Source organism: Metabacillus sediminilitoris (assembly GCF_009720625.1).
GTDB lineage: Bacteria > Bacillota > Bacilli > Bacillales > Bacillaceae > Metabacillus > Metabacillus sediminilitoris.
In genome coordinates this window covers 3,739,431-3,854,773 of record NZ_CP046266.1, presented here as the reverse complement: position 1 = coordinate 3,854,773, position 115,343 = coordinate 3,739,431, and the positions used below count along the sequence as shown (strand labels likewise).

112 protein-coding genes, 5 pseudogenes and 1 riboswitch (2 of these 118 cut by a window edge) are annotated in these 115,343 nt (G+C 34.6%); of the genes and pseudogenes, 89 read left to right on the top strand and 28 right to left on the bottom strand.

Features of this window, described 5'->3' with window-relative positions; translation table 11 throughout:
• Positions 1-1,064, top strand: partial view of a methyl-accepting chemotaxis protein gene (locus GMB29_RS18450; RefSeq protein WP_227551761.1) — the 3' portion only. 913 nt of this gene lie to the left of the window's left edge; only the last 1,064 of its 1,977 coding nucleotides appear in the window; its start codon lies beyond the left edge, outside the window; it ends in the stop codon at positions 1,062-1,064.
• Positions 1,065-1,250: 186 nt separating this feature from the next.
• The gene (locus GMB29_RS18445; RefSeq protein WP_136351444.1) at positions 1,251-1,718 is read left to right on the top strand and encodes a GNAT family N-acetyltransferase; all 468 of its coding nucleotides are present in this window, start codon (positions 1,251-1,253) and stop codon (positions 1,716-1,718) included.
• A gap of 67 nt (positions 1,719-1,785) precedes the next feature.
• On the opposite strand, the gene GMB29_RS18440 is transcribed toward GMB29_RS18445, so the two are convergent.
• Both GMB29_RS18440 and GMB29_RS18435 read right to left on the bottom strand, forming a co-directional pair.
• A complete protein-coding gene (locus GMB29_RS18440; RefSeq protein ID WP_136351442.1) occupies positions 1,786-1,980 on the bottom strand; it encodes a hypothetical protein in 195 nt (64 codons plus the stop codon).
• A 116-nt stretch (positions 1,981-2,096) separates the two neighbouring features.
• On the bottom strand, positions 2,097-2,471 hold the full coding sequence (locus GMB29_RS18435) for a Na-translocating system protein MpsC family protein (protein ID WP_136351440.1): 375 nt from the start codon (positions 2,469-2,471) through the stop codon (positions 2,097-2,099).
• Between the two features lie 232 nt (positions 2,472-2,703).
• Positions 2,704-2,844: riboswitch (cyclic di-AMP (ydaO/yuaA leader) on the top strand.
• 31 nt (positions 2,845-2,875) lie between these two features.
• On the opposite strand from GMB29_RS18435, the gene GMB29_RS18430 reads away from it, so the two are divergent.
• The 6 genes from GMB29_RS18430 to GMB29_RS18405 all read left to right on the top strand — a co-directional run bounded on the left by GMB29_RS18430 (position 2,876) and on the right by GMB29_RS18405 (position 8,788).
• A complete protein-coding gene (locus GMB29_RS18430; protein WP_136351439.1) occupies positions 2,876-3,127 on the top strand; it encodes a hypothetical protein in 252 nt (83 codons plus the stop codon).
• Between the two features lie 161 nt (positions 3,128-3,288).
• Positions 3,289-4,620 (top strand): TrkH family potassium uptake protein, encoded by a 1,332-nt coding sequence (locus GMB29_RS18425; RefSeq protein ID WP_136351437.1) that lies wholly within the window; start codon positions 3,289-3,291, stop codon positions 4,618-4,620.
• Positions 4,621-4,645: 25 nt separating this feature from the next.
• Entirely contained in the window at positions 4,646-5,302 is a 657-nt protein-coding gene (locus GMB29_RS18420) for a potassium channel family protein (protein ID WP_136351435.1), read from the top strand.
• A 598-nt stretch (positions 5,303-5,900) separates the two neighbouring features.
• The gene (locus tag GMB29_RS18415; RefSeq protein ID WP_136351433.1) at positions 5,901-7,136 is read left to right on the top strand and encodes an ATP-grasp domain-containing protein; all 1,236 of its coding nucleotides are present in this window, start codon (positions 5,901-5,903) and stop codon (positions 7,134-7,136) included.
• A gap of 441 nt (positions 7,137-7,577) precedes the next feature.
• On the top strand, positions 7,578-8,324 hold the full coding sequence (locus tag GMB29_RS18410) for a polysaccharide deacetylase family protein (RefSeq protein ID WP_136351431.1): 747 nt from the start codon (positions 7,578-7,580) through the stop codon (positions 8,322-8,324).
• Between the two features lie 224 nt (positions 8,325-8,548).
• Entirely contained in the window at positions 8,549-8,788 is a 240-nt protein-coding gene (locus GMB29_RS18405; RefSeq protein ID WP_136351429.1) for an aldehyde dehydrogenase family protein, read from the top strand.
• Positions 8,789-9,313: 525 nt separating this feature from the next.
• Here GMB29_RS18405 and GMB29_RS18400 read toward each other — a convergent pair.
• Positions 9,314-9,826, bottom strand: coding sequence for a CBO0543 family protein (locus tag GMB29_RS18400; RefSeq protein ID WP_136351427.1), 513 nt, complete (start codon positions 9,824-9,826; stop codon positions 9,314-9,316).
• A 244-nt stretch (positions 9,827-10,070) separates the two neighbouring features.
• Here GMB29_RS18400 and GMB29_RS18395 point away from each other — a divergent pair, with 244 nt between their 5' ends.
• From GMB29_RS18395 to GMB29_RS18365, 7 genes are all read left to right on the top strand, one after another.
• Positions 10,071-10,742, top strand: a complete 672-nt coding sequence (locus GMB29_RS18395) for a YknW family membrane protein (protein ID WP_136351425.1) — start codon at positions 10,071-10,073, stop codon at positions 10,740-10,742.
• Positions 10,739-11,857: an efflux RND transporter periplasmic adaptor subunit gene (locus GMB29_RS18390; RefSeq protein ID WP_136351423.1), complete on the top strand. Its 1,119-nt coding sequence runs from the start codon at positions 10,739-10,741 to the stop codon at positions 11,855-11,857. The genes GMB29_RS18395 and GMB29_RS18390 overlap by 4 nt, the downstream gene beginning before the upstream one ends.
• Complete coding sequence (locus tag GMB29_RS18385; RefSeq protein ID WP_136351421.1) at positions 11,854-12,534, top strand: ABC transporter ATP-binding protein; 681 nt, start codon at positions 11,854-11,856, stop codon at positions 12,532-12,534. Before GMB29_RS18390 ends, GMB29_RS18385 begins: the two co-directional genes overlap by 4 nt.
• A 3-nt stretch (positions 12,535-12,537) precedes the next feature.
• A complete protein-coding gene (locus tag GMB29_RS18380; protein ID WP_136351419.1) occupies positions 12,538-13,731 on the top strand; it encodes an ABC transporter permease in 1,194 nt (397 codons plus the stop codon).
• Between the two features lie 295 nt (positions 13,732-14,026).
• On the top strand, positions 14,027-14,776 hold the full coding sequence (locus GMB29_RS18375; protein ID WP_136351417.1) for a DeoR/GlpR family DNA-binding transcription regulator: 750 nt from the start codon (positions 14,027-14,029) through the stop codon (positions 14,774-14,776).
• Between the two features lie 28 nt (positions 14,777-14,804).
• On the top strand, positions 14,805-15,716 hold the full coding sequence (gene pfkB, locus GMB29_RS18370; RefSeq protein ID WP_136351415.1) for a 1-phosphofructokinase: 912 nt from the start codon (positions 14,805-14,807) through the stop codon (positions 15,714-15,716).
• Between the two features lie 12 nt (positions 15,717-15,728).
• Positions 15,729-17,600: a PTS fructose transporter subunit IIABC gene (locus tag GMB29_RS18365; RefSeq protein ID WP_155443917.1), complete on the top strand. Its 1,872-nt coding sequence runs from the start codon at positions 15,729-15,731 to the stop codon at positions 17,598-17,600.
• A 228-nt stretch (positions 17,601-17,828) separates the two neighbouring features.
• On the opposite strand, the gene GMB29_RS18360 is transcribed toward GMB29_RS18365, so the two are convergent.
• On the bottom strand, positions 17,829-18,521 hold the full coding sequence (locus GMB29_RS18360) for a DUF2306 domain-containing protein (RefSeq protein ID WP_136351411.1): 693 nt from the start codon (positions 18,519-18,521) through the stop codon (positions 17,829-17,831).
• A gap of 155 nt (positions 18,522-18,676) precedes the next feature.
• Here GMB29_RS18360 and lepB point away from each other — a divergent pair, with 155 nt between their 5' ends.
• The 6 genes and pseudogenes from lepB (at position 18,677) to GMB29_RS18330 (ending at position 22,469) form a co-directional block, all read left to right on the top strand.
• Positions 18,677-19,237 (top strand): signal peptidase I, encoded by a 561-nt coding sequence (gene lepB / locus GMB29_RS18355; RefSeq protein ID WP_136351409.1) that lies wholly within the window; start codon positions 18,677-18,679, stop codon positions 19,235-19,237.
• Between the two features lie 202 nt (positions 19,238-19,439).
• Positions 19,440-19,604, top strand: a pseudogene (locus GMB29_RS18350) (IS3 family transposase); the annotation flags it as partial.
• A 156-nt stretch (positions 19,605-19,760) separates the two neighbouring features.
• Positions 19,761-20,702, top strand: a complete 942-nt coding sequence (locus tag GMB29_RS18345; RefSeq protein WP_136351406.1) for a DUF4349 domain-containing protein — start codon at positions 19,761-19,763, stop codon at positions 20,700-20,702.
• Between the two features lie 80 nt (positions 20,703-20,782).
• Complete coding sequence (locus GMB29_RS18340; RefSeq protein WP_155443916.1) at positions 20,783-20,935, top strand: hypothetical protein; 153 nt, start codon at positions 20,783-20,785, stop codon at positions 20,933-20,935.
• Between the two features lie 148 nt (positions 20,936-21,083).
• Entirely contained in the window at positions 21,084-21,977 is an 894-nt protein-coding gene (locus tag GMB29_RS18335) for a CPBP family intramembrane glutamic endopeptidase (RefSeq protein ID WP_136351405.1), read from the top strand.
• A 78-nt stretch (positions 21,978-22,055) separates the two neighbouring features.
• Positions 22,056-22,469 (top strand): VOC family protein, encoded by a 414-nt coding sequence (locus tag GMB29_RS18330; protein WP_136351404.1) that lies wholly within the window; start codon positions 22,056-22,058, stop codon positions 22,467-22,469.
• A gap of 93 nt (positions 22,470-22,562) precedes the next feature.
• Here the strand turns inward: GMB29_RS18330 and GMB29_RS18325 are convergent, their stop codons facing one another.
• Complete coding sequence (locus tag GMB29_RS18325) at positions 22,563-22,985, bottom strand: hypothetical protein (protein WP_136351403.1); 423 nt, start codon at positions 22,983-22,985, stop codon at positions 22,563-22,565.
• A 220-nt stretch (positions 22,986-23,205) separates the two neighbouring features.
• Between GMB29_RS18325 and GMB29_RS18320 the strand changes: the two genes are divergently transcribed.
• Positions 23,206-24,825, top strand: coding sequence for an ABC-F family ATP-binding cassette domain-containing protein (locus GMB29_RS18320; protein ID WP_136351402.1), 1,620 nt, complete (start codon positions 23,206-23,208; stop codon positions 24,823-24,825).
• Between the two features lie 269 nt (positions 24,826-25,094).
• On the opposite strand, the gene GMB29_RS18315 is transcribed toward GMB29_RS18320, so the two are convergent.
• Complete coding sequence (locus tag GMB29_RS18315; RefSeq protein ID WP_136351401.1) at positions 25,095-26,024, bottom strand: CobW family GTP-binding protein; 930 nt, start codon at positions 26,022-26,024, stop codon at positions 25,095-25,097.
• A 97-nt stretch (positions 26,025-26,121) separates the two neighbouring features.
• Positions 26,122-27,354 carry an aminopeptidase gene (locus GMB29_RS18310; protein ID WP_136351400.1) on the bottom strand — a complete coding sequence of 411 codons (1,233 nt, stop codon included), beginning with the start codon at positions 27,352-27,354 and terminating at the stop codon, positions 26,122-26,124.
• A gap of 170 nt (positions 27,355-27,524) precedes the next feature.
• Here GMB29_RS18310 and GMB29_RS18305 point away from each other — a divergent pair, with 170 nt between their 5' ends.
• Positions 27,525-28,691, top strand: coding sequence for an acyl-CoA dehydrogenase family protein (locus GMB29_RS18305; RefSeq protein ID WP_227551384.1), 1,167 nt, complete (start codon positions 27,525-27,527; stop codon positions 28,689-28,691).
• Between the two features lie 181 nt (positions 28,692-28,872).
• Here the strand turns inward: GMB29_RS18305 and GMB29_RS27095 are convergent, their stop codons facing one another.
• A complete protein-coding gene (locus GMB29_RS27095; RefSeq protein WP_168733733.1) occupies positions 28,873-29,010 on the bottom strand; it encodes a protein YkpC in 138 nt (45 codons plus the stop codon).
• Between the two features lie 488 nt (positions 29,011-29,498).
• The gene (mreBH, locus tag GMB29_RS18300; RefSeq protein WP_136351399.1) at positions 29,499-30,506 is read right to left on the bottom strand and encodes a rod-share determining protein MreBH; all 1,008 of its coding nucleotides are present in this window, start codon (positions 30,504-30,506) and stop codon (positions 29,499-29,501) included.
• Between the two features lie 573 nt (positions 30,507-31,079).
• Between mreBH and GMB29_RS18295 the strand changes: the two genes are divergently transcribed.
• Positions 31,080-33,431, top strand: a complete 2,352-nt coding sequence (locus tag GMB29_RS18295; RefSeq protein WP_136351493.1) for an immune inhibitor A domain-containing protein — start codon at positions 31,080-31,082, stop codon at positions 33,429-33,431.
• Positions 33,432-33,641: 210 nt separating this feature from the next.
• A complete protein-coding gene (recQ, locus tag GMB29_RS18290; RefSeq protein WP_136351398.1) occupies positions 33,642-35,780 on the top strand; it encodes a DNA helicase RecQ in 2,139 nt (712 codons plus the stop codon).
• Between the two features lie 79 nt (positions 35,781-35,859).
• Here the strand turns inward: recQ and GMB29_RS18285 are convergent, their stop codons facing one another.
• Positions 35,860-36,927 carry an AbrB family transcriptional regulator gene (locus GMB29_RS18285; protein WP_136351397.1) on the bottom strand — a complete coding sequence of 356 codons (1,068 nt, stop codon included), beginning with the start codon at positions 36,925-36,927 and terminating at the stop codon, positions 35,860-35,862.
• Positions 36,928-37,176: 249 nt separating this feature from the next.
• On the opposite strand from GMB29_RS18285, the gene GMB29_RS18280 reads away from it, so the two are divergent.
• On the top strand, positions 37,177-37,839 hold the full coding sequence (locus GMB29_RS18280) for a potassium channel family protein (protein ID WP_136351396.1): 663 nt from the start codon (positions 37,177-37,179) through the stop codon (positions 37,837-37,839).
• A 59-nt stretch (positions 37,840-37,898) separates the two neighbouring features.
• Here the strand turns inward: GMB29_RS18280 and rnjA are convergent, their stop codons facing one another.
• Positions 37,899-39,566 carry a ribonuclease J1 gene (gene rnjA / locus GMB29_RS18275; RefSeq protein ID WP_136351395.1) on the bottom strand — a complete coding sequence of 556 codons (1,668 nt, stop codon included), beginning with the start codon at positions 39,564-39,566 and terminating at the stop codon, positions 37,899-37,901.
• Between the two features lie 5 nt (positions 39,567-39,571).
• Complete coding sequence (locus GMB29_RS18270; protein ID WP_136351394.1) at positions 39,572-39,781, bottom strand: DNA-dependent RNA polymerase subunit epsilon; 210 nt, start codon at positions 39,779-39,781, stop codon at positions 39,572-39,574.
• A gap of 558 nt (positions 39,782-40,339) precedes the next feature.
• On the opposite strand from GMB29_RS18270, the gene GMB29_RS18265 reads away from it, so the two are divergent.
• Complete coding sequence (locus GMB29_RS18265) at positions 40,340-41,113, top strand: Cof-type HAD-IIB family hydrolase (protein WP_136351393.1); 774 nt, start codon at positions 40,340-40,342, stop codon at positions 41,111-41,113.
• Positions 41,114-41,284: 171 nt separating this feature from the next.
• On the opposite strand, the gene def is transcribed toward GMB29_RS18265, so the two are convergent.
• Entirely contained in the window at positions 41,285-41,839 is a 555-nt protein-coding gene (def, locus tag GMB29_RS18260) for a peptide deformylase (RefSeq protein WP_136351392.1), read from the bottom strand.
• 361 nt (positions 41,840-42,200) lie between these two features.
• A pseudogene (locus GMB29_RS28120) lies at positions 42,201-42,281 on the bottom strand (YjcZ family sporulation protein); the annotation flags it as partial.
• Positions 42,282-42,722: 441 nt separating this feature from the next.
• On the opposite strand from GMB29_RS28120, the gene GMB29_RS18250 reads away from it, so the two are divergent.
• From GMB29_RS18250 to lpdA, 5 genes are all read left to right on the top strand, one after another.
• Positions 42,723-43,403: a YkyA family protein gene (locus GMB29_RS18250; protein WP_136351390.1), complete on the top strand. Its 681-nt coding sequence runs from the start codon at positions 42,723-42,725 to the stop codon at positions 43,401-43,403.
• A gap of 623 nt (positions 43,404-44,026) precedes the next feature.
• On the top strand, positions 44,027-45,142 hold the full coding sequence (pdhA, locus tag GMB29_RS18245) for a pyruvate dehydrogenase (acetyl-transferring) E1 component subunit alpha (protein ID WP_136351389.1): 1,116 nt from the start codon (positions 44,027-44,029) through the stop codon (positions 45,140-45,142).
• A gap of 3 nt (positions 45,143-45,145) precedes the next feature.
• Positions 45,146-46,123, top strand: coding sequence for an alpha-ketoacid dehydrogenase subunit beta (locus GMB29_RS18240; protein ID WP_136351388.1), 978 nt, complete (start codon positions 45,146-45,148; stop codon positions 46,121-46,123).
• A 118-nt stretch (positions 46,124-46,241) separates the two neighbouring features.
• Entirely contained in the window at positions 46,242-47,576 is a 1,335-nt protein-coding gene (locus tag GMB29_RS18235) for a dihydrolipoamide acetyltransferase family protein (RefSeq protein ID WP_136351387.1), read from the top strand.
• Between the two features lie 3 nt (positions 47,577-47,579).
• Positions 47,580-48,989, top strand: a complete 1,410-nt coding sequence (gene lpdA / locus GMB29_RS18230; protein WP_136351386.1) for a dihydrolipoyl dehydrogenase — start codon at positions 47,580-47,582, stop codon at positions 48,987-48,989.
• A gap of 153 nt (positions 48,990-49,142) precedes the next feature.
• Here lpdA and GMB29_RS18225 read toward each other — a convergent pair whose 3' ends face one another.
• Positions 49,143-49,517, bottom strand: a complete 375-nt coding sequence (locus GMB29_RS18225) for a hypothetical protein (protein ID WP_136351385.1) — start codon at positions 49,515-49,517, stop codon at positions 49,143-49,145.
• Positions 49,518-50,529: 1,012 nt separating this feature from the next.
• Here GMB29_RS18225 and GMB29_RS18220 point away from each other — a divergent pair.
• Positions 50,530-50,730 (top strand): GapA-binding peptide SR1P, encoded by a 201-nt coding sequence (locus GMB29_RS18220; protein ID WP_406600278.1) that lies wholly within the window; start codon positions 50,530-50,532, stop codon positions 50,728-50,730.
• A 173-nt stretch (positions 50,731-50,903) separates the two neighbouring features.
• On the opposite strand, the gene GMB29_RS18215 is transcribed toward GMB29_RS18220, so the two are convergent.
• Positions 50,904-52,382 (bottom strand): aminotransferase class I/II-fold pyridoxal phosphate-dependent enzyme, encoded by a 1,479-nt coding sequence (locus tag GMB29_RS18215; protein WP_136351383.1) that lies wholly within the window; start codon positions 52,380-52,382, stop codon positions 50,904-50,906.
• A 325-nt stretch (positions 52,383-52,707) separates the two neighbouring features.
• Between GMB29_RS18215 and GMB29_RS18210 the strand changes: the two genes are divergently transcribed.
• Entirely contained in the window at positions 52,708-53,664 is a 957-nt protein-coding gene (locus tag GMB29_RS18210) for an NAD(P)H-dependent flavin oxidoreductase (protein WP_136351382.1), read from the top strand.
• 52 nt (positions 53,665-53,716) lie between these two features.
• Positions 53,717-53,986, top strand: a complete 270-nt coding sequence (locus GMB29_RS18205; RefSeq protein WP_136351381.1) for a UPF0223 family protein — start codon at positions 53,717-53,719, stop codon at positions 53,984-53,986.
• A gap of 287 nt (positions 53,987-54,273) precedes the next feature.
• Here GMB29_RS18205 and GMB29_RS18200 read toward each other — a convergent pair whose 3' ends face one another.
• Positions 54,274-54,888, bottom strand: coding sequence for a YktB family protein (locus tag GMB29_RS18200; RefSeq protein WP_136351380.1), 615 nt, complete (start codon positions 54,886-54,888; stop codon positions 54,274-54,276).
• A gap of 291 nt (positions 54,889-55,179) precedes the next feature.
• Here GMB29_RS18200 and GMB29_RS18195 point away from each other — a divergent pair, with 291 nt between their 5' ends.
• The 3 genes from GMB29_RS18195 to GMB29_RS18185 all read left to right on the top strand — a co-directional run bounded on the left by GMB29_RS18195 (position 55,180) and on the right by GMB29_RS18185 (position 56,768).
• Complete coding sequence (locus tag GMB29_RS18195) at positions 55,180-55,368, top strand: hypothetical protein (protein ID WP_136351491.1); 189 nt, start codon at positions 55,180-55,182, stop codon at positions 55,366-55,368.
• Positions 55,369-55,513: 145 nt separating this feature from the next.
• Positions 55,514-56,305, top strand: coding sequence for an inositol monophosphatase family protein (locus tag GMB29_RS18190; protein WP_136351379.1), 792 nt, complete (start codon positions 55,514-55,516; stop codon positions 56,303-56,305).
• 73 nt (positions 56,306-56,378) lie between these two features.
• Entirely contained in the window at positions 56,379-56,768 is a 390-nt protein-coding gene (locus GMB29_RS18185) for a GNAT family N-acetyltransferase (protein ID WP_227551383.1), read from the top strand.
• A gap of 63 nt (positions 56,769-56,831) precedes the next feature.
• Here GMB29_RS18185 and GMB29_RS18180 read toward each other — a convergent pair whose 3' ends face one another.
• Positions 56,832-57,020, bottom strand: coding sequence for a YlaF family protein (locus GMB29_RS18180; RefSeq protein ID WP_136351377.1), 189 nt, complete (start codon positions 57,018-57,020; stop codon positions 56,832-56,834).
• Positions 57,021-57,249: 229 nt separating this feature from the next.
• Here GMB29_RS18180 and typA point away from each other — a divergent pair, with 229 nt between their 5' ends.
• Together typA and GMB29_RS18170 are read left to right on the top strand one after the other, a co-directional pair.
• Positions 57,250-59,091, top strand: coding sequence for a translational GTPase TypA (gene typA, locus GMB29_RS18175; protein ID WP_136351376.1), 1,842 nt, complete (start codon positions 57,250-57,252; stop codon positions 59,089-59,091).
• Positions 59,092-59,388: 297 nt separating this feature from the next.
• Positions 59,389-59,706, top strand: a complete 318-nt coding sequence (locus GMB29_RS18170) for a YlaH-like family protein (protein WP_136351375.1) — start codon at positions 59,389-59,391, stop codon at positions 59,704-59,706.
• A gap of 68 nt (positions 59,707-59,774) precedes the next feature.
• Here GMB29_RS18170 and GMB29_RS18165 read toward each other — a convergent pair whose 3' ends face one another.
• The gene (locus GMB29_RS18165) at positions 59,775-59,975 is read right to left on the bottom strand and encodes a YlaI family protein (protein ID WP_136351374.1); all 201 of its coding nucleotides are present in this window, start codon (positions 59,973-59,975) and stop codon (positions 59,775-59,777) included.
• A gap of 199 nt (positions 59,976-60,174) precedes the next feature.
• On the opposite strand from GMB29_RS18165, the gene GMB29_RS18160 reads away from it, so the two are divergent.
• Entirely contained in the window at positions 60,175-60,654 is a 480-nt protein-coding gene (locus GMB29_RS18160) for a pyridoxamine 5'-phosphate oxidase family protein (RefSeq protein ID WP_136351373.1), read from the top strand.
• An 86-nt stretch (positions 60,655-60,740) separates the two neighbouring features.
• Here GMB29_RS18160 and GMB29_RS18155 read toward each other — a convergent pair whose 3' ends face one another.
• The gene (locus tag GMB29_RS18155) at positions 60,741-61,346 is read right to left on the bottom strand and encodes a YhcN/YlaJ family sporulation lipoprotein (RefSeq protein ID WP_136351372.1); all 606 of its coding nucleotides are present in this window, start codon (positions 61,344-61,346) and stop codon (positions 60,741-60,743) included.
• Positions 61,347-61,553: 207 nt separating this feature from the next.
• On the opposite strand from GMB29_RS18155, the gene GMB29_RS18150 reads away from it, so the two are divergent.
• On the top strand, positions 61,554-62,882 hold the full coding sequence (locus tag GMB29_RS18150; protein ID WP_136351371.1) for a PhoH family protein: 1,329 nt from the start codon (positions 61,554-61,556) through the stop codon (positions 62,880-62,882).
• Positions 62,883-63,013: 131 nt separating this feature from the next.
• On the opposite strand, the gene GMB29_RS18145 is transcribed toward GMB29_RS18150, so the two are convergent.
• Positions 63,014-63,517, bottom strand: a complete 504-nt coding sequence (locus GMB29_RS18145; protein WP_136351370.1) for a molybdopterin-binding protein — start codon at positions 63,515-63,517, stop codon at positions 63,014-63,016.
• Between the two features lie 240 nt (positions 63,518-63,757).
• Between GMB29_RS18145 and GMB29_RS18140 the strand changes: the two genes are divergently transcribed.
• From GMB29_RS18140 to pyc, 3 genes are all read left to right on the top strand, one after another.
• Positions 63,758-64,039, top strand: coding sequence for an Fpa/YlaN family protein (locus GMB29_RS18140; protein ID WP_136351369.1), 282 nt, complete (start codon positions 63,758-63,760; stop codon positions 64,037-64,039).
• Positions 64,040-64,316: 277 nt separating this feature from the next.
• A complete protein-coding gene (locus GMB29_RS18135) occupies positions 64,317-65,534 on the top strand; it encodes an FtsW/RodA/SpoVE family cell cycle protein (protein WP_136351368.1) in 1,218 nt (405 codons plus the stop codon).
• 96 nt (positions 65,535-65,630) lie between these two features.
• Complete coding sequence (gene pyc / locus GMB29_RS18130) at positions 65,631-69,071, top strand: pyruvate carboxylase (RefSeq protein WP_406600353.1); 3,441 nt, start codon at positions 65,631-65,633, stop codon at positions 69,069-69,071.
• A 91-nt stretch (positions 69,072-69,162) separates the two neighbouring features.
• On the opposite strand, the gene GMB29_RS18125 is transcribed toward pyc, so the two are convergent.
• The gene (locus tag GMB29_RS18125; protein ID WP_136351489.1) at positions 69,163-70,119 is read right to left on the bottom strand and encodes a COX15/CtaA family protein; all 957 of its coding nucleotides are present in this window, start codon (positions 70,117-70,119) and stop codon (positions 69,163-69,165) included.
• A 666-nt stretch (positions 70,120-70,785) separates the two neighbouring features.
• Between GMB29_RS18125 and cyoE the strand changes: the two genes are divergently transcribed.
• The 11 genes and pseudogenes from cyoE to GMB29_RS27485 all read left to right on the top strand — a co-directional run bounded on the left by cyoE (position 70,786) and on the right by GMB29_RS27485 (position 79,163).
• Positions 70,786-71,715 (top strand): heme o synthase, encoded by a 930-nt coding sequence (gene cyoE, locus GMB29_RS18120; RefSeq protein WP_136351366.1) that lies wholly within the window; start codon positions 70,786-70,788, stop codon positions 71,713-71,715.
• Positions 71,716-71,817: 102 nt separating this feature from the next.
• Positions 71,818-72,903 (top strand): cytochrome c oxidase subunit II, encoded by a 1,086-nt coding sequence (gene coxB, locus GMB29_RS18115; RefSeq protein ID WP_136351487.1) that lies wholly within the window; start codon positions 71,818-71,820, stop codon positions 72,901-72,903.
• Between the two features lie 34 nt (positions 72,904-72,937).
• A complete protein-coding gene (gene ctaD, locus GMB29_RS18110) occupies positions 72,938-74,803 on the top strand; it encodes a cytochrome c oxidase subunit I (protein WP_136351365.1) in 1,866 nt (621 codons plus the stop codon).
• Entirely contained in the window at positions 74,803-75,429 is a 627-nt protein-coding gene (gene ctaE / locus GMB29_RS18105; protein ID WP_136351364.1) for a cytochrome c oxidase subunit III, read from the top strand. Before ctaD ends, ctaE begins: the two co-directional genes overlap by 1 nt.
• A gap of 3 nt (positions 75,430-75,432) precedes the next feature.
• Positions 75,433-75,765 carry a cytochrome c oxidase subunit IVB gene (gene ctaF / locus GMB29_RS18100; RefSeq protein WP_136351363.1) on the top strand — a complete coding sequence of 111 codons (333 nt, stop codon included), beginning with the start codon at positions 75,433-75,435 and terminating at the stop codon, positions 75,763-75,765.
• Between the two features lie 152 nt (positions 75,766-75,917).
• Complete coding sequence (ctaG, locus tag GMB29_RS18095) at positions 75,918-76,823, top strand: cytochrome c oxidase assembly factor CtaG (protein ID WP_136351362.1); 906 nt, start codon at positions 75,918-75,920, stop codon at positions 76,821-76,823.
• A gap of 103 nt (positions 76,824-76,926) precedes the next feature.
• Positions 76,927-77,394 (top strand): DUF420 domain-containing protein, encoded by a 468-nt coding sequence (locus tag GMB29_RS18090; RefSeq protein ID WP_136351361.1) that lies wholly within the window; start codon positions 76,927-76,929, stop codon positions 77,392-77,394.
• A 227-nt stretch (positions 77,395-77,621) separates the two neighbouring features.
• Positions 77,622-78,137 carry a GNAT family N-acetyltransferase gene (locus GMB29_RS18085; protein WP_168733747.1) on the top strand — a complete coding sequence of 172 codons (516 nt, stop codon included), beginning with the start codon at positions 77,622-77,624 and terminating at the stop codon, positions 78,135-78,137.
• Between the two features lie 72 nt (positions 78,138-78,209).
• The gene (locus tag GMB29_RS18080; protein ID WP_155443915.1) at positions 78,210-78,371 is read left to right on the top strand and encodes a GNAT family N-acetyltransferase; all 162 of its coding nucleotides are present in this window, start codon (positions 78,210-78,212) and stop codon (positions 78,369-78,371) included.
• Positions 78,372-78,419: 48 nt separating this feature from the next.
• A complete protein-coding gene (locus GMB29_RS18075) occupies positions 78,420-78,587 on the top strand; it encodes a hypothetical protein (protein WP_155443914.1) in 168 nt (55 codons plus the stop codon).
• A gap of 222 nt (positions 78,588-78,809) precedes the next feature.
• Positions 78,810-79,163: pseudogene (locus GMB29_RS27485) on the top strand (sterol carrier protein domain-containing protein).
• A 76-nt stretch (positions 79,164-79,239) separates the two neighbouring features.
• Here GMB29_RS27485 and GMB29_RS18060 read toward each other — a convergent pair.
• Positions 79,240-79,596, bottom strand: coding sequence for a YugN family protein (locus tag GMB29_RS18060; RefSeq protein WP_136351357.1), 357 nt, complete (start codon positions 79,594-79,596; stop codon positions 79,240-79,242).
• A 299-nt stretch (positions 79,597-79,895) separates the two neighbouring features.
• Between GMB29_RS18060 and GMB29_RS18055 the strand changes: the two genes are divergently transcribed.
• Positions 79,896-80,312 carry a CBS domain-containing protein gene (locus GMB29_RS18055; protein WP_136351356.1) on the top strand — a complete coding sequence of 139 codons (417 nt, stop codon included), beginning with the start codon at positions 79,896-79,898 and terminating at the stop codon, positions 80,310-80,312.
• A 290-nt stretch (positions 80,313-80,602) separates the two neighbouring features.
• A complete protein-coding gene (locus GMB29_RS18050) occupies positions 80,603-81,664 on the top strand; it encodes a CAP domain-containing protein (protein WP_136351355.1) in 1,062 nt (353 codons plus the stop codon).
• Between the two features lie 448 nt (positions 81,665-82,112).
• Here the strand turns inward: GMB29_RS18050 and GMB29_RS18045 are convergent, their stop codons facing one another.
• Entirely contained in the window at positions 82,113-82,601 is a 489-nt protein-coding gene (locus GMB29_RS18045) for a PaaI family thioesterase (protein WP_136351354.1), read from the bottom strand.
• Positions 82,602-82,735: 134 nt separating this feature from the next.
• On the opposite strand from GMB29_RS18045, the gene ylbD reads away from it, so the two are divergent.
• From ylbD to GMB29_RS18020, 5 genes are all read left to right on the top strand, one after another.
• Positions 82,736-83,131 (top strand): YlbD family protein, encoded by a 396-nt coding sequence (ylbD, locus tag GMB29_RS18040; RefSeq protein WP_136351353.1) that lies wholly within the window; start codon positions 82,736-82,738, stop codon positions 83,129-83,131.
• A 65-nt stretch (positions 83,132-83,196) separates the two neighbouring features.
• Positions 83,197-83,436 carry a YlbE-like family protein gene (locus GMB29_RS18035; protein WP_136351352.1) on the top strand — a complete coding sequence of 80 codons (240 nt, stop codon included), beginning with the start codon at positions 83,197-83,199 and terminating at the stop codon, positions 83,434-83,436.
• Positions 83,437-83,532: 96 nt separating this feature from the next.
• The gene (locus GMB29_RS18030; protein WP_136351351.1) at positions 83,533-83,961 is read left to right on the top strand and encodes a hypothetical protein; all 429 of its coding nucleotides are present in this window, start codon (positions 83,533-83,535) and stop codon (positions 83,959-83,961) included.
• A 132-nt stretch (positions 83,962-84,093) separates the two neighbouring features.
• Positions 84,094-84,543, top strand: coding sequence for a YlbF/YmcA family competence regulator (locus tag GMB29_RS18025; protein WP_136351350.1), 450 nt, complete (start codon positions 84,094-84,096; stop codon positions 84,541-84,543).
• Positions 84,544-84,716: 173 nt separating this feature from the next.
• On the top strand, positions 84,717-84,989 hold the full coding sequence (locus GMB29_RS18020) for a YlbG family protein (RefSeq protein WP_136351349.1): 273 nt from the start codon (positions 84,717-84,719) through the stop codon (positions 84,987-84,989).
• A gap of 126 nt (positions 84,990-85,115) precedes the next feature.
• On the opposite strand, the gene GMB29_RS18015 is transcribed toward GMB29_RS18020, so the two are convergent.
• Positions 85,116-85,505: a DUF7147 family protein gene (locus tag GMB29_RS18015; RefSeq protein ID WP_136351348.1), complete on the bottom strand. Its 390-nt coding sequence runs from the start codon at positions 85,503-85,505 to the stop codon at positions 85,116-85,118.
• 537 nt (positions 85,506-86,042) lie between these two features.
• Between GMB29_RS18015 and rsmD the strand changes: the two genes are divergently transcribed.
• Both rsmD and coaD read left to right on the top strand, forming a co-directional pair.
• Positions 86,043-86,612, top strand: a complete 570-nt coding sequence (gene rsmD / locus GMB29_RS18010; RefSeq protein WP_136351347.1) for a 16S rRNA (guanine(966)-N(2))-methyltransferase RsmD — start codon at positions 86,043-86,045, stop codon at positions 86,610-86,612.
• Between the two features lie 3 nt (positions 86,613-86,615).
• Entirely contained in the window at positions 86,616-87,095 is a 480-nt protein-coding gene (coaD, locus tag GMB29_RS18005) for a pantetheine-phosphate adenylyltransferase (protein ID WP_136351346.1), read from the top strand.
• A gap of 33 nt (positions 87,096-87,128) precedes the next feature.
• On the opposite strand, the gene ylbJ is transcribed toward coaD, so the two are convergent.
• The gene (ylbJ, locus tag GMB29_RS18000; RefSeq protein WP_136351345.1) at positions 87,129-88,352 is read right to left on the bottom strand and encodes a sporulation integral membrane protein YlbJ; all 1,224 of its coding nucleotides are present in this window, start codon (positions 88,350-88,352) and stop codon (positions 87,129-87,131) included.
• A gap of 289 nt (positions 88,353-88,641) precedes the next feature.
• On the opposite strand from ylbJ, the gene GMB29_RS17995 reads away from it, so the two are divergent.
• Positions 88,642-89,448: a patatin-like phospholipase family protein gene (locus tag GMB29_RS17995; protein WP_136351485.1), complete on the top strand. Its 807-nt coding sequence runs from the start codon at positions 88,642-88,644 to the stop codon at positions 89,446-89,448.
• Positions 89,438-90,460 carry a SepM family pheromone-processing serine protease gene (locus GMB29_RS17990; protein ID WP_319941383.1) on the top strand — a complete coding sequence of 341 codons (1,023 nt, stop codon included), beginning with the start codon at positions 89,438-89,440 and terminating at the stop codon, positions 90,458-90,460. The genes GMB29_RS17995 and GMB29_RS17990 overlap by 11 nt, the downstream gene beginning before the upstream one ends.
• 108 nt (positions 90,461-90,568) lie before the next feature.
• Here GMB29_RS17990 and GMB29_RS17985 read toward each other — a convergent pair whose 3' ends face one another.
• Complete coding sequence (locus GMB29_RS17985; protein ID WP_136351343.1) at positions 90,569-91,777, bottom strand: nucleotidyltransferase; 1,209 nt, start codon at positions 91,775-91,777, stop codon at positions 90,569-90,571.
• Between the two features lie 310 nt (positions 91,778-92,087).
• On the opposite strand from GMB29_RS17985, the gene GMB29_RS17980 reads away from it, so the two are divergent.
• The 5 genes and pseudogenes from GMB29_RS17980 to GMB29_RS28110 form a co-directional block, all read left to right on the top strand.
• Positions 92,088-92,606, top strand: coding sequence for a YceD family protein (locus tag GMB29_RS17980; protein ID WP_136351342.1), 519 nt, complete (start codon positions 92,088-92,090; stop codon positions 92,604-92,606).
• 79 nt (positions 92,607-92,685) lie between these two features.
• Positions 92,686-92,859: a 50S ribosomal protein L32 gene (rpmF, locus tag GMB29_RS17975; protein ID WP_066335963.1), complete on the top strand. Its 174-nt coding sequence runs from the start codon at positions 92,686-92,688 to the stop codon at positions 92,857-92,859.
• 127 nt (positions 92,860-92,986) lie between these two features.
• Positions 92,987-93,754 carry an enoyl-CoA hydratase/isomerase family protein gene (locus GMB29_RS17970; protein WP_136351341.1) on the top strand — a complete coding sequence of 256 codons (768 nt, stop codon included), beginning with the start codon at positions 92,987-92,989 and terminating at the stop codon, positions 93,752-93,754.
• A 156-nt stretch (positions 93,755-93,910) separates the two neighbouring features.
• Positions 93,911-94,142: pseudogene (locus tag GMB29_RS28115) on the top strand (RsfA family transcriptional regulator); the annotation flags it as partial.
• Between the two features lie 233 nt (positions 94,143-94,375).
• A pseudogene (locus GMB29_RS28110) lies at positions 94,376-94,522 on the top strand (RsfA family transcriptional regulator); the annotation flags it as partial.
• Between the two features lie 155 nt (positions 94,523-94,677).
• On the opposite strand, the gene GMB29_RS17960 reads toward GMB29_RS28110, so the two are convergent.
• Positions 94,678-95,139, bottom strand: coding sequence for an N-acetyltransferase (locus GMB29_RS17960; RefSeq protein WP_136351339.1), 462 nt, complete (start codon positions 95,137-95,139; stop codon positions 94,678-94,680).
• Between the two features lie 290 nt (positions 95,140-95,429).
• Between GMB29_RS17960 and GMB29_RS17955 the strand changes: the two genes are divergently transcribed.
• The 17 genes from GMB29_RS17955 to GMB29_RS17875 form a co-directional block, all read left to right on the top strand.
• Complete coding sequence (locus GMB29_RS17955; RefSeq protein WP_136351338.1) at positions 95,430-96,323, top strand: 2-dehydropantoate 2-reductase; 894 nt, start codon at positions 95,430-95,432, stop codon at positions 96,321-96,323.
• A gap of 1 nt (position 96,324) precedes the next feature.
• A complete protein-coding gene (locus tag GMB29_RS17950; RefSeq protein ID WP_168733744.1) occupies positions 96,325-96,717 on the top strand; it encodes a DUF3397 domain-containing protein in 393 nt (130 codons plus the stop codon).
• 286 nt (positions 96,718-97,003) lie between these two features.
• Positions 97,004-98,632 (top strand): bacillithiol biosynthesis cysteine-adding enzyme BshC, encoded by a 1,629-nt coding sequence (gene bshC / locus GMB29_RS17945; protein WP_168733743.1) that lies wholly within the window; start codon positions 97,004-97,006, stop codon positions 98,630-98,632.
• A gap of 126 nt (positions 98,633-98,758) precedes the next feature.
• Entirely contained in the window at positions 98,759-99,190 is a 432-nt protein-coding gene (mraZ, locus tag GMB29_RS17940; RefSeq protein ID WP_136351335.1) for a division/cell wall cluster transcriptional repressor MraZ, read from the top strand.
• A gap of 73 nt (positions 99,191-99,263) precedes the next feature.
• On the top strand, positions 99,264-100,196 hold the full coding sequence (gene rsmH / locus GMB29_RS17935) for a 16S rRNA (cytosine(1402)-N(4))-methyltransferase RsmH (protein WP_136351334.1): 933 nt from the start codon (positions 99,264-99,266) through the stop codon (positions 100,194-100,196).
• A 23-nt stretch (positions 100,197-100,219) separates the two neighbouring features.
• Positions 100,220-100,588, top strand: a complete 369-nt coding sequence (gene ftsL, locus GMB29_RS17930) for a cell division protein FtsL (RefSeq protein WP_136351333.1) — start codon at positions 100,220-100,222, stop codon at positions 100,586-100,588.
• A gap of 113 nt (positions 100,589-100,701) precedes the next feature.
• The gene (locus GMB29_RS17925) at positions 100,702-102,891 is read left to right on the top strand and encodes a penicillin-binding protein (protein WP_136351332.1); all 2,190 of its coding nucleotides are present in this window, start codon (positions 100,702-100,704) and stop codon (positions 102,889-102,891) included.
• 206 nt (positions 102,892-103,097) lie between these two features.
• Positions 103,098-105,041: a stage V sporulation protein D gene (locus GMB29_RS17920; protein WP_136351331.1), complete on the top strand. Its 1,944-nt coding sequence runs from the start codon at positions 103,098-103,100 to the stop codon at positions 105,039-105,041.
• Positions 105,042-105,322: 281 nt separating this feature from the next.
• A complete protein-coding gene (locus GMB29_RS17915) occupies positions 105,323-106,786 on the top strand; it encodes a UDP-N-acetylmuramoyl-L-alanyl-D-glutamate--2,6-diaminopimelate ligase (protein ID WP_136351330.1) in 1,464 nt (487 codons plus the stop codon).
• A 186-nt stretch (positions 106,787-106,972) separates the two neighbouring features.
• Entirely contained in the window at positions 106,973-107,947 is a 975-nt protein-coding gene (mraY, locus tag GMB29_RS17910; protein WP_136351329.1) for a phospho-N-acetylmuramoyl-pentapeptide-transferase, read from the top strand.
• The gene (gene murD, locus GMB29_RS17905) at positions 107,948-109,300 is read left to right on the top strand and encodes a UDP-N-acetylmuramoyl-L-alanine--D-glutamate ligase (RefSeq protein WP_136351328.1); all 1,353 of its coding nucleotides are present in this window, start codon (positions 107,948-107,950) and stop codon (positions 109,298-109,300) included.
• A 307-nt stretch (positions 109,301-109,607) separates the two neighbouring features.
• Complete coding sequence (spoVE, locus tag GMB29_RS17900) at positions 109,608-110,708, top strand: stage V sporulation protein E (RefSeq protein WP_136351327.1); 1,101 nt, start codon at positions 109,608-109,610, stop codon at positions 110,706-110,708.
• A 230-nt stretch (positions 110,709-110,938) separates the two neighbouring features.
• Positions 110,939-112,033 (top strand): undecaprenyldiphospho-muramoylpentapeptide beta-N-acetylglucosaminyltransferase, encoded by a 1,095-nt coding sequence (gene murG, locus GMB29_RS17895; RefSeq protein WP_136351326.1) that lies wholly within the window; start codon positions 110,939-110,941, stop codon positions 112,031-112,033.
• A gap of 19 nt (positions 112,034-112,052) precedes the next feature.
• Entirely contained in the window at positions 112,053-112,961 is a 909-nt protein-coding gene (murB, locus tag GMB29_RS17890; RefSeq protein ID WP_136351325.1) for a UDP-N-acetylmuramate dehydrogenase, read from the top strand.
• Between the two features lie 341 nt (positions 112,962-113,302).
• Complete coding sequence (locus GMB29_RS17885; protein WP_136351324.1) at positions 113,303-114,094, top strand: cell division protein FtsQ/DivIB; 792 nt, start codon at positions 113,303-113,305, stop codon at positions 114,092-114,094.
• Positions 114,084-114,788, top strand: coding sequence for a DUF881 domain-containing protein (locus tag GMB29_RS17880; RefSeq protein ID WP_136351483.1), 705 nt, complete (start codon positions 114,084-114,086; stop codon positions 114,786-114,788). The genes GMB29_RS17885 and GMB29_RS17880 overlap by 11 nt, the downstream gene beginning before the upstream one ends.
• Positions 114,789-114,846: 58 nt before the next feature.
• Positions 114,847-115,343 carry the 5' portion of a DUF881 domain-containing protein gene (locus tag GMB29_RS17875; protein ID WP_196305195.1) on the top strand. 232 nt of this gene lie beyond the right edge of the window, so only the first 497 of its 729 coding nucleotides appear in the window; its start codon is at positions 114,847-114,849; its stop codon lies beyond the right edge, outside the window.

Below are 115,343 nucleotides of genomic sequence, written 5' to 3'. Positions count from 1 at the left end.
ATCCGATAAGATCACTTGTAATATCAGCTGAGCGAATTAGTAATGGAGATTTAACAGAGGAAATTAGTAGTGATTCTAATGATGAAGTTGGCATGCTGACCAAAAGCTTTAAAAATATGGTTGATAATCTGCGGACAGTTATTATGAATTTACAAACGGCATCTGAACGTGTTAGTTCCTCCTCAGAGGAATTGATTGCAAGTGCAGACCAAACAACGATAGGAACAAAGCAGGTTACAGAAGTCATGCAGCAAGTAGCAGTAGGTGCTGAAAATCAAACAACACAATTAGAGGCAAATACTCAAGCACTTGAAGAAGTCCTTCACGGTGTATTGCTAATTGCAGGAAGCTCTTCAAATGTTTCTGAAATGGCTCATGAAACGGTGAAAGAAGCAGAGATAGGTGCAAAGTTTGTAAAAGACAATCTTGAACAAATGAAATTCATCCATGAATCAGTGACTGAATCGAATAAAGTTATTCGATCATTGTCGAATCGATCAAAAGAAATTGGGAAAATCCTTGATGCAATATCTGACATTGCTGCCCAAACAAATTTACTTGCACTAAATGCAGCAATTGAAGCGGCTAGAGCCGGTGAGCATGGAAGGGGATTTGCAGTTGTTGCAGATGAAGTAAGGAAATTAGCTGAACAATCTCAAGAATCGGCCGGTCAAATTTCAACGATCATTTCTTCTATTCAACAAGATACAACAAAGTCTGTTGATATCATGAACGATGTTTCTAAAAATGCAAAAGATGGTCTGGCTATTTCAACCGAAACATCTGAAAAATTTGATGCTATTATGATTAGCATGAACGCAATGACACCACAAATTGAAGAAGTTTCAGCAACTGTTCAGCAAATGTCTGCTGCTATTCAAGAAGTGAGTGCTTCTGCGAACGAGATTACAATTATTGCCAAAGAAAGTTCGGCGACTTCAGAGGAAGTAGCAGCGACGACAGAACAACAGTTAGCCTCAATGGAGGAAATTACTCTTGCTGCTAAATCTTTAACAACAATGGCTGAAGAACTGCAAGCCCTTATAGAGAAGTTTAAAGTATAAGCAAATGAATTTATGATAAAGAGGCAGCGATTAATGTTGCCTCTTTAATTATCCGTATTTGTTGGAAAATTCTTATAATGGAATTTGAAATTTGGTATGATTTACATATAAATGGTTGATTTTATTGTCATTTTAGTTTATTTAACTATTTCTTTATAAATCCGAAAATGAAAGGATAAGTGAAAAATGAATCATATTAAGACAGCTGTTATTGAGGATGCTTCAGAAATACTTGCATTGCAAAAAATAGCATATAAAAGTGAAGCTGAAGCAGCAGGTGATTACACGATTCAACCAATGACGCAAACACTGGAGGGTTTAGAAAATGAATTTAATCGTTATCTCGTTCTAAAATATATCCACAATGATAAAATAATTGGTTCAGTAAGGGCAAACGCGGCAGATGGAACATGCAGGATAAGTAAATTAATGGTCCATCCAGATTTTCAAAATAAGGGAATTGGAAAAGTCTTAATGAAAGAAATTGAAAGTAAATTTATAAATAAACGGTATGAACTTTTTACTGGCAGTCAAAGTTTAAAAAATATTTCATTTTATGAAAAGTTAGGTTATCAAGCTTTTAAAACGGAGAAATTAGATAGGGAGGAGACAGTATTTGTCTTCATGGAAAAACGGAACGTGAAAAGGGCCTGACATATTATCAAGTCAGGCCCACATCTTTCGTTTTTTTAATCAAAATGAGATCATGCATATAATTTGATTATCTTTTTAGAGAAAATAATTTTAAGATAGGATGTTTTTTCTTATCAATGATTTTTACCTCATTCATAATCAAATCATCTTCGTGGTCTGCTAACCATTTCTTTAGTTCATATTTATCATGACAATTCGTTAAATAGGTTTGGCCGCCTTTTCCAACGGCACTAACAACAAATCGATGAGTTGTTTTTCCCATAGCTTCCACCCTTATTAAAATTTCATGAGAATCAGTTGCACTTAAATTCACTGTAATATTCAAAGCATGTAAGTAAACAATCTATAAATCTTAAATAATCAGAAACTGACAAATTATTATTTTGTGCTTTCTATCATTTTTTCGAAATTTTTATCCAAAATAAATACCTCAATTCGTTCACCTGTCTTTGTACTAATATCACTGTGAGAGGAAAGAACCTTACAACCAGTATATTCTTCAACAATTTTTTCATAATCATTACTGTACATTTCACGAAGAAGTGCACGCATTTTTTTTACTAGTTTTTTTCCTGAATCACGATTCACAAGGTGCTTTTCTTCAACTGTCAGAACACCTTTGAAACGAGTAATCAACATATCACTAATAATATACGTTTTTGCTTCCTGTGGGCCCCTGCCGATTAGATCACGCTGGAACTTAATAAATGCTGCACTGATTTCAGACTCTAATTTCTTTTTGGATTGTAGCATATTGCCTCCGTTACATTTCTGTAATTTATGGGATTTATCATAATGTCCAAATGAAGATCTTGTCAATATAATTTTATTATCTTGCAAAATATATAGTATTATAAAGAAAAATAGAGCATGGTGTATTTAATTTAGGAAAATGAAGGTAAATCGATGAATTTAGTTGTTTTTGGTTATTGTTTGGGGTTTACAACGAACAAAAGCGAGCGTAAAATAATCCTGATCAATAACAAATTCATAACAGTCTAATCTCAAGAAATTGAGAACGGAGGACCCATTTTTTTGGGGTTAATTCTGCAAATGCAGAAGGGATGTGATACTCTTTCGCCATCCTACCCGTCAGCTAACTTCGTCGGCTAAAGCGAAGGAGGTCATAAGACCACCTTATTTCAGGGGGCTTTTTTGTGTGTAAAGCAAAAGAGCAGCTTGAGCGATACGTAGGTCTTTTTTTCATACCTATATTTGAAAAAGATTCGTGGAAGACAGAACGCAAAGAAAGCCTGAAGGCTAGCTGGGCGTTAAGTAGACCAATGGGTTCTTTTTCTCCAATACAAATAGTTTGCTTTTACAATACGTTCAATCTTTCTTTTACTGATCATACAGATCAAATAAGAATGATTGTACAATTGCATTACAAACTTTGGAGAAAAAGGTAACCATTGGTCTTTTTTAATGAAAATGATTCAAATAATTAGTAAAGAGGTAGGAGAAAGTATTAAAGAGTTCTTAAATTTTAGTGAAAAATCTTTATGTTTCAGAACGTTTACATAATTATTTTTGGGGTAAATCGCCAAAATTTACACATTAGGAGAAGACAATGAAAAAATTAAACATTACTCTTGATCCGCCGAAAATTCTTGTATTAGGCTTTGCGATGCTCATTCTTTTAGGGACATTTTTATTGACTCTTCCTATCGCGACAGAAGATGGCAACGGACTTTCGTTTATTAACGCTTTATTTACTGCTACTTCTGCAACATGTGTGACAGGTCTTGTTGTGGTAGATACAGCAGATACATTTTCGATGTTTGGTGAGTTGGTAATAATAACGCTCATTCAAATTGGCGGATTAGGTTTTATGTCATTTGCAACTTTTTTCTTTTTCTTATTAGGGAAAAAGATTTCATTAAAAGAAAGATTACTATTAAAAGAATCATTAAATAATCTAACAATCGAAGGGATTGTAAAGTTTGTAAGGCGAATTTTAATATTTACGGCAGTAATTGAAAGTGTTGGTGGAATAATATTAGCCATTCGTTTTTCTTTTGACATGTCAATTGGGAAAGCTGTTTATTATGGCTTTTTCCATGCGATATCAATGTTTAATAATGCCGGTTTTGATTTAATGGGTGGATTTCGGAGTCTTACACCTTACGTAGATGATCCAACAGTCGTACTTACAGTGTGCTCCCTAATTACATTAGGCGGGTTAGGATTTATTGTGATGAACGAACTTTATGAATATCGTGATACCCATAGATTATCCATGCATGCGAAGGTAGTATTGTTTACAACGATCATATTAACATGTAGTGCAACCATATTTATCTTCTTTTTAGAATACAAGAATACGTTAGCACCATTATCCATTTCAGGAAAAGGCTTAGGAGCATTATTTCAAGCTGTCACTCCGCGTACAGCTGGTGCTAATACGTTGCCAATTGGAGATTTAACCCAATCAACATTATTCCTGACGATCATATTTATGTTTATTGGTGCCGGCCCCGGATCAACTGCCGGTGGTATTAAAATAACTACTTTTGTTGTATTAATTGCATCTGTCTGGTCTCAAATTCGAGGGAAAGAGGATGTTGTATTATTTAAACGACGTATAGTAATGGAAACAATACTAAAAGCACTAACTGTAACAGTTAGTGGGTTATTTCTGGTCATCATCATGACAATGCTGCTTAGTATCACTGAAAAGGATTTCGATTTTCTTATGTATTTATTTGAGGCTACATCTGCCTTTGGGACAGTAGGGCTATCAATGGGATTAACACCGGAACTATCTCCTCTTGGCAAATTACTTATTATTTTTACGATGTTTGCTGGTAGACTTGGTCCATTAACAATTGGCTTTGCTATCGCGATGAGGCGGAAACCAGATGCATTCCGTCATCCTAGAGGAAAGATTATGATCGGTTAATCGAAGAGAAGGGAGTGTAAGTTAATTGGCTAAACGACAATATGCAGTTATAGGATTAGGAAGATTCGGAGTAAGTGTAGCAAGAAGATTACAAGAGGCTGGGCAAGAGGTTTTAGGAATGGATGTAAATGAGGAACGAGTGGATGAAGCTGTATCTTATGTAACACATGCAGTCGTGGCTGATACCACAGAAGAAAAGGCACTAATTTCTGTAGGTATTCGCAATTTTGATTGTGTTATTGTAGCAATTGGAAATGATATGCAGTCGAGTATTTTAACTGTGCTGCTCTTAAAGGAACTAGGTGTTAAAAAAGTTATTGCAAAGGCTTTAGGGAAAAACCATGGTCAAGTATTAGATAAGGTAGGGGCTGATTGGATTATTTATCCTGAACGTGACATGGGAGAACGTGTTGCTAATCAGTTACTATCACCAAATATGTTAAATTACATTGAATTGTCAAAAGAATATAATATAGAAGAAATTATTGTTCCATCATGGATGGCAGAAAAGAGTTTAAGGGACCTTGACATAAGGGCTAAATATAATGTTAGTGTAATCGCCATTGTTAGGGATGGAAATATCATCATATCACCTTCACCAGATCAAAATATTCATAATGGAGATTTATTAGTCGTAATAGGAAATAGGGAAGATCTTGCAGACTTTTCAAACTTGGAATGATAGAAAGGTCAATTTTAAGGACCTTTCTTCTATTTTTAATAAATAACATCTAATTCAAGAAATTGGATATATAGTTAATGGGATTCAAGTAGATTAAATTCGAAATTTTTATTAAGGGGATATTCTATTTTAGAATATTCCCTATTATTATTTTTTCTTTAACTGTAGAAGAAACAAAAAGATCTAAAGTAATTCAAAGTCTTGTCAAATTACATAAAGCTCCATAAATCCGTAATGAAAAATGAAGAATATCCGATGATGAATACAAATAACCCCGGTTTTGAACCGGGGTCATTTGTTTATCTAAGCTATTATTCTTTGAATCATCACGAATTTTCGTGACTAATTTAGCTAGTAAATATGTTTTGGAAGATTCGAAAAAGGGAAGAAAATGATGGAAAGAGTAAGACGAGCTCGAAATAAGGAACAAGTAATTGTTATTAATCAAATTAGTCATTTCAATTCAAGTCATTTTCTATTTAAAAGAGATAAATTCTATTTTCCTATTATTTATGATATAAAAATGATTTTTACCTTTATGTCATAAATGCTTATGTAACATTTTTACAAACAAGAATGATAATAGGAGGTTTTGTTAATGGGAGAAACAGCACAGCAATTAAAACTTATAGAAGATCAACAAGTAGAACAAATTCGTCCTTCTTATTGCATGCATGATATTTACGGAAAAGGTTTTATTTATAATCCAAAGTTATTTGCAGATGATTATCAGCATTTTGCTGGGGATTTGCAGAGCTTAGAAGCATTAACAGGGCGAGAACTTAGTGTAATTGGAGATATGCCGGTTATTTGCCATGCAGGTGCTGTCACAAAACAAGCATTATCATTGCTTAGAAAAGCGGGATTACACGTACCGACTGTTCAATATACTTACAGAACAGATAATGAATATCTGCAGTTGTTAAAAAAATTAGATAAAAAGAAGAAAAAATTAATCTTTCAATATCCACATCCGCAAGAAGAGGTTCCGCCAAATTTATCGTGGATTGAACCAGAACTGTTAGCATATTTATGTGATAAAAGAAGTATACCTGACCTAGTTCCCCCTGAAAATGTGCCTAAACGGAAAAAGATGAGCCTAAAGCAAATTTTGGAAGAAAAACCGGAACTGCCAATTGTCTTAAAAACGGGTGATGGCCGACCTACTTCAGGGGGATGCGGAGTCCTTCTTGTTGAAGAGGAAAAACAGCTATATGAAATCGACGAATCGTTTGGAGATTTATCTGAAATAATCGTAGAAGAATGGATACGATATGATGAAAATATCTCAGTTCATTATATGGTGAGCAAAAATGGGGAAATCAATTTCCTTGGTAAGTCAGAGCAAGTTGTTAATAAAGAAGGATGCTTCCGCGGAAGTTGGATCACTGTAGATGTTGAAGACAAAATAGCAGATATTGTTGAAACTGGCTATATAGTTATGAAGAATGTTGCGGAGAAAGGGTATGTTGGTGTTGCTGGTTTTGATGTCCTTATCCGCGGTGATCGTTATTATTTTATTGATTTAAATATTCGTTTTAATGCTTCAACATGCGGATTGTTTTTATATCATGAACTTCAAAAAAAATATGGAAAAGCAGTCGTGCGTCTTTGTAATCTAGAATGGGAAAAAGATTTTATTCAAATCGTACCCGTGATTGAAAAATACATGTCAAATAATCAATTTGTTCCATTAAGCTTACTTGATGCAAGTTATTTTCCAGGAGAAAATCGACCATCAAAAGTGATTGGCCTCGTAATTGGGGACTCTGTTAATGAGGTAGAGAGTGTGATGGATTTAATGGCGAATGAAGGTCTTTATCCTCGAGAATAATAAAAATAGATCTGATTTACGCTTAGGTAATTTATCCCTAAGCGTTTTTTAATATATAAAATATTTTCAGGCACTAAACCGTTAACTTAAATAAAGGCTCTTTTCAAAGAGATTGTTGCTTTTAATAAGAAAACTATTTAAGGTTGATTGGAGCAGATTGTGAGACTCCTGCGGGAACAGCGGGACATGTGAGACTCAAGCAGGCGTTTACGCCGAGGAGGCTTACCGCCCGCCCTGCGGAAAGCTGACATCTCTCTCTGCAGTCAACTACACCGCACTACTTGGTAAATAGTAACAAAGTTTGCCGAAACAGCCTAAATAAAAGATCCAAATATTCATTTTTTAAAATAGGATATGACCGATTCTATTTGTAGGAATTCATTATAAAAATTAAGAAATAATAAAATGAAAACATCATATTAAAAATAAAGTGGGGGTTTGATGAAAAAGATTTCGACGATATTGCTTTGTATTTTTTGTTTATTTCTCCCAACACAAGTAATAGCTGTGAAAAAAGTACCGATATTAATTTATCATTCAATAGACAATTATAAGGGCCTTGGTTCTAGAGAGCTTTATGTAACGCCAAAAAGTTTTGAAGAGCAAATGATTTATTTACGTGATCATGGCTATACCTTATTAACCTTTGAGCGCTGGCAAGAAATTGATAACGTGAACAAACCGATAATCATAACCTTTGATGATGGGTATAAAAATAATTTAAACGCATTTGCCATTTTTAAAAAAGTGAATAATGAGCGTTTTAAAGCTTCAGGTACAATCTTTGTGATCTCTGACTTTATCGATCGTTCAAACCGCTTAACCAAGGCTGAATTAAAAATGCTTGCTGATTCAGGTCTTTTTTCTATTCAGTCTCACACGGCAACACATCCTGATTTGACAAAGATAAATAATTATGAATATGAACTGAAAGGATCGAAAGAAAAAATACAACAAATAACAGGGAAGCCAGTTATCGCTCTTTCATATCCTTATGGGAATTTTAATGACAAGGTTGTAGCTGAAACAAAAAAGTATTATTCATTTGGACTTACGACGACACCTGAACTATTTTCTAAAAAGAAAATAAGAGATGAGCTTTATTTATTACCAAGGATCTATATTACTTATTCTACAACACTTGATGATTTTAAAAAGATCGTTCAAATTGATGAAACTGTGAACTAAATTAATTACGTAAATGTTCTTAGCACCGAATATTCAGAGCTTATTAACAAGAAATGATACTGCTATGTCATTTCCTTTTTCTGTAATGGTTCACATACAAGGATAACTATAATGAATTCGTTCAAAAGTATATTGAAAGAGTATAACAGATTCCTTATGGTGATCCAAAAGATCCAAAAAGAATAATTGGCTCATAAATTAACGAAAATCAGGCTGATAAAGCAATGAAGATTATTGAAGACGCAAAAGGAGAAGGAATTCAATTAGCTTTAGAAGGCAAACGAATTGGAAACCTAATAACTCCGTTTGTCTTTATAAATGTAGATAACGACAGTAAACGAGCCCAAACGGAATTATTTGCTCCTATATCTACCATTATTAAAGCACAATCAGATGAAAATGCTATTAAATTAGCAAATGATACTGAATATGATTTAGTTCAGCTATATTTACGGGGAATCTAGAGCAAGGAAGAGAGTTAGGTTTACAAGTAGAAAGAGGAATGACCAATCTTAATGATCAAACGGTAATGATACTCAGACTGTACCATTCGGAAGTACAAAGGCAAGTGGAATGGGGGGATTTGGAAACATATTGATCGATAATGAATTCACTGGGACAAAGTGGATTTCGGTACAAACTGAATATCAAAATATCCTTTTTGAACAAGACAGTCTTTCTGTCTTGTTTTTATATTCAATTATGTAAAGAATAGCTCTAACTTGAACTTTTTTAATTAAATTGCGCAGAAAATAAGGTTAGCATATTTTCTACATGAAACAATAAAAATTAATTAGGAGTCTTTCAATATTCCAGCTAGAAAAAAGATACGTAGCCCAATAAGGATACAATCCAAATTGGATTCTCACTAATAATAGTACTTAGAAATCGATTCGACCTTAGTTATCATTTTTATTACTAAATTTTTAGCAAATAACTAAAGGAAACACTAAATGCATTTGCCGGCATCCTACCGTTTCCTCATATGTTCATTTTAATTTACTAAATGGAGGATGGAAAAAAAGTAATAATAAAATGATTATTGGAATGGATACGAGAATTCCAATTAACAGTTTCTTGTAATGTAAGTATAAAGTTGGATACATGATGACATTAAATAGCAGCGACCACCATTCATTCCATCCGTTCTTATAGTCGAAAAACCCTTTCCTTAAGTAATAATATTCAATTAACCAAAAAGAAATAATCCATATAACAATATATGCAATTCCCTTCCAACCAACAGGAAAAAAGCGAAGATAAACAATAATAAAAAGAGGGATGATGAGAAAAGTAAATATAATTTCTGTGTTTGTATGATTTAACCATTTAAATAGATCCAGTTCGTACGACCAAAGTGTATGTTGATAAAAGATAAAATTATAAAGAAGGTTGCAAATAATATAGAATTGGATCGTTGGATAATATTCTTTCAACTGTTTTCTATCTACAAAAAGGAAAATTAATATGATGAAAATAGCAATTACCAATAATAAATACATAAAAGGCCTCTTTTATTAGAATAGTTCTTATAAAAATTATTCCCTGTAAATGTCATTTTATACGAATGAAAAATTCAATCAGAAAGAAATGAAGTTCGAAATAAATTTTACAAAATAATTATTTTAGAAGTCGGTAAATGATAATTATGGATTAATAATTTTTATATAAAAATACTAATTTGTGAAACTATTCCATTTTTTAGACGTATATGTAAATGAATACATAAATTGGAGGTAGATTTATATGGAACAAGAAACAGTACAGATTAAAAAGCCGTCATTATTTGGGATGATTTTCAGTCCTGGTGAACAGTTTGAGAGAATTCGAGAAAAGCCAGTCATTTGGTTTCCGTTAATCCTTTTGACAATCGTCATGACGGTCGTTTCTCTAATGTCGGCATTTAATATTGATTATTCAGCATTGCCAGGAATGGAAATGACTGCCGAAGATGCAGAAATCGCAAAAACGTTCGGAGTTGTCGGAGCAGCAATAACAGGTTTTTTTGCAGCACCAATAGGATATCTTTTTTTTGCACTTATTTTTTGGGGAATAACAAAGATTGCAAAATCTGATGCAACATATAAGCAAATGTTATCGATGACTATTTTTAGTAGCTTCATTGTTACGATTGGTCAACTTCTTAATCAACTAATCATCATGGCAATAGATGGTGATCCATTTATGATCACAACAAGCCTAAATAGTTTTATTGGTGAGACAGGTGTTTTAGGTGCAATCCTTAATTCAATTGAAGTGTTCAATATTTGGTATTATTTCTTATTAGCAATAGGACTTAATAAAGTAGCAAAGCTTTCTAAAACTACAGCCATTATTATTACCATCGTTTTCTTTGTTTTAGGACTTATTATCGCAGCAGTTTCTGGAGCAATGGAAGGATTAACACAAATTCAATGAAGAAAAAGATTTGGATCTCAATAGGGGTTGTAATACTAATATTAGGCTTAGTTGGCTTTAATGTATTTAGAACACTTGCTAAAGAAGAACTTACTGTCGAAACAGTAAAGGTAGACGAACGTGAAATCACTGGGAATGTAATGGTTCCAGGCACTTTATCTTTTAGTCAGGAAAACTATGTTTATTTAGATCCTGAAAAGGGTGAAGTGAAAGAAGTTCTTGTCAAAGAAGGTGACCAAATTGAAGTTGGAACTCCATTAGTACGTTATGAAAATGAACAACTTCAATTAGAAAAAGAACAAAATGCACTTTCAATTGAATCAGCCTATTTACGTATTAATCAAATTGATGATCAACTTGATGCATTAGACGAGAAAGAGGATGATTTATCGAAGCAAGTAAGTAAAGATGAAGCGGAAAAAACAGTTGAGGCTGAACGAGATCAGTTGAAAATTGATTTAAAAGTAGCAGATATTGAAGCAAGACAGGTTCAGTTACAAAAAGAAACCATCGAAAACAAGGTAAAGGAATTAGTAATTAAGAGTGACTTAGCTGGAACCGTACTTTCTGTTGATGAAGAAGCTATAGCAGGTATTTCTCAGACACCAATATTACATGTTGGAAAAAAAGGTAACTATGTTGTGAAAGCATCTATTTCAGAATACGATTCGTTAAAAATTAAAGAAAAGCAGCCAGTTATCCTTAAGTCTGATGTTTTACCTAATAAGGAATGGAAGGGTACAGTAACAAAAGTTGGACTATTGCCGCAACAAACTGAAAATGTCACGGTAAATGAAGATGCTGCAGTTCAATATCCAATTGAAGTATCAATTGATTCAAAAGATGTTGAAATAAAGCCAGGCTTTAAGCTCATTATGGAAATTGAAACTGAAAAGCGAACAGCTCTAGCACTTCCTTTAGAAGCAGTTAAGCAAGATGGAGAAGATTATTATGTATTTGTCGTTGAAAACGGAAAGGCAATGCGTAAAAAAGTAGAGACAGGTACAACAAATAATGAATTTATGGAAATAAAATCAGGCTTAACGAAAGAAGAGGAGGTTATCGTTCGTCCACCAGATAATCTCAAACAAGACATGGAAGTGAGTGTGAAATGATCAACCTTACTTCTATTACAAAAAGTTATAAAGTTGGGATAGAAACATTGAATGTTTTAAAAGATATTAACCTCACTATCCATAAGGGAGAGTTTGTTGCAATAATGGGTCCATCTGGATCTGGTAAATCAACGTTAATGAACGTAATTGGTTGTTTAGATAATCCAACTTCAGGAACTTATTTACTTGATAATGAGGATATTTCGACATATAAAGATGAAGAGCTTGCAAAAGTAAGAAATCTTTCAATCGGTTTTGTTTTTCAGCAATTTCAATTATTACCCCGATTAACAGCATTAAAAAATGTCGAGTTGCCAATGATATATGCGGGATATAGTAAAAAGGAAAGAGAAGAACGTGCGTGCCGTGCGCTTGAGAAGGTTGAACTTTCACAAAGAATGAAACACTTACCTAATGAGTTGTCAGGCGGACAAAAGCAGCGTGTGGCGATCGCAAGAGCCATTGTGAATGAACCTAAAATCATCTTGGCGGATGAACCTACAGGTGCACTTGATAGTCATACAAGTGTTGCGATAATGAATCAATTTACACAGTTAAATAAGGAAGGTACTACAGTTATTCTTGTAACACATGAGCGAGAGGTAGCAGACTATGCAAAACGAATCATTACGGTTAGGGATGGAATGATTCTCTCCGATGAAGAGCGGGGGAGATAATGTATGGGATTATCAGAAAATATGAAAATGGCGCTAAGTTCTGTACTTGCGCATAAGCTAAGATCGATTTTGACTATGCTGGGAATTATTATTGGTGTAGCATCTGTCATATTAGTCGTGGCAATCGGTCAAGGTGGGGAACAGTTATTAAAAACCTCTATAACAGGTCCTGGTAATACTATTGAAGTTTATTATGAGCCAAGTGAAGAGGAATTAATGTCAAATCCTAATGCTTATATGAATGCTGCTTTTACGCAGGAAGATGTCAATTCGTTAAGTAATATACCTGAGGTGAAAAAAGTCGTTGCTTCATCATCAGAATTCTTCACGTCACGATATCGAGAAGAAACTGCAGAAACAAGTGTGTACGGTGTGAACCAAGCATACATCGAAGTAAACGATTTAAAGATCCAATCAGGTCGAAATCTTTTGGAAGTAGATTTTATTGGCGGTACTCGTGTCGGAGTAATAAGTGATGAACTTATGAAAGAGATGTTTAATGGGAAAGATCCGATTGGTGAAGTAGTATGGATTAAAGGTCAGCCAATTGAAATTGTTGGTGTATTAGAAAAGCCTACTGGTATATTTGCCTTTGGGGCAATGGAGGTATATATCCCATGGAATACATTCCGTTCAACTTTCGGAATCTCTGACTATAATCAAGTTACCCTTCAAGCAATAAATGCTGATGTGATGAAAGAAGCTGGTGAAAAAGCAACAAATCTATTAAATACCGCACATAATACCGATGAGTCTTATAAAGTATTTAATATGGAAGAGATGGCAGCAGGAATTGGTCAAATCACAACAATCATGACGCTAATTATTGGATCGATTGCAGGAATCTCTCTAGTCGTTGGTGGAATTGGTGTCATGAATATTATGCTTGTTTCTGTTACAGAACGAACAAAGGAAATTGGTATAAGAAAAGCTTTAGGTGCAACAAAGCGGCAAATATTAACACAGTTCCTAATCGAATCAGTTACATTAACATTAATAGGTGGTATCATTGGGATAATTATAGGAGCAGTCGCTGCTAATATTGTATCCATTTTTGCAGGATGGCCGTCACTTATCTCATGGCAAGTAGTTGTTGGTGGATTATTATTCTCCATGTTTATAGGAGTCATTTTTGGTATGCTTCCAGCCAATAAAGCGGCACGTTTAAGCCCGATAGAAGCATTAAGATATGAATAAAATTAAAAAATCTCTCTTTTGAACAATTAATATCTCAAAAGTGGAGATTTTTTTGGGTTTTATCGAAATATGTGGCAAAAAAAGGATTCATTTAAAAGTGATTAAAAGGGCATAATTATTAGAAAAATTTAGTATTTCAATATAATTATAAGTGTTTTTGATTGATATTCGAAATATTTTTGATTGAATATGATAGAATGTGATATTTTATGATTGATTTTGAATGAAAGTGAAAGTATAATAAACATGAAATAACATTTGTATTCGCTTACAAAAGAGTAGGAGGTGTTATTGTATGTTAACTCCTGAACGACATCGACTAATATTAAAGGCTCTTAAAGAAAAAGAGTCAGTAAAGATACAAGAACTTGTCGATTTAACTAATTCATCTGAATCTACTATCCGACGTGATTTAACTTTATTAGAGGAAGAGAAATATTTAAAAAGAATCCATGGCGGCGCTGCTTTGCTTCAAGGAAAGCTTAAAGAGCCAAATATAATTGAGAAATCTGCAACAAACCTTCAACAAAAGAAATACATTGCAAAAGAAGCTGCTTCTTTGGTTGAGGAAGGTGATTGTATTTATTTAGATGCAGGGACTACTACTTTCCAGATGGTTGATTACTTGCCGATAGATAAAGAAATAGTCGTTGTGACAAACGGTTTAACAATGATTGAGCCGCTTATGAAAAATGGAATTAAAGCGTATCTAATCGGAGGTTTTATTAAACCTTCAACAGGAGCCATAATTGGACGAGGTGCTTTAACCTCATTAGAGCTGTATCGTTTTGATAAATGTTTTTTAGGTGTCAATGGAATCCATGTGGAATTTGGTTTTACAACTCCAGACCCAGAGGAAGCTGCAGTGAAAATGGCTGCCCTCCAGTTATCTAGAGAAAAATACGTGTTAGCTGATCACACTAAATTTGGTGAAATCTCGTTTTCAAAAATTGCCCACCTTACTGAAGCAAAAATAATTACGGATGAGGCAGAGGAGGATATCCTCCATCCATATTTGAAATATCTTTGGCGTACTAACTCTTAAAAAATATAGGAATAAAGGTCGTGAATGAATGATTTATACCGTGACATTAAATCCATCAGTTGATTACATCGTAAGTGTTGAACATTTTGAAATAGGTTCTTTGAACCGAACAGCTGCAGATACTAAATTTCCAGGCGGAAAAGGGATTAATGTATCACGCGTTATGAATCGATTAGGTGTCGAATCAAACGCATTAGGATTTATCGGAGGGTTTACTGGTACATTTGTCGAGGACTTCTTGAAAAATGAACACATTCAAACAAATTTTATTAAGGTTTCCGGTGATACACGCATTAATATTAAATTAAAGACCGAAGAGGAAACAGAGATAAATGGACAAGGTCCAATTATTACAGAAAGTCATCAAGAAGAATTTTTTGAAGCGTTTTACAAGATGAACAAGGATGACATCGTCGTATTAGCTGGAAGTATTCCAGGTACGTTACCAGCTTCGATTTATAAAAAAATCATTTTAATTTGTAATGAAAAAGGGATCAAAGTTGTGGCAGATGTCTCTGGAGAAGCACTAAAACAAGTTGTCTCTGAAAAGCCTTATTTAATAAAACCAAATCACCACGAGCTTGGTGAGTTATTTGGAACAGAAATCAAATCAGTTGAAGAAGCACTTATGTATGGTAAGAAATTAATTGAAAAAGGGGTTAAACATGTCATTGTTTCTCTAGCCGAGAAAGGTGCTTTGCTAATAACTGAAGATTATTCATATGTTGCCAATGTTCCAAAAGGTAAGGTATTAAATTCTGTTGGTGCTGGCGATTCAGTAGTAGGCGGATTTTTAAGTGCCTTATCAAAAAATTATTCGTTTGAAGAGGCTTTTAAACTTGGTGTAGCAGCTGGCAGTGCAACTGCATTTTCGCTTGAACTATGTACAAAAGAAAAAATAGAAGAGCTATTACCACATATTCAAGTGAAAAAGGTATAAGGGGGAAGAATTGTGAGAATTACAGAATTATTAACAAAAGATACGATTACATTGGATCTTAAATCAACATCAAAAGCAGATGTTATTCCTGAACTAGTTGATGTTTTGGATAAAGCAGGAAAGCTTATAGATAAAGAGGAGTATAAGCGTGCAATCTTTGCACGTGAACAGCAAAGTACTACTGGTATTGGCGATGGTATTGCCATTCCACATGCAAAGACAAATGCAGTAAAATATCCGGCAATTGTTTTTGGTCGTTCAAAAAGCGGTGTTGAATATGAAGCACTTGATGGACAACCAAGCTTTTTATTTTTTATGATTGCAGCAACAGAAGGTGCTAATAACACACACTTAGAGGCTCTTTCAAAATTATCTACTATTTTGATGAAACAGGAAGCACGTGAACAATTAGTATCTGCTGTAACTGCTGATGAAATCTTAGCCATTATTGATCAATATGATGAGCAAGAAGAAGAAGAAGAAGAAGAAGAAGTAACAACACCTAGTAGCGGTAAAATTTTGGCAGTTACAGCTTGTCCTACAGGAATCGCTCATACTTATATGGCGGCAGATGCACTAAAGGAAAAAGCAAAAGAAATGAATGTGCCGATTAAGGTAGAGACGAACGGTTCTGGAGGTGCAAAAAATGTTTTAACTCCTGCTGAGATTGAGGAAGCAACAGCTATTATCGTTGCCGCAGATAAGCAGGTTGATATGGAGCGATTTAAAGGAAAACATGTCATTATTGTCCCTGTAGCTGATGGCCTTAGAAAGCCTAAAGAGTTAATAGAACGAGCAATGAATCAAGAAGCTTCAATTTATCAAGGCAGCGGCGAGGCTAAAAAAGATAATCATCGTTCTGAACGTAATGGCTTTTATAAACATTTAATGAATGGTGTTTCAAACATGCTGCCATTCGTTGTCGGCGGAGGTATCTTAATTGCCCTTTCCTTTATGTTTGGAATTCAATCAGCGAATCCAGATCATGAATCATATAATGTATTTGCTGAAGCCTTAAGTACAATCGGGGGTGGCAATGCATTTGGACTAATGATTCCAGTATTAGCCGGATTTATCGCTATGAGTATTGCTGACCGCCCGGGACTTGCACCTGGTATGGTCGGAGGTTTTATGGCAGCTCAAGGCGGCGCCGGTTTCTTAGGTGGATTGATTGCAGGATTTTTAGCAGGTTATATTGTTGTTTTACTCAAAAAACTTTTATCTACCTTGCCGGCTTCATTGGAAGGAATTAAGCCAGTATTATTATATCCTGTGCTTAGTATTTTTTCAGTTGGTATGATTATGTTCTTTGTTGTAAATAAGCCAGTTAGTGCACTTAACGTACTTATTAGTGACTTTTTAGGCGGGTTAGGGACTGGTAATTTAATTCTTCTTGGATTGCTTCTCGGTGGAATGATGGCAATAGATATGGGTGGTCCGATTAACAAAGCAGCTTTTACATTTGGAATTGCCATGATTGATGCCGGCAATTTTGCACCGCATGCAGCAGTTATGGCTGGAGGAATGGTACCTCCATTAGGAATTGCGCTGGCAACAACATGTTTCCGCAGTAAATTTACGAAGCGTGAAAGAGAAGCAGGAATAACGTGCTATATTATGGGAGCATCTTTTATTACTGAGGGTGCAATACCGTTTGCTGCATCAGATCCAGCTCGAGTAATTCCGTCTGTTGTTACAGGTTCAGCAGTTGCAGGGGCATTAGCAATGTTTTTTGGGAATGGTTTAAGGGCGCCACACGGCGGTGCATTTGTCATTCCTTTAGTTGAAGGTAATCCTTTCCTTTATTTATTAGCTATTTTAATTGGAGCTGTTATTACAGCTATCATGCTAGGTATTCTTAAAAAGCCTGTTAATGAAAAATAAATAGCAAATAGCAGAATAGACAGTTGATCAAAATATATCAACTGTCTGTTTTTTTTTTGAAGTCTCTTATAGTATTTAGCAAGTAACAAATTCGAACAGCTGTTGATTGTTGTGGATAAGCGAGACTCCTGCGGAGACTTCAGAGGCCGCCCGCAATCTAGGTTATTCGTGTGTAAAGTATGCGAAAACAGCCTTTATGAAGAATGATTGAATTTCCCATTAAAAACTTTAATTTTTTGGTTTGTTATATTTTCTTCCATAATAAATACCAAGAGCGATAATTAATGGAGTGATCACTATGGTTGGTAAAAACCACAAGAAGACATTTACAGATTCAATGTTTAGCAGTCTCGGTGCACCAAAGACAATAAACGCAGTCAATGTCGAGATGCTACATGCAAGCATACCTGCGAAGTGTTCAAATAACCAATGCATGTTTCTTTTTGGTTTTTGAAGCCAATAGAGTAAATGATTCAATCCTAAAAATATACCTAGAATAGGAAACCATGAGAGTAGAGGGGAATGTTGAAAAAATCCATATATACTAATGCCAATTCCTGATGTAAGTAACAGTGTTGGATATGTAATATCAAGCAGGTGTGTATGAGGCTTTTTACGAGTTTTAAATCGTAAAACCCTTAATCCATAGTAAGCGGATGCAGAGCTTAAAATACTAATAAAGATAAGAAACCATGAAAATGAAACGTCTTCATTTGATGCTGACGGATCGAAAAATATTTTGTAAAAACCCATATAAAAAGCACTAACTGCGACGACTATCATGCCATATACGTAAATCCAGCCGACAGTATTATGAACTTTTCCCCCTTTTTTAGTAACAATAGGAATCCAAAAGACAAAAAGAGCAGTAAATCCACCAATAATATGTAAAACTCTTACTATACTAAAAATTAGTTCCATTGCAAGAACACCTCTTTTCAGCTTTTTTCTTTTTAACATCCATTACCATTTTGTAGGAATGAACAAAAAAGATAAAGGACTTTTTTTCATTTTTTCGTAAATAAACAAATGAATATAGGTATAATGAAAGAAGAGTTTAAAATAGGAGGATCATCATGTCACAAACTGAAACAGAAACACAAAAATCAAAATTATGGGAATGGATAAAGGCAATCATTCTAGCAGTAGGGCTTGCAATGATCATTCGGATCTTCTTATTTGAACCATATTTGGTAGAGGGGACTTCGATGGATCCAACTTTAAAGGATGGGGACCGTCTGTTTGTTAATAAAACACTGCAATTCATTGGTGACATTGAGAAAGGGGATATTGTTATTATCGATGGAGAAGATGAAAATATTCGCTATGTTAAAAGAATTATTGGTCTTCCAGGTGACATTGTAAGTGCAGAAGAAGGCAAGGTATATGTTAATGGCAGAGAGTTAAAAGAACCGTACCTAGAAGGAAATAAAAAGGAAGCTGAACAATTTGGTATGCCATTAACAAATGACTTTGAAGATATTGAAGTTCCACAAAACAGTTATTTTGTAATGGGAGATAATCGTCTTAATAGCATGGATAGCCGTAATGGACTTGGTTTGATTGATGAAAACCGTATCTTAGGTAAATCAGAATTTATTTTCTTTCCTTTTAGCCACATAAGTAAAACAGAATAATAATTATAAAGCCGATTGAAAAGTGAACTGCCCCTTAAAAGTTAGACACCTAATCTAACATTTAAGGGGTGTTTTTATGACTAAAACTACAAAAGAAGAAAAAATCCGAATCATATTACGCTATTTAAATGGACAAGAAAGTTTAAATTAAATTCCGAGGGATGAAAAATGTTCACCAAGCAGAACTTAGTACGTGGATTCGATGGAGAGTTTCTTTGGCGTGTTAAAATCTGAATTGCTTTATTTACAAGAATTTGATAGTATCGAACATTTTGAAGAGGAATTGAAGCAATATATTGAGTACTATAATCACAAACACATGAAGGCAAAATTAAAAGACCTAAGCCCGGTAGAATACCGAACTTAGGTCTTGGAAGCCGCTTAATCAAATAAATCTAACTTTCTTGGGGCAGATCAAAGTCGTTTTCATCGGTTTTTTATTTTTTTGTCATAATTTTGTAACATTCCTTATTTCAACACCGACTATTTTAATAGTAGCAAAATTCATAAAGGATGTGGCGGGATGAATAGTAGGAAGATGATTTTTCTTGCACTTTTCTTTACTTTGTTCATAAGCGGTTGTAGTAGTGTTAGCGAGGATAGTAATAAAGCTGAAGGAACAGTTGGGGAAATAGACAGCACGACGAGCGAAGCTAAGAACAGTATTCAACAACCTGAATTAGCAACAGAAGAAAACAGTGAACAAGTAGTAGTGGAGGATAAAGAAACAAATCAATCTATAGATACAAATAGTACAGAAGATCGGATGGTCATCTATTCAGCAAATCTCACCATTCGAGTTGTAAGCTTTAAGGATACTTTGAAGCTAGTCAAACAACAGCTTACATCTGCAAATGGATATATCGTTGAATCAAATTCGTATTCAACTGGAGATGGCGAATCCCTTGAAGGGATGATAACGGTACGAATACCTCAAGGTACATTTGATTCATTTTTACAATCAGTTGAAAAAGAAAGTACAAAAGTTGTCGATCGATCCATTACTGGACAGGATGTGACAGAAGAATTTGTTGATCTCGAATCGCGATTAAAATCAAAGCAAGTTGTTGAGAATCGATTATTGGATTTTATGGAAAAAGCAGAAAAAACAGAGGATTTATTAAAAATTTCAACTGATTTAGCGACTGTGCAAGGAGAAATTGAGCAAATTAAAGGCAGAATGAATTACTTGAATAATAAAATAGATATGGCAACAGTTACAATCCATGTAATAGAAGATAAAGTGAAAGTGCCCCAATTAGAAAATAATGAGTTAAACACGTGGGAAAAAACGAAGCAACAATTCATGAATAGCGTGAATTTCTTATTGAAAATTTGCTCTGCACTTTTCGTTTTCATTGTAGGAAGCTTACCGATCATAATAGTTTTAGGTCTCCTCTTATTTCTATTCTTGATTATTAGAAGAATAAGAAGAAAGAAGCCACCAACAAATCCAAAAGAGTAGCCATCCTGTTTTTGTTCGAAACAAAAGTGAATGAGTCACACCTTCATCGTTAAAGCTATGATGGAATGGAGGTGTTTAATATGACGAAATATAAGGAAGAAGCTGTTGAAAATGGTTTTAACGGAATAGTTGGCAAAGCATATCTTGATATTGATCGAACATTTAATGTATCAGATTATGTCAAAGAAGCATCAGGCACATCAAAGATTAAAAAAAATAAAGATAACATTTAAGAGACTGATTAATCAGTTTGTTTTTTTGTATTATACTTTCCTATTTAGAAAGATTGAATAGAATAATAAATTCATTGAAAAATATGTTAATTTCTGTATAAAATGATGTGTAGATAGAAATGGGATATAGAGTGAAGGGAGTAGGGAAATGGATCGTAATTTCATACATATCAATGATGGGAAAAATACACATTTGCGATATATATCCTCTTTGTTCGTCATATTAGCATTTATATTCATAATCGCTACAATCATATATAGTAGCGTAATCATTGTTTTATCACTTTTTAAACCGGGCCTTGTGAACACAGATGACTTTCTCATTTTAGATCCATTACTTGATTTTTATTTGTATCATATCGTGAATTTTATTGCTCTATTGGGAATGTGGTTAGTGGCAAGAACCATACTAAAAAGAAAATTGATCTCATTTATCACACCTAATGCTCGGATAAATTGGTCGAAAATCATGTTTGGATTTTTTATTTCATTTTTATTATTTGCGTTGTTTGCTATTTTAGATTTTGCGATTTTTCCAAATGATTATGCATTAAATGATTTTGATGGAACACGCTTTGCTCTGCTGGTAGTCGCAGCGATCGTGTTAGTACCGATTCAAACCACGTCAGAAGAATTACTATTCAGAGGGTTTTTATTACAATGGGCAGGTAAGTTTACGAAAAATCCAATTATATTAATGATGATTGTAGGCGGAATCTTTGGCGGTCTTCATTTCGGTAATCCTGAAATGGAACATGGTGCTTTTTGGGTGGCAATTGATTATCTAGCAATGGGCTTCATTTGGACATATATTACAATCAAAACGAACAGTTCCGAATATGCAATTGGTGCCCATGCAGCAAATAATATGTTTTTATGTATTTTTCTAACAATGGATGATACTGTTGTTGGCGATATTCCTTCATTATTTCTAGTAACAAATGTAAATGAGATGCTTTCAGCATTTACGACGATAACGACGGGACTGATCTTCTTATTTGTTGTATTAAGAAAGCAACGTAATGATTATCAGTTTAAGTGAATAGAAGTTGACAGATTAATGATTGTCGTATGATTAAAAATTTTACATATTAATTAGAATGATAAAGGAGTGGAAAGTATGGGAAATCCTAAACAAAAGATTACAACGTTTTTAATGTTCGAAGGAAAAGCAGAAGAAGCAATGAATTTTTACATTTCTTTATTTGAAAATTCTGAGATCCTTACAATTTCCCGTTATGGTGCGAATGAGCCTGGAGCGGAAGGAACGGTATTAAATGCTACATTTTCGCTTAATGGACAACAATTTATGTGCATCGACAGTAGCATAAAGCATGAATTTTCCTTTACACCTGCAATTTCATTATTTGTTACATGTGAGACAGAAGAGGAAGTTGATCACCTTTTTGAAAAGTTGTCTGAAGGTGGAAACGTATATATGCCTTTAGCATCATACCCGTTTAGTGAGAAGTTTGGATGGGTTGGGGATAAATATGGGGTGACATGGCAATTAACACTTGAAAATAAAAATTAAAATCACGAAAACACGTGCATTTGAATGATGCACGTGTTATTTATAGTTAATCACTTCATGACTTAGTATGGATGATTAAACTGAAAAAGTTCGTCAGTTACTCTCTGCTTTTCTCTCGGTTAAAATATCTTTAATAATGGTGGCATGGATAGCAGCCCAAGCTTTCTCACGAAAGTGTAGAATCACACTTACAACAAGAATAAGTAAATAAATAGTGATAAAAATAAAAAAAGGCATGACCCCATTTTTAAATAATAACTCTTGTAATTGCTTGGAAAACAGAAATAAGACCCACGGACCAGCTGAAATAAAAATTGGAATCATCCCCATCCCGTTTTCTTCTTTCAAAACACGATAATAAACTCTTTTCAGTGTTGAACTATTAAGATTTTGATAAAATGATTGAATTTCTGCAATTTCTATTAATTCACTTAATTCATCTAATGAATGTTGATTAATTGTTGTTTCTTTTAATTTTAAAAAAAATTTATGTGCATCACCGCGAAATAAAGTCATTATCTAACCTCCAATCTATAAAAAAAGCTAAGTTCCCTAGTATGTTGGCAGCTGCAGTTGGAATAGAAAGAATTGTGAAATTCTTTTTCTTCTTTTACACTTAACAAATTTGAAGGAAAATATGCGTATGAATTTCCTTATTCGCGCTTGTTCAAAGGTATAAAAAACCGTTTTTAAGTGTTATAATTGTTTAGATGTTTAAAGTATTGGAGGATGTTTCATGATTCAAGTTACGAATGTTAGCTTACGATTCGGTGATCGCAAGCTTTTTGAAGATGTTAATATTAAGTTTACTCCGGGGAACTGCTACGGTTTAATTGGTGCGAATGGTGCAGGAAAATCCACGTTTTTAAAAATATTATCTGGTGAAATTGAAGCACAATCAGGTGATGTTAGCATGGCTCCTGGTGAGCGTTTAGCTGTGTTAAAACAAAATCACTTTGAATACGAAGAGCATGAAGTTCTTAAAACAGTTATTATGGGCCATAAACGTCTTTATGAAGTTATGCAAGAAAAAGATGCCATTTATATGAAAGCTGACTTTACAGATGAAGATGGTATGAAGGCTGCTGAATTAGAAGGTGAATTCGCTGAGCTAAATGGTTGGGAAGCAGAAAGTGAAGCAGCTATTTTATTAAAGGGTCTTGGCATTTCAGAGGATCTTCATACAAAGAAAATGGCTGATTTAACTGGTGGAGAGAAGGTAAAGGTTCTTTTAGCCCAAGCTCTTTTCGGTGAACCTGATGTCCTATTACTGGACGAGCCTACGAACCATCTTGACATTCATGCGATAGGTTGGCTTGAAGAGTTTTTAATTAACTTTGAAAATACCGTTATCGTTGTTTCACATGACCGTCATTTCCTAAATAAAGTTTGTACACATATCGCTGATTTAGACTTTTCTAAAATCAAGATTTATGTTGGTAACTATGATTTCTGGTACGAATCAAGTCAATTGGCACTTAAATTAGGTTCTGAAGCAAATAAGAAAAAAGAAGAGAAAATTAAAGAGCTTCAAAATTTTATTGCTAGATTTAGTGCAAATGCTTCTAAATCGAAACAGGCAACATCTCGTAAAAAGTTATTAGATAAGATTACATTAGACGATATTCAACCATCTTCACGTCGCTATCCATATGTTCATTTCACACCTGAACGAGAAATTGGTAATGATGTATTACGTGTAGAAGGTATTTCTAAAACAATCGATGGTGTGAAAGTATTAGATAATATTAGCTTTATTATGAACAAAGAAGATAAAATTGCACTTGTAGGCCGTGATGAAATTGCGATTACAACTCTATTCAAAATTTTAGCAGGTGAAATGGAGCCTGACAGTGGAACATTTAAATGGGGTGTTACAACATCACAAGCTTATTTTCCAAAGGATAATAGTGAATATTTCACTGGTTCTGAACAAAGTCTTGTTGATTGGTTACGTCAATACTCTCCAAATGATCAAAGTGAAAGCTTTTTACGTGGTTTCTTAGGACGTATGCTTTTCTCTGGCGAGGAAGTAATGAAAAAGCCAAGTGTATTATCAGGGGGAGAGAAAGTACGTTGTATGCTTTCTAAAATGATGTTAAGTGGTTCAAATGTTCTTTTACTAGAAGAGCCAACAAACCACTTGGATCTTGAATCAATTACAGCTTTAAACAATGGTTTGACAGCTTATAAAGGTGCAATGATTTTCAGTTCGCATGACCATCAATTTGTTCAAACGATTGCGAATCGAATTATTGAAGTAACACCAAATGGAACGGTAGATAAACAAATGACTTATGATGAGTTCTTAGAAGATGCAACAGTACAAAAACAAGTGAAAGAATTATACGCATAATCACCCATTAATAAGCTCATATGAAAAGAGATAGCGACATTTCGCTATCTCCTTTTTTTATTGGCTCTGTTAAAGCTCATTGTTGATTTGGCACTATGTTGATTAGACTTCTGCTTAGAAAAGCGAATCAAAGGGAGACCCAACAGGCGCATGGCGCTGTGGAGGATCCCGGACCGCCTGCGGAAAGCGAACATCACTTGTCGCAATCAACAGTTAAGTTTAACAGAGCCTTTTTATTGAAAATAATTGTAATACGAACAACAAAATGACTAATTTTGATCTATGTCTTCTTCTAATAAAAGAAGCTTTCTTTTTAACATCTCATGGTCCAAATTTTCACCGATAAAAACAAGTGTTTGTTTCATTTTTAGTTGCTCTTTCAAATACAATGGCATCCCATATGAATACTGAAATAGATAAGTATCCTTCGAATGTGTAAAGGAGAGATAGCCTTTTATACGATAGATTGTATCAGGCATGTCTCTTAAAAATTGTTCAAATCGATCTAAATTAATAGATTTCGAAAATGTATGGACATATGTCCGCATATGTAATGTATGATGAACATGTGCTTCTTCATGTTGCTTTCTCTTCATTCTTTGTTTTGGCTGCAGCTGTGCTAATGGTATATTGGCATATTCAGTCATGAGCAGTCTTCCATGATTGTTTATAGCTTGTATTTCTGAAACAATCGTTGCTTTTTCACTTTCTGTTAGACTATCTATTTTATTTAAAAGCACAATATCAGCATGTTGAACTTGTTCAACTAATAGCTTTCTTAATTGAATGCTTAAATGTGAACGATCTTGCCATCGTTTACTATCAATGATTGTTACAATTGCTTGGACAGCTAGTTTGTCAGCAAAAAGGGGTGACATACATGCATCAAGAACCTCAATCGGGTGGGCAACCCCTGTTGTTTCAATATAAATGGCATCTAGTTCATAATCCTTTAACATATTTTCAAGCTGTACTTCAAGTTGTCCTTGAATGGTGCAGCATACACATCCATTTAAAAGCTCCATTAATGGGGTTTCCTTTGGTACAGCATTTGAATCAATAGAAACTTCTCCAAGCTCATTCATAATGACCGCAATTTTTCGATCTTGTTGTTTTTCTTGAGTAAGTATTGTTTGTAGAAGTGTTGTTTTGCCGGCTCCGAGAAAACCGGATAAAATGTAAACCTCAACAGGTTTCATTGTAGTTCTCCTTTCATGATTCATTCACAAAAAAGGGGTCTGACTTAAAGTGAAATAGTCTGACCCCAATGCACTACTTTTGGCTATTAAAATAGGATTAAAATGTCCATGTGCCTTTACGGAATATTGCTTCAGTTGTTCCATCTTCTAATATCCCGTCAATGTCCATATCAGCTGAACCAATCATAAAATCAACATGAGTAATACTAGAGTTCACCCCGACTTTTTCCAACTCTTCACGAGACATTTTTTTTCCGCCTTCAACGCAAAAGGCATAGCCATTTCCAATCGCTAAATGATTAGAGGCATTTTCATCGAACAATGTATTGTAAAAAAGGATGCCAGACTGAGAAATAGGTGAATCATGTGCAACTAAAGCTATTTCTCCCAAATAATGAGAACCCTCATCTGTGTCAACTAATTGCTTTAATACTTCTTCACCTTTTTCAGCTCTCACATCGACGATGCGTCCATTTTCAAATGTAAGGGAGAAGTTATCAATTAGATTTCCGCTATAGCTTAATGGTTTCGTACTTTTTACGATGCCATTTACTCCATTGCGTGATGGAACAGTGAACACTTCTTCTGTTGGCATATTCGCCATAAAGAAATTTCCCTTTTCATTTTCACTCCCTGCTCCTACCCAAGTATGTGTGTCATGAAGCTCAATTGTTAAATCAGTACCAGTCGCTTTATAATGGAGTTTTTTATATTTTTTGCTATTTAAGTATTCTACTTTTTTATGTAAGGCGTCATTATGATCTTTCCATGCCTGAACAGGGTCTGCTTGATCAACACGAGTTGTTCTAAAAATTGCTTCCCAAAGCTTTTCAACTTGTTTATTTTCATTTTCCTCAGGAAATACTTTAGCAGCCCATTCCTTCGAAGCTGCTGCAATAACGGTCCAGCTTGCTTTATCAGCTTGCAAATAGTTGCGATATTTTGTTAATGCCATACCTGCAGCTTTTGTTGATGCTGCAATCCGCTTTGGATCAATCCCGCTAAGCAGGTCAGGATCAGATGAAATAATGGACATAAAAGCTCCATCATTTTCTGCTAATGTCTCCAATCCTTGTGCCTTCCATTCTGGGTAATCATTTAATGATTCTTCTGATGCAAGCTCAAAGCGAGTTCTTGTAATGACATCATCATGCCAATCAACATATACATTTCGTGCTCCTGCTTCATAGGCCTTTTTGACAACAAGGCGCACAAATTCAGCTACCTCGGTAGAAGCGTTTATGTTTAAATTTTGATTTTGTTGAATATTTACACCTACGCGAACAGCTAGTTCTGCATATTTTTCTAAATTTTGTTGAAAAGTAGACATGGTTAACCTCCTCATTATTCAATATCCCTATACGATACCTCCATTGTTGGAAGTTACTACATATTTTATCAAATCAAATGCAAGAAAGGAACGAGAAAGCCTATTCATAAGCCAAAATACTTTCAGTCATGTGGGAAAATGATTACAATTAGTGGTAATGAGGTGATAACGTGAACTTTTTGGATGAATCCTTTATAAAAACTCCAAAACAAAAGGAATACCTATTAAAGGCAGCTGGACTAGCAGCAGAATTTGCCTTAACAGCTGATCAGTTTGACCGTGAAGGTGCTTTTCCATTTAAGCATTTTGATCGATTAAAAGAAAAAGGGTTATTAAAGTTAACGATTCCACAGCAATATGGAGGTGAAGGTGCAACATTATATGAGTTTTTATTAGTACAAGAAAAAATTGCACAAGGTGATGCTGCAACAGCTTTATCGTTAGGATGGCACTTGGGGTTATTGATGCATCTTAACGACACACAGAAATGGAAGATAGATACATATAAAAAAATTTGTAAGGAAATCGTTTCAAGTAATAAATTGATAAATAGTGCCGCAACAGAGCCTAATTCTGGTAGTCCTGCAAGAGGAGGGAAGCCAGAAACAATTGCTTCAAAAAAAGATGGAAAATGGGTGATAAATGGTAAGAAAATTTTCACCTCTTTAGCACCTGCTTTAGATTATTTTATTGTACCAGCTACTATTGAAGAAACTGGAGAGATTGGTGATTTTCTTATTCCAAGGTCTCAGAATGGATTAGCCATTGAAGAAACTTGGGATACGTTAGGGATGCGCGGAACACGAAGTGATGATTTAATCCTCAAAGATGTTAAATTGCCAATTGAAGCATTAGTAGAAACGAAACAGAAAAAAGAAAAGCCATTTGCACAAGGCTGGTTACTCCATATTCCCGCTTGTTATAGTGGAATTGCGATTGCAGCCAGGAATGAGGCAGTAGAATTTTCTAAAACATATCAGCCAACTAGTCTAACACATCCAATTAAAGATATTCCTGAGGTTCGTAGAAAAGTAGCTGAAATGGATATAAAATTAATGACTGCGAGGACCCACATGTATTCTATTGCTGAAAAATGGGATTCATGTCCAAGTGGAAGAGCAAAGCTTGCATATGATTTAGCAATCGCAAAGACAATCGTTACGAATATGGCCGTTGAGGTTGTGGATCTTGCAATGAGAATTGTTGGAGGGCAAAGTTTGTTTAGGTCAAATGCTCTTCAAAGACATTATCGTGATGTACGTGCAGGGTTACACAATCCTCCCTCAGATGATATTACGATGAAAATTGTAGCGGATCGAGCGTTTCAAGTTGATTGAATCATTAATGAAAATGTGGGGTAAATAACAATTACTAGCATTCAAGAATCTAGTCAGCTGATTTTCAGTGAGATTCTTGAATGCAATTCCATAATATGTAGTTTTCACGGTCTATACAAGCAACAATGTAAGTCTTTAGTTGTTTGAAAACACTCATAAATGAGGAATGAGGACATAATGATTATTCCCCTTGAACTTGGACTAATTCTTTATTGTTTGATGAACTCGCTGGCATATTTGCAAGGGAAACACTCATTCCTCCCATGATAATAACTGCTAATGTTAAACTAATAATGATACGTCTGCTTAAATCCTTCACTAAGAAACCTCCCAAAATTTTTCAATTATTAAACAAATTGGTGATGAAGAATGTTTTATCATTTGAAAGTATTGAACCAAACATAATTTATTCATAAATAAGGGAAATGATGATATAAAAAATGTTAATTTTATGTAAATTTCATGACAAAATGATAAACAAAGCAAATAGCAGTTTCGATTTTTCTTTTTTTAAAGCCTGTTTTCTAAGAGATTGTTGCTATTAAAACGAAAACTATTTAAGGTTGATTAGCGCGGATTGCGAGACTACTGCGGGAGCAGCAGGACAGGTGAGACTCATGCAGGCGTTTACGCCGAGGATGCTTCACCCTCGCCGCTCGCCCCTACAGAAAGCGAGCATCTTCAGCTGCAATCAACCACACCACAATACTTGGTAAATAGCAACAAAGTTTGCGAAAACAGCCTTTCTAAAAAAAGACTTAAAGAAAATCGAATTTCTTTAAGTCTTTAAGTATGATAGATATCTATTTATTTTGCAGCCTTTAATAATTTACTGATAACTGTCAAAGATCTACCTGTACCAATTGCGACAGCTTCAAGTGGGTTTGGAGCAATATGGACAGGAACAACAATTTCCTCACTTAGCCAATCTTGTATACCATTCATTAAAGCTCCACCACCTGTCAGAATGACACCTCGATCAACAATATCGCCACTAAGCTCAGGTGGACAATCTTCCAGTGTAGCACGAATTGCTTCTAAAATGTGTAATAGTGATTCTCTCATAGCTTCCTGCATTTCATACGATGACACATTGATTGTCTTCGGTAAGCCTGTTACTAAGTCACGGCCGCGAATATCCATTGTTACTTTTTCATGTTTAGCTAATGCGTAGCCTATTTCTATTTTCATATCTTCAGCAGTACGTTCACCAATTAATAGATTGTAATTTTTACGAATATATTGAATGATATCTTCATCTAATTGGTCACCGCCAATTCGAATAGAATTGCATGAAACGACACCACCAAATGAAATGATTGCTACTTCAGTAGTTCCCCCGCCAATATCAACAATCACATTGGCAATCGGTTCATCAACTGGTAAATCTGCACCAATCGCAGCTGCTACCGGTTCTTCAATTAAATGGACTTGCTTTGCACCTGAGCTTCTAATTGCGTCTTGAATAGCTCTTCTTTCTACAGATGTAGCACCTGATGGCGTGCAAACAACAACAGTTGGTTTACGCATAGATATACCTAGTTTACGAGAGGCAATCTTCATAATATGTTTTAACATGTCTGTTGTAATATCGTAATCTGCGATTACACCATCTTTTAGTGGCCTAACGGCAACTATTTTACCTGGCGTCTTACCAATCATACTTTTTGCTTCAGATCCCACCGCTAAAACTTTTTTTGTTACAGTATCGATCGCTACCACAGAGGGTTCATTTAGAACAATTCCTTTATTTTTACTATAAACCAATATATTTGCTGTTCCTAAATCTATTCCAATTTCAGTATTTGTTAACATGATTTAATCAAACCTCATTTCTTCTCACTTTATTATAGATTTTGTGGAAGTTTGTAGTTTTTTGGGGGCTGCTTTTTATCTGAAAAAAGATCGTCATCTCTTTGTCATCTTTTCGTCATAAAGGTGACAGGTTTTAACAGTTTATAAACTCTTCAAACGTTATTATTAAGTTAGTAGAATAATTTACTTTATTGATATAAAACTTTAAAGCAAAAATGTTTTTATTGGATTTATAAATATAGTTGATGATATTAGGTAAAATCCTTTTCGAATAAGATAAAAAACTACTTGAGTAAATAAACTGACAGGATTGTTGAAATAAAAGGGAATTTATTGAGGTGAAAAAATGTTTATATTTTCCTATTTACCATATATTTCATAGGATAAAGTAATCTGTTTTAATTTTCTGAAAATAGATTAATCGGACTATTTATTATATCTATATAAAAATTATAATAGAATTTAATACTTTAATTTTTTACTAGAAAAATAATTTACAAGAATAAGGGGGATTATTTTTTGAGGAAATTAAAAAGGGGAATTGAGACAAAAAGAAGGAGTCAATGGAATAAGATGTTTAAAATGACAGCAAGTTCACTTGTTGTGGGAGGGTTATTATTCAGTACATATTTTCCAGCTTCTTCAAGTGTACAAGCTGCAGTAACGGTTCCGGAATCAGCACCTATTGACTGGAATCTTGTACCTGATGAACGTTTGGTAAATGCATTAAAAGAAAAAGGTATCATCGCAAAAAATGCTTCGCCAGAGCAAGTGAAAAAGACCTTAAAACAATATATTGAGAAAAAGCAAGGTGAAAAGGAGAAAGTAGATTCAGAGGATCACTCAAGTAAAAAAATGAATGATAAGAAATCAAAGGATTTTTTAGAAAAACAAAAGGAAAAATTAACAAAGCAGCTAAATAAAGGGCATAAGAAAATTGATAAAGGCAATCGAAATGGATATGTAAAAGTAAATTCTGCAAAGCAAGCTCCATATAATGGTGGAGTTCGAACGGATAAGGTGCTAGTCTTGTTAACTGAATTTGATGATTTCAAACACAACAATGTCATACAGGAAGAAGGATATATGTATGCAGATGATTTTAACCGCGAACATTACGATAAATTAATGTTTGGTGATAAAGAATTTACTTTATTTAATGGTGAAAAGGTTAAAACATTTAAGCAATATTATGAAGAGCAATCAGGCGGAAGTTATACGGTAGATGGAACAGTTTCAGATTGGCTCACAGTACCTGGAAAAGCAAGAGACTACGGTGATGATAATCCTGCTGGCGGTCATGATAACTTAGATCCCGAAGGTCCGCGTGATCTTGTGAAAGATGCTTTAAATGCTGCTGTAGCATCAGGCATTAATTTAGCAGAATATGACCAATTTGACTTATATGATCTTGATAGTGATGGCAATCAAAATGAGCCTGATGGATTAGTTGATCATTTAATGATCATCCACGCTGGTTCTGGACAGGAAGCTGGCGGCGGAGCGTTAGGTGATGATTCAATATGGTCACATCGCTGGACATTAGATGGGGTCTATCCTGTAACAGGTACAAAAGCGCAAGTTGATTATTGGGGCGGCTCAATGGGTGCATTTGATTATACTATTCAGCCAGAAGATGGTGCTGTTGGTGTGTTTGCACATGAATTTGGCCATGACCTGGGTTTACCTGATGAATATGATACACAATATTCTGGACAGGGTGAACCGATTGCATCGTGGTCAATTATGAGTGGAGGCAGTTGGAATGGTAAAATCGCTGGAACAGCACCAACGAGTTTTTCACCGCAAAATAAAGAATTTTTCCAAACAACTATGGGTGGAAATTGGGCAAATATTGTAGAGGTTGACTATGAAGATATTGATAAAAATGGAATAGCCTCGTATATTGACCAAAGTGTAACGAAGTCTAAAAATCCTGGGATTGTGAAAGTGAATTTACCACAAAAAGATGTAAAAGGAATCATGCCTGCATTCGGTGAAAAGTACTATTACAGTACAAAAGGCGATGATCTTCACACATTATTAACTACTCCTGAATTTGATTTAACAAATGTTACATCTGCAACATTCCAGGCTAAGGCTTTTTATGAAGTTGAATTTGATTATGACTATGTGTATGTGAATGCTGAAATAGAAGGTGAAGATCCAGTGCAATTAGATGTCATTGGTGATGAAAATACATCAGGTGGCTATGAATCTACTCTAGGGAAATGGAGCGATATCACCTATGATCTTACTCCATATGCCGGCAAGAAAGTAAAACTTGTATTTGAATATGTTACAGACGGCGGATTAGCTCCAAATGGTTTTGCGATCGATGAGTTGAAAGTAACAGCTGATGGAACAGAAATTTTTACAGATAATGCAGAAGGTGATGCAAAAGTATCTTTAGATGGATTCATCGTCACAAATGGGTATTCTAAAGCGGACAACTACTATTATCTTGAATGGAGAAATTATGCAGGATCTGATAAAGCGCTTGCCTATTCAAGAGATGCTGTTTACAACACAGGATTAGTCGTTTGGTATGCTGATGAAAGTTTTACAGATAACTGGGTTGGTGTTCATCCAGGGGAGGGCTTTTTAGGTGTTGTAGACTCACATCCTGAAGCTGTTTTTGGAACATTGAATGGACAAAAGACGGTCTCTCAAAGTACACGCTATCAAATAGCTGATGCAGCTTTTTCATATGATGAAACTCCAAAATTTTATGTTGATTCACCATCTCGTGGTGCATATAACTTTGTAAGTTTGAAAGGGAACCGTATCTTTAATGATTCAATCCCATACATTGATTCTAATATTAAAGATGCTGGACGTCTTGTTCCAACATATGGTTTGAAATTTGAAGTAATCGGTGAAGCAAAAGACAATTCTGCTGGAGCGGTTTGGATCCATAAATAAGGATATATCTATTCAAAGCTAGCACATTAGATTTTCTTAGAATAAAAAAGAAAATCATGTGTTAGCTTTTTATTTTTTACGGTACATGAAAATAGATTTTTACTAATTTGATAAAATGAAAAATTGACAGAAAGACCTTTGGTTTCTTTTAATCATGATATACTTAATAGCAAATGATTTTGTATACCATCAAGGAACAAAGGTGATGACATGATACAACTGGCTGAGAATAAATTGAATGAATATTTTGGCTACTCTTCTTTTAGAAAAGGCCAAGAAGAAATAATAGACAACGTATTAAATGGAAATGATACTTTAGCAATTATGCCTACAGGTGGAGGGAAATCCATATGCTATCAGATTCCAGCATTACTAATGGATGGCATCACAATCGTTATTTCTCCACTTATCTCATTAATGAAGGATCAAGTAGATGCGCTAACGAGTGTTGGTATCTCATCTACCTATATTAATAGCAGTCTTTCTGCGACTGAATTAAATGAACGATTGACTGCAGTAAGAGCAGGTGTTTATAAAATTATTTATATTGCTCCAGAGCGTCTTGATTCTCAAGTTTTCCACTCGTTTCTTTTATCGATGAATGTATCGATGGTCGCGGTTGATGAAGCGCATTGTATTTCTCAATGGGGACATGATTTTCGACCAAGCTATCGTAGGATAAAAGAGTTGATTTATGAATTTGAGCAAAAGCCACTTGTTATGGCATTAACGGCTACTGCAACAAGGGAAGTTACTTCAGATATTTGTCAGCTATTAAATATCTCTGAATTAAATACTTTTGTAACTGGGTTTGCTCGCGAGAATTTAACGTTTAATGTAATAAAAGGTGAAAATAAACGAGATTATATAACGAAATATATTAAAGCAAATCCCGATCAGGCTGGTATTATCTATGCTTCTACACGAAAGGAAGTTGATGAGCTATATCAATACTTAAAAAAGAGCGGCTTAAAAGTTGGGAAATATCATGCTGGTTTATCAGAACAGGAACGATCAGATCAGCAGGATCAGTTTCTTTTTGATAGACTAGATGTCATGGTTGCAACAAATGCATTTGGAATGGGAATAAATAAGTCTAATGTGCGATATGTTATTCATCACAACCTCCCTAAAAATATTGAGGCTTACTATCAGGAAGCTGGTCGAGCTGGTCGTGATGGTGAAAAAAGTGAATGTATAATATTGTTTGCAGGTCATGATATTCAGCTTCAAAAGTTTTTAATTGAACAAACAACATTAAGTCATGATAAAAAAATGCACGAATATCAAAAGCTCCAACAGATGGTGGATCTCTGTCATACTGAAAAATGTATTCAATCATATATTGTAGAATATTTTGGAGAAAATTCCCCAGATTCGGATTGCGGGAAATGTATTAATTGTCGGGATACACGTTCAAAAATTGATGTTACAACAGATGCTTTAATGGTTTTTTCTTGTATCAAAAGAATGAATGAAAGATTTGGTAAAACACTTGTTGCACAAGTATTAAAAGGCTCAAAAAACAAACGTATAACACAAATGGGATTTGAAAAGCTTTCAACATATAGCTTAATGAAGCATAAAACGGAGAAACAAATTGTTGATTTTATTGATTTTCTAATTGCTGAAGGTTACTTATCCTTAACAAATGCTCAATATCCTGTTCTAGAGCTTAGTAATAAAGCTAGGCAAGTAATTGTTGAGAAACAGCAGATCTATAAGAAAGAACAAATGATAATTCAGGCAATTGAGGCAAATGATACTTTATTTGAAAAACTTAAGCAGGTGAGAAGAGATTTAGCCTCAAAGCTAGCAGTGCCGCCCTATATTATATTTTCAGATAGTAGTTTAAAAGATATGAGCAGTAAATGCCCAATAAATGAAGATGAATTTTTAGAAGTAAAGGGTGTTGCAAAGGCGAAGCTCGAAAAATATGGTAATGACTTTCTTGCAGTCATTTGTGAGTTTATGAAGGTGGAAAGAAAAACACCTATAAACAGTGAAGCTAATCCAACTTTACAAAAAGTTGTTTCAAATAAAACCGCTAGCTATCTCACTACCTATGAATGCTATCAGGAAGGAACTTCAATTAAAGATATTTGTATAAATAGGGGTTTATCAGAAATTACCGTACAAAACCATCTTATTCGTGCTGCAAGTGAAGGCTATCCAATCCAATGGTCACAAATCATTTCAGATGAAGAAGAGGCGCTTATCATTGAAAAAGTTTATGAGCTTGGAACGGAAATGTTAAAACCAATTAAAGAAGCACTTCCAGATCATATTAATTATTTTCAAATCAAGGCAACAATTTGTAAATTACAACTAGAGTCTGTTAAACATTAAAATATGTGTCAAAGGACACGTTCACATCCATAAGATTCGCATCGATAAGATGAAATCAGATTGTATGTGAACGTTGTTTTTATTTTGATAAAGTTTTTTCTTCTAATGAAGAGTTATTTAACCAGTATTTTAATATACTTGGTACGAAACCAATAATAAAAAGTAAGCGAATAAATTGCAGAGAACTTACAATTGCTGGATTTGCATCAATGACCGAAGCTGTTAACACCATTTCGACAAGACCGCCTGGAGCTAATGACAGAATAGCAGTTGCTATATCTAAATCAGTGACAAGTGAAAATAAATAGCCAAAACCAAAGCTGGCTATAATTAAAAGAATGCTCGTTAAAAAATAGTAGCCACAATACTTCCCGCCCAATTTTAAATCCTCAAAAGTAATCATTAATCCTAATCCAATCCCTATCGTTAGTTGTGCAAGGATTAAGAAGAAATCATGAATAGAAGGTAATGAAATACCAAGAATATTTACTATCGAAGTAGTTAAAAGTGGGCCTATTACAAATGCAGCTGGGACCTTCTTGTTCAGTAACCACCCTACGATACCAGCAAGAACAAACCAACTATATGATAGGAAGCTTGATTGACCTTGGAGGGCATCAAAAGATTGGACATCTAATTGTGGTTGGAACAAATGTTGGATAGTAAAAGGAACAAACAATACAACAGTTAATAGTCTTACTGTTTGGAAGATTGTTACTAATGACGTATTGGCATGGAGAGATTGACTTGCAGCAACCATTTCTGATAGACCGCCAGGAATGGATGCGAAAATACTCGTATTTATATCGATTTTTACGAGTTTGCTTATTAAGAAACCATTTAAAATACTTATCAGGATTAGGGAAATAACTGTTATTAAAAAAGGGACCAAATAAGGGCCTACTATTAAAAACGTTTCTTTTGTAAAAGCTAAGCCAAAGGAAATACCTAAAATGATAAATGATCCGTTTTTAATAATGAGAGGTTGATATAATTGTTTACCTGTAACGAAAATTGATCGCCAAATGATTAATATTGTCATTGGACCGAGAATCCATGCAAGCGGGATATGGAAAAAACTAAAAAGCAAACCACCAATCGAACCGATAATATATGGTAATAGCACATTGGTAATAGATTGAATCATATGTACCTCCATTAATTGACTGTCTTGTTATTTTACCACACGATTCAACATTAGGAGTTTAATTAGTAATGCTATTTAAGGGGAAAATACGATTTGTAGATGATAGGTGGAATCGAAAAGATATAGCTTTTTCATGAAAGTGTTTCTACAGTTAACATGATGATCACTATATATAAAATTGAGATTTTATGGTAAGATTTTTGTGTTAAAGATGCGGCTTGCGCATTTTATATGAGCGGAGGTATAGTGATGAAAAAAGAATTTGCAGTAATTGGTCTCGGTCGATTTGGGGGTAGTATCTGCCGCGCTCTTAGTGAAGAGGGTCTTGAAGTAATGGCCATTGATACAGATGAAGATAAAGTGAATGAATTTGCCAATATTGCTTCACATGCAGTTGTTGGGGATACGACAGATGAAACTGTTTTAAAAAGCCTTGGGATTCGTAATTTTGATCATGTCATTGTTGCAATAGGAGATAACATTCAAGCGAGTATCCTTACAACATTAATTCTTAAGGAATTAGGCGTTAAAGATATTACAGTTAAAGCAACAAATGATTACCATGAAAAAGTACTTTCTAAAATTGGAGCAGACCGAATCGTTCATCCGGAAAGAGATATGGGAAGAAGAATTGCTCACAAAATCATTTCAAATAATGTATTAGATTATCTAGAGCTTTCTGATGAGCATAGTATTGTTGAGATCGTCGCAAATGAAAAAATTCATGGGAATTCAATCATTGACTTGGATATACGTGCTAAATACGGGATAAACATAGTTGCAATGAAGCGAAACAGAGATATTATTGTTTCACCGCAAGCAAATGAAATGATTAAAAAAAATGATGTTTTAATCGTAATTGGAGCAGATACAGATATAAATCGGTTCGAAAAGCGTTTATTAGGAGATTAAATAAAAAGAGTGAGGCTGACATTTCGTCAATCTCACTCTTTTTTATTTTATATTATTTCTTATACTTCCATAATAATTGGGAGTATCATTGGACGGCGTTTTGTTTTTTCATATAAGAAAGGTGCAAGTGTATCTGTTATCTCATTTTTAATTTCAGACCACTGGCTCGTACGACGTTCCATTATTTTAGATAAATGCTTTGTGATAAGTGATTGTGCATCATTAATTAAATCACCTGACTCACGCATATAGACAAATCCTCTTGAGATAATATCAGGTCCTGCTGATATTTTAAAGTCCTTCATATTAATGCTAACTACTACGATAACGAGTCCTTCTTCAGAAAGAATACGACGATCACGTAATACGATATTGCCAATATCCCCAATACCACTTCCATCGATATATACTGATCCAGATGGGATTTTTCCAGCGACACCTACTTCATTATCACCGATAGCCAATACTTCGCCATTATCCATAATAAAACAGTTCTTTTCTTCAACACCACAATCTACGGCTGTTTTTGCGTGCGTTTTTTGCATGCGGTACTCACCGTGGATTGGCATGAAATATTTAGGTTTCATTAAGCGGAGCATGAGTTTTTGTTCTTCTTGGCTACCATGACCAGATGTGTGAATGTCATTAAATGGACCATGAATAACCTCTGCACCAGCACGGTAAAGCTGATTAATTGTTTTGCTGACGCTCAATGTATTACCTGGAATAGGTGAAGAAGAGAAAACAACATTATCACCAGGAATGATTTGAATTTGACGATGTGTTCCATTAGCAATACGAGAAAGTGCAGCCATTGGTTCGCCTTGACTACCAGTACATAAAATAGCTACACGATGTGAAGGCATACGGTTAATTTCATGTGCATCTACAAATGTATCTTTTGGACAGCTGATGTATCCTAAATCTTGTCCGATTTGAATGGCAGCTTCCATGCTTCTTCCGAATACTGCGATTTTTCGACCATGTGTAACGGCTGCCTCAACAACTTGCTGCAGACGATGGATGTTGGAAGCGAATGTAGCAAAAATAATCCGCCCATCAACTTTACGGAAGATTTCATTGATGCTATCACCAACTCGTCTTTCTGACATTGTAAAATTAGGTACTTCACTATTTGTACTATCAGATAATAAGCAAAGTACACCGTCACGGCCAATTTCAGCCATTTTTGTTAAATTTGCCGGCTCGCCAACTGGTGTAAAATCAAATTTAAAGTCACCTGTATGTACAATGTTACCTGGAGGTGTTTTAACAACAATTCCATATGAATCTGGGATACTATGTGTTGTTCTAAAAAACGTAACAGATGTTTTTCTAAACTTTATAATGTCATCTTCTTTAATTTCGATTAATTTCGCTTGGCGTAAAAGTCCGTGCTCTTCAAGTTTGTTTCTTAATAAACCAAGTGCGAGTTTTCCACCATAGATTGGAATATTAACTTGTCGTAATAAATATGGAATACCGCCAATATGATCTTCATGTCCGTGCGTAATAAATAAACCTTTGATTTTGTCTTCGTTTTTTGATAAATACGTGTAATCTGGAATAACATAATCAATACCAAGCAGCTCGTCTTCTGGAAACTTAATACCAGCATCAATAAGGACGATCTCATCCTGGAATTGCACACCGTACGTGTTTTTACCGATTTCACCAAGTCCGCCTAATGCAAAAATGGCAACTTGGTCATTCTTAACAAATTTCATAACAATCAAATCTCCAATACTTTGTAGTTTTCACTTTGTTTTTCATATTCTAAATATGCTCCATCTAATGGTGAAACAAATTCGATATTATAAGGACGGTCTTTTAATTTAGAACGAACTTCCCCTTCAGTTTTTCCTTCAATATAAAGAGTGTTTGTTCTTTCACGAACAGGAACCTCTGTAATCTTATCTTGATAGTATACTTTAAAAATCATTTACCAAATCTCTCCTTAACTACCGTTTGTTAGACTAACTTTTTCTATTATATGCGATATTTACGTTCAAGCCAAGTCTAGAAGGGATGTGTTCATTCATCTATATAAGTAATAAACAACTTTTATTTTTTAGTTATCTATAAAATGTTATTATAATTGATAAAATTGGATTAGTTTAGTTTAATTTACCTAAAAAAGTAGGCTTAAGCAATTGTTCGGCGTTTTAATAGATGCTTCCATTGTTTTCTTATTGATTTTTTTAACCTTTTTAACATATTTATTACCTCCTGTTTCTTAAATAGGGTGTCTTTATTACACATTAAGGATGTGTAGACATTAACCGTCCAATATCTATATTTTCCCTGTTAGTATATGTAGTGTTCATTTAGATTTACATGGATATTCGTGGAAAAAATTTGGTTTTAACTTAACAATATTATTTGCTTGATATAAATAACTTCGCTAATATGGTAATTGGTTTACAAAAAACAATTTATATAATTCGTATTTAAAAAAGATTAGTCAGGTTAACACAGTAAAAAATGAAGGAGCTTGTATATGGATGAAAAAGTAATATTTTTTGATATTGACGGAACTATATTAGACCATAATAAAGAAATTCCTTCCTCAACGAGAGATGCAATACAAATGCTTAAAGATCATGGACACCATGTTGCAATTGCAACAGGTCGTGCCCCATTTATGTTTGAAGATTTACGAAAAGAACTCGATATTCACTCGTATGTTAGTTTTAATGGTCAATATGTTGTTTTTGAAGACGAGGTGATATTTGAGAATCCATTAAAAAAAGAAACACTGGAGAATCTTTTACAATTTGCAGATAAAGAAAATCATCCACTTGTGTTTATGAGTGAAGAAGATATGATGTCGACAACAGGTGAGCACCCATTTATTGAACAAAGCATGGGGAGTTTAAAATTTACACACCCAAAAGAAAACCGTCACTATTATCGTGAGAAAAATATTTATCAAACTCTACTTTTTTGTGAATCTGCCGAGGAAGAACGATATCAACATTATTCAGAACTAAAGCTTATTAGATGGCATGAATTGTCTACAGATATATTACCTGTAAATGGTTCAAAAGCTGAGGGTATTAAGCAATTAGCTAAGAGGTTAAACATAGATCGTGAAAATATATACGCATTTGGCGATGGATTAAATGATTTAGAAATGATTGAATATGTCGGTACAGGGGTAGCAATGGGGAATGCAGTTCAGTCATTAAAGGAAATTGCAGATTATATAACAAAGCCAGTTAATGAAGATGGTATTTTATACGGGATTCAACAATTAGAACTTGTAAAATAAGAAGGGTAAGCCCTTCTTATTTTTATGGAAAAAAGTACACGTTTTTTGAAATTTAGTTGAATTCTCTTATAACGCCGAAATCCCTTGAAAATTGAGATTTAGTTAGGTAATAGGCGCAAAAGAAACACATGAATGCATTAAGATTTACAGTATATTTAGATATTTACTTGTTTATCGATCAATCGCAATTGCATTATCAGGTTCCTGAAAAGGGTTTTCACTATTAATATGATCATAAAACATAACACCATTCAAATGATCGATTTCATGCTGAAAGACAATAGCTAACACACCTTTAAGTCGGATATCAATTTTCTCTCCTTCTATGTTAGTTGCTTTTACACGTATTCTTGCATAACGTGGAACGATTCCTGGAACAGCTCGATCAACAGATAGACAACCTTCTCCGCTTGTTAGGTAACTTTTCTCGACAGAGTGGCTAACAATTTTTGGGTTGAACAGTGCGTAACTATGTTGCACACCTTTTTCATCTTGAGCATAGATTGCAATCATTCTTTTTGCAACATTAATTTGCGGTGCAGCAAGTCCAATACCTGGTCGTAAACCATACTTTTTGGATATTTCAGGATCTTGACTATTTTTTACATATTCAAGCATCTTAGATAATGTATCTTTGTCATGATCTGAAGCTGGAAAAGGAACCTCCTCTGCTACTTTCCTTAAGGTAGGATGACCTTCTCTAATAATATTTTCCATTGTAATCATGATGTAACACTCCTTAACGGAACAATAATTGATATATTTGATTATATAGGAACATACGTAAAACGAAAAGATTTCAGTACTTTTCTTCCAATTATGTGTATGTAGGAAGGCAAAGAGCTAACAAATAAGTATTGGCCAAAAGCCAAGTGAATTTTATTTGTTAGCTCATTTTTTTAGGTTTTTTTCACAAACTTTGTTGCTGTTTACCAAGTATTGCGATGTGGTTAATTTCAGCGGGGAGGGTGGCGAGCCTCCTCAGTGTAATCGCCTGTTGGGTCTCACACTCCACTACAATCAACCTTAAATAAATGTCGTTTTAAAAGTAACAATCTCTTAAAAAAGAACCATTTTTTAAAACATCTTAGTAATTAAAATAAGTAGCACCGACAATAATCAGAAGAATAAACAGAACAACGATTAATGCAAAGCTATTTCCATAACCGTAAGTTGGAGCTGCATAACCGTGACCGTAGTTACAACCACAATCGTAATGATACATTTTTAACAACCTCCCCGTGATCATACGCCATATGACGTATAGTACACACTATTCAACTAGTTCATTTGTGTATAGACAAAAGCCCAGTATGAATTTTATTTATTTAGTTCTAAAGGGTAGACAAGCACATAGGATGTAGTAAATGCCATTAATCATAACTGATAATAATCCAATTCAAAAAAGCGCCTTTTATAATAAAACGCGTTGATCATTTAAAAATGATCATGGTATGACATGATGTCTAAGTTAACGTAATAGTCACAAATTTTGACTTTTATAATTAGACGTACATATTTTTTTATATAATGAAAATCGATAGGTAATTGTAAAAAATGTCAGAACAGCTTATAGTAGAAATTGTCTGAGCGTAAGGGGGAAAATGATTTGTTCACATTTAGGAAAAAAAAGACGTTACGTGTATTTTTAGTATCATGTATTCTATTAACCTTTCTATCCGGTTGTTTAGGTCCATCTCCAGAAGAAAATATTTACACAACATTAGAAAAAGTTGTCACGCTAGAGGAAGCATTTAATGATCAGCAGAAGCCTTTACAAGAGCTTGAGAAAAAAGAATCTGATCTTTATAACCAAATTATGGATCTTGGTATGAAGGAATTTGATAAGGTAATTTCCTTGTCAAAAGAAGCATTAACTCTTGTGGAAGAGCGTGAAACGAAAATAAACAAAGAGTATGAAAGTATGATGTCGTCAAAAGAGGAATTTGCTAAAATTGATGAAGAAATTGAAAAAATAAAAGACGAAAGCCTTGCAAAACAAGCTTCAAAATTGAAAACGACAATGGAGAATCGTTACAGCACATATGAAAGTTTGTATGATGCATATAAATCTTCCATTTCCCTTGATAAAGAGCTTTACACGATGCTTCAAAAAGAGGATTTAACACTTGATGATCTAGAATCTCAAATTAAAAAGGTAAATGATTCTTATAAAACTGTTATGGAATATAATGAAATATTCAATCAAACAACAGAAGATTTTAATGAGTTAAAATTAGAATTTTATAATCAAGCAGAGTTGAATGTAGAAGGAAGTAAATCACAATAAAAAAACCTAATCATGCGATTAGGTTTTTTTATTGTGATTTTTTAGAGAAAGAAGAATCTCCATATTGGATTGTTTTTTGAAAAGTCCTTCTTTTTAGAATAGAAATCTGTATCATAAAGAATGTAACAGTTTCTGTTTTTGTAGTAATACAGATTTAAAGATGCGTGAGTTTTTATGTATAAGGCTAAAGAAAATATTTTTAAAAAATGGTATATAAACTAATTGACGGACAAGAAAAAAATGGTGTAAACTTGTTATTGAATTAAAGAAGGTTGTATTAGTGTATACATAAATAAAACTAATACAGAGTGAACTGAAAAGTTCTTTACAGCCATTCCATTGAGTTTGTCTTTTTTAAATCTCATGAATGGGTATTAGTAAGGTAGGTTTGAATTCAAAAAAATTGTGTCAACCATCATAATTTAGGGTAACCTAATGCTGTGCATATTGGAATTCTCTTACTAAATACGAAAATAGTTCAGGTTAAATAGCAAGTAGACATTCAGTCAATTGATAAATTGGCAGATTTTACGAAGCACTGTATCACGATATGTTGCTCGCAAATTCTACACGCCTATTTACTTGAACAATACTCTTAAAAATGGAAAGGAAGAGGTTATAAAATGGCTGCAAAAACTAAAAGCGCTGTTGTTGATAGTAAGAAACAGTTTGAAGCTATTTCTAAGCAGTTCGAAACATTACAAATTTTAAATGAAGAAGGTCAAGTCGTAAATGAAGCGGCTATGCCTGATATTAGTGATGAACAGTTAAAAGAACTTATGCGTCGTATGGTTTATACACGTATTTTAGATCAACGATCAATTTCATTAAATCGTCAAGGCCGTCTAGGTTTCTATGCTCCAACAGCAGGTCAAGAAGCTTCGCAACTTGCTTCACAATTTGCGTTAGAAAAAGAAGACTGGATTTTACCAGGATACCGTGATGTTCCACAAATTATTTGGCATGGCCTTCCACTTTATCAAGCTTTCTTGTTCTCACGTGGACATTTCCATGGTAACCAAATGCCTGAAGGTGTAAATTGCCTATCTCCACAAATCATTATTGGAGCTCAATACATTCAAACAGCTGGTGTTGCACTTGGTTTGAAAAAGAAAGGTAAACAAGCTGTAGCAATTACTTATACTGGTGATGGTGGAGCGTCTCAAGGTGATTTCTATGAAGGAATTAACTTTGCTGGTGCATACAAAGCTCCTGCGATCTTCGTTGTTCAAAATAACCGTTATGCAATTTCAACACCTGTTGAAAAACAATCTGCTGCACAAACAATTGCGCAAAAAGCAGTTGCTGCTGGTATCGTAGGTGTTCAAGTTGATGGTATGGATCCATTAGCTGTTTATGCAGCTGTTCGTGATGCTAGAGAACGTGCGATTAATGGTGAAGGCCCAACTTTAATTGAAACATTAACATTCCGCTATGGTCCACACACAATGGCTGGAGATGACCCAACACGTTACCGTACGAAAGAAACTGAAAACGAGTGGGAAGCAAAAGATCCTTTAGTTCGTTTCCGTAAATACTTAGAGGCAAAAGGTATCTGGAACGAAGAGGAAGAAAACAAAACAATTGAACAAGCAAAAGAAGATATTAAAGAAGCGATTCAAAAAGCTGATAAATATCCAAAACAAAAGGTAACGGACTTGATGGAAATCATGTACGAAGAAATGCCTTATAACTTAAAAGAGCAATATGAAATTTACAAAGCAAAGGAGTCGAAATAAGCCATGGCACAAATGACAATGATTCAAGCCATCACTGATGCATTGCGCACAGAGCTAAAAAATGACGAAAACGTCCTCGTATACGGAGAAGACGTTGGCGTAAACGGTGGCGTATTCCGTGCAACGGAAGGACTTCAAAAAGAATTTGGAGAAGATCGTGTATTTGACACTCCTCTTGCAGAGTCTGGTATTGGTGGTCTAACTGTCGGTTTTGGTTTAACAGGATTCCGTCCGGTAATGGAAATTCAATTCTTCGGTTTCGTCTACGAAGTAATGGATTCATTAAGCGGACAATTAGCACGTATGCGTTATCGTTCTGGCGGACGTTGGACAGCTCCAGTCACAATCCGTTCTCCATTTGGAGGTTTCGTACATACTCCTGAGCTTCATGCTGATAGCTTAGAAGGTCTAGTTGCACAACAACCTGGATTGAAAGTTGTTATTCCTTCAACTCCATATGATGCAAAAGGACTTTTAATCTCTGCAATTCGTGATAACGATCCAGTTGTCTTCTTGGAGCATATGAAATTGTACCGCTCATTCCGTCAGGAAGTTCCTGAAGAAGAGTACACAATTGAAATCGGTAAAGCTGATGTAAAACGTGAAGGTACAGATTTATCAATCATCACTTATGGTGCAATGGTACATGAGTCTTTAAAAGCTGCTGAAGAGCTAGAAAAAGAAGGCGTATCTGTAGAGGTTGTAGATCTTCGTACAATTAGTCCGTTAGATATTGAAACAATTATCTCATCAGTAGAGAAAACAGGTCGTGCGATCGTTGTACAAGAAGCACAAAAACAAGCTGGTATTGCAGCAAGTGTTGTTGCTGAAATTACAGAACGCGCAATTCTTAGCTTAGAAGCTCCAGTAATGCGAGTTACTGCACCTGACACAGTTTATGCATTTACTGAGGCAGAAAATGTTTGGTTACCAATTTATAAAGATATTATTGAAACTGCTAAAAAAGTAGTGAATTTCTAATACTAAAGTATGTTATTCGTCAGTATTTAATTGACGGTAAAAGAAACCTGAAGCTTTTACCAATTGGTAAAGCCAGGTTTTCGTCATGATTTTTAAAATCTTAAGGAGGTAGAATGATTTGGCATTCGAATTTAAATTGCCTGATATCGGTGAAGGAATTCACGAAGGTGAGATCGTAAAGTGGTTCGTTAAAGAAGGCGATAAAGTTGAAGAAGATGATGTCTTAGCAGAAGTACAAAATGATAAAGCTGTTGTTGAAATTCCATCACCAGTTAAAGGGACAGTTACGAAAGTAAATGTTGAAGAGGGAACAGTTGCAACAGTTGGTCAAACAATCATTACTTTTGATGCACCAGGTTATGAAAACTTGAAATTTAAAGGTGATCATGGTGATGACGAGCCTAAGTCTGAAGAAAAAACAGAAGCTCAAGTTCAAGCTACTGCAGAAGCTGGTCAAGATCTAAATAAAGCAGAAGCACCTAAACAAGAAAAACAAGAAGGTGTACAACCTGAAATTGAAGTAGATCCAAACAAGCGTATCATCGCTATGCCTTCTGTTCGTAAATACGCTCGCGAAAAAGATGTTGATATTCGTCAAGTATCTGGAAGCGGCAAAAACGGTCGTGTGTTGAAAGAGGATGTTGAAACATTCCTACAAGGTGGCGGTGTAGCATTAACTGAAGAAGCTCCAGCAGCACCTGAAGAAAAACAAGCTAAACCTGCAGCAGCAAAAGCAGCTCCAGAAGGCGAATTCCCAGAAACTCGCGAAAAAATGAGCCCAATTCGTAAAGCAATCGCAAAAGCGATGGTTAACTCTAAACATACTGCTCCACACGTAACATTAATGGATGAAGTTGATGTAACAAACTTAGTTGCTCACAGAAAACAATTTAAAAGTGTTGCAGCGGACCAGGGTATTAAGTTAACATATTTACCGTACGTGGTGAAAGCTCTTACTTCAGCTCTTAAAAAGTATCCGGTTCTTAATACTTCACTTGATGATAAAACAGAAGAAGTTGTTCAAAAACATTATTTCAACATCGGTATTGCTGCTGACACTGAAAAAGGTCTATTAGTACCTGTTGTAAAAAATGCAGAACGCAAGTCTGTTTTTGAAATTTCTGATGAAATTAATGGACTAGCTACAAAAGCTCGTGATGGTAAGCTTGCTCCAAACGAAATGAAAGGTGCTTCTTGTACAATCTCTAACATTGGTTCTGCTGGTGGACAATGGTTTACACCTGTTATAAACCACCCAGAAGTTGCTATTTTAGGAATTGGACGTATTGCTGAAAAACCTGTTGTTCGTGATGGAGAAATTGTAGTAGCTCCAGTTCTTGCTTTATCACTAAGCTTTGATCATAGAATGATCGATGGTGCTACTGCACAAAATGCTCTTAACCACATCAAGCGTTTACTTAATGATCCACAACTAATTTTAATGGAGGCGTAATCGATGGTAGTTGGAGATTTCCCGATTGAAACAGATACTCTTGTCATAGGAGCAGGTCCTGGTGGATATGTTGCAGCAATCCGCGCTGCTCAATTAGGACAAAAAGTAACAGTAGTTGAAAAAGGTACATTAGGAGGAGTTTGTTTAAACGTAGGTTGTATTCCTTCTAAAGCATTAATCTCTGCGGGTCACCGCTACGAAACAGCAAAACATTCTGAAGATATGGGAATTAAGGCTGATAACGTAACAGTTGATTTCTCAAAAGTTCAAGAATTCAAAGCTGGTGTCGTTAAAAAATTAACTGGCGGTGTTGCTGGATTACTTAAAGGTAATAAAGTTGACGTTGTTTATGGTGAAGCATATTTCGTTGATAACGAAACAGTTAAAGTTATGGATGAAACAAAATCACAAACGTACAAATTTAAAAATGTTATTATTGCAACTGGATCTCGTCCTGTTGAAATCCCAGTATTCAAATACTCAAAACGTGTAATTGATTCGACTGGTGCTTTAAATCTTCAAGAGATTCCAAAGAAACTAGTTGTTATTGGCGGGGGCGTAATCGGAATCGAGCTTGGTTCTGTATATGCTAACTTTGGGACTGAAGTTACTTTTATTGAAGCAGCTGATGATATCTTAGCAGGCTTTGAAAAACAAATGACTTCACTTGTTGCACGCGGCCTAAAGAAAAAAGGCGTAGAAATTTTCACGAAAGCTTCAGCTAAAAGTGTTGAAGAAAGTGAAACTGGCGTTAAAGTAACATTTGAAGTAAAAGGTGAAGAAAAAACTATCGATGCTGATTACTTGTTAGTATCTGTTGGACGTCGACCAAACACTGATGAGCTTGGTTTAGAGCAAGTTGGAGTTGAAATGACTGAAAGAGGAATCATCAAAATTGACAAACAATGCCGCACAAATGTTTCAAACATTTATGCGATCGGTGATATTGTTGAAGGTCCTCAATTAGCTCATAAAGCTTCATATGAAGGTAAAATTGCTGCAGAAGCAATTGCTGGAGAAAAAGCTGAAATAGATTATTTAGGTATTCCTGCTGTTGTCTTCTCTGAACCTGAATTAGCAACTGTTGGATATACAGAAGCACAGGCAAAAGAAGAAGGTCTTGAAGTAATTGCTGCTAAATTCCCATTTGCTGCTAATGGTCGTGCATTATCGCTTAATGACACAGATGGATTCTTAAAGCTTATTACTCTTAAAGAGGATGGCTTAGTTATTGGTGCGCAAATAGCTGGACCTAGTGCTTCGGATATGATTTCAGAATTAAGTTTAGCAATTGAAGCTGGAATGACAGCTGAAGATATTGCTATGACAATCCATGCACACCCAACACTTGGTGAAATTACGATGGAAGCTGCTGAAGTAGCAATTGGTTCGCCAATCCATATCGTAAAGTAATATAATATCTCATAAAAATAATCCTTGGCCTATATTGGCCAAGGATTATTTTATTAATAGGAAAATACCCCTAATTTCAAATCCAAACAATGAACATTCAAAATTAGGAGATACTTTAAAATATTTAATTAAGATAACCAATTGATTTCTAACTTAATGGGACAAAGCATCAATAACAGGTTTCATAATCTCTTCTTTTGTAAAGACGTCCCCTTCTATTTGGACTACAATTTCCTCATGTTTTACAACGAGAAGGGAAGGATATATATCTACCTCATACTGGGATTTATTATTGTTATCAGTAATAATCCTCATATTTTCAAATTCTTCAGGAAACTCTTTCCTTATATCTAGTAATGCATCATAGTAGACTGCTTCTCGATCAATATTGTCATCATCAGAAAAAAACAATAACTGCTTATCTTGAGGAAATTCTTTATCAATTTCACCTTGTGAAAATGCGCCATTTTGACATGAAGAAAGAATAAAAACCAAAATAATGAAGGCAATGAGTATTGATCTGTTCATCCTTACCCACCTCTTTATAATAGTTTAAATAGGTCTAATTCATTATGTAAAAAACACGTATATAGAGCTATAAATGAACATTCAACTGTTAAATTACACCTATTTTAACATATTAATTGAATATTCTTCCTCATGTCACTTAATTGTTACATAAATGAAAAATATATAGTAGATGCTTCATTCAAAAGCAATATAAATTACATGATGATAATTGTAAAAATATTCAATTAAAATAACGTACAAACAATTGATGTATCTCATTTTGAAAGCATAGACTTAATACATGGCAATGTATTGTGAAAGGGGTATTTTTTAGTATGAAACGAACCTGGAGCGTTTGCTGTTTTCATTTTTTTTTATGGAGTGGATATAGCGTAGTAGAATGGCTCTCTAAGAAGGACGGTATAGCAGCAAAGCTCATTTTACTCATTATGTTTTATTATTTGGCTTATCTTATTGCTTTTACATTCATAAAAACAAGAAAAGGTGCAATTTTCATTTCGTGTACAACACTCTTCTTGTTTTTAGTTGGGCAAAAAGCTTTCAATTTGGGGGTTTTTAACTAATCCAGTTTTGAACCCAGGTATTTTTCTCATTGTATTCTACCAATTTGAGTGTTTCCAAGCCCATGTATTTACTATTCCAAAAAGTAGCTGCAATAACGATTATGAAAATCTCAGTACTTCTATAAACACTGTTAGCGAGGATGACTAAACCAATACACAGATATTTCAAAACTGAAAATCGACAAATAAAAATATGGACGAGTACTTATCGGACAGGTAAATATTAATAGGTATAAACTTTTTCAAGTTTTTTAGCCACAATAAAATAAAACAGATAAACATCTTGAACAAAAGAAATTGCTATTTACAGCTATTTAAAATTATAACATCCGTAATCGTATAAATGCCTATTTAAAGGATGATTATTTTCTAAAAAAAATTAAATGTGTTATACAAATTAGTGCTTGACGGATCAATTGTGACATATTATTATAGAGTTAACAAAGGTGAAACGCTTTCAAAGATTGAAAGACTTTGAGAGTGGAAAATTAATGATTGAAAGGGGTATGGAGATGGGAACAATCGTTTGTCAACACTGCAACTCTACAATCGGTCATATTGAAGTGGAAAAGGTGACAACTTTGTATGGTAAATGCGATCATCATGATTGCAGTAAAGAAAATAAGCAGGTTGTCGAGGTCAAATAAGGGGTTAAGTATATAGTTTTTAAGGGGTAATAAAACACGCAAATATTGTTTTGCGTGTTTTATTTTTGTTTAAAAAATGAAAGGATTCGCATATTAGATTTGCTTTCAAGCTTCTAAGCGTAACCTCACAAGGTTATAAGACGCTACAGAGTATAAAGAAGTGTAGGTGCTTGCTATCTTATCGCATGATGCTCTTTAATCACTCTAAGAGTTTGTAACGTCTGATCTTCTGGTCCTTGAACAGGTAAACCAACATCCAGGTTTTTCTTAATATATGTTAAATTATCTTCAGTAATGATTTCACCTGGAATAAAAATTGGTATTCCCGGCGGATAGACCATAATAAATTCAGCAATGATTCTGCCAGCAGATTCTTCTATAGGCACAATTTCAGTCTTTGCATAAAAGGCATCACGCGGCGTTAAAGCTAAGACGGGAATATCAGGAAGTAAAATTCGTTCCTTATTGTCGTCTTGTGGATTATTTTTTAATTGAAACGAATCAGAGAGCTCTTGTAAAGCTTTGATTAACATATCAACCTCTTGCTTCGTATCTCCTGGTGTAACAATACATAAAATGTTATATAAGTCAGATAGTTCTACCTCGATTTGATAGTTTTCACGAAGCCATTTTTCTACGTCATATCCAGTTATACCTAATTCAAAAACTGGAATGATTAATTTTGTAGGGTCATAATCAAAGGTTGCTTTCGACCCTAAAATTTCTTTGCCAATACAATAAATATTATTAATATTATTTATTTTTTCACGAGTATAATTAGCCAACTCAATTGTTTTGTCAATTAATTCTTTCCCTTTTGTAGCTAATTGTTTTCTTGCAACATCAAGAGAGGCCAATAATAAATAGGAAGTTGAAGTTGTTGTCATCATACTCAAAATTGATTGCACACGCTGTGGTGACACTAATCCTTCTCTTACATTTAAAACAGAACTTTGTGTCATTGAACCACCTAATTTATGAACGCTGGTTGCAGCCATATCAGCACCAGCCTGCATAGCACTTAAAGGTAATTCCTCATGAAAATGAATGTGTACTCCATGTGCCTCATCAACTAAAACTGGAACATGATAAGAATGAGCAATCTCTACAATTTTTTTTAAGTCTGCTGATACTCCAAAGTATGTTGGATTAATAACTAAGACACCTTTTGCATCTGGATTCTGCTCAAGAGCTTTTTCAACTGCATCCGTTGTAATACCGTGCGATATGCCTAAATTTTTATCGATTTCTGGATGAATAAAAATAGGAACTGCTCCTGAAAATACAATGGCTGTCATAACAGATTTATGAACATTACGAGGTACGATTATTTTATCTCCTGGTCCACAAACAGCCATCACCATCGTCATGATCGCCCCGCTTGTACCTTGAACTGAAAAAAATGTATAATCAGCTCCAAATGCTTCTGCAGCAAGCTCTTGTGCTTTTTTAATCATACCTTTAGGTGCATGTAGATCATCTAAAGGGCCTATATTAATCAAATCGATCGATAAGGCGTTATCACCGATAAAGTTTCTGAATTCAGGATCAATTCCTGCCCCTCTTTTATGACCTGGGATATGGAATTGGATTGGATTTTTTTTTGCGTGTTCAACTAATCCTGTGAACAATGGTGTTTCAAATTGTGACAATGCTGTTCCCACCTTCTTTTTCAATATTTTACTAATTTATTAAATGTTAAAAATTTAATCATAAATGAAAAACTGCAATCTCCTTATGTAATTCAATGGTTCAGCATGTATCAAAAAGAAAGAAATAGCAGCAGCAGATCGTACGGAAAATGTCGAATTCTGCATAATTATAAAACAAATGAATTATACCTTTATCGTATCTGTGAGTCAATAATAAGTGTAATATTTTCTGCCCTTTTCATAATATCATCGTATATGGTTTATCTCATTCATGAAGGAATTTAATGGTTAACCTAGAATACAAATGATAATAGGAGGGTGAGAGATGAATTGGAATACTAGAATAACAGATATTTTAGGTGTGCAATATCCAATTGTACAAGGTGGTTTAGCTTATTTAGCATACTCGGAATTAGCAGCAGCAGTGTCAAATGCTGGCGGCTTGGGTCAAATAACAGCAATGTCCCTTGGGACAGCAGAAGCTTTAAGAAACGAAATTAAAAAACTTCGTGAACTGACATCTAAACCATTTGGTGTGAATTTTGCTATTGGTCAATACGGAAAGGGTTACAAAGAGTTGGTAGAAGTTGCCATAGAGGAAAGTGTTCCAGTCATCTCAATGACAGGTGGAAACCCTTCGCCGATTTTCGACATGCTTAAAGGTGTGGATGTAAAAAAACTAGTATTAGTTGCTGCTAAAAGACAAGCAATAAAAGCAGAGGAGCTCGGTGCAGACGCTGTTATGGTTGTTGGACAAGAAGGTGGCGGTCATATAGGTAGAAGCGATGTAGGCACATTTGTTTTAATTCCACAAGTTGTTGATGCAGTTTCAATACCTGTCATAGCTTCAGGTGGAATTGGCGATGGCAGAGGATTAATGGCTGCCCTTAGCCTTGGTGCGGAAGGGATTGAGATGGGGACTCGTTTTATAGCCACTAAAGAATGTATACATGCCCATCATCTTTATAAACAAGCCTTACTCGATAGTGATGAAAATAATACAGTTGTAATTAAAAAATCAATCGGCGCCCCTGGTAGAGTACTAACAAATAAATGGACAGAGAAAATCCTTAAGATTGAAGAAAATTCAAGTGGTTATGAGGAATTAAAAGATTATATTAGTGGCGTTGCTAACAAAAGATATATATATGATGGTAAAATAGATGAGGGTTTTGCATGGGCTGGACAAGTAACAGGGTTAATCTCTGATATACCAACCGCATATGACCTGATCGCTAAAATGATTAATGATGCCGAGGCTATTCGTAAAAAGTGGTCTTAAATCCTACGATGATCGGCTAAGTTATTTAAATGAGAGGATGGAAAACAGCAGGATGGATTATCAATATCCGATCTCCTTAGACTGGAGTACAGAAGAAACAGTAGATGTCATAAAGTTTTTTGAAAGTATTGAAAAGGCTTATGAAAAAGGAATTGAGCGTACCGAGCTATTAAGTGCATATCGGAGGTTTAAAGAGATTGTACCAAGTAAAGCAGAGGAAAAAACAATTTGTAACGAATTCGAAGAGGTAAGTGGTTATTCCTCCTATCGTGTGATTAAAAAAGCAAAGGATATTGAGGAAAAACAAACTGTTAAAATGTAAGATTTAATTGAAGATAAACGTCCAGTTCTTATTAAGAAGATACCTGGACGTTTTTTTATTAAGGCTTTTTTCTAAGTGATTGTTGTTTTTAAAATGGAAACTATTTAAGGTTGATTGGAGCAGATTGCGAGACTCCTGCTTAGAGCAGCGGGTCAGGTGAGACTCATGCAGGCGTTTTACGCCGAGGAGGCTCACCGCCCGCCCCACGGAAAGCGAGCAGCTCTCGCTGCAATCAACCGTACCGCACTGCTTGGTAATAGCAACAAAGTTTACGAAAACAGCCTTTATTAAATAGAAATTTTATACAAAGGAACAAGTGCTTTAAATGTTTCCTTTATAAACAAATAAAGTTTGTCACCATCATTAACTAGAGGATCATTTGCATTAATATGACGTCCTATTAGAAATTCGGCTTTTTTTACATCTCTAAAACGTTCTAATGAAGCATATAAATCAATTTCAGTTAATGGCTTAGCATCTTTTTTTGTATGATCTAATGACACATAGTAATCATTTGGTATTATCTTTGTGATCGTTTCGATATTATTTAAGAACTTTTCAGCAATGTTTTCTTTATTTGGTAATTCATATATATACGCAAGCCATATAAAAAGATGATCATCAAATAAGCCAACTTGAAAGTGTGGGTGCTGTTTGTATCCTCGTTTGTTTGCAGCGATGGCTAACCATGTATCTTTAGGAGGATTTATCGTTCGTCTTAAATGTTTCGCAATATGTAAATGCATTTCGTTTTGTAATAGGAGTGATAAATCGTCTGATAATACTTGTCCTAATTCGTTAAATTTAGGTTGAATTCTCTCACGTATTGCTTCCATGCGTTCATCAAGGCCGTCTATGGTAAATGTTTCAAAATCCTTCGTAGTAAATCCTGCAAAATTCATATCCTTAACTCCTCCTGTAGTTATACATTGCAATTTAAATACTGAAATTCCATTATAAAGGGATAAGCATATGTTAGCACAATGAAATGCTTAGAAAAATATCCAGAATGTTTCGTGAAAAATGAGTGGTGGTATGAATTAGGTAAATACACAATTTCTTACGATCAGTTCCAACTTATTTTCCATTCACATAGTATATAAAAAACTATTAAATATTTCTTTAAGAATCTTTGAAATCGTTTTGATTGTTATGAGATGAAGAGAAAAGAAAATGAAAGGGGCGGTAGAAAGATGAAACAAATTGTTAAACCGGGTAATCAAAAAATCATTAACAATCGTATAGGGGTGTTAAGGCTCGAAATGGATTATGAATTAGCCACCCTTTACGAAGCAATGCAAAATAATGATAGCAAGAAAACAACAGAATGCAAACAAAAGCTGGAAAAGTTACGTAAAGAGTGGATGAAACTCCAAACATAGTAGGGGATGAGTAAATCTACAAACGAACCTTGTAAGGTTCGTTTTTATCTGCCCAACAATTATGGTACTTACTTGCATTCCTTTAAATTAATACAGTATCCTTATTAAGGAATCATTGATTTATACATAGAAATGAGGTTGCCAAATGACAAATTGGAAAGAAATTGATCAAAAGGCTAAAGAATGGGTAAGGGAAGCAGGAGAAAGAATAAGAGATTCCTTTAAGTCCTCACTCTCTATTCAATTTAAATCAAACCCCAACGATTTAGTGACAAATATGGATAAGGACATTGAGCAATTCCTGATTGGAAAAATTCAAGAAACATACCCTGGTCATAAAATATTAGGTGAAGAGGGTTATGGTGATGACGTTACTTCATTAGATGGAGTAATATGGATTATTGATCCTATCGATGGTACGATGAATTTTGTTCACCAGCAACGAAATTTTGCGATTTCAGTTGGTATCTATGGGGATGGCATTGGTTATATTGGATTAATTTATGATGTCGTACATAATGAGCTATACCATGCATTTAAGGGCGAGGGAGCATATATGAATGAAATTCAGTTACCAATGCTCGATAAGGTAAAGATAGAAGAAGCGGTAATTGGCATAAATCCTGTGTGGGTAACGGAAAATAAGCGTATCGATCATACTATCATAGCACCAATAGTTAAAAAGGTTCGTGGCGCACGTTCATATGGTTCAGCCGCGCTTGAATGTGCATATGTTGCATCAGGACGATTAGATGCTTACTTAACAATGAGACTCGCTCCATGGGATATTGCTGCTGGTTTGATCTTGATTGAAGAGGTTGGAGGAACTGCGTCAACATTAACAGGAGAGAAGCTAAATTTGTTAACGAAAAATAGCTTCTTCGTCGGGGAAAAAAATCTTCATGAACACATGTTAAAGGAATATTTAAACAGGTGACAAATCTTTCTGCACGAGAATTGCATGTGAATGATTATCGTTTTCTGAAAGAGATTATTGAAGTCAGTCCAGCTTGGCAAAAGAAGAATGTTTAGCAGAAGACTTACAAACCTATCTACTGTCTTACAAAATGTATAATGGTCAATGGAGAATCTGGACTTCTGAAAACAAACTAGTAGGAGTTAGTTATGTATTAGAATGGTCGCCAGCAAACGAAAAGCCCTGGGTGGGGACCGTGCTCATTCATCCTGTGTTCCAGTGCAAGGGATATGGAAGAAAGATACTGGCGATGATAGGAGACGAACTTCATCAAAGAGGTCATAAGGCGTTATTTGCTGCTTGTCCGATTAACCAAGATCCTTGGTTGCAATTTCTTGGGAAATGTGGATTCCAACAGTTCAAAGTAGAGAAAGATGATACGACATCAAAAGAATATATGATAACCGTTAAACCTTTATTGTAATGAATACTAAAGGTAAAATGAAAAACTGCTAGCCCTTTAAAGGGCTAGCAGTTTTTGTATGTTTTATTCTAAAAGCCCTTTTTCACGCATTCTCTTTTTTAAAATAAAACCTGATGCCATCACAGCATTTAATCCGATAATTGCCAGTACGATTCCGAGGATACTTCGTTCACCAACTGCAATCCCTATCCCGATCATACAAGCTGCTGCTAATGATGCTAATAAGAGAAAAATCCACTTGCCAACTTTCATGAATATCGCCAACTCCCATCCAGTTTCGAAAAAAATTAGAGTGCTTTCTTTAGTTTACATAAAATACTATCACTTTTCTACATTGTTTATGGTATAATATCGAGGGTAATTTTGAAATTATTATATGTTCAATCGAAACCTCTCGAAAAGTCTTACTGTATTTCTTATTATTAGTATGGATAACCTTTTAGTAGAGTCTATTTGAATATACATTTTAGGAGATGAAAGAGTGAAATTACGTAACGATATTCGCAACATAGCCATTATTGCCCACGTTGACCATGGGAAAACAACATTAGTAGACCAACTTTTACACCAATCTGGGACATTTCGTTCTAATGAACATGTTGAGGAACGTGCAATGGACTCAAATGATCTAGAACGTGAACGCGGTATTACAATCTTAGCTAAAAACACAGCAATTAATTATAAAGACACTCGTATTAACATTATGGATACGCCAGGACATGCAGACTTCGGTGGAGAAGTAGAACGTATCATGAAAATGGTAGATGGTGTTTTACTTGTTGTTGATGCATATGAAGGTTGTATGCCTCAAACACGATTTGTATTAAAGAAAGCGTTGGAACAAAATTTAACACCAATCGTTGTAGTTAATAAAATTGACCGTGACTTTGCTCGTCCATCAGAGGTTGTTGATGAAGTAATAGATTTATTTATTGAGCTAGATGCAAATGAAGAGCAATTAGAGTTCCCAGTTGTATTTGCTTCAGCTATTAATGGTACTGCAAGTGTTAGTCCTAATCCTGCAGACCAAGAAGAAAATATGGCATCATTATTCGATGCTATTGTTGAACATATTCCTGCACCTGTTGATAACAAGGAGGAACCACTACAATTTCAAGTGGCATTACTTGATTATAATGACTACGTTGGACGTATTGGGATTGGTCGAGTATTCCGTGGAACAATGACAGTAGGTCAACAAGTATCATTAATGAAAATTGATGGATCGATTAAAAACTTTCGTGTAACGAAAATATTTGGTTTCCAAGGTTTAAAACGAGTGGAAATTAATGAAGCAATCGCAGGGGATCTTGTTGCAGTTTCTGGTATGGAAGATATAAACGTAGGTGAAACAGTTTGTCCAGTTGAACATCAAGAAGCATTACCAATTCTTCGTATTGATGAGCCAACATTACAAATGACGTTTGCAGTTAACAACAGTCCATTCGCTGGACGTGAAGGTAAATATGTTACTTCTCGTAAAATAGAAGAACGCTTAATGTCTCAATTACAAACAGATGTAAGCTTACGTGTTGATCCAACATCTTCACCAGATGCTTGGACCGTTTCAGGACGTGGAGAACTTCATCTTTCCATCTTAATTGAAAATATGCGTCGTGAAGGTTTTGAACTTCAAGTATCTAAACCAGAAGTTATCGTCAAAGAAATTGATGGTGTAAGATGTGAGCCAGTAGAACGAGTACAAATTGATGTACCTGAAGAACATACTGGTGGTGTAATGGAATCAATCGGTGCTCGTAAAGGTGAAATGGTCGATATGATCAATAACGGTAATGGTCAAGTTCGATTAATTTTTAACGTACCTGCACGTGGCTTAATTGGTTACTCAACTGAATTTATGTCTTTAACTCGCGGCTTCGGTATCATTAATCATACATTTGATAGCTACCAACCAATGCAACCAGGTCAGGTTGGAGGACGTCGTCAAGGTGTACTTGTTTCAATGGAAAATGGTAAATCATCAACTTATGGCATTCAAGGAGTAGAAGATCGTGGGATTATCTTCGTTGAAGCAGGAGTAGATGTTTATGAAGGTATGATCGTTGGAGAGCATACTCGTGAAAATGATCTAGTTGTTAATATTTGTAAAATGAAACAACAAACAAATATTCGTTCAGCTAACAAAGATCAAACCAACACGATGAAAAAACCAAGAATCATGTCATTAGAAGAAGCACTTGAATATTTGAATGAAGATGAATACTGTGAATTAACACCAGAATCCATCAGACTAAGAAAGAAAATTCTTGACAAAAACGAACGTGAAAAAGCAGCGAAAAAGAAAAAGTTAGCTGGGATTTAATTAGAAAAGCTGGAGTGCCCGAGTGGCACGAAGCTATATGGTTTATAAAATTTATATAATTAGGCTGATTCTAAAGAGTCAGCCTCTTTCCATACATAGCTGTTTTTTGAAATAATACCACTAACTTTTAACGTGAAGGAAAAATTTTCATACTAGTCCCGGCTTTAACTTATTGGGGGAAGCTTGCTAACCACAATGTTTTTATCCGAATGGTTATTACCCTATTTGGAAAGTATGATGTTAAGCAGGTTCATCTCCCTTCCTTAATATAATAGGTGTAAATAAGGAGGAGAAAAAATGGATATAACTGAAAGGTTGTCTTTTTTTCCAAGCTTATATAATGTTGTTGAACATCCAAAAGTAGGAATGTGGATGCTATACCTTACTATATTGCTATTATCGATTCTAGTTTATAAGTTAGGGTTTGCAAAAAGGCTGCCAATTTTAAAATCACTTGTGATTTATCTCTTTTTAGCATTTGGATGTACGGTGCTAACATTTTTAGGTATATTCTTACCTGTTGCTGAAGGTTTGTGTGTTGCAGCGCTTATTTTAATTATTTATAAAATAAGACTTCACCAATCAAAGAAGCAGGAAGCAGAAGAAGCAAAATAAACAAAAGGTTCTGACAGAGTCAGAACCTTTTGTTTATTAAGGATTAAAAACGTTTTAAAGGAAAGCAATTACCAAGATTCTTCCGTCTTTTTATCCTGATAAAAACGAAATTTTCCAGATGCAATACGAGCGTTTGTTTTTTCTTCTATACGCTCATGACAAGTTTTGCACATGTATGTATGAATCGGACGGTTTCTAAGTCGTTTTGCAATTAAAGTTTCATCATCGATTGTTTCAACAAGATCACAAATTACGCATTTAACTTTCATATTACACCTCAAACAATTAGAATAGCTGTCTAGATTTTCACAAAAGACCAATCCTAACAAATAGTATATCACAAAAAGAACATAACATTATGTAGTTCTATCATCAATTACTAAAATGAAATAAAAAAATTGTTAATAGTTGGATCTGGTTTTAAAAAAAGGTATGATAGATGTATCAACTGGAAATGGAGGGTATCTAATGGCAAATTTGATAGAAACAGTGCTGATTGATCCGTTATATTTATCTCTTCAAAAAGAGCGCTTTGTAACAATTGCAACAATTGATTATGAAACTGGATCACCAATTGTCATTGCAATATCATGGGTTTTTGCACCTGATAGAGACCGAATTTTCTTTGCGATTGATCAAGATTCCAGAATAATTGAAAATATTAAAAAACATCCAGCAATTGTGATGAATATTATTGCGAATGAATCTACATATTCCATCAATGGTTATGCACATTTAATTGAAGAAAGCCTTGAAAATGTTCAAATTAAGCTTAGTTTAATCGAGTTAACGATTTCAGAAGTTAGAGATGTCATGTTTTACGGATCGAAAATATCTTTAGAACCAAAAATTGAAAAAACATATGATGAGTTTGCAGCAGCAAAACTTGATAATCAAGTTTTAGAGGCAATGAAGAAAAGGACTTCCAAAAATAGTGAGTGTTTATGATAAGAACTTTATGATTAAAAATTGGTTAAATTTTTAATAAGTTCATCACTCTATTGATGGCAGTCCTTTTTATTATTACTCTGTAATTATTTTTTCATATGGTCGAGAGATTGGTCCTCTTGTTCTTTTTCTAATTGCTGCTCTTCATCTTTATCTAATTGATTTTTAGATTGCTCTGTAGGTTGTTTTTCTTGGTTGTCAAGGATTTCACTAGGAATTTCAGGAATAACTCGTCCTACAATTGCTGCTAATTCATCAAGTATTCCGACGATTGGACGGCCTTCCTCAATTTCGCGGGCCATTTCACGCAGGCGCGTATTTGTATCGGCGTCAGCAATAACAACTGCGTTTGCACCATAAGGATCATGCATTAAGCTTTCTGAAACAGTATACTTAACTGATTCCACTTTATTTCGATCTAATTTAGAATTAACATCGATACCGACTACAGCAAAATTACCTAACACAACAGCTGTTGCATCATTTACTTCAGGTACTTTTGTTGCAATTTCCACCAAATGTTTTGAAATCTGTTGACCTGTTTTTCGATCAACATGTTCATCTACACTATTTTTCACATTAATTGGCGTACCGTTATCATTCTCCTCATCTGTTTTTGGTGCACCTTGATTAACTGTACAACCAGAAAGTACAAGAGCAGAAATCAGAAAGACAGAGAATAAATTTCGCATGAAATCACTCCTATTGTAAATTTAACTACATATATGGAAGTCTAGAATGTAGATTTTTTCCTTGCTTTTTAATTTTATTGTCTAATAAACCTTCTATCTTTATTCATTCTTTCATATATTTTAGCAACGCTTCATTCACAGCTTGACTAATCACTACCTAAATGGTTCACTCCATAAAAAAATAGCAACGGAGTAGGAGGCGGAGGTTTGAGGAAGATTTATGTTCTAGACACAAATGTATTGTTACAAGATCCGAAATCAATATTTTCCTTTGAAGAAAATGAAGTGATTATCCCAGCAGTTGTTTTAGAAGAGGTTGATTCAAAAAAGAGATATATGGATGAAATTGGTCGAAATGCAAGACAAGTATCAAAATTAATTGATCAGCTAAGGGAAACTGGAAAATTACATGAAAAAATCCCATTGCCAAATGGAGGATCATTAAGAATTGAGCTTAATCACCGATCTTTTCATCAGCTGCAAGAAATATTTGTTGAAAAAACAAATGATAACAGAATTTTAGCAGTTGCAAAAAATTTATCATTGGAGGAGCAGACAAAGGAAAATGGCCGAGCTGTTATCTTAGTTAGCAAAGATACACTTGTACGTGTCAAGGCTGACGCTATCGGGCTGATAGCAGAGGATTTTCTAAGTGATCGAGTAGTCGAGATTGATCATATATATACCGGCTTTCTCGATTTGTATATTAGCAGCGAAAATTTAAATCGTTTTTATGAAAAAAATGAATTAATTATTTCTGAAATTACAAACCATCCATTTTATCCTAATCAATTTGTCATCATGAAAGATGCATTAGGAGGTTCTTCCTCAGCAATAGGAAAAGTGGATCAATTAGGCAAGAAAATCCAACGTCTTGTATTTGATCAGGATCATATTTGGGGAATCCGTCCACGAAATGTTCAGCAAACAATGGCGTTAGAACTATTGCTTCGAACTGATGTGCCTTTAGTAACTCTAATTGGAAAAGCTGGCACTGGTAAAACTTTACTAGCTTTGGCTGCTGGACTCATGCAAACTGAAGATTTAGGTACCTACAAAAAATTATTAGTTGCTAGGCCAATTGTACCAGTGGGAAAAGATCTAGGATTTTTACCAGGTGAAAAGGAAGAAAAGCTTAGACCATGGATGCAGCCAATTTATGATAATTTAGAGTATTTATTCAATACTAAAAAACCAGGTGAGCTTGATGCGATCTTAGCAGGAATGGGATCAATTGAAGTAGAAGCACTGACATATATTAGAGGAAGAAGTATACCTGATCAGATCATACTAATTGATGAGGCGCAAAACTTAACAAAGCATGAAGTGAAAACAATATTAACTCGTGTTGGTGAAAGAAGTAAGATCGTGCTTATGGGTGATCCTGAACAAATTGATCATCCGTATTTAGATGAATACAATAATGGACTTACTTATGTAGTTGAAAAATTCAAAGATCAACCGATTGCAGGGCATGTTCGTCTTGTTAAAGGGGAACGTTCTGGCTTAGCACAACTTGCAGCAGATTTATTATAATGACTTAGTATCTTGAAATGTCATGGGCAAAAATGAAGCTCATGAATAGAAAGTATGTTTCTTACCTTCTTTTCATGAGCGGCTAGACCCCATAAAGCAATATATTAAACCAATGGAATTAAATGGAGTTTTTATTTGATAAGAATTTCTTTTACATTTTTTATTGGATCAGTGGCATTCGAGCCGTCTCCATAATAAACATGTATTGGTCCACCGATTTCTTCACCTAATGGCTTTCCTTTTAAACTAAAACCAACTATAACTTCCTTTGCTTCATCAAGCGTTAACGGTATTATTTCATTGACTGTGACAAACTGAACGGTTGACGCATCTTCTTGAATCTCAGCATTTTCTAAAAATGGCTTTAATGAGATACCGAATGTTCCGTTTAGCAATTTTTGCTTTTTGTATGTACGTTCCGTTTTAAGTGTAGGAGGCACGATTGCACCTTCCATAATTTCTCGATCCCAATGCTTTGAAACAGACTTTGTATATTCTTCTATTTCATCTGTTTCTTGCTGTACTTTCGTAAAATAAGTAGTTAAATCTACTTTCCTGTCATCAAAAATCCATACGCCTGGATCTAAGGTAATCTGAAAATTCACTTTTCCTTTTATCATGATGATCGATTCCATAATTTACACCCCTTTACAACGCAAGTATAAGCTTTTATTGAAAATTTGTCACATCATTTGTCAATATTTAAGTTGAAAACTAAGGTTCGTCATTCCATTAAAAACGATTGCAAGTCTTTTTATTTTATTTTTATAAGGTCATCTGCGTTTGTTTGATTTGATTGTCCTTGCTTTTTAAACGATTTGCCTTTAATATTAATACATAGAAAAGGGTAATCGCTCGGAAACGGAGGGATTAAATTGGCGTCTGAGATTGTAGTTGATCATCGAGAAAAGGCACTTGCTGTACTTAAGGCCGATGCTGATAAAATCATGAAGCTTATTAAGGTCCAAATGGACAATTTAACGATGCCTCAATGTCCTCTATATGAAGAAGTTTTAGATACACAAATGTTTGGTTTATCTAGAGAAATAGACTTCGCAGTAAGACTAGGTCTAATAGAGGATCGTGTAGGAAAAGAATTGCTTGATTCACTAGAGCGTGAGTTGTCTGCATTACTTGATGCATTCACAACGAAATAAATTTAAAAAGCGTAAGCGCCTTTTTCAGCTCCGAAAGTCCTAAGATGCTTTTATATAAAGCGTATGCTTATGTTCCAATGGGGCTGGGCGCCAGAGCTAGACATTCAATCAATGTACAAAAATGTATACTTCTAATCCTAGATTTAAAACTCAAACTATGAACAACAAAGTTTGAGTTTTTTATTTTTAAAGGAATTTACTATTTCGAACGCGAAGATATAGTAAAATAAAAACAACATTGATAAATCAACATGTTTTAGATAAGGAAGAGATAATAATGGTTAAAAAAATACTAAAATCCTATGATTATTCATTAATTCTAGCAGTTATTTTGATCTGTGGTTTTGGTCTCGTGATGGTATACAGTTCTAGTATGATTACAGCTGTAGCTCGTTACGAAGTAGAAGCAGATTACTTTTTTCAGAGACAGAAGCTCGCATTAATAGGAGGTAGTATTGCGTTTATCTTTATGATGATTTTTCCGTATCGGGCTTTTTTAAATAGTAAAATATTAAAACTGATTGTTATTGGATCAATTGGAATGCTTCTTTCCTTATTTTTTATAGGTAAAGTTGCAGGTAATGCACAAAGTTGGATTAGTTTAGGTGGAATGAACATCCAGCCAGGTGAATTTGTGAAGCTAAGTGTCATTATATATTTGGCAGCAGTTTATGATAAGAAGCAATCATACATAAATGAGTTTGGAAGAGGTGTGATACCACCATTAGTGTTCACAGGGGTTATTTGTGTATTTGTTATCATTCAACCGGATTTCGGTACTGCCTTCATTATTGGAATGATTACAATATGTATGATTTTGTGTTCAGGAACAAACCTTAAAAGTATTTTGAAGCTTGTTGCTACTGTTGTTGCATTTGGTATTCTTATGTTACCTTTAATCATCATGAATGGCCTATTTAGTGATGAACAAATTAGTCGATTTGTTGGAGTAGCAGATCCATTTAAATATGCAGATGGTGATGCGTATCAGCTTGTAAATTCATTTTATGCAATTGGATCAGGGGGACTAACAGGGTTAGGGTTAGGACAAAGTGTTCAAAAATATGGTTACTTGCCAGAATCACATACTGATTTTATTATGTCAGTAATTGCAGAAGAATTAGGAATATTTGGTGTGTTGTTTGTCTTGCTTTTACTCACATTTATTGTTCTAAAGGGCTTTTCAATTGCTCGTCATTGTCAGGATCCATTTGGGACTTTACTTGCGGTTGGGATATCAAGTATGATCGCCATTCAAGCAATGATCAATCTTGGAGGATTAACAGGTTTAATCCCGATTACTGGCGTTCCATTGCCATTTATTAGTTATGGTGGTTCTTCAATCCTGTTATTACTCATTTCAATGGGGCTTCTAGTTAATGTTTCAATGTTTACTAATTATCGAGATACGTATCAACAAACGACAACACAAGAAGTAAAAACTACATCTGTTGTTAAATCCATCAATCAAAAGAGAAATACATCTATGCGTTAGTCCTATCAAAATATGTGTTACACTATTAGTTAAATGTGTTATACTAATTTAAAATATACAAGATCTCAAGAGTTCATAAGGAGGATTATCGTGTCAGTGAATAGAATTCAAAAGCTATTAGTTGCAAACCGAGGAGAAATTGCCATTAGAGTATTTCGCGCCTGTACGGAATTAAATATTCGTACAGTCGCAATTTATTCGAAAGAGGATTCAGGATCTTATCATCGCTATAAGGCAGATGAAGCATATCTTGTAGGAGAAGGAAAAAAGCCTATTGATGCCTATTTAGATATAGAAGGAATTATCGAAATTGCAAAAAATAACAGAGTTGATGCTATTCATCCTGGCTATGGTTTTTTATCTGAGAATATTCACTTTGCTCGACGATGTGAAGAAGAAGGTATTATTTTTGTTGGGCCTCAATCAAAACATTTAGATATGTTTGGTGACAAAGTTAAAGCGCGTACACAAGCCGATTTAGCTAACATTCCCGTTATACCTGGTAGTGATGGACCAGTTACTAACCTTGATGCTGCCATTCAATTTGGTGAAGCTTATGGGTATCCTTTTATGATTAAAGCCTCATTAGGAGGCGGTGGAAGAGGAATGCGCATCGTTCGAAGTGAGTCTGGTTTAAAAGAAGCGTATGAACGAGCTAAGTCTGAAGCAAAAGCGGCTTTTGGTAATGATGAGGTCTATGTAGAAAAATTCATTGAAAATCCTAAACATATAGAAGTGCAAATTTTTGGTGATCATGAGGGGAATATTGTCCATCTATTTGAAAGAGATTGCTCTGTACAAAGACGTCATCAAAAAGTTGTTGAGGTAGCTCCAAGTGTTTCCTTATCAGAACAGTTACGTCTTGAGATATGTAATGCTGCTGTAAAACTGATGGAAAATGTGAAATACTTAAATGCTGGAACAGTTGAATTTTTAGTTTCTGGTGAGCAATTTTATTTCATAGAAGTAAATCCAAGAGTTCAGGTTGAACATACAATCACTGAAATGATTACAGGAATTGATATTGTACAAACACAAATACTTATTGCAGATGGCCATCTGTTATCCAATAAGGAAATCGGTATACATTCACAAGAGCAAATTAAAACAAACGGGTATGCCATTCAGTCACGTGTAACAACTGAGGATCCTTTAAATAATTTTATGCCTGATACAGGAAAGATTATGGCCTATCGTTCAGGTGGTGGTTTTGGTGTTAGACTTGATGCAGGAAACGGCTTCCAGGGTGCGGTAATTACACCACATTATGATTCATTATTAGTAAAGCTCTCAACACAGGCTTTAACATTCGAGCAAGCTGCAGCTAAAATGGTCAGAAATTTGAGGGAATTTAGAATTCGCGGGATTAAAACAAATATCCCATTTTTAGAAAATGTTGTGAAACATAAAGACTTTTTGTCAGGGAAATATAACACTTCATTTATTGACACTACACCAGAATTATTTGTTTTCCCAATCCGCAAAGACCGCGGAACGAAAATGCTAACATATATAGGTAATGTTACAGTCAATGGTTTTCCTGGGATTGGCAAAAAGAAAAAACCGGTATTTGATAAGCCTGTTATTCCAAAAATTAAGTATTCAGAGAAAATGCCAAATGGTACAAAGCAAATTTTAGACCAACATGGTGCAGAGGGACTTATCAGTTGGATAAAAGATCAAAAACAAGTATTACTAACTGACACTACCTTTAGAGATAGTCATCAATCGTTATTGGCAACTCGTGTTCGTTCAACAGATTTAGTCCATATCGCTGAACCAACAGCACGCTTAATTCCCAATTTATTCTCCTTAGAAATGTGGGGAGGCGCTACATTTGATGTTGCATATCGCTTTTTAAAAGAAGATCCTTGGGATCGCTTATTAACAATTCGTCAAAAGTCACCAAATGTGTTATTACAAATGCTTCTTCGTGCCTCAAATGCTGTTGGTTACAAGAATTATCCGGATAATGTAATAAAAGAGTTTGTGGAAAAGTCTGCTTATGCTGGTATCGATGTTTTTAGAATATTTGATAGTCTAAACTGGGTAAAAGGTATGTCTCTAGCAATTGATGCTGTTCGTGATACGGGAAAAATTGCTGAAGCAGCAATCTGCTATACAGGAGACATTTTAGATCCTTCTAGGCAAAAGTATAATCTAGATTATTATAGGGATATGGCAAAGGAGCTTGAACAGGCTGGAGCCCATATATTAGCTATTAAAGATATGGCAGGCTTACTAAAACCTCAAGCAGCTTATAACTTGATTACTACTTTAAAAGAGGCCGTTTCGATTCCAATTCATCTTCATACACATGATACAAGCGGGAACGGCATCTATACTTATGCAAGGGCAATTGATGCTGGGGTAGATATAGTGGATGTTGCAGTCAGTTCAATGGCTGGTTTAACATCTCAGCCTAGCGCAAATACACTTTACCATGCATTAGAAGGAAATGAACGACAACCAGATGTAGATATTCATGCTTATGAAAAACTATCACAATATTGGGAAGGTGTACGCAAATATTACTCTGATTTCGAAAGTGGTATGAATGCACCGCATTCAGAAATATATATGCATGAAATGCCAGGCGGCCAGTATAGCAACCTTCAACAACAAGCAAAAGCTGTGGGCTTAAGCGAAAAGTGGGATGAAGTAAAAGTAATGTACCGACGTGTTAACGATCTTTTTGGTGATATTGTAAAAGTTACTCCTTCTTCAAAGGTTGTTGGAGATATGGCATTATTTATGGTGCAAAATAATCTAAACGAAGATGATATCTATGAAAGAGGAGAAAGCTTAGATTTCCCTGATTCTGTTATTGAGATGTTTGAAGGATATTTAGGTCAACCACATGGTGGATTTCCAAAAGAATTGCAAAAAATCATCTTAAAGGGACGTACTCCATTTGTAGAACGCCCAGGTGAACGATTGGAACCAGTAAATTTTCAAACTATAAAGGAAGATCTTTTCCATAGTTTAGGAAGACAGGTAACAAGCTTTGAAGCAATAGCACAAGCTCTTTATCCAAAAGTCTTTTCGGAATACTGTAAGACGTATGAAGCATATGGAAATATAGCTGTACTTGATACACCTACATTCTTTTATGGAATGAGATTAGGTGAGGAGATTGAAGTTGAGATTGAACAAGGTAAAACACTTATTGTAAAACTTGTTTCAATTGGTGAGCCGCAGGCTGATGGAACTAGAATCGTTTATTTTGAATTAAATGGACAGCCGCGTGAAGTCATTATTAAAGATGAAAACATTAAATCTACTGTTGTGACAAAGATTAAAGCTAATAAAGGAAATGACGAACAAATTGGAGCTACAATGCCCGGTACCGTTATTAAGGTTTTGGTAGAAGCGGGTGAAAAAGTGAATAAAGGGGATCACCTTATTATTACAGAAGCAATGAAAATGGAAACAACTGTGCAAACACCATTTGCAGGAATCGTGAAGGGAATACATGTATCGAATGGTGAAGGTATTCAAACAGGTGATTTGTTAATTGAAATTTCCAAAGGCTGATAACAGAGGCTAACTGAACTTAAACATACACTTTCTCTTTATTTTAGTTCAAGGTGCAGGTGCAAATTATATCTTTTAAAAAATGGACTGACTATAAGTCAGTCCATTCACTTTTTTCATTATTTTTCTCTATTTCATTCTGATTTACTTGGACCTTTTTACGACTTACTAACAATAAGAAGTAACTTAGCAATCCAAATAAACAAGCAATAATTAAAGCATGTGCAAGTGCAATAAATAAATTTAATCCAGAAATGACTACTAATGAACCTGATATTACCTGAAAACAGATTAAGATAAAGGCAATGATCCAGCCCCAATAAATCACTTTTTGGTTCTTATATCGTTTTATCGCCAGCCATGTCGTATATGTAATCCAAATGAAGATAAGTGCAGCTGCAAAACGATGTCCCATTTGAATCCATTCATGTAAAGTTGTAGGAAAGCCAGAAGCACGTCTACTACAAAGCGGCCAATCTGGACAAGCTAGACTTGCACCTTTATGTCTTACATAGGCTCCAGTGTATACAACGATATAGGAGTATATCATAATCCCAATCATGTGGAACTGCATTTTTTTATCGATTAATAGTTGTTTTGTATCAAACTTTTTATCGATTTCAAAAATCAATAATGTCAAAAGTAAAACAGATGCAAAGGATATAAGCGATATGCCAAAATGAAGAGCAAGTACCGCATCAGACTGGCCCCACTTAACTGCGGCAGCTCCGATAAGTGCTTGTAATACTAAGAAAAATACAGATAAAATGGCTAAGAATTTGGTCTCTCTTATGTGACCAATCGTTTTCCAAGACCATATTGAAAGAATTAACACTGTTATTCCTGCAATTCCACTAACCATACGATGGCTAAATTCTATGACAAGCTCAAATGTAATTTTGCTTGGGATAAGCTCGCCATGACATAATGGCCAAGAATCACCACATCCTGCACCGGATCCGGTTTTTGTAACAAGAGCTCCACCGATCAATACGAACAGCATAATGATTGTCGTAAGAACGGAGAACCATTTAAGAGCACGTTGCAAACAGTTCACCCACTTATATAGCAAAATAAATTCTATGTAATTGTAAATACTTTTCGATCGTACACAAAGTAGTTGAAAAAAACAATGAATAAAGTGAAAAATTCACAAATTTATACGACTCGGAAGAACATAACCGTATGGTTAACTGTTCAAATCAAGACGGTTTAAATGTAAGAAATTGATCATCAAATTGCTAGAAAATTGATTTTTTCACGAAAATATGTCAGTAATTCCAGTAATTTATACAAAAAAGGTTGAATATTGTTGTGGAGTTTGCTAGAAATAAAAGGGGAGATATTAGCATTATTGCCATTCATTTCAAGTTCCTTTCATTAGGCAAAATTATCATTTCATACATAAGAATTGTGATTGTATCTATGCTAGAATAAAAGGACTTAAGTTTCAACATCTATCAAGCTTCATATGCATTAATAGAAGTGAATGTAGATTCTTCACAAATTCGACATAAATATTTCATAGATTGTTCACAAATCAATTTAGAATTATGCTTTAATATCAACAGGACTGTTTTTAAATTGTCAATTTTTTAGTATGATTAGTTATAGATATTTACTAGAATGGAACCGCCTTCATCTTTTTCTTTTAGAAAGTAAATACATATTTGCAGGATGAGACAGACTGGTAGAAAGTTTAGGAGGTAGTAAGTTGGCAGATACTAAGGTTTTTGATGAAACCTCAACAGAGCGGCAGCCTCATGATCTAAATGAAACAACGCTTTGGAAGGACTTTCTTTCTCTAATCAAGGTAGGAATTGTGAATTCGAATGCGATCACAACATTCACTGGTATATGGTTAGCCCTTTATTTTAGTGGTAAAGGATTCCTAGCTAATATAGATATTGTATTATTCACTCTTATTGGCTCTTCATTAGTGATTGCAGGATCATGTGCTATCAATAATTACTATGACAGAGACATCGATCACTTAATGGAGCGTACAAAGGAACGACCAACCGTAACTGGGAAAATGTATCCGCTTCAAGCCTTATGGGTTGGGATTTCTCTTTTAACAATCGGTTTAATATTTATGTTAGCGACAACAATAACAGCAACAATCATTTCATTGGTTGGAGTTGTTACATATGTTTTCCTATATACAATGTGGTCAAAAAGGCTGTATACAATCAATACTGTAATTGGAAGTGTTTCAGGGGCTGTCCCCCCGTTAATAGGTTGGGCAGCAGTTGATGCAGATTTAAGTGTAATTGCATGGGTTTTGTTTTTAATTATGTTTATTTGGCAGCCACCGCATTTTTTAGCATTAGCGATGCGAAGAACAGAAGAGTATCGAGCTGCTAACATTCCAATGCTGCCAGTGGTCCATGGATTTGATGTAACGAAACGTCAAATTATGATCTGGATCGCCTGCTTATTGCCATTACCATTGTATCTTTATCAACTTGGAAATGGATTTGTTATTTTTGCAACAGTGTTAAATATAGTCTGGTTTGCCATTGGATTAAAAGGTTTCAAAAATAAAGAGTTGGAGATGAAATGGGCAACAAAAATGTTTATTTATTCGATAAACTATTTAACGATTTTATTTGTTTCAATGGTGCTTTTTACCATTGTTTAATCTTGAAATTCTTTCTTAACAAAGAATTTATTTATAAAAAGAGTTCCTAAATGATTGAATGAAAGGAATTAAAAATTACTGAAAGAGGGGTTTGATTTGGCTATGAAAAAATGGCTGACAAAATGGCGTCTATTTTCACTTTTTGCACTTATGACGCTTGTCTTAGCCGGCTGTGGTGAACCGTTTCTTTCCACACTTAAACCTGCTGGTGAGGTAGCGGATATCCAGTACGACCTAATGATGTTAAGTACGATTATCATGGTTGTAGTCATTGCAGTCGTAACAGTAATCTTCATTTATGTCGTCGTAAAATTCCGTCGACGTAAAGGCGAAGAAAACAATATTCCTGTACAAGTTGAGGGGAATCATAAGCTGGAAATCATTTGGACTGTTATTCCTATTCTTTTACTACTAGTCTTAACAGTTCCTGTTGTCACTGCAACATTTAACTTGGCAGAAGTCGATGCAATTGATGATGAGAAACGTAAACCGGAAGACGCAATTGTAATAAACGTTAAAGCAAATCTATACTGGTGGGAGTTTGAATATCCGGACCATGGCGTTATTACTAGCCAGGATTTAGTTGTTCCAACTGATGAAAAAGTATATTTCAATTTAATTTCATCTGATGTTAAACACGCATTCTGGATACCATCTATTGGCGGTAAAATGGATACAAATACCGAGAATGTAAACCAAATGTGGTTGGAATTTGATTCAAAGAGAATGGATCAAGCAGAAGCTGGTGAATATTTCTATGGTAAATGTGCAGAACTTTGCGGTCCTTCACATGGTTTAATGGACTTTAAGGTTAAACCCCTTCCAAGAGATGAATTTGACCAATGGATCTCTGACATGAAGGGTGCCAAAGTTGTTGCTGGTACTGATTTAGCAAAACAAGGCGAGCAAGTTTTTGAAGAAAAAGGTTGTATTGCCTGTCACGCTGTTTCACCAACGGATGAGCGCCCAGCTGCAGCAAGAACTGCACCTAACTTAGCTACATTCGGCGAACGCGCGCGTGTTGCAGGTATTCTTGAACATAATGAAGAAAATGTTCGTGCGTGGTTAAAGGATCCAGAAAGTTTTAAACCTGGTAACAAAATGACTGGTACTTATCCAGAATTATCTGATCAGGAGCTTGATGCTCTTACAGAATACTTAATGGGACTAAAAGTCTCTAGCAACTAACTTTTTTTAGCATAATGAAAAGGGAGGTAACACTGTGAGCACGTTAACTCAGAAAAAAGGGGTCGGTGCAGTAATATGGGACTACTTAACAACAGTTGACCATAAAAAAATCGCCATCCTTTACCTGATAGCCGGTGGCTTCTTCTTCCTTGTTGGTGGATTAGAAGCATTGCTGATCCGCATTCAGCTAGCAATACCGAATAATGATTTCGTTAGTGCAGGCCTTTACAATGAAGTATTGACCATGCACGGAACAACGATGATATTCTTAGCTGCAATGCCATTATTATTCGCATTAATGAATGCAGTTGTACCATTACAAATTGGTGCTCGTGACGTATCATTTCCATTCTTAAATTCTTTAGGTTTTTGGTTATTCTTCTTCGGAGGATTATTCCTTAACTTAAGTTGGTTTTTAGGAGGTGCACCTGACGCTGGTTGGACTTCCTATGCCTCATTAGCAACCGAATCACCTGGTCATGGTGTTGACTTTTACTTACTTGGATTACAAGTGTCTGGTATCGGTACGCTTATTGCAGGTATTAACTTCTTAGCAACAATTATTAATATGCGTGCACCTGGAATGACATACATGCGTATGCCGTTATTCACTTGGACGACATTTGTTGCATCTGCACTTATTTTATTTGCTTTCCCTGCACTTACAGTAGGTATCGCATTGCTAATGTTTGACAGATTATTTGGAACAGCGTTCTTTGATCCTGCTCTAGGTGGAAATTCAATTATTTATGAGCATTTATTCTGGATCTTTGGACATCCTGAGGTATATATCTTAATCTTACCTGCTTTCGGTATTTTCTCAGATATTATACCTGCGTTTTCTAGAAAACGTTTGTTTGGATACTCTTCAATGGTATTCGCTACAGTATTAATTGGTTTCTTAGGGTTCATGGTATGGGCTCACCATATGTTTACAACTGGTTTAGGTCCGATTGCAAATGCAATCTTTGCGGTTGCTACAATGGCAATTGCTGTACCTACAGGGATCAAAATATTTAACTGGCTATTTACCATTTGGGGTGGTTCTGTAAAATTTACTTCTCCTATGATTTGGTCGATTGCTTTTATACCTTCATTCACAATGGGTGGGGTGACAGGTGTTATGTTAGCAGCAGCAGCAGCTGACTATCAGTACCATGATTCATATTTCGTTGTTGCTCACTTCCACTATGTAATCGTCGGTGGTGTAGTATTTGGAATTTTTGCAGGTGTTACATATTGGTGGCCGACGATGTTTGGTAAAATATTAAATGAAGCATTGAGTAAAATTACCTTTGTTCTTTTCTTCATTGGATTTCATTTAACATTTTTTATCCAGCATTTCTTAGGATTAATGGGTATGCCTCGTCGTATCTTTACCTTCTTGCCTGGCCAAGGCTTAGAAACAGGCAACTTTGTTAGTTCTGTCGGAGCATTCTTCATGGCAGCGGCAACAATCGTATTATTATTTAATATTGTTGTTACGTCAGCAAAAGGTAAAAAAGTTGGCAGAGATCCGTGGGGTGAAGGTCGTACTCTTGAGTGGGCGATTTCATCACCACCACCTGAGTACAACTTTAAACAAACTCCACTAGTACGTGGTTTAGATGCACTATGGATTGAAAAAATGGATGGCAAGAATGAAATGACACCTGCAGAACCACTGGGAGATATTCATATGCCTAACGGTTCAATCTTACCTCTCATTATTTCGTTAGGACTATTCGTAGCATCATTTGGTTTGTTATATCGTGAAGATTATGGTTGGGCATTACCAGTCATTATTATAGGGTTTATTATCACTTTTGCTGGAATGTTCTTCCGTTCAGTAATAGATGATCATGGCTATCATATCCATAAAGAAGATTTACTTGATGATGAAAAAGGAGGGAAAGCATAATGGCAAATGTTGAAGAAAAATTAACAGCAGAAAATTTTCCTGCATCGCCTGAAAAAGCTACCCTCGAAGGCAAAAATAAATTTACTGGCTTTTGGTTGTTCTTAGGTGGAGAGACTGTATTATTCTCATGTCTCTTTGCCACATTCTTAGCATTAAGAGACCAGTCTGCAGGTGGAGCTACAACACAGGAACTTTTTGAGATACCACTTACATTTGTTGCGACGATGTTACTATTAACATCAAGTTTAACTAGTGTGTATGCCATGTATCATATGAAGAATTTCAGTTTTGGGAAAATGCAGCTGTGGTTAGGTATAACTGTATTGCTTGGGTTGGGGTTCTTAATTTTAGAGATTTATGAGTTTAATCACTATGTTCATCACTTTGAGTTTACGATCACAAGCAGTGCACTTGGTTCAGCATTTTATACTTTAGTAGGAACGCATGGACTTCACGTTGCTTTCGGTCTATTGTGGATTACAACCTTAATTGTCCGCAATGCAAAACGTGGATTAAGTTTATATAATGCACCTAAATATTATGTTGCCAGCCTTTATTGGCATTTCATCGATGTAGTTTGGGTCTTCATTTTCACAGTTGTATACTTAATGGGAATGGTGGGATAACTGATGGCAAATAATCAAAATTCAGCAAACCCAAAAGTAGATTTAGCTTATCGACGTAAAAAAAATGCAGAAGATATGAAACATCAGGTAATTACTTTTGCCATGATGATTTTCTTAACGATTATTGCATTTATCGCAGTGGGATACGACGGAATTGGTGAGTGGTTTAAAGTTCCATTTATCATGCTTTTAGCAGTGGTTCAAGTTATATTCCAACTTTATTATTTCATGCATATGAGTCACAAAGGGCATGAGACTTCTGCCTTCTTCTTATTTTCGGGTGTAGGAGTAGCAGCTTTAACAATTTTAACCTTTGTCACCATCATTTGGTGGTAAATGTCATAAAAAAGGAGCAATTGGCCTCAAAGCTAATTGCTCTTTTTTTTGGTTGCTTTCACTTTTCTAATTTGTCATAGAACGTTCATTGAAACCGTTTAAACGGACGTGTATAATGTTCGTGAAGGACTAGCTTAAGGAGCTGATAATAGATGAGCTTTGATATATTTGGATTTCGGGCATTGTGGAGTCCATATTATTTCCTCGTTATAGTTTTAGTTACTGTTTTGTATTTTTTGATAATAGGTCCTTGGCGTTCAAGATTTATAGGAAGTACGCCGGTGGTAATGAAACAGCGAATACTTTTTGTATTAGGAATGCTTGGCTTATACATAAGCAAGGGTAGTCCGGTCGATTTGCTAGGACATATTATGTTTAGTGCACATATGACACAAATGGCCATTCTCTATTTAGTTGTCCCACCATTGCTTATTTTAGGAATTCCAAATTGGTTATGGAAAGCAATAATTGTCAGGCCGTTCATCAAGCCGGTTCTAAAATTGTTTACGCATCCAATCATTGCACTTATCGTTTTTAATGGTGTTTTTTCATGTTATCATATCCCATTAATCTTTGATTTTGTAAAAACAAACCCTTTATATCATGCAGCAATGACAACGATTATCTTCATCGCGGCTATTTTTATGTGGCTTCCATTGTTGAACGATACATTGCCTAAGTGGCAGTCGCTTTCAGGAATTAAAAAAATTGGCTACATATTTGCTAATGGAGTATTGTTAACACCTGCGTGTGGATTGATCATTTTCGCGACGGATCCCTTGTATGCGACATATTCAGAACCACAAGCATGGATAAATGCATTAAGTTTATGTGTTCCAATCGATATGCTCAACGGGTTAAATTTAACAGGGCCAGACATGTTTAATATCCTTCCATTAGTTGAAGATCAACAATTAGGCGGGATTCTTATGAAAATAATTCAAGAATTAGTTTATGGTTCAATATTAGCATATGTATTTTTCCAATGGGCAAGTAAGGAAAGACAAAAGGATGAACTTGAGGTTAAAAGTGATTTTTCTCCAGAACCGATAAAATGAAAGTAAAAGAATATATTATTTTAATAAAGGCTGACCTAATAAGTCAGCCTTTAAACCATCTATGTCCGCTATACAATGTGGAAGATGAAGGAAAGGAATAAGTATGAATACATCGATACCAATCTTACCTACAATTAGTACCAGTTTTATCGTTTTAAGTGCTGTATTTGTTGCCATTGGATGGTATTTAATTAAGCAGCGAAAAATTGAAGCACATATGAAGGTTATGTATGTAGCAGCAATATTTGCTGTGCTATTTTTTATCATCTATGCCTCTAGAACAATTTTTGTTGGGAACACTGCATTCGGAGGACCTGCAGAAGTTAAAGTTTATTATACTATTTTTCTTATTTTTCATATTACTTTAGCAACAATTGGTGCGGTGTTTGGAATTATTTCACTCATTACTGGTTATAAGAAAAATTACGAAAGACATCGTAAAATCGGACCAATAACAAGTATTATCTGGTTTTTTACTGGAATAACTGGTTTAGCTGTTTATTTATTATTGTATGTTATTTATAGTGGCGGTGAAACAACATCAGTTATTAAAGCAATCTTAGGGTTTTAAACATATTTTCTAGGTGGTTTAGAATAAAATGTTCTAAACCACTTTTTTTGTATAGTATTTATTTCTGAAAGGGGACGGAACCCGCTTATTAAGTTAGGCATACTGATTACAAAGAATGACTAGTTTTGTCTATCACATATATTTGGTTACATTAAGTTCCATCCCAATTTCTTAGGTTCATTCACATCTCTTTTATGATTAAAATCAAAAAGAGGGGAGAGAATGGTTTGATTGAAATATTAACGAATCGGCTTATGATCATTCCTTGTTCACTTGATCTTGCTAAATCTTTAGTGTTTCACCGTAAGGAGTTAAATAAGCGGTCACCTATCGAATTTCCGTATTATTGGCCATCCCCTTTTGTTAAGAGCTTTCTACCTTATTATATTGAATGTCTTGAGTCAGATGAGGTGGAACACGATTGTGGACTTTGGTTAATAATTTTGTATGAAGAAAAAAAAATAATAGGTGATATTTTAATGAAAGGAAAGCCATCTAAAGAAGGAATGGTGGAATTATGCTATCATGTAGAAGAAAAACAAGTTGATGAAACCATCGCATATGAGGCAATGGATGCATTTATTGATTGGTTAACATATCAAAAATCAGTAAAAAAAGTTGTAATGGAATGTGAGGAACAACAAAAAAAATCAATTAGACTCTTTAATAAACTTGGAATGATTTGTATGAAAAAAGAAGGAAGCTTTTTAATGTGGGAAATTCAAAAGAAAGATCTTGATTAAGTGTTGTTTAATCTTTTGATGGAAAGGGGGAATATTAATATGCCCTTTTCCATCATTAGGAGTGAAATGTAAGTGATTAGAGCGATAAGTGATCAAGACTATGATAAAGAACTAAAATTATCAGAGTATGCATTTCAGTTTACTGAAGCAGAATATGATTGGGAAGAGGCAAAAAGGAAGCTAGATAAGCAATATATACTCGGAGACTTTGAAGACTATAAATTACTGGCATAACTACATATTAATAATCTTGATGTGATGATTAAAAATAAAGGGTTTAAAATGGCTGGTGTTCCTTCTGTTGTAATTTGGCCAGAAGAAAGAAGAAATCGGAAAGTAGCAAAACTAATTCAGGCAACGGTTGATTGGATGAATAATCATGATTTACCTACATCCTTTTCAAGTTCCCTTCTATCGGGAATATGGCTGGGAGCTAATTTGCTCAAATAAAACATATATTTTTAATAAGGAAGATTTAAACTTTTTACATAATCAAAGTGGAAAAATAGTTAGAAAAACAATAAATGAAGCATTGTCTTCATTAAAAGCCTTTAATTTATTTATCAGCATGATTCGATGGTTATTAAAGTTATTTGGAAAACGTACTAAGAAGATCCACTTGCTTTTTTTCTACCAAATCCAAGAGTACAAAATGACACTCATCCTTATTTTATGGGCAGGATTGTGAATGTAAAAAGATTTTTAGAGAAATATCCGTTTTCAAAACCAAGTGAAAATCCCTTAATTCTTCATCTTTCAGATTCTATTTGTCATTGGAATAATGGAACATTTTTTATAGATGGGACATCAATAAAAGGATTTCAAAAAGAAAAGGGGTCTTGTACGAATCCTCCTTAGAGAGGATTAAGAATGGAAATTGGTACTCTAACATCAGTATTATTAGGATATAGTGATCCTTCCTTACTTTATCAATATAGGAAGATCCAAGGTGATGTAGATCAGTTAACATTGTTACAGAAACTCATTTCTCCTTCAAGAGCATCGATATTGTTTGACTTTTTTTAATAAATAATACATTATAGATAATCGAACGATATGATGAAAGCGAAGCCAAAAGTTGGCTTCGCTTTCATTTTTAAGATCAAATAACTTGATGAATAGCCTCAGATATTTGCTTTAAAAGACTTTTGCTAGTATTTAAAACAGTTGAAGGGAAGTTCTCACCCTCACCATATTCAACACCATGCGGGTAATAATGTTTTCCTAATAGCGGAGTAATCAATTTAATCACTGCATGTCTTCCACCAACATCACCTTCAATAGCATATCCTTGAACACGGAGGTAAAAAACTTCCCCTTTTGATTCAATTTTATGGTCATAAGTCACACGTTCATAATCCCATTGCCCAGCTAAAACAAATCCGTTTTCTTCCATTATTTCATTTAAGCGAGATAGATCTAACGTTAATCCTTCTAGACCAATACCTTCGATTTTCATATGTATATCCCTCCTAAAAGCCTTTTCACCATTTATATTATAGCTTAAATCTCTTTAAAAAAGAAAGTGAAACTTCTATAAGGACAATCTTCATTGTTTATGTTAGAAAATAAAAACATATCGAAAATTGGTTTATTGTTTAAATACTAGGATAAAGACTAAAATAGGTGAAAATATTACAAATTTCACTAACGTTAAAACGCTGTATGATTCAATGGAAGTTGTTTAATTTTAAGGAGAATTTAATTAGTAATTAAATTGAATCATTTGGTAAAAACTAATCATAAGGAGGAGATAGTATGCAAAGAGTGAAAGATATTATGTCTTCGAATGTAGAGTTTTGTACGCCTTTAGATAATGTCTATGAGGTTGCAGTTAAAATGAAGGATTTGAACGTAGGCGTAATACCTATTGTTGAAGATCAAAAATTAATTGGTATGATTACTGACCGAGATTTAGTTGTGAGAGGCATAGCTGAAAAACATCCTGGTTCAAATCAGGTAACAAATGTTATGACAGATCAAGTCATATCGATTGACACGAATGCTTCTTTAGATCAAGCAGCTGATATGATGGCAAAGCACCAAATAAGACGATTGCCGGTTGTTGAAAATGGAAAACTAGTGGGAATTGTTTCATTAGGAGATATATCGACAAATCTAACAACAGCTGATGAAGCTGGTCATGCCTTATCAGATATTTCAGAAACACATTGAAGTAAGGGTAATAAAAAATATGCAAGAAGGAGTGTTTTTCGCTCCTTCTTTGCAATAAAAATTCATAGAGCATTCATTTCATGACATAGATTCTCAGAAGTAGTATAATTATTATGTGTATATCTAGTAAAAATTTATGACATTTTCAATATTTATCATACTATGCAGTGTTTATCTGCACATTAGTAGGGAAAGAATAGTAACACTACTAATAATTGACAATAAACTAGTATATCAACGGTTAGTTTTCATATAATGATAGAAAGTAGATCGAAAAGGAGGGGATTAATCTGCGTATTTTTATTCGAACCGCCGTTATCTTTTTAATTATATTTCTTAGTTATACACTATTTATATATTTCGGGCAATATTCTCCTATCGAACAACATGAAGAAGAAAACGTCCAAATTTCAAACGAAGAATTATCAAAAAATAAAGAATTTAATCTGAAGGAAGAGTTACCCAAGGAAGGAATATTGTCTTTAATGAATAAATCTTCTGAAGAAATAACTGCAATGCTAGGAGAACCAGATCGAATTGATCCGTCAGCATATGATTATGATTGGTGGATTTTTGAGTCTAAAGATAATCAATATCTACAAGTAGGTGTTCTAGATCAGAAGGTTGTTACGGTTTATGGTATTGGGAGTAAATTGGCTGCAGAACCATTTAAAATTGGACAGCCTATTCAAGAAGTTTTTAAAATTGCACCTGTTTCACCTAGTATTTCACTTGAGTATGATGGGAATTCATATCGTTTTGAATTTTCCGAAGAAGATATGAACACCAGACCTACTGTGAAAATTGGTGATGTATACGTGCAATTATATATTGATAAATTTGATGGCATTTTATCAAGTATACGTGTTTTAGATACTGAAACGTTCATTAAGCAGAGATCTTATGAAGTGACATATCGTGGGGAATTATTAAAACCGAAAGAAATCGGTGACGCAAAATGGGAAAAAATAGAGACTGGTGTAGAAAAACAAATATTATCGATTACGAATATGATTCGTGATAGGCATGGTATTCCACCTGTAGAATGGGATGAAAAAACATCACAGGTTGCTTTTTTACACAGTGAAGATATGAAGGAAAATAACTATTTTTCACATGAATCTCCAACGGAAGGAACCCTGGTTGATCGTCTTGGCGAATTTGATATTAAATATGAAATGGCAGGGGAAAATATTGCAGCTCAATATGTCGATGGTATTGCGGCATCTGAAGGCTGGTTAAATAGCAAAGGACACCGTGATACAATGTTAAATGAAGAATTCACTCATTTAGGTATTGGTGTAGACGATTTATACTATACTCAAAATTTTATAAAGTCATGGAAACAATAATATAGTTTGTGTTTCTTTAACAGCTAAGAGCAAAGAATAAAATGCTTGATGGAACGAGCTAGTAGTTAAGGTATCCTTAACTACTGCTCTTGCCATTACTGTCTCGTTCTTTGCAATAGCTGTTTTTCTTTAAGAACAAATATAAAGATTTATTTCTAGATTCTGTTTCCCAACTTTGAACAAGCAATAAATTCCACTCAAAGGCTCTGTTTATGTATACAAAGTAAATAGTATCAATCTTATCCTTTAATCTAATAAGGTTCTTGTCACACAATCGTGTATCAGTACATATTTGTCATTCTAAAACCAACAAAAAATAAATTGATTAAAAGAATAGGAACCTGCACCAAATATGTTTAATATAACAAACATTTTTTGGGTGCAGATTTTTATTCTAATACCAATTTAAGAATGAAACGATAACGATATCTTGTCATTCATCCATAACTTATCCCCGATTGATGATAAAAAATGTTGCTGTACTATGTGCAATAAGGGTCCCATCATCCCGAAATACTTTTCCTTCAGTGACAACTGTTTTATTGCCTTTATGTATTGTATTACTAATACATGTCAGTTCTTTTCCGATTCCAGGTGCTACATAATTAATTTTCATTTCACTTGTTACGGCAGCTTTATCAGGCGGGAGGATGTGATGGACAAGTCCACCCATAGTAGAATCTAGTATTGTTGCTGTAATTCCTCCGTGGACAATGTTTATATCATTTTGAATGATCGGTGTGTTCGGTATTTTTATAGTAAACTGGTTGTCTTTATATTCTCCGACTGCGTGAAGAAGAGCACTGATATATGAGCCTTTTTCATTAAATTCTTTACGCTTCAGTCCTTTTAATAAGAGTTCAATAACATATTGATTTTCTTCATCTGCGTTTTGTATGATCTCTTTTGTTAATTGTAATAGCTCTTCCTTTGTCATTGTCCAAATCCTTTCCTTTTGTTAGTGATAGTTTACCAGAATTTTCATTCCTGTAGCAACGTTAAAATGGGCGAACATTCATTGCTATTACACGATAAGATATAATAGGCAAATGTATTAACGAGGTGATAATAATGACATCAAAGAAAAACCATCCATCTGTTCAACAATTTAAAGAATTTGTAAAAGAGCATCCAAAGCTCGTACAAGAGGTAAGAAAAGGAAACAAACAATGGCAGGAAGTTTTCGAAGATTGGTATTTACTTGGAGACAAAGATGTTATTTGGAAACAATATCAAGATGATCAGCCAGAAGTACAAAAGGAGGTAGAAAAGAAATCCGATTTTATGTCACAAATGTTATCAGCCGTAAAAAAAATGGATGCCAATACTGTTAACCATCATATTTCAAATATGAGCAGTACGATTTCGACGATTCAAGGTTTATTCGATCAATTTGGACTAACGAAAGGTTCATCACAAAATACTTCTAATCATAATCAACATCCCTTTTCATTTAGAAAGGATTAACTTGTACTTCATTAGTTCCACTTTAAATTTAGCTTTGTTTGTATATGAACCGGTAGGGGGATAGTATGAGAAAAGAAGTTCAAGAACATATTCGCAGCAATAAAGAATTACAAAAATTCATACGAGAGCAGCCTCAATGGTTTAGAAAACTGTCGCGGAATCCAAATGACTTAGCATCCTTAGAAATAAATATGATGAATTATTATCAAAAAACCATTCCACATAAAGTACAGCAATTTTCAAATTCAATTCAAATGGCTTCTATGATGATCGGTATGTTTAAAGCAATGAGACAGCAAGATTAAAAACGACTTGGTTAGCACAAGTCGTTTTTTTTATCGCTTACTATTCATGAATTAGCAGATCTGGGTAAACACTACAAAAAAGGAGGTCTTGGAAGAATGAAAAGGTTACTATTTTTTGGGTTAATATGTTTTTTATTATCTGGTTGTACACAAGACAAGCCAAAACCTGAAGGTTCCGTAGAAATTATCCCTCTCCAAGTAAGCAACATGAAAAATAGTGCGGTAGAAGTGGTCAGCCAGCAGCAAAATGCCACATTAACAATTAAACATCATGTCCGTAATCAAAATGTATATGTAGAGTGTTTTATCCCGCATTTTACTTTTAAAGATAAGGGTGGAAAAAGAGTGATTGGTGAAGGTCATATCGTGTTATATGTGGATGGAAAAAAGGTTGAAGATATGAATACTGCGGCTTTTATTGTAAAAGGATTAGATAAAGGTGTTCATGACATGAAAGTTGAGGTTTTTCATAATGACTCAACAAGCTATAATCTGAAAAAGTCTTGGCAGATTAATATTCAATAATGATATAAATAAATATCATTTATAAATGTAAAATTATTATTTCTTTAATCGATTTATGCAGCATAACCTGGTCAAGAATTTTTCAATTTCCGTATTTCGTGTTAAAATGAATTGCGGAGGTGCAAATACTCTATGTTTGCTACAATTGAAAGCATGTTACTACTTGATAAAGCAGAACAATTAGCTAGCCTAGTACTTCAATCAGAGCCAGCTGAAGAATATCGACGTAGTTATGATATATTAAAAAATGATAAAAATGCTCAGCAACTTATTTCAAAGTTTACGAAAACAAAGGACTTATATACTGATGTCCAACGCTTTGGTAAATATCATCCAGACTATCGAAAAATATCAAAGGATATGCGGGATATAAAAAGAGAACTCGATTTAAACGAGAGTGTTTCTAATTTTAAAAAGGCTGAAAATGAATTGCAAGCATTATTAGATGAAATAAGTGTTCATGTTGGTCAAGCCGTTTCAGAGCATGTAAAGGTTCCAACTGGTAATCCTTTCTTTGATACCGGCTCAAGCTGTGGTGGAGGCTGTGGTTCTGGTGGGGGTTGCGGTTGTAAAGTTTCATAAAACGAGTCTACCTATTGGACTCGTTTTTTTACGGTTTAAAATATAAGATAACTTTTCAAGAAATATTTTTTTGGTGAATTATTGTTAGAAATGAAAAAATTTGCTAGACTTTGTTTGAGGTATAAGTATCTAAAATAAAAAAGTTCTTTTTTCATAAATAAGGGAGAATCATTATGTTTGAAAAGCGTCAAGGAATCGTTGTTTGGCTTCATTCGTTAAAGCATATAAAAATGCTCAGAAAATTTGGGAACGTTCACTATGTTTCAAAACGCTTAAAATATGTAGTGTTATATTGTAATATGGAGATGGTCGAGCAAACGGTTCAAAAGCTCACATCCTACTCGTTTGTAAAACATGCAGAACCTTCTTATAAGCCTTACTTAAAATTAGAATTCGAATCTAAAGTAGATAAGGCAAAAGAATATGATTACAAGATTGGCTTATAATCATATCTTTCTTTAAATTTTTAAAATATACAATATAAGCTGACCTTTTCGAATAAATGGATGTAAATATTCGAAAAGGTCAGCCATTTTTATGATCTCCAATAAAAACACAATTGTTTGTATTTCCTATTGTAATATTGGAAGATAATGATTAAGCCTTAAAATTCCAATAATATATTGATAATAAAGATCTAGCTCGTGAAACATGCTAGATGGTTTTACTTCAAGCTGAATAATCTCTTTATTTAAGTAGGTGGCAAGTTCAGTAAATAATGCATACCGCTTATTATCTATTACATTTGGATTAGGAACCCCTTCGCGGCAAATATACAAGGCTTGGAAATTCCCAAGTTCTGTTGGCTGCATAATCACCACAAGTGAAGTTACATCTTTTTCATTTATTTTTGTATGTAAAGCAATTAAGTTTGAAACACGCTCTTTATTTGCTTTTGTCGTTTCTATTAGTTCGTAAATATCTGAATAGCCTTCACCTAACTCAATAAATCGTTGTATCATAAATCTTCCCCCTAAAATAAAATAGTAGATACCCGGGTAATCAATCGAATTTTCACTATAACATGAACGATTAGGGATGAAAAGTCTATATTAACACATAAAAAAAACCTACAGATATTCTCTGTAGGGTCCTTCAATACCTTAAATTTCTAAAAGGATGAAGGCAAAGGGAGAGGAGAAACCGGAGGAAGAACTTATGGGGAAACGTAAGTCTTCTCCGCGGTTGGCAACAACATCAACGAATCGATGTTGTTACTACTCATTATCACCAATTGGTTTTTCCATATACATAAAACTTAAAATTTTTCTTTTTTATTTCCCTAAATAAAAAAGGTATAAGAAGCACAGTACCGCTACTCATAATCAATATGTATGAGACTATGAACTCTTTCGAATGCACGGGCACTTTCGCTTTTTCGTCAATGCATGTCACTTGCCTATTTCGTAAAGGTTAGATATTGTAACAGTTATAAGCGCTATGGTAGGATTAGGAGTAACTTACATAAGAAAGTCATATTAAAGTAGTGGTGAATGATAATGAGAGTAGTATCAGGAAATTTTAAAGGAAGACAATTAAAGGCAGTGCCTGGGGTTACTACAAGGCCAACAACAGATAAAGTGAAGGAAGCTATCTTTAATATGGTAGGACCTTATTTTGAAAGTGGGATCGCTTTAGATTTGTTTGCTGGTAGCGGTGGTTTAGGCATTGAAGCACTTAGCCGAGGAGTTAATAAATGCATTTTTGTTGATCGTGAACCTAAAGCAATACAAACAATACATAAAAACTTAGAAATATGTCAGGCTGCAGACTTAGCTGAAGTTTATCGCAATGATGCAGATCGCGCATTGAAAGCAATTATTAAGCGAGAAATACAGTTTCAATTAATATTTCTAGATCCACCGTATAAGCAACAAATATTGAAAACGCTTATAAATACGATTAGTGAAAATAGCTTGTTACATAAAAATGGTTTCATCGTAACTGAGCACGGATCAGACGTCCACTTACCGGAAGAGGTTGGGCAATTTATTCGATTAAAACATGAGACTTACGGGATGAGTTCAATCACGATATTTGGATTAGAAAGACATAATGAGGAGGAATAAAAGATGGGAAACATAGCAGTATGTCCAGGCAGCTTTGACCCGATTACATTTGGTCATTTGGATATTATTAAACGCGGTGCGAAGGTATTCGATCAGGTGTATGTTTGCGTATTGAACAATACAGCGAAGCATCCGTTATTTACAGTTGAGGAGCGGTGTGAATTAATTAGGGAAGTGACAAAAGACATACCAAATGTCGTTGTAGAATCCTTTCATGGACTATTAATAGATTATGTGCAGAAAAAAAATGCCCAAACAATAATTAGAGGGCTCAGGGCAGTATCAGATTTTGAATATGAAATGCAGGGGACATCAATGAATCGTGTATTAGATGAAAATATTGAAACATTTTTCATGATGACAAATAGTCAATATTCTTTTTTAAGCTCAAGTATAGTTAAGGAAGTAGCAAAATATAAAGGGGATATCTCTGAATTAGTACCTGAAGTAGTAGAAAAAGCATTAATAAATAAATTTAATTAAAAAGTAAAGGTGAGGGTTTTTCCTCACCTTTATTTAATAAAGTGTTTTTGTGAATATATTCCTTCTTGCATACAAATAAATATAAACAAGCAATGAAATGATTGTGATAAGCGGACCAGTTTGAATAATCATTTCCCAGTAGTCCTTTGCCCATTGTGGACTATACGTCAAAAACACGGGAATTTCATTTGGTAGATTAGATTGCAAATTTAAATACAATGGCTTAAATAATAAGAAGGCGATGATCGCTGAGTACAGTCCTTGTAGAATTCTTGAGAAAAAAAAGGGCTTAAACCGAATATCTGTATCTGCAAGTATACTTGCAACTTGAGCTTGGATGGATAGTCCGCCGAAGGCTAATATAAAACTTGCTATGATTACTTTATCTAATAAATTAACAGTTGTTTCACTAACAAGTCGATTACCCAATGTAATTTCAAAAATACCTGAAATAAGAGGTATACTTAATTCATTGGCAAGCTGCAGCAGTGCCAATCCTCCAGAAAAAATGATCGCTAAGAACTCTGTTACTCCAATAATAGCTAAGATTTTATTGAATACAGAAAAGAGAATAATAAAACCGCCAATCATTAATAGGGTCTGAATAGATGACATAACTGCATCTCCAAGCATTTTCCCCAGTGGACGAGATTCTTTTATTCTAGTTGCATGTAGCTCCTTTAGAGCTAATTTTATCGATGGAAAGATTGTAGCTTTTTTTTCAGCCATTGTTGTTTGTTCAGTTCCGCCATAAAATCTCATTGTGAGACCTACACATAAATTTCCTAAATAATGTGCAGCAGCTAATAAAATCCCTAGGGAGGCATCATTGAAAAAACCAACTGCTACAGCACCGAATATAAATAATGGATTTGATGAACTAGTAAATGAAACTAATCGCTCTGCCTCTAAGGCTGTAATCTGTTCTTCCTGCCGTATCCTTGCAGTAAACTTTGCACCGGCAGGATTACCAGAAGCCATTCCCATTGCCCATACAAAGCCGCCTACACCCGGAACGCGAAAAATTGGGCGCATAAAGGGCTCTAATAATACACCTATAAACTTTACAACACCAAAGCCTATGAGTAATTCAGATACAATGAAAAAAGGCAATAGTGAAGGAAAGACAACCTCCCACCAAATTGATAAACCTCTTGTTGAAGCTTCAAGTGATTCTTTTGGATTAAGAATGATCGCTAGCGTAAGACCACCTATAAAAACAGCAAAAAAAATGGTTTTAAGTTTCGAAAGACTCAAAATATAAATGCCTCCTAAACCGATCTAATAATGTTTAAAAATAAAATAATATTAATCGTCCAGCATTTGATTGAAAGTTTATCTTTGTAGGTGAACGATGTGCTTCGCTTTTGGGTTGTACAACCTTATTAGTTCAATATACGAGAATAGGTGGACATTTTAGACCATAAGAATGACGTATAAGATATTTTAATCATAAAAATGTCTTAATGAGTGAAGAATTAATGCATATTTTAAGTGCTATTTAAAAATTTTTTTGAAGGTAAATCAATTCTTAATAAAGGAGGGAATCTCCTTGACTAAGGAGCCTAAGATAGGACTAGCGCTGGGATCCGGTGGTGCAAGAGGGTTTGCTCATTTGGGCATATTGAAGGTATTAAGGGATGAAGGAATACCAATTGATTTAATCGCAGGGAGCAGTATGGGTGCTTTGATTGGAAGTTTTTATGCCTCAGGTTTAAGTATTGAGCGAATGTATCAATTTGCACTTGCTTTTAAAAGGAAGTACTATCTAGATTTTACAGTTCCTAAAATGGGATTTATTTCGGGTAATCGAGTGAAGGAATTAATCCGGTTATTTACACATAGGAAAACATTTGAACAATTAAATATTCCAGTTTCAGTCGTAGCGACCGATTTATATGCAGGGAAAAAGGTTATATTTAATGAAGGGCCTGTAGCAGATGCCGTAAGAGCTAGCATTGCAATACCAGGTATCTTTGTTCCCGAAAAAATTGATGGTAAACTATTAGTTGACGGTGGGGTTGTCGACAGAGTACCAGTTTCGGTCGTAAAAGAAATGGGTGCTGATATTGTCATTGCAGTTGATGTTTCACATGTGAAAAGAAATGAAGATATTACTTCAATATTTGATGTCATCCTGCAAAGTCTAGATATCCTTCAAGATGAACTCGTCCACCATAGAGAAATTGCTTCAGATGTCATGATTCGTCCACATGTTGAACAATATAGTTCTAGAGCTTTTACAAATATAAAAGAAATAATTGAGATTGGGGAAAAAGAAGCATTGCAGCATGTACAGAAAATACAGACTCTTATCAAAAAGTGGAAGGAGACAAATAGGATTGAAGAGTAGGGCCATAATACGTGCGACTATTTTAGTAGCAATCATTATTTTAATTATGACATTTATCAAGCTTCCTTATTATGTAACCCAACCAGGAATGACTTCAGAACTAGAGTCGATCATCGAGGTTGAAAATGGTTTTAAAGAAGAGGGAAGTTTTTCTTTAACAACCATACGATTTGGTAGAGCAAATCCTCTAACATATATGTGGGCAAAGCTACATGATTTTTATTATATTCATCCACTAGAAGAAATTAGAAGAGAAGAAGAAACAGACGAAGAATACTATAAAAGGCAACTTCATTTGATGGAAGGCTCACAGGAGTCGGCCATTACGGTTGCCTATAAAAAAGCGAACAAAAAAGTAAGCTATACTTTTCACGGTATTTATGTTGACGGGATTGTAAAAGACATGCCTGCTGCTAGTGTTTTACAAGTTGGTGATCGTATATACAAAGTAGATAAAAAGGAATTCCAAACAGCGGACGAGTTTATTGAGTATGTAACAACGAAGAAAGCAGGAGAAGAATTAGCCATTACTTATGAAAGAGATGGAGAACAAAGAACAGGAAAGATAAAAATGGCTCCATTTAAAAATAAACCTGAAAAAGTCGGTATTGGAATATCATTATTGACGGATCGAAAAATTGATGTCGAACCTGATATTACATTAAATACAGAGGATATTGGCGGTCCTTCCGCAGGTTTAATGATGTCTCTCGAAATTTATAATCAACTGACGGAAATGGATATTACAAGAGGTTACAAGATTGCTGGTACAGGAACGATTAATGAGGCGGGAGAAGTCGGTCCAATTGGAGGGATTGCTCAAAAGATCGTTGCAGCAGACAATGCTGGCATCGATATATTTTTTGCACCGAATGAAAATAATAGCTCAACATCAAATTATCAAGAAGCACTCCAAACCGGAAAACAAATCAAGACAGATATGAAAATTATTCCAATAGATACGTTTGAGGAAGCGGTTGATTATTTACTCCATTTAAAAGAGAAAGGCTAAAATTAACTTAGCCTTTCTCTTTTTTGATGGTTAAAATGATGTCTATTTATTAATGTCTTTCAGAATAGATGTTCTGAATTTAGGCTGTACTAAGAGTTTATTTCTTTCTTAAATTCGAATTGGCGGGGTCGCAAATTCAGTTTTCATCGTTTTCGAGCGGAGCGGCTCAGGAAAAATCATATTATATGTATGTGATGCTTTAATGTCTAATTCTAATAAGGGGTGCTGAAAGGTTGATAGTTTTGAAATCACTGGCACTACTAATTGTTTTTTTACTGTGCCTAAATATTCTTGTCCTAATTGCGACATACCTAATAATCTAATATAAGGAGATTCTTGATTTGGACCGATATAACTCATCTGCTTTTTCGTTGTTCTCGTCAAGATATGTGTGCATAACCTTTGTAATCTGGTCCAAGTATATCTTTTTGTTTTGAGCCGTTCCATAAAGTCTTGAAAGCCCTCTGCCTCTAAGATGTTTTTTCTTATTCTATTTTCTAATCCTTCTTCAACCTCATAAATGTTGAAAAGATCCTCATTACTCATCGTCATTATTGTATATTTTAATAAATGAAAATAGTGTTCCCAATGATGTAAAAGACCATAATTTTGTTCATATTCACCTAAGTTTTGAAATGTTGCTTTAGGGACATACTGTGTAATAGGTTTTTCTTTCGATAATAGTGCCTTTCGAATACTTGTCGCACTAGCTATTGTTGGTGAAACGAATGCTTGTTCATGAAAACCCGCAGATGTTCGTTTTATCGTATAAGGTTTTATATTTGCTTGTTGCCTGTAAATCGCTTTTACATAATGAAAACCAAGAATATTATTAGGCAACGAAAGATCAAGCATCTCTTCTTCATTTGATAATTCTTTGAAGGCTGACGTTAACGCTGACGGATAGCTAACCCCTGATGTGATATGCTGTTTAATTAACATATCATATTGTTCTTTCTTTTGTATAAGGAATTCATTAACATGCAGAAATGGAGAAATTTCACCTAATTCAGAGCCAAAACAAAGTGAATGACAATGCAATGCCTCTAAAATCGAAACGGCTCCATTAGCAAATGTTTCTGCCTTTTGTGTAGCAAAAGCATATGGTAATTCAACAACAAGATCAACACCGCTTTGCAGAGCCATTTTTGTTCGAGTCCATTTTGAAACAATCGCTGGTTCCCCTCGTTGGAGAAAATTTCCACTCATTACAGCGATTACGACATCTGCCTTTGTTTCCTTTTTAGATTCTGTAATATGATAAAAATGTCCATTATGAAATGGATTATATTCTACTACTAGACCTAATGCTTTCAAATTGATCACCACTTATTTTCATTAATAAAGGATATTAATTCTATTATAGGGCAGAGGTGGCAATCAATAAACATTAGTAATAACATTTCGTTACGATAATAAATAATTAATGATTTTATAAGAAATACCTTGCAAAGCAGGAAAATGATGATTAAAATAAAACATGCTCTAAAAAGAAATTTCTTATGAAATACTGTAAATCATTTTGTAATTATTACAAGTTCATGTATACTTACACTGTAAAGAAAAAATATTGACAAATATTATTGCGAAAGCTATAATTACCTTTGTTGCCTTGAGGTGATATACGTTGAAATGGACAATTAGTCAACTACATCAATTGCAAAACAAGGGATTGAAAATTGATGAAGAAATCGATTTAAGTGATCTTGTCACAAGTCATCCAGACATCCGTGATATTTCACCAGTTAACGTTAGTGGAAGAGCAGATATTAGCTCAACGAAAGTAACGTTCCACTTATCAATTTCAGGTTCAATGGTTCTTCCTTGTTCTCGAACGTTAGTGGATGTTCAATATCCATTTTCAATTAATACAACTGAAACATTTTTACTTAAACCAGCAGAATATGAAACGGAAGAGGATTTTCATCTTACAGATGGTGACATTGTTGATTTAACACCAATTCTGAAGGAGATCATTATCTTAGAAATACCGATACAGATATTCTGTGAGGATGTTGCAAATGTAGAAGGTGCTGCTCCTCAATCAGGTAAAGACTGGGAAGTTATTTCTGAAGATGATCAGAAAAACAAGATTGACCCACGATTGGCTGGATTAGCAAAATTCTTCGAAAACGAAGATAGCTAATATATTTAGTAAAAAAACACAGAGGAAACCGGAATATCCGGATTCAATCAATGTAATGCTCTTTAAGGAGGTGGGAATAATGGCTGTACCTTTTAGAAGAACTTCTAAAACAAGAAAAAGACTACGTCGTACTCATTTTAAATTACAAGTACCTGGTATGGTAGAATGCCCAAGCTGCGGTGAAAGCAAACTTGCTCATCGTGTTTGTAAAGCATGTGGAACATACAAAGGAAGAGACGTTGTAAGTAAATAATTTTTATCTACAATGATAAAAGCGTGAGGATCTAACAATCCTCACGCTTTTATTTTTATCCAAATCTTTAGAACTCGGAATAAAACATATAAAATGGAATTAATTATGATTTGGGGGTATTGTACATATGAATAAAATAATTTTAACTGAGTATGAAAAAGGAATTGTTGAAATTAAATTAAATCGGCCAGCAACATATAATGCTGTAGATTTTGATATGATGGATGAGTTGCATATAAGCCTTAAGAAATTACATGATACAAAAGATATAAGGGCAATCATGATTACAGGTGAAGGTGACAGGGCCTTTTGTTCAGGTGGAGATGTAAACGCTTTTGAACAATTAAAAACAAAGGAAGAAGCCTACGATATGCTCTCTAAAATGGGAGAAGTTCTTTATCAAATATTGATGTTGCCAATTCCTACTTTTGCCCTTATTAATGGTATTGCATTAGGTGGCGGATGTGAAATTGCTACAGCTTGTGATGTTCGTATTGCGAAACAAGGTGCGGAAATAGGATTCATTCAAGGTAATTTAGCGATAACAACTGGATGGGGCGGAGCGACATTGCTTCATGAAAAAATGCCATATGATAAAGCAATGTCCTTGCTTTTATCTGCAAAAAGAATTTCTGTAGAAGAAGCGCATTCATTAGAATTTATCCAAAAAATTGTTGAAGAATCAACTTATCGAACTGAGGCAATTCAATTCATTCTTAATTCATTAGTTGAATATCCCCTTGTATTAAGAGCATACAAGTCTGTAAAAATAGATCAATGGCAGCAGACAGGTTTACTTTCAAGAATGAAATTAGAAATCAATAGATGTGCCGAGTTATGGGAGATGGAAAACCATCATAACGCAGTTTCACGATTTGTAAATAGAAAGAAATAATCGCTAACATATTTTTCCTATTGTTTATAATATTTATTAATCATTAAAATTCTAAAGAATATGTTTGTCTTAAGCTCTTTTTTTAAAGTAATAGAGTCTATCTATTCTATTAGTTGCATATGTATAGAAAAAAAGTGACTATTGGAGGGATAAGGGATGACTACTACTCGTCAAGATGCTTGGACACATGATGAAGATTTATTGTTAGCAGAGGTGGTACTAAGGCATATTCGTGAAGGTGCTACACAATTAGCTGCATTTGAAGAGGTTGGTCGAAAATTATCTAGAACAGCTGCAGCATGTGGATTCCGATGGAATTCTCATGTTAGAAAACAATATAAAACAGGTATTGAAGTAGCTAAAAAACAAAGAAAAGAGCTTAGAACATCTTCACCACAGCAAATAAGTGAGATCGAGGATGAGCCTTTATTAGAAAGTAAACCACAGGATGCTCAATCGAAAAATGCAATTAAAGACCTCATAAACTTCCTTCAACAATATGAAGAGGCGCCATCCTTAAAAGAGCTGGAACAAGAAAATAAGCGCTTATCAGATAAAAATAGAATATTAGAGGAAACAATATTAAAACTTCAACAAGAAAAGGAAGCCCTCACAAATAACTTGGCAGTTATTGAAGAGGATTATCATGCACTTATTGAAATCATGGATCGTGCAAGAAAAATGGTCATTCTACAAGAGGATGAAAGAAATAGAAAAGTGAAATTTCAGATGGATAAAAATGGTAATTTAGAAAGGGTTGAAAAATAACAAAGAAAGTGGCTGTCTCATCCAGAGACAGCCACTTTTTTGTGGGAATTTATTGATCACTTTGTCCAGCTAATACTAGCGCTGCACAATCGACTATCCTAGAGTGATCATACATTGTCTTTACGGCAATGTATGATCAAGAGATTTCTTTGTTGTTAATTATTATCGTTAGCGGGATACCAAATTAATGGATTCTCTCCTTTGTCGCGTTCCATATCATATTTTACTGGTTCAAAATGCATCTTAGTCCAAAAATCGCCTGATTTTACTCGAGGATTCGTTTTAATAGGCAATTGAAATGACTTTGCATAATCAACAAGTGCTCTACCATAGCCTTTTCCTTGGTAATCAGGAATTACTTCAAGTTTCCAAAGTTCCAAATAATCTTGCTGTGGGCTAAAGTATTGGTCGAATTTTTTGTCAACACGATAAAGGCTCATTCGAGCAACTAGTTTGTCTCCAAAATAAATACCATAGAATGGTGAGTCACTATCATCTTCAATCATATTTGTCTTAAGATCCTCTAGCATTGAAAGCTCTTGAATTCCATATTCTCTAAACTTTTTAAACTCCTCTAATGTTTTATAATTGATTAATAATCTTTCGACTTTAAACATGGAAAATTCCCCCTTGATGCATATCAAATAATCTAGAAATGTGTAAAGAATATTTTGATTAAATTAAAAAAATACTAACTTTATTATACCATGTTACACAAATGATGGAAATGAAAATGGTTAACCGCTTACAGTATTAGGGTGTATAAATAGTTTGCTATTTTTTGAATAAACAGACAAAAGTCTAGTATGGAAGACACTTCATTTGATATGATAATACTGAATTATTATTATGAATATAATCATTTATAAGGTATTCTACAAGATAAATCGCTAAAGTAGGTGAAGCTATGGATTTTGGAATCATCGGTGCCGGTTCGTTAGGCCTTCTATACAGTTTTTATTTATCGAAAGATTATTCACTAACACTTTATACAAATCGTAAGCAGCAAGCTGATCTCATTAATAAACGTGGTTTAAGTTATTTTAAGGATGATACATATACAACAGCAATGATACAAGCGACATCAGATCGAAACTATAAGGAAGATTTCTTAATTGTAACAGTTAAACAATACGATATAGAAGCAATTATTGATGTGCTTAAAGAACTTTCACCACGAACAATATTATTTTTACAAAATGGAATGGGACATTTGCCATATTTATCAGTATTATCAAAACATCAAATCTTATTAGGAATTTCCGAACATGGTGCGATACGTTTAAATGATCATTCTGTAAAACATACAGGTATAGGTGTGACGAAAATCTCCCATTATAATCAAGATAAACCTCAACATTCAATATTTAGCCAACTGCTTGCCGAACAACACTCTTTATTTGGCATTGAGTTAAAGGATGATTGGCATAATATGCTTACAGAAAAATTAATTGTGAACGCTACAATAAATCCATTAACTGCCATTCTAAAGGTGAAAAACGGCGAATTAATTAAAAATAATGATTTTAAACAGATTCTATATGAACTATTTAAAGAAGTCGTACTAATATTAGATGTTCAGAATGAAGTGAAACTTTGGGAGCATGTACAGACAATATGTAAAAAAACTGAAAAAAATGAGTCCTCAATGTATAAAGACATTCAAGATGGTCGTCAAACAGAAATAGATTCGATTTTAGGTTATTTAATTCAATGTGCAAGAAAGAATCAGATCATGATTCCAACTATAACTTTTTTATATCATGCCATCAAAGGGATCGAAGCATGTAGGACGAATTGACATGAATAATTTATTAATGTGGATGATGTCAATTGCTTTTACTTTCCCATTCGTCTGCCTTGTCATTTTATTAGTAATTTTACAAATGCTTGTTAAAAATAAGAAGAAATCAATCCTTTTAACAATAGACTTATCAACAATATTTTTCATCATATCTGTTCATTTTCATCTCGTAACAATTTTTGAGCAATCATTTCTTTTATACATGATCATTGGGTTGTTATGTTTACTATTGATTAATTATTATGTTGATTTAAAAAAAGCAAAGAAATTTTCAATAAAAAATGTTTTTAAAAAGGTGTGGCGCTTATCGTTTTTAATCTTTTTTCTGAGCTATCTCAGCTTAGTGGTATATGGATCGGTATCTAGTATGATTACCTATGCATTTCTTTAATTTATCGAGGGATCAAAATTGAATTCAATAAAAGTGTATTTAGGATAAAAAGGACGGATAAGTCTGAGAAGATAGAACGTTCTAGTCAATTGTTAGTTACAGCAAGGTTGTGATCTGAACATAAGCATACTTTATATCAAACCTATATTCACTTGAAATTGTTATTTCGGACTTAGTTTATGTTTAGAAATCAATGAGGGGTATGCTAAGCAAAGTTTTTTTGTTTCAGTCGTATAAATGCTATACTCAACCTTGTTATTACATAAATCCAGAAAGGAAGATATATATGGAGATTCTTGAACTCTCCCTCCGCTCATCAAATCAATTTATGAATGATTTAACAGACCAAAATTTAAAAAATGACTTATTTTTTGATTATAATATTCATTCAAAAGAGGTTTTTCAAAATCGAGCAGCGGATCTTAAAAATCGTTCCTTTCAGCGTGAAGAGATATCGGCTTATTTAAAGCAATACGCAAAACGCTTTTCGGCAAATCATGAAAAAACGATTGAAAATATTGAGAAATTAAAGCACCCTGAAAGTGTAGTTGTCATAGGCGGTCAACAAGCTGGACTATTAACTGGTCCGCTTTATACAATACATAAAATTATTTCAATTATCGTTTTAGCTAGAAAAGAAGAAGAGGAACTAGGAATACCAGTCATACCAATTTTTTGGATTGCAGGCGAGGATCACGATTTTGCTGAAATTAATCATATTTTTACTGCAAAGGATAAAGTCCCTAAAAAATTAACCATTAAAGATGCTCCACTTAAAAAGCAATCTGTTTCTGAATTAATCCTGACTCAACAAAAAACATTGGAATGGATTGAAGATGTCTTTGAAACATTTGGAGAAACAGACCATTCAAACTATCTATTAGATCAGTTATCGAATTGCGTGAAACAATCGAATACATACGTTGAGTTTTTTGAACACGTCATCATGAGTCTCTTTAAAAATGAAGGGTTAGTTCTCGTCAATTCAGGGGATCCGGGACTTCGACAGTTAGAAAAATCTTGTTTTCAATCAATCCTTGAACATAATAGCAGAATATATGATGCGGTTAAAATGCAGCAACAAGAAATGCGTGCGCAAAACTATAACCCAATCATTGAAATGTCTGAAAATAGTGCTAATCTTTTTTATCATCATGAGGGAGAGAGATTTCTATTAGAAAGACAAAATGATTCAGAGTTTGTTGTAACCGACATTGGCTTAACTATGTCAAAAGCACAACTTTTTGATGTAATTGAGACGAATCCTCAAAATTTAAGCAATAATGTTGTAACTAGACCAATTATGCAGGAATATTTATTCCCAACACTAGCTTTTATCGCCGGGCCTGGAGAGGTAACATATTGGGCTGAGTTAAAGAAAGTGTTTTCCACTTTGGATATGAAAATGCCGCCAGTTTTACCAAGACTAACGATCACATTATTAGAACGTCCAATCGAGCGGAACTTAAATGAAACAAATTTAATGTTAGATGAAGTGTTGCATGAAGGTGTTGAGAAAGCGATTGAATCTTTTCTCAAATCAGTTTCCCCGATTGATATGAATCCATTGGTGGATGAGGCGAAAAATAAAATAGCTGACATACACGAGTGTTTAATTCATGAAGCGCTGAAAATTGATGCTAGTTTAGAACCAATGCTGAAAAAAAATGGTGTATTTATACAAGAGCAGCTGAATTTTTTATTGCATAGTGTAGAAAAACGAAAGCGACAACTGCATGATGTTCACCTTTCAAAGTTTAAATCAATCGAATTATCTTTATGTCCAAATATACAGCCTCAAGAAAGAATGTGGAATGTTTATTACTATTTAAATAGGTTTGGCCCGGATTTTGTTGGAGAACTGCTAAACTTGTCATATTCTTTTAATAATAAACATAAAGTTGTCAAAATTTAAATAAAACTTTTTTGAAAATCCTGTTCATACAGGGTTTTTTTTTGTATGAAAAAAGTCTAAAATAAGAAGTGTGGAGATAAGTGGGGGAAAGTGGTGAGATGAGGAGAGAAAGTGGGGGCACCGAGCATGTTTATGGGAGAATACCATCACACCATCGATTTAAAAGGCAGAATGATTATCCCATCAAAGTTTAGAGATGGACTAGGAGAATCATTTGTCATCACAAGAGGCCTTGACCAATGCTTGTTTGGTTACCCGATGAGTGAATGGAAGTTAATTGAAGAAAAATTAAAAGCCCTCCCGCTAACGAAAAAAGACGCTCGTGCATTTACTCGTTTTTTCTTTTCAGGTGCGACAGAATGTGAATTAGACAAACAAGGACGCGTCAATATCGCTACACCATTATTGCAATATGCAAAACTAGAGAAAGAATGTGTTGTTATCGGCGTTTCAAATCGAATTGAGCTATGGAGTAAGTCCATCTGGGAAAATTATGTTGCTGAGCAAGAAGATTCTTTTGAAGAAATTGCAGAAAATATGATTGATTTTGATATATAATCTTCACTTATGCAAAAAATGAGTAGTAGAGTGGACAAGCTAATAAAAACGATTTGAAAAAGGTGGTACAACAATGTTTGAACATACAACAGTATTATTGAAGGAAACAGTTGAGGGGCTTCAAGTTAAAGAAAACGGTACATATGTTGATTGCACTTTAGGCGGAGCAGGCCACAGCAGTTACCTGCTTTCTAAATTATCGAAAGAAGGACATCTCTTTGCTTTTGATCAAGACGATATCGCATTAGCCAATGCTAAAGAAAAATTATCATCATATGATGGACAAGTTACTTTAATAAAAAGTAACTTTCGCCACCTAACAGAAAAACTAGCTGAACATGGTGTTGAAAAAGTAGACGGGATTATTTTTGATTTAGGTGTTTCCTCACCACAGTTAGATACACCGGAAAGAGGATTTAGCTACCATCATGATGCTCCGTTAGATATGAGAATGGATCAACAGTCTGATATCTCTGCCTATGAAGTTGTAAATGATTGGTCGTATGAAGATTTAGTAAAGATCTTCTTTAAATATGGCGAGGAAAAGTTTTCAAAACAAATCGCAAGAAAAATTGAAGCACATCGGGAAGTGCAGCCAATTCGAACAACAGCTGAGCTGGTTGAGATAATAAAAGAGGCGATACCAGCACCAGCAAGACGAAAAGGAGGCCATCCTGCAAAAAGGATTTTTCAAGCGATTAGGATTGCAGTTAATGATGAATTGAAGGTTTTTGAAGAAGCAATTGCGCAATCGATTGAATTATTAAAGCCACAAGGAAGAGTTAGTGTGATAACGTTCCATTCATTAGAAGACCGCATATGTAAATCAGCTTTCAAAGAAGCAGCAACACCACCTGAAATACCTCGTAACATGCCTTTTCTACCAGAAGGTTACGAACCAAAAATTAAAATAGTGACTAGAAAGCCTATTGTTCCATCAGAAAAAGAATTAGAAGAAAACAACCGTGCAAGATCAGCTAAGCTGAGAATCGCTGAAAAAATATAGAGTATTAGAAGGAGGTTACATTTATGAGCAATTTAGCAATGAAATTAGAACAACAAAGACAAGAAAAACAGAATCACCAACAAATCCCGGTATCGGAACCAATTATTATCAAGAGAAGAGCTACAATCACACCTGGAGAAAAACTATTAATGGTTTTATTTGTTGGTCTGTTTTTATTCGGAGCAATAAGTATCGTTTCTAAAAGCTACGCGGTGTATCAAGCGAATATTGATATTCAAAAAACAGAAGCTAAAATTGAAGAACAAACAAAGCTTAATAGTGACCTCCATGTACAGGTTGAAGAGTTAAGTACGTACGATCGAATTTGGGAAAAAGCTAATGAGCTTGGACTAAAACTGGATCAAAACAATGTGAAAAGCGTTAATGAATAATAACAATAAAAAACAGAGCTGTGCTGCACAAGGTGTTAAGGTGTGGCCAGCTTTTTTTTCATCAATCCTATGTATCTTTATGGTAAAATAAAGGAGTGAAAGAGGAGGACTGTATGAAGCTAACACAGAAAAATATCAATATGAACAGAGGAGCAGCCATCTTATCGATCGCATTCGCATTGCTGTTTTTAATTATCTTTATTCGCTTTTTTTACATACAAGCAACTGGAACTGTACATGGGGAAGCTCTTGCCGCAAAAGCCGAAGAACTATATGAAAGTCAACGTACGATTGAAGCAGAGCGAGGGAAAATACTTGATAATAATGGTGAAGTCATAGCAGAAGATAAAGCTTCATATAAGCTTGTCGCCATTTTAGATGAGAAAATAACAACGAATCCTAAAAATCCACAGCATGTAGTTGATATAGAAGAAACGGCTCAAAAACTGGCACCCTTAATCGATATGGAGGTTAGTGAAGTCAGAGAAATTCTTTCAAAGGATTTATATCAAGTAGAATTTGGCTCTAATGGGCGTGATATTAGCCAAACCTTAAAAGCAAAAATAGATGCATTAGAACTTCCAGGTATAACTTTCATTAGAGATACACAACGATTTTATCCTAATGGTGTTTTTTCCTCAAATTTAATCGGTTATGCACAAAAACAAGAAGAGAGTGGCGAAACGGTTGGGATGATGGGGATTGAAAAAAACCTTGAGAAATATCTACATGAAGAAGATGGTTATGTTAAGTATGAAAAAGACCATTACAATTGGAAGCTGCCAAATAGTAAAGATGAAATTATTGCCCCGCAAAATGGCAATGATGTCTATTTAACGATTGATCAGAAAGTGCAAACATTTCTTGAAGATGCTATGAATCAGGTAGTTGATGAATATTCACCTCAAAAAATTGTAGCAGTTGTTGCAGATCCCAAAACAGGTAAAATATTGGCAATGGGACAACGTCCAAGTTTTGATCCCAATGTTAGAGATATCACTTCATATCATAACGATGTCATCTCAAATCCATTTGAACCTGGCTCAACAATGAAAATTTTTACCCTTGCTGCAGCGATTGAAGAAGGCGTTTATAATGGAAATGCTTATTTTCAGTCTGGATCATACAAAATTGAAGGACCAGATATTTATGATCATAAAAAAGCAGGCTGGGGTTCGATCACATTTAATGAAGGAGTACAGCGCTCATCAAATGTGGCCTTCTCTCTCATTGCGGATCAACTACTTGGAACAGACCGACTATTTCAATATTTAAATAAATTTGGACTTACAGCAAAAACAGGTATTGATCTTCCAAATGAAGAGAATAGCCGTTTTAATTACAAATATCATCGAGATAGAGTGTCAACTGCTTTTGGCCAAGCCTCAGCTGTAACACCAATCCAATTAGTGCAAGCAGCAACTTCCATTGCTAATAATGGTAAAATGATGAAGCCGTATGTGATAGATAAAATTGTAGATACTGACAAAAATAAGATTGTAAAGGAAACGAAGCCGCAGATCGTTGGACAGCCTATATCGGAAAAAACGTCCAAGGAAGTTTTAAATATTCTTGAAACTGTTGTTAGTGGTGAACATGGTACAGGTAAACCATATCAAATTGACGGTTATGAGGTTGCTGGTAAATCAGGTACAGCACAAATGTATTCTTCTTCTGGTCGAATATTATCAGGAAACGATAATCATATTTATTCATTTTTAGGTATGGCTCCGAAGGATAACCCTGAATTAATTGTCTATGTTGCGGTTCAACAGCCAGAATTAGAAGGGAAATCTGGATCTGTTCCTGTTTCTATGATCTTTAATTCTGTTATGAAAAATAGTTTGCAATATATGCAAATTGATCCAACTGAAACAAATGACCAAAATTCCAATAAGTCATCTAGTAATGGATTTAAATTGCCAGCATTAAACGGCGCTAAACCAGCTGAAGCAGTTAAGCAGTTACAAGATTTAGGCTTAGAAACTATTATTCTTGGAAACGGTCAAAATGTTGTTTCACAATATCCTGAAGCAGAAACAGAGATCATTTCAAATGAAAAAATCATCCTTAAAACTTCTGATCGTGTAAAAATGCCAGATATGACAGGCTGGTCAAAACGAGATGTCATGAAGATTGGCCAATTACTAGATTTATCCGTTAAATCTGAGGGCACCGGCTACGTTGTAAAACAAAGTATTAAAAAAGATAGTATAGTAAAAAAAGGCGATGTATTGACAGTTACGTTAAAAACAGTTGAAGTAAAAAAACAAGCTAAAAGTGAAACAAAACAAGAGGAATAAGAAAAAAGTGGATTGATCGATATAAGATCAGTCCACTTTTTATTTCTTTTGAATTCGAGTCAGCTGAAGTCTTAAGACAACTAACAGCATCTAATAATTGTAAACATTTTTGAAGCGTTTGAATGGGGCTTCTCATTCATTAGGGTTCTATATTGACTAGTACAAGCATATATTTGAACGAGCCTAGACAAGGGGGAGTAGAAGATATGCGGGTGTCAAATGTGACCGTTAGAAAGCGTCTTGTTTTAACGTTGCTTATCGGTTTTTTCGTTTTTTTAGTGATTGATATACGTCTAGGATATGTTCAGTTTTTTCTTGGAGATACATTAACTTCTGGTGCTAAAGATTTATGGAGCAGAAATATTCCGTTTGAACCTGAACGTGGGGAAATTTTAGATCGAAACGGTGTGAAGCTTGCTACGAATATGAGTGCGCCTACCATATATGTTGTTCCAAGACAAATTGAAAATCCTGCAGAGACAGCGAAAAAGCTTGCGGCTGTTTTAAATATGTCGGAGGAGAAGGCCTATAAACATATTACGAAAAAAGAATCAATAGAATGGATAAATCCAGAGGGAAGAAAAATTTCTCATGAAAAAGCCAATGAAGTAAGGGATTTAAATTTAAAAGGAGTATATATTGCAGAGGATTCTAAACGATATTATCCATTTGGCGGCTATTTATCTCATGTTCTCGGCTTTGCAGGTATTGATAACCAAGGACTACTTGGATTAGAAGCTTATTATGATGAACAGTTAAAAGGTGAAAAAGGTTATGTGAAATTCTTTTCTGATGCAAAAGGACAAAGAATGCCAGATGAAGCTGACGATTACACAGCACCAGTCGATGGTAAAAATTTAAAACTTACAATTGATTCACGTGTTCAAACGATTATCGAGCGCGAATTAGATAATGTGCAGGCAACTTATAATCCGGATGGTATTATAGCAATAGCGATGAATCCAAATAATGGTGAGATTTTAGCGATGTCAAGTCGTCCAGACTTTGATCCAGCTAATTTTAGGGAAGTTGATCCTATGATCTATAATCGCAACTTACCTGTTTGGAGTTCGTATGAGCCTGGTTCAACTTTTAAAATTATTACGTTGGCTGCTGCTCTGGAGGAAAAAAAGGTTGACCTGGAAAAAGATACGTTTAATGATACCGGTTCTGTTAAAGTAGATGGCGCCACATTACGTTGTTGGAAAAGAGGCGGCCATGGACATCAAACATTTTTAGAAGTTGTCCAGAATTCTTGTAACCCTGGGTTTGTTGAGCTTGGGCAAAGACTTGGTGAAGAAACACTTTTTAAATATATAAAAGATTTCGGATTTGGACAAAAAACAGGGATTGATTTACAAGGAGAAGCAAAAGGGATTTTATTTAATCCAGAAAAAGTAGGCCCTGTTGAACTGGCCACAACAGCGTTTGGTCAAGGTGTATCCGTTACACCCATTCAACAGGTTGCGGCTGTAGCTGCCGCAGTCAATGGAGGTATATTATACACACCATATATTGCGAAAGAATGGGTTGATCCTGTGACAAATGAAGTAATAAGTAGACATACCCCAGAGGCTAAACGCAGAGTCATTTCTGAAGAAACATCAAAACAGGTACGACATGCTCTAGAAAGTGTTGTTGCTCTTGGTACTGGGCGTAATGCATATGTAGATGGTTATCGAGTCGGGGGGAAAACGGGTACTGCTCAAAAAGTAAAAGATGGCAGATATATGGAGAATAACCATATTGTATCTTTTATAGGGTTTGCTCCTGCAGATGATCCACAAATTGTTGTATATGTCGCAGTTGATAATCCAAAAGGTACAATTCAATTTGGGGGCACAGTTTCAGCTCCTATAGTAGGGAATATTATGCGTGATGTTTTGCCGGAAATTGGAGTGAAACCTAGAAAAGATCAAATTGAAAAAGAATATAAATGGCTGGACACAAAATTGGTTGAAGTACCGAATATTTTAGGGTTGTCGAAACAAGAGCTTGCAGAGCAGTTTGTAAATTTAAAACTTGATGTAGCTGGCGAAGGAGATGTTGTTGTACAGCAATCGCCAAGTGAAGGTGTGAAAGTAAAGGAAGGCTCAACCTTACGAGTCTATTTAGGCAAAAGTGATGATAAAAGTAAAAGCAAAGAGTAAAGAAAGCATGGCATTCTAGAGGAAAGGAATGCCACGCTTTCTTTCTGTTTGGGATTGGCCATTAAGTTTTCGAAATAATAAAACATAAAAGATTTTAAAAAGAAAATGTAACGAATGATGGCTCTTTTTTTATAAGTAAGATAAAATAAGTACGGAGAAACAATCACTTATTAGGTTGAAGAAGTATTTATTGAAAATTTGGTTTTTTGCCCTTTAGAATCTACTACATACTTAAAATAGAATGATGGGCAAAACGATTTAATGAAAGTAGGAATATGGTTATGAAATTAAATGAATTACTTACATATTTACATGATCGATCAATTGAATATAATGAAAATCCTACCATAACATCAATTGAAATGGATTCTAGAGAAGTAAAGAATGGAAGCTTGTTCATATGTATTGACGGTTATACCGTTGATGGTCATGATTTTGCTGAGAAAGCAGTTGAAAATGGAGCTGTAGCTATTCTGTCAGAGCGACAACTACAAGTTGATGTACCAGTCATTGTTGTAAAAGATACAAAACGAGCAATGGCGGTTCTCGCTGATATTTTTTATGGTCAGCCAACTCATCAGATGCACCTAATAGGTGTAACAGGTACAAACGGAAAAACGACAACAACACATATCATAGAGAAAATTTTAAAGGAAGCAAACAAAAAAACAGGCTTAATTGGTACAATGTACATAAAAATTGCTGAAAAACAAATAGATGTAAAAAATACAACTCCTGAGAGCTTAACTTTACAAAAAACATTTCAAGATATGAGAGAAAATGATGTCACACATGCTGTTATGGAGGTTTCTTCTCACGCACTTCATTTAGGAAGGATCCATGGCTGTGATTTTAATGTTGCTGTCTTTACAAACTTATCACAGGATCATTTAGATTATCATAAAACAATGGAAGCCTATAAATATGCTAAAGGATTGCTTTTTGCACAATTAGGTAATCGTTTTGATCATGACAATATAAAAATAGCTGTTCTAAATGCCGATGAAGAAGCATCGGAAGAATTTATCAAAATGACTTCTGCCAAAATTATGACTTATGGTATTAATAAAGAAGCAGATGTTATGGCTAAAGAAATAAAAATGACATCTAAAGGTACTGAGTTCCAGTTGATTACTCCTGTTGGAATAAAACATATATCGATTAATATGATTGGTAAATTTAGTATATATAATGTGTTGGCAGCAGTAGCAGCAAGTCTAGCATCCTCAATTGAATTAGATACAATTTGCCATGCAGTTGAAGCTATGGATGGCGTAAGGGGCCGCTTTGAACTTGTTGATGGCGGTCAAGATTTTACGGTCATTGTTGACTACGCACATACTCCCGATAGTCTAGAAAATGTCCTGCAAACGATAAAGCAATTTGTTGAAGGGAAAATCTTTTGTGTTGTAGGTTGCGGTGGTGATCGAGATAAAACAAAAAGACCTCTAATGGCAAAAATTGCAACGGAATTTAGCGACGAGCCAATTTTTACGTCTGATAACCCAAGAAGTGAAGATCCGAGGATGATATTGCGTGATATGGAAGCAGGGGTTGCAGGAGAGCATTATCATTCAATCGAGAATCGTGAAAAAGCAATTCTTTTTGCTGTGGAAAATGCCAAAAAAGGCGATGTCATTTTAATAGCTGGGAAAGGCCATGAAACCTACCAGATAATTGGTGATGAAACATTTGATTTTGATGATAAAGAAGTTGCTTTTAAGGCAATTAATAAAAGTATCTAATCTATTTATGAGAGGATGTCAGCCCGTAAATAAGGGTGTAGTTTCATTATGATTTTCGTCATAAAATAGGTAACATCGGATAGAAAGAGAAGATGATAAAATGAATAAAAATTTGTTTACTAAAAGTATACAATCAAATAACATTATTACTCGATTCGGAAAATTTATAGTGGGGAGGGAGTATACATGTTAGAGCAAGTCATTTTAATAACACTCGTGATGGGATTTTTAATAAGTGTATTACTGTCCCCAGTCATTATTCCATTTCTAAGAAGATTGAAATTTGGTCAAAGTATTAGAGAAGAGGGACCAAAATCTCATCAAAAAAAATCAGGTACACCAACTATGGGAGGAGTAATGATTATCATCTCCATCATCATTACAACTATTGTAATGACTGGTAAGTTCTCCCAACTTAGTGTTGAAATGTATCTATTATTGTTTGTGACAGTCGGTTATGGACTATTAGGGTTCTTAGATGATTTTATAAAAGTTGTCATGAAAAGAAATCTTGGATTAACTTCACGACAAAAGCTACTTGGGCAAATAATTATTGCAGTTATATTTTATCTTGTCTTTACTCAATACGGATTTTCTACAGAGTTAGGTATTCCAGGTACGACTCTTTCTGTTGATTTAGGATGGGGATATGTCATACTTGTGATTTTTATGCTTGTAGGTGGTTCCAACGCAGTTAATTTAACAGACGGATTAGATGGGTTATTATCCGGAACTGCTGCCATTGCTTTCGGTGCGTTTGCAGTACTTGCTTGGAATCAATCACAATATGATGTTGCCATTTTTTCAGTAGCAGTAGTAGGGGCTGTACTTGGATTTTTAGTATTTAATGCACATCCTGCAAAAGTATTTATGGGAGATACTGGTTCGCTTGCCCTTGGTGGAGCAATTGTAACAATAGCAATTTTAACAAAATTAGAAATATTACTTGTGTTAATTGGCGGAGTATTTGTTATTGAAACATTATCCGTTATTATTCAAGTTATTTCATTCAAAACAACAGGGAAAAGAGTTTTTAAAATGAGTCCGCTTCATCATCATTACGAATTAGTTGGATGGTCAGAATGGAGAGTAGTTGTCACATTCTGGACAATAGGACTTGTTTTTGCAGTGTTAGGAATTTATATCGAGGTGTGGTTGTAATTGAAAAAGATTAGTGATTATCTACATAAAAATGTATTAGTAATTGGTTTAGCAAAAAGCGGCTTAGCGGCCGCTAAATTATTACATCAGCTAGGTGCTAATGTAACTGTAAACGATTTAAAGGCTGTAGACTCAGATGCATCTGTTCAAGAATTAAGAGAACTTGGAGTACAGGTTGTATGTGGAGACCATCCTCTTTCATTAATTAGTGATTCAGTTGACTTGGTTGTAAAAAATCCTGGTATTCCCTATTCAAATCCATTGATTTCACTTGCGGAAAAACAAAATATTCCAACGATAACCGAAGTGGAGCTTGCATATAAAATATCTGAAGCTGACATCATCGCAATTACTGGATCTAATGGTAAAACAACAACAACGACACTTATTTATGAAATGCTAAAAGAAGCTGGAAAGCAACCGTTAATTGCAGGGAATATTGGGACTGTTGCATGTGAAGTTGCACAACTTGCTACAAAAGATAATGTAATCGTAATGGAATTATCATCGTTTCAACTATTAGGTACAATTGAGTTTAGACCAGCAATAGCTGTTCTCCTTAATATTTTTGATGCTCATTTAGATTATCATGGCACAAAAGATGAATATGTGTATGCAAAGGGGAAAATTTATGAAAATCAAATTGGAACGGATGCATCCATCGTTAATTTTGATGACCGTGAAGTTTGTGAGCTTTCTGAAAAATCTCATGCAGAAAAACTATTCTTCTCAACTACAACGATGCTCGAAGGCGGTACATATATTAAAGATGAAAGCATTTGGTATAAAAATGAACAAATCATTTTAATAAAAGATATCGTGTTACCAGGAGCACATAATCTTGAAAATATCCTTGCTGCTATTTCAGCTGTAAAATTAAGAGGGGCTACCAATGATGCCATTGTTAAGGTTCTTACTTCATTTAAAGGTGTAAAACATAGACTCCAATTTGTTGAAAACATTAACAACCGCCGTTTTTATAATGATTCAAAAGCAACGAATATTTTAGCAACAAGTAAGGCACTTCAAGCGTTTACTGTTCCAACAATTTTACTTGCTGGTGGTCTTGATCGCGGAAATGAATTTGATGAGCTTAAACCTTTTTTAAAACATGTCAAAGCAATGATTTTATTTGGTGAAACTGCACCAAAACTTGAAAGAATCGCCAAAGAGAGTGGAATAGAAGTCATAAAACGTGTCGATAATGTGGAACAAGCAGTTATCACGGCGTATGAAGTTTCCGATGAAGATGATGTGATCGTATTATCACCAGCATGTGCTAGTTGGGATCAGTTCAAAACTTTTGAAGAAAGAGGAGACATTTTTATTCAAGCCGTGCATAAGCTTAATTAAGGGCTTGTACGCTTTTCTCAACTATGAACAAGGTACTAACCTTTTTTGTTCAAAAGACGAGAATTAATATGAAACATAGTGTCAGTGTCTAGTTCTAGGGGCCATCGGTTTACACATGAAATGAAGGGTCAGTCAGGGGAACGGTCTTTAGTTTTTGACTGCCCAAAAGCATAAACCATACCGGCAGCGGGGATAAAAATAACCTGCAAGCTCACGGATTATCTTATGCTAATACCGATATGCAGCTGCCTAGTGCTATTCTACGAGCCATACAGCCCTTAAATAATAGGTACAGGGGTGTTCGGCATTGACAGCAAAAAGGTCTACACCAGACTTTATATTAGTTATCCTTACGTTGCTTCTATTAACAATTGGTCTTATTATGGTATACAGTGCAAGTGCTGTGTGGGCGACGTATAAATTTGATGATTCATTCTTTTTTGCCAAACGTCAGCTTTTATTTGCCGGCGTTGGAGTAATAGCAATGTTTTTTCTAATGAATGTTGATTACTGGACATGGCGAACATGGGCAAAAATGTTAATTATTGTTTGTTTTTTCTTATTAATCGCGGTTTTGATACCTGGTATCGGGATGGAAAGAAACGGTTCAAGAAGCTGGATAGGTGTTGGTGCTTTCTCCATTCAGCCATCAGAGTTTATGAAATTGGCAATGATCGCATTTCTTGCAAAGTTTTTATCTGAAAATCAAAAGAAAATCACTTCGTTTAAAAAAGGATTAATTCCTTCTCTAGGGCTTGTTTTTACAGCTTTTGCTATGATAATGCTACAACCTGATTTAGGAACAGGAACAGTCATGGTAGGAACCTGTATCGTTATGATTTTTGTATCTGGAGCACGAGTCATCCATTTTGTATGGCTTGGTTTGTTAGGAGTAGCAGGTTTTGTTGCCCTCGTTTTATCTGCTCCATATCGAATTAAACGTATTACGTCATTTTTAGATCCTTGGGAAGATCCACTTGGCAGTGGATTTCAAATTATCCAATCTTTATATGCAATTGGACCAGGTGGATTATTTGGCTTAGGACTTGGGCAGAGCAGACAAAAGTTTTTCTATTTACCAGAACCGCAAACAGATTTTATTTTTGCGATTTTATCTGAAGAATTAGGATTTATTGGCGGTTCATTAGTGTTACTCCTTTTCGGTTTACTTTTATGGCGAGGAGTAAGAATTGCACTAGGCGCACCAGATCTTTATGGGAGTTTTTTAGCAATTGGTATTATAACAATGGTTGCAATTCAAGTTATGATCAATGTTGGCGTTGTAACAGGACTTATGCCTGTTACAGGGATCACCCTTCCTTTCTTAAGTTATGGGGGATCATCACTTACCTTAATGCTAATGGCGATTGGTGTATTATTAAATGTAAGCAGGTATTCAAAATATTAATGTAATATGGACATTTAAGGCTGACGATAGGGAAGTGATGATTTTAGGCTTGCAATAAAGTCTAAAAAGAGTCCTTAACAGTCAGCCTTTATCACGTTTATACACTGATTGCGTTGATCAGTTTCAATAAACAAATTAAGAAAGAATTTAAATGTTAATAAAACGTAATTTTTCAAAATATGATGACACGGTAAGTTGTGTTTATGATTTACCATATTGGGGGAGCTATGATGAAAGTTGTTGTAAGCGGTGGAGGTACTGGTGGACACATTTATCCAGCACTTGCATTAATAAATGAAATAAAACGACAAAATGCTAAAGCAGAATTTTTATATATTGGAACGGAAAATGGTCTTGAAAAAGATATAGTGAAACGGGCAGGCATACCATTTAAGGCTATAGAGATTACTGGGTTTAAAAGAAAACTATCATTCGAAAATATTAAAACTGTTACCCGTTTTTTAAGAGGGGTCTCGATTAGTAAAAAGTATTTAAAAAATTTCAAGCCAGATGTTGTAATAGGTACTGGCGGATATGTTTGTGGACCAGTTGTCTATGCAGCATCTAAGTTGAAAATCCCTACAGTCATTCATGAACAAAATAGTTTACCAGGTGTTACAAATAAATTTTTATCTCGATATGTAGATAAGGTTGCCATCTGTTTTGAAGATGCAAAAAAATACTTTCCTGAACACAAAGTGGTGTTAACAGGAAATCCCCGAGCTTCAGAAGTTCTTGGTCAAGATGCAGGGAAAGGCAGACAGTCGCTTGGTCTTAATTCAAACCGGAAGACCGTATTAATATTTGGTGGAAGTCGTGGTGCTCGTGCGATAAATGAAGCGGTATTACAAATGATGCCATTTTTAAAAGATAAACCATATCAAGTTGTTTATGTAACTGGTGAAGTACATTATGATAAAGTAATGGCAGAGATGATAAATGTAAAAGACCATTCACATGTGATTATAAAGCCATTTATTCATAATATGCCTGAGGTATTATCAGCTGTAGATTTAATTGTTTCACGAGCAGGAGCTACTTCACTAGCGGAAATCACAGCATTAGGTATACCAAGTATATTAATTCCAAGTCCATATGTAACAGCAAATCATCAAGAAAAAAATGCAAGATCTTTGAGTGATCATCATGCGGCAATTATGCTAAGAGAACAAGGTTTAAATGGAAGCCAATTGTTGTCTGAAATTGATAATATTTTATTAAATGAAACAAAGCTTACTGCTATGAAAAAGGCTTCTAAGGAACTGGGAATACCAGATGCTGCTTCAAAGCTATATCAAGTTATGAAAGAAATTGCAAAGAAATAAATTGGTATAGGAGGACATTATGTCTAGATTATATAATGATTTGCTTTCGGCTAATATTGGTAAAGTACGAGAAAATGAACCTTTATTAAAGCATACAACAATTAAAATTGGCGGACCGGCAGATTTATTTGTTGAACCGAGCAGTTCAGAATCATTAGCAAAAGCTTTGCAAATAATAAAAAAGCATGGAGTAAAGTGGAGAGCGATTGGAAGAGGCTCAAATCTACTTGTTTCAGATAAGGGAATAGAAGGTGTTGTCCTTAAGCTAGGTATTGGATTAGATGACTTTGAGTTACATGAAGATCTGCTCACTGTTGGTGGAGGATGTTCAATCGTAAGACTTGCAACCATTATTAGCAAAAAAGGTTTGTCAGGATTAGAGTTTGCTAGTGGTATTCCTGGGTCAATTGGTGGTGCTGTCTATATGAATGCGGGTGCACATGGTTCTGATATTTCTAAAATTCTTGTAAAAGCACAAATTCTTTTTGATGATGGAAGATTGGAATGGTTATCGAATGAAGACTTAGAGTTTTCCTATCGAACATCGGTTTTACAAGAGAAAAAACCTGGAATTTGCCTTAATGCGGTTTTAAAATTGGAAAAAGGGGTAAAAGAAGATATTGTTGCTGTAATGCAAAAAAATAAGGATTATAGAAAAGTTACACAGCCATGGAATTTTCCATGTGCAGGCAGTATTTTTCGGAATCCCCTTCCAAAATATGCAGGTCAGCTTGTTGAAGATGCCGGTTTAAAAGGTTATCAAATTGGTGGAGCGAAAATTTCAGAAATGCATGGGAACTTTATTGTAAATGCAGGGGATGCTACTGCTCAAGATGTATTAGATCTCATTGCATTTGTAAAAGAAACCATTCTCGAAAAATATGGAGTAACAATGGAAACAGAAGTTGAAATAATAGGGCGGAAATAGTCATCAAACCTCCCCATTATTTCCTTTTCTTGTGGTATAATGACTTTGTGTATATGATTTGCTTGTTTAAGGATTTCCTTTCTCATAATATATAAACGGCATCTTTTATGCCGTTTGTTTTATGAAAAGATTTAAGTTATGAAAAAGGAGTGGAAGTGAATCAAAATCTCTTTCGTATGTTTACGAAAAAAAATAACCTATAAAGTTGTTTTTTTCCGCAATCAACACGAGTGCCTGTTGATATTCAGCTAACAGGATTAACTAGAAAGGTACCTCTCATCTTCTTATGAAATGATTGAATGATTGCCTAGAGTTTTTTTGCTATTATGGGGTGAAAATGATTGGAAAAGAAAGTTGTTTCGTTAGAAGATCGCATACCAAAACTACAACAGCAGCGAAAACAAAAATCAAATCGTAGACTTATTTCTTTTTTATCCGTCTTCTTCTTGCTTATTCTACTTGTTATTTATTTTCAATCTCCTTTAAGTAAAGTTGCAAGTGTTTCTGTAGAAGGAAATGAAACGGTTGAATCAAAAAAAATTATTGAAATGAGTGGTATAACTACCTCATCAGGTTTTTGGAATATCAATTCCAAGGAAATTAAGAATGCAGTAGGTAAACATTTACAAATTAAGAGTGTGACAATTAAGAAAAAATTGCCGAATCATATTGTTTTGGTAGTAGAGGAACATAAAAGTATTGCTTATCTTGAAAAAGATGGAGCATTTTTGTCAATCCTCGAAAATGGACAAGTATTAAAGGATCGTAAAGAGACTGCTCCTGCAGATGCTCCAGTATTAATTAATTGGAAGAGTGAAGAAGCGATTAAAGAAATGGTTAGTGAGTTAACAAAAATTTCTCCTAGTATATTTAATTCCATCTCTGAGATTCACTATACTCCCGATAAAACTGATCCTTGGTTAGTTCGCCTTTATATGAATGATGGCTATGAAGTAATAGCTTCGGTTCGTACTTTTTCTAAGAAAATGGAAACCTACCCAGAAATTGTATCCCAGCTCGAAGAAGACATCAAAGGTGTCATTCATTTTGAAGTAGGTACTTACTTTGAATCCTATGAACCATTACCAAAAGAGGAGGAGGATAATGAAAGCCAAAATGAAACTGAAGGGTAGTTATATCATTTTAACCTTTGTCCTCCTTGTTGTCGGTTTTTTGATTTCTTATTCGTATCAACTAACAAACGAAAAAAAGCAAGAGCATACAATTTCTGCTGAGCAATGGGAAAAAGAATTTAAAGCGCGTTCGCAGTTAATTGACGAAGAAGAAAAAAATGAAGCATTACAAAAAGAATTATATGCTAAACAAGAAGAAGCCAGAAAAATCGAGGAGTCATTAAAGAATCAAAAACAAATTTATTATAATTTAGTTGAAGACGTTGAGAAATACCGTATGTATGTCGGGGACGTCCCAGTAGTAGGACAAGGTGTTCAAGTGACATTGGAAGATTCTTCATATATTCCTGAAGGTGAAAATGTCAATAATTATATCGTGCACGAAAGTCATATTTTTAACCTTATCAACGAACTATATATATCTGGTGCTGATGCGGTATCAATTAATGGTCAAAGATTATCGAGCGATTCCTATCTTTATTGTAATGGACCTGTAGTGACTGTAGATGGAAATCAGTATCCTGCACCATTTGTCATAGCAGCAATAGGGGATCCAAATGTATTAATTCCCTCATTAAATATTGCAGGTGGGGTTATTGATCAACTCTCATTCGAAAACATTGTTGTGACAGTTGAAAATAAATCAGAAATAAAAATGGAACCTTTATTACAAGAACAGGAATCTGCATCTTAGAACTTATTGATTCTTATAAAACCAATAATATATGTGAAAATCAGATAGGTGGTTTTAGGTGAAGAAAGCCGATTGGAAAAAGGGGATTAGTTTTACTTTATTATTAATGATATTTGGATTAATGCTAGCCATTCAATATCGAACAATAAAAGAACCAATTATTCGAGATACAAGAGATATGTGGCAACTCAGAGAAGACTTGAAAAAAGAGCAGCAATTACAAGTTGATTTACTTTCCGAACTTAGAAAATATAATGAAATAATTGAAACTTACAAGGCGGAAGAAAATCAAAATCCTGAAATAGCTTTAAATGAAACATTGACTGTTTTGAAGGAAGAAGCAGGACTGACAGAAGTAACAGGGCAAGGGATAATTATTACAATTGACAAATTGTTTACCGATGAATTAATTGGAGCACCAATTCAGGACATATCACCTCACCTGTTAAAACGATTAATAAATGAATTAAATTCCTATGATGCTAAAGAAATATCTATCCAAGGAAGAAGATTAATTAATTCCTCCGTGATAAGGGATATTAATGGTCAAACAAA

Excerpts from the sequence above, each read along its gene's own strand:
- GMB29_RS18445 (WP_136351444.1), top strand. The coding sequence starts at position 1,251 with ATGAATCATATTAAGACAGCTGTTATTGAGGATGCTTCAGAAATACTT.
- GMB29_RS18440 (WP_136351442.1), bottom strand. The coding sequence starts at position 1,980 with ATGGGAAAAACAACTCATCGATTTGTTGTTAGTGCCGTTGGAAAAGGC.
- GMB29_RS18435 (WP_136351440.1), bottom strand. The coding sequence starts at position 2,471 with ATGCTACAATCCAAAAAGAAATTAGAGTCTGAAATCAGTGCAGCATTT.
- GMB29_RS18425 (WP_136351437.1), top strand. The coding sequence starts at position 3,289 with ATGAAAAAATTAAACATTACTCTTGATCCGCCGAAAATTCTTGTATTA.
- GMB29_RS18415 (WP_136351433.1), top strand. The coding sequence starts at position 5,901 with ATGGGAGAAACAGCACAGCAATTAAAACTTATAGAAGATCAACAAGTA.
- GMB29_RS18410 (WP_136351431.1), top strand. The coding sequence starts at position 7,578 with ATGAAAAAGATTTCGACGATATTGCTTTGTATTTTTTGTTTATTTCTC.
- GMB29_RS18405 (WP_136351429.1), top strand. The coding sequence starts at position 8,549 with ATGAAGATTATTGAAGACGCAAAAGGAGAAGGAATTCAATTAGCTTTA.
- GMB29_RS18400 (WP_136351427.1), bottom strand. The coding sequence starts at position 9,826 with ATGTATTTATTATTGGTAATTGCTATTTTCATCATATTAATTTTCCTT.
- GMB29_RS18395 (WP_136351425.1), top strand. The coding sequence starts at position 10,071 with ATGGAACAAGAAACAGTACAGATTAAAAAGCCGTCATTATTTGGGATG.
- GMB29_RS18390 (WP_136351423.1), top strand. The coding sequence starts at position 10,739 with ATGAAGAAAAAGATTTGGATCTCAATAGGGGTTGTAATACTAATATTA.
- GMB29_RS18385 (WP_136351421.1), top strand. The coding sequence starts at position 11,854 with ATGATCAACCTTACTTCTATTACAAAAAGTTATAAAGTTGGGATAGAA.
- GMB29_RS18380 (WP_136351419.1), top strand. The coding sequence starts at position 12,538 with ATGGGATTATCAGAAAATATGAAAATGGCGCTAAGTTCTGTACTTGCG.
- GMB29_RS18375 (WP_136351417.1), top strand. The coding sequence starts at position 14,027 with ATGTTAACTCCTGAACGACATCGACTAATATTAAAGGCTCTTAAAGAA.
- pfkB (WP_136351415.1), top strand. The coding sequence starts at position 14,805 with ATGATTTATACCGTGACATTAAATCCATCAGTTGATTACATCGTAAGT.
- GMB29_RS18360 (WP_136351411.1), bottom strand. The coding sequence starts at position 18,521 with ATGGAACTAATTTTTAGTATAGTAAGAGTTTTACATATTATTGGTGGA.
- lepB (WP_136351409.1), top strand. The coding sequence starts at position 18,677 with ATGTCACAAACTGAAACAGAAACACAAAAATCAAAATTATGGGAATGG.
- GMB29_RS18345 (WP_136351406.1), top strand. The coding sequence starts at position 19,761 with ATGAATAGTAGGAAGATGATTTTTCTTGCACTTTTCTTTACTTTGTTC.
- GMB29_RS18340 (WP_155443916.1), top strand. The coding sequence starts at position 20,783 with ATGACGAAATATAAGGAAGAAGCTGTTGAAAATGGTTTTAACGGAATA.
- GMB29_RS18335 (WP_136351405.1), top strand. The coding sequence starts at position 21,084 with ATGGATCGTAATTTCATACATATCAATGATGGGAAAAATACACATTTG.
- GMB29_RS18330 (WP_136351404.1), top strand. The coding sequence starts at position 22,056 with ATGGGAAATCCTAAACAAAAGATTACAACGTTTTTAATGTTCGAAGGA.
- GMB29_RS18325 (WP_136351403.1), bottom strand. The coding sequence starts at position 22,985 with ATGACTTTATTTCGCGGTGATGCACATAAATTTTTTTTAAAATTAAAA.
- GMB29_RS18320 (WP_136351402.1), top strand. The coding sequence starts at position 23,206 with ATGATTCAAGTTACGAATGTTAGCTTACGATTCGGTGATCGCAAGCTT.
- GMB29_RS18315 (WP_136351401.1), bottom strand. The coding sequence starts at position 26,024 with ATGAAACCTGTTGAGGTTTACATTTTATCCGGTTTTCTCGGAGCCGGC.
- GMB29_RS18310 (WP_136351400.1), bottom strand. The coding sequence starts at position 27,354 with ATGTCTACTTTTCAACAAAATTTAGAAAAATATGCAGAACTAGCTGTT.
- mreBH (WP_136351399.1), bottom strand. The coding sequence starts at position 30,506 with ATGTTAACAAATACTGAAATTGGAATAGATTTAGGAACAGCAAATATA.
- GMB29_RS18295 (WP_136351493.1), top strand. The coding sequence starts at position 31,080 with ATGTTTAAAATGACAGCAAGTTCACTTGTTGTGGGAGGGTTATTATTC.
- recQ (WP_136351398.1), top strand. The coding sequence starts at position 33,642 with ATGATACAACTGGCTGAGAATAAATTGAATGAATATTTTGGCTACTCT.
- GMB29_RS18285 (WP_136351397.1), bottom strand. The coding sequence starts at position 36,927 with ATGATTCAATCTATTACCAATGTGCTATTACCATATATTATCGGTTCG.
- GMB29_RS18280 (WP_136351396.1), top strand. The coding sequence starts at position 37,177 with ATGAAAAAAGAATTTGCAGTAATTGGTCTCGGTCGATTTGGGGGTAGT.
- rnjA (WP_136351395.1), bottom strand. The coding sequence starts at position 39,566 with ATGAAATTTGTTAAGAATGACCAAGTTGCCATTTTTGCATTAGGCGGA.
- GMB29_RS18270 (WP_136351394.1), bottom strand. The coding sequence starts at position 39,781 with ATGATTTTTAAAGTATACTATCAAGATAAGATTACAGAGGTTCCTGTT.
- GMB29_RS18265 (WP_136351393.1), top strand. The coding sequence starts at position 40,340 with ATGGATGAAAAAGTAATATTTTTTGATATTGACGGAACTATATTAGAC.
- def (WP_136351392.1), bottom strand. The coding sequence starts at position 41,839 with ATGATTACAATGGAAAATATTATTAGAGAAGGTCATCCTACCTTAAGG.
- pdhA (WP_136351389.1), top strand. The coding sequence starts at position 44,027 with ATGGCTGCAAAAACTAAAAGCGCTGTTGTTGATAGTAAGAAACAGTTT.
- GMB29_RS18240 (WP_136351388.1), top strand. The coding sequence starts at position 45,146 with ATGGCACAAATGACAATGATTCAAGCCATCACTGATGCATTGCGCACA.
- lpdA (WP_136351386.1), top strand. The coding sequence starts at position 47,580 with ATGGTAGTTGGAGATTTCCCGATTGAAACAGATACTCTTGTCATAGGA.
- GMB29_RS18225 (WP_136351385.1), bottom strand. The coding sequence starts at position 49,517 with ATGAACAGATCAATACTCATTGCCTTCATTATTTTGGTTTTTATTCTT.
- GMB29_RS18210 (WP_136351382.1), top strand. The coding sequence starts at position 52,708 with ATGAATTGGAATACTAGAATAACAGATATTTTAGGTGTGCAATATCCA.
- GMB29_RS18205 (WP_136351381.1), top strand. The coding sequence starts at position 53,717 with ATGGATTATCAATATCCGATCTCCTTAGACTGGAGTACAGAAGAAACA.
- GMB29_RS18200 (WP_136351380.1), bottom strand. The coding sequence starts at position 54,888 with ATGAATTTTGCAGGATTTACTACGAAGGATTTTGAAACATTTACCATA.
- GMB29_RS18195 (WP_136351491.1), top strand. The coding sequence starts at position 55,180 with ATGAAACAAATTGTTAAACCGGGTAATCAAAAAATCATTAACAATCGT.
- GMB29_RS18190 (WP_136351379.1), top strand. The coding sequence starts at position 55,514 with ATGACAAATTGGAAAGAAATTGATCAAAAGGCTAAAGAATGGGTAAGG.
- GMB29_RS18180 (WP_136351377.1), bottom strand. The coding sequence starts at position 57,020 with ATGAAAGTTGGCAAGTGGATTTTTCTCTTATTAGCATCATTAGCAGCA.
- GMB29_RS18170 (WP_136351375.1), top strand. The coding sequence starts at position 59,389 with ATGGATATAACTGAAAGGTTGTCTTTTTTTCCAAGCTTATATAATGTT.
- GMB29_RS18165 (WP_136351374.1), bottom strand. The coding sequence starts at position 59,975 with ATGAAAGTTAAATGCGTAATTTGTGATCTTGTTGAAACAATCGATGAT.
- GMB29_RS18160 (WP_136351373.1), top strand. The coding sequence starts at position 60,175 with ATGGCAAATTTGATAGAAACAGTGCTGATTGATCCGTTATATTTATCT.
- GMB29_RS18155 (WP_136351372.1), bottom strand. The coding sequence starts at position 61,346 with ATGCGAAATTTATTCTCTGTCTTTCTGATTTCTGCTCTTGTACTTTCT.
- GMB29_RS18145 (WP_136351370.1), bottom strand. The coding sequence starts at position 63,517 with ATGGAATCGATCATCATGATAAAAGGAAAAGTGAATTTTCAGATTACC.
- GMB29_RS18135 (WP_136351368.1), top strand. The coding sequence starts at position 64,317 with ATGGTTAAAAAAATACTAAAATCCTATGATTATTCATTAATTCTAGCA.
- coxB (WP_136351487.1), top strand. The coding sequence starts at position 71,818 with ATGAAAAAATGGCTGACAAAATGGCGTCTATTTTCACTTTTTGCACTT.
- ctaE (WP_136351364.1), top strand. The coding sequence starts at position 74,803 with ATGGCAAATGTTGAAGAAAAATTAACAGCAGAAAATTTTCCTGCATCG.
- ctaF (WP_136351363.1), top strand. The coding sequence starts at position 75,433 with ATGGCAAATAATCAAAATTCAGCAAACCCAAAAGTAGATTTAGCTTAT.
- ctaG (WP_136351362.1), top strand. The coding sequence starts at position 75,918 with ATGAGCTTTGATATATTTGGATTTCGGGCATTGTGGAGTCCATATTAT.
- GMB29_RS18090 (WP_136351361.1), top strand. The coding sequence starts at position 76,927 with ATGAATACATCGATACCAATCTTACCTACAATTAGTACCAGTTTTATC.
- GMB29_RS18075 (WP_155443914.1), top strand. The coding sequence starts at position 78,420 with ATGGCTGGTGTTCCTTCTGTTGTAATTTGGCCAGAAGAAAGAAGAAAT.
- GMB29_RS18060 (WP_136351357.1), bottom strand. The coding sequence starts at position 79,596 with ATGAAAATCGAAGGTATTGGTCTAGAAGGATTAACGTTAGATCTATCT.
- GMB29_RS18055 (WP_136351356.1), top strand. The coding sequence starts at position 79,896 with ATGCAAAGAGTGAAAGATATTATGTCTTCGAATGTAGAGTTTTGTACG.
- GMB29_RS18045 (WP_136351354.1), bottom strand. The coding sequence starts at position 82,601 with ATGACAAAGGAAGAGCTATTACAATTAACAAAAGAGATCATACAAAAC.
- ylbD (WP_136351353.1), top strand. The coding sequence starts at position 82,736 with ATGACATCAAAGAAAAACCATCCATCTGTTCAACAATTTAAAGAATTT.
- GMB29_RS18035 (WP_136351352.1), top strand. The coding sequence starts at position 83,197 with ATGAGAAAAGAAGTTCAAGAACATATTCGCAGCAATAAAGAATTACAA.
- GMB29_RS18030 (WP_136351351.1), top strand. The coding sequence starts at position 83,533 with ATGAAAAGGTTACTATTTTTTGGGTTAATATGTTTTTTATTATCTGGT.
- GMB29_RS18025 (WP_136351350.1), top strand. The coding sequence starts at position 84,094 with ATGTTTGCTACAATTGAAAGCATGTTACTACTTGATAAAGCAGAACAA.
- GMB29_RS18020 (WP_136351349.1), top strand. The coding sequence starts at position 84,717 with ATGTTTGAAAAGCGTCAAGGAATCGTTGTTTGGCTTCATTCGTTAAAG.
- GMB29_RS18015 (WP_136351348.1), bottom strand. The coding sequence starts at position 85,505 with ATGATACAACGATTTATTGAGTTAGGTGAAGGCTATTCAGATATTTAC.
- rsmD (WP_136351347.1), top strand. The coding sequence starts at position 86,043 with ATGAGAGTAGTATCAGGAAATTTTAAAGGAAGACAATTAAAGGCAGTG.
- coaD (WP_136351346.1), top strand. The coding sequence starts at position 86,616 with ATGGGAAACATAGCAGTATGTCCAGGCAGCTTTGACCCGATTACATTT.
- rpmF (WP_066335963.1), top strand. The coding sequence starts at position 92,686 with ATGGCTGTACCTTTTAGAAGAACTTCTAAAACAAGAAAAAGACTACGT.
- GMB29_RS17970 (WP_136351341.1), top strand. The coding sequence starts at position 92,987 with ATGAATAAAATAATTTTAACTGAGTATGAAAAAGGAATTGTTGAAATT.
- GMB29_RS17960 (WP_136351339.1), bottom strand. The coding sequence starts at position 95,139 with ATGTTTAAAGTCGAAAGATTATTAATCAATTATAAAACATTAGAGGAG.
- GMB29_RS17955 (WP_136351338.1), top strand. The coding sequence starts at position 95,430 with ATGGATTTTGGAATCATCGGTGCCGGTTCGTTAGGCCTTCTATACAGT.
- GMB29_RS17950 (WP_168733744.1), top strand. The coding sequence starts at position 96,325 with ATGAATAATTTATTAATGTGGATGATGTCAATTGCTTTTACTTTCCCA.
- bshC (WP_168733743.1), top strand. The coding sequence starts at position 97,004 with ATGGAGATTCTTGAACTCTCCCTCCGCTCATCAAATCAATTTATGAAT.
- mraZ (WP_136351335.1), top strand. The coding sequence starts at position 98,759 with ATGTTTATGGGAGAATACCATCACACCATCGATTTAAAAGGCAGAATG.
- rsmH (WP_136351334.1), top strand. The coding sequence starts at position 99,264 with ATGTTTGAACATACAACAGTATTATTGAAGGAAACAGTTGAGGGGCTT.
- ftsL (WP_136351333.1), top strand. The coding sequence starts at position 100,220 with ATGAGCAATTTAGCAATGAAATTAGAACAACAAAGACAAGAAAAACAG.
- GMB29_RS17925 (WP_136351332.1), top strand. The coding sequence starts at position 100,702 with ATGAAGCTAACACAGAAAAATATCAATATGAACAGAGGAGCAGCCATC.
- GMB29_RS17920 (WP_136351331.1), top strand. The coding sequence starts at position 103,098 with ATGCGGGTGTCAAATGTGACCGTTAGAAAGCGTCTTGTTTTAACGTTG.
- GMB29_RS17915 (WP_136351330.1), top strand. The coding sequence starts at position 105,323 with ATGAAATTAAATGAATTACTTACATATTTACATGATCGATCAATTGAA.
- mraY (WP_136351329.1), top strand. The coding sequence starts at position 106,973 with ATGTTAGAGCAAGTCATTTTAATAACACTCGTGATGGGATTTTTAATA.
- murG (WP_136351326.1), top strand. The coding sequence starts at position 110,939 with ATGAAAGTTGTTGTAAGCGGTGGAGGTACTGGTGGACACATTTATCCA.
- murB (WP_136351325.1), top strand. The coding sequence starts at position 112,053 with ATGTCTAGATTATATAATGATTTGCTTTCGGCTAATATTGGTAAAGTA.